Origin of the sequence: Polyangium sp. 6x1 (assembly GCF_029946515.1) — a bacterium.
In the GTDB taxonomy this organism is placed as follows: Bacteria; Myxococcota_A; Polyangia; order Polyangiales; family Polyangiaceae; genus Polyangium.
The window spans coordinates 403700-516356 of the sequence record NZ_JARZHH010000001.1; the positions used below are offsets into that span (position 1 = coordinate 403700).

The following is a 112657-nucleotide window of genomic DNA, read 5'->3' on the forward strand; positions in this document are numbered from 1 at the left end:
GACGGCACGATGATCTGGGATGAGCACGAGTATGCGCTCATCACACGCGGCCTTCCGCTCCGATGATCGACGGCACCAACGTGCGACCGAAATGGCCATCGCCGTGAGGCCGCCCCTCGCATTCCACAACCCGGATCTGCGGTGGGGGAGTATACTGGCCTTCATGATGATACGACGACTCGGAGTTCGGCTCGCAGGAAGTTCGCTGATGCTCGCGTGCGCGGCGCTCATCGGCTGTGGTTCGGACGTGGTCGTGCAGCCGCATGCACAGGCGACGACCTCGGGCACCAGCCCGGAGGATGGGTGGACGACGCTCATCGACACGAACTGGGAGATTGGCGGAGGCATCGAGAGTTACTGGTGCGCGACGAAGACGTTCCACGAGGACGTCTACATCAACGCCTTTCGCCCCCTTGGTTCGACGGGGACACACCACACGCTGCTCCTGTGGGCCTCGGGGGATCTCCCGGACAGCGAGGGCGTCTGCGGACCGACCCTCGACCAGAGCTTGCTCTTCGCCTCGGGCCTCGGCACGGACGACATGGTTTTCCCCGAAGGAGTCGCGCTCAAGATCCCCGCAGGGTCGCAGCTCCTCTTGAACCTTCACCTCTTCAACACGACCACGGATCCTCTCCCCGGCATTTCGGGCACGCTCGTCAAGACCCTCGATCCCTCCGAGGTGAAGCAGGAGGCCGAAATGATCATGCCCGGCGCCAATGCGATCTCCGTGCCCCCGAACAGCCCCGGCTCCGTGCAAAGCAGCTGCACCTTCCCGGGGGACGCGACGCTCCTCAGCGTATGGCCCCACATGCACAAGTACGGCACGCACATGCGCGTGACGCACCAGATGAACACGGGAGAGGTCACCCTCCACGACGCGCCCTATACCTTCACCGATCAGAAAAATATTCCGATCACCCCGGTCCCCGTCCTGCAGGGAGAGCGCGTTCACTTCGAGTGCTCCTTCATGAACACGACCTCGAAGACGATCGGCTTTGGCGTCAGCTCCGACGACGAGATGTGCTTCCTCGGCCTCTATCGATATCCGAGGCTCGTCTCCGCCTGCCAGAATTGACGGGCAGAGGGTCGCCCTCCCGATCCGAGCGAGAGCGACCCTGCGCCGTCCCGATCAGGGCTGATAAGGCTGCGTGTCGAACGCTCCGCCGTAATACAGCCCGACCTTCCGGTTCGACTCGGTCCCTGCGAGCCCGCAATTGCCGGCCGTTCCGTACACCTCACCGGTGAAGTCCGTGTAGGCGCAGAAGTTGTCGGCGACGTTGTGCAGGCGAACCGGGAAGTTCGCGTCGAAGCCGCCCTGATCGTAAGCCTCGAGCTTCCACCTCTGCTCGTCTTTGCCATCGCACGGCGCCGTGACCACGGTCCACGGACCGGCCAGGATGCCGGATTGGCTCAGGCACTCCCCGCTCGAAAGGTTCCGGAACCCGAAGGCGTCGCCGTCGGGGAACATCTCCCATTGCTGACGGGGATCCGAGGGCTCGCACGTGCTCGTGGACTCGACCTTCCCGTCGCCGAGGATCATGCACCGGTTCCCGACCTTGAAGCGAATGACGACGAAATCCGACTGATCGTCGCAGACGTCGCCGACGCCGTCGTGGTCGATGTCGGATTGGTCGGTGTTCGCCTGCTTCGGGCAGTTGTCTTCGGTGTCGGGAATCGCGTCCTCGTCGGCGTCGGCCCCCTGGCAGGAGCCCATCGCCGCGACCGGGCAGATGTTGCCGTGGCAGCTCCATTGCGGGAAATCGTAGGCGATCTTCGCGCCCGCCGGCGCGCACTCCTTCCCGTCCAGCGAATCGGCCGTGCAGGCGGCGTCGAAGCTGCCGCCGTTGCGCTTCTTGTCGCCGAGCACGATGCGCGAAGTGACGCTGCCCGTGAAATCACCGGTGACCGTGACGGTCCCTCCCTCGTTGCCATTGCCACTGAAGTCGGTGTCCTGAACCAACGAGCCCGTGACCACGAGGTTGAAGGTCCGCGGGACCGTCATTCCGCCCTCCTCGACGTCGATGGTGACGGCGTGCTCGCAAGCATCATACGTGAACGTGCTGATGGCACGGACGCCGCTCAGGCTGACGTCCCAGGCGACCTTCCCGGAGTCGCACTGCTCCAGCCAATCGCCCGTGCCCGAGGGGTTTTCACATCCGTTCAGCAGGCACTTCGTTTCGTCCTGCCAGAGGGCGAATGCGCGCGCCAGCTCTTGATTCGACCACGGCACCACCGGGTCGCAGCTCTCCTTGCAGGCCTCGCTCTCGACTTTGTAGTTGGCCTCGTCCGTGCCCTTCGACCACGCGATGCGGATCACGTTGAACCCGCACTTGGGCACGGCGATCTGACGGCTCGCATCGAGCTTGTTCGTGCAATTGCCCTCGTTGTAGTCGGGCACCGTGCCGTCGGTGGTGAAACAGATCACGGGCTCCTCGTCGAGGTTGATCACCTTGACGAGCGAGCCCACCTCCGTAAGCGTGGTGGCGCTCGGCGGATCGAAGTGCGGCACGGGGGTCTCGAGGGGGGTGCCGCCGCAGCCCACGGCAAGAAACGCGAGGAATACAGACGTAAACCAAGGACGCATGGCCCCAGCATATCGCCGATCGGCGCCATGCACTTTGAAAATCTGAAAACTTTGTAGAGTCTGCCTGCCTGCTGCACTGCGTCGTCCAAGGCGTGCATAATCATATTCGCACTTCCGAGGTCAGGTGCCCTCTGGACGTGCCGACGAGATGTTCGAGGATGGCCGCCACGGAATCGGGGCAGGCGAGCGCCGCCGTCCGCTCGCGGGCCTCGCGCAGGGCCGTAGGGCACGTCGAAAGGCGCCTGATCTCCGACGCGATTCCCTGGAGGCTCCCCGGGGACGTACCGATTCCGTGCTCGGTCAGAACACGAACGTTACGCTCCTCCTGTCCAGGGATCGCGCCGAAGAACACCAGCGGAACCCGGCTCGCGAGCGCCTCGGCAATGGTGAGGCCTCCAGGCTTGGTGATCACGACATCGGAGGCCGCGATCATTTCATCCATGTTGTGGACGAAACGGTGAATCGCGTGGAGAGGCCTTCGACGGGCGCACATGCGGCGGTAGAGCGCCTCGTTGTGCCCGCAGATGACGATGACCTGAAAATCCTCCAGGAGCGCGGCGAGCCTCTCGATGGCCTCGAATCCGAACGAGCTCGTCGCGAGGAGGACGGTAAACTGGTCCGGATCGAGGCCCAGCCGGCGGCGCGTGCTGGCTCGGTCGCGCGGAATCACGAATCTCTCGTCGACGGGAATGCCCGTCACGGCGACCTTTCGAGGCTCGACGCCGAGATCGAGCATCTTCCGCCTCGTGGACTCCGACGCGACGAGATAAAGGTCGACCCCTTTCGACAGCCAGATCGTGTGCACGTCGTAATCCGTCACGACCGTCACCAGCCTGGCGTCGATCGCTCTTCGACGGCGCAGCTCCCCCACGACCTCGGTCGACAAGAAGTGCGTCGAGACAATCGTATCGAATCGACCTTCCTCGATCAGGTTCACCAGCGGGCGAGCGCTGAGCGCGTGCCCCAGCCGCCGAACGCTCTGGATCATGGGACGCAGGGAAGGCGTGTCGGTGAAGTCGAACAACGTGGCCCAGAGCCTCGGGTGCTCCCGGACCATGCGCTCGTAGCCGCGGACGTATGCCCTTCGGAAGACAGGGTTCGTATACGCGAGCGCGTCGACGATCCTCGGCGAAAAGCCCCGTTTACGAAGGCCGTGGTCGAGGGCCTCGGCAGCCTTTGTGTGCCCGGCGCCGGCCGACGCGTGGAGGAGCAGGATCTTTTTCAGGGTGCCCGTCATGCAGCGGCGCTCGGCGCAAGTCGGGCGAAGGCATCCCACACGGCGCGGACGATCGCGCGCTGCTGGGTGAGCGAGACGCTGACGTGGCCCCCAGGCAAGTGGCGCACCTCGGCGCCCTGCCAATGCTCCGCGAGGCGCCGGGTGGAGCTCGGCGGGACGAAGCCGTCTTCCCGGGCGGCAAGGAGAATGGCGCTGCGAGGGGCGGCGGGCGGCGGGAGCGCGGTGATGGATGCCGGTGCGAGGACGTCACAGAGGCGCCTGCGAATGGCGGGAGAAGCCCCTGCGTCCGAGCCGAGGGCCCTCCAGTCGGCCATATCCGAGAGCACACCCTCCTCGAAAATGGGCGCCACTGCATGCGCGGCGGCGACGGGGATCGCAGCGAGGGGGCCCGGAAACAGCGCGGCCGTGTAAGCGGCGAGGCTGCCTCCCATGCTGAAACCCGAGATCCCGAGGCGCTCGTGGCCCCGCGCCCGCAGCCATTGCAGGAGGGCGAGGGATTCGATGGCGGCCGCCCGAAACATGAGGAGCAGGTCGATGACCGTGCGCACCGCCACGCCCCGTTGCCCCGGCGGACGACGCGCCCCGTAATAAGGGTTCTCGAGGAGCAGCGCCCCGATCCCGTGGCGCGCGAGGTCTTTGGCCAGCGAGCGGCGCCGACCAAACCCTTCGTCTCCCGAGGCGGAGAGCAGCAAGCACACGGGCGGATGCGGGCCGGCCTCAGCAGGAAGCACGAGCTGAAAGCGTGCATGGGAGCAAGCCGGAGGCATCGGCGATTTCGCGGCGGGGCTTTCGAAACGCCCCTCCTGCACGACGAGAGGCCCTTCGCGGAGGGTCGGCCCCAGCGAAAGGTCGTGGAGCTCGCCAGGGGTCCGAGGCGGCACGATCAGCGCGTCGAGCGCGGAGAGTGGCCCCCATCCGTCGGAGAAATACCGCGGGGATCGCGACAGGACGACCCGACCAAAGAGAGCGTCCAGCCAATGAATCCGCATGGCTCTACGGCACCGCAGAGGTGACGCGGCAAATCACGAGGAGCAGAATCCCCGCGAGAGCCGCGAGCCATTGCGCCTGATCGGTGACCATTCGTTTCTTGAAGCTCGACGGGAGCAGCACGAAGAGGACGCAAAGCGCCGCCACGGCGAGCCCGACGATCAGCCTTTGCGTGCCCGAGAGGTTCAGGAGGACGAGCGCCGCCACGCCCACCGAGGGCCAGACGAAGAGGTGCGGCAGAATGGGCTCGATGCGCCTGACGTCGACCACCGAGGCGGTGTTGCGGATGCCCGTCTTTCGATCGACCTCGAAATCACGGATCTCGTTCCAGAGGTCACCAGCCATGGAAATGGCGCAGATGAAAACGGCGCCGAGGGCCGCCGCGCGCGGGAGCTCTGCGGCGCGCGCATACGCGACGGTGAGAAACTGCAGCGTGCCCAGGAAGAGGCCGTGGGAGACGAGGTCGATGAAGGGCACGGCCTTCAGGCGAATTCGCTTGTACGAATACAGGAACCCGAGGGCCACGTTCAACCCTCCCAGGAGGACCACGCGCCCCCCGAAAGGCCAGAGGAGCGCGAGCCCAGCGAACGCGGAGAGCCAGCTCAACGCGAGCGCCTGGCCATGCGTGAGCAGATGGGCGCAGATGGGGTTGCGAACGACCTTCTGCGCATCCTTGCTGTCGTCCTCGGCGTCCTCGACGTCGTTGATGGCGAACGCGAAGATCGTCAGCAAGAGATTGCCCGTGAAGAGCAGGACGATGTCCCCCGCCGAGAGTCGAGGATTGAAGATCGTGCCGAGCGCGACGAGGGCAATGGTGTTGCCATAGAACTCCTCGACGCGGCTCAAGCGAAGGGTACCCAGGAACGGCCTGGTGCCTGTTGCGAGCTGGTTCATGTAAGGAAGGCGCTTGAAGCCCACGTGGGATTAAGCGTTTGAACGCGGTCCTGTCAAGCCCATTCGTGGCGGACCCCGGAGGAGCACCGCTATTCCCCGCGCCCGCAGCGTGTTTTGGTAACGCTGAAAGAATCCACCAGCCGCGCCGACCTCCGGCCTGCCATTACGTGGTTTCCTGCGCGACGGGGAATGGCGGTGGACGTGTTCTCTTTCGGAGAGCTTTCAGAATGAGCCGTACGCGCGCCTCGTCAACGCGGCGACGGGACCCGTTCGTAGATGATCGTGTCCGGGCCCGGCGCTTCGATCGCGGAGCGCGTGAATCCGAGCTTCTTCAGGAGGCCAATCGAGGCGGCGTTCGCCGGGGAGACGAGCGCGATCACCTTGCGGAGGGACAGCGCCTCGTCCGCGATCCGGAGCACCGCCGATCCCGACTCGAAGGCGTACCCGCCGCCGCGGAACTCCGGCAGAAACGCATAGCCGATATCGGTATCGTCATATTGCTCGCGCTTCAAGAGCCCCGACATGCCGATGAGCTCTTCCGTTTCCTTCAAGGCCACACCCCAGAGGCCGTACCCATGGCGCTCATAGCTAGTGATCGGCCCGTTGCGCAGGTAGGCCTCGGCGTCCGCGAGCGTGCGCACGCCGCGATCGCCGATGTACGCGAGGAAATCCGGATCGTTGACCAGGCGGAAAATGAACGGCGCGTCTGCCAGCGTCAGTTTGCGAATCGTCAGCCGTTCGGTCGTTGCAAGCGCGCCGTTCATGAGGATGCCCTTTATGAACGTTTCATGACGTCAGGGCAAGAGAGAAGGAGGGAGGCGCTCGACGCGGCGAACGTGGGCGGGGCTCAGTACTCGCACTCGTCCTCGCCCCCGTCGCTCTGCCTGACCGAGATCGAGAGGTGGTAGCCGTAATAGGCCTCCTTCGGCCCGCGAACGCGCAGATAGAGGCCCTGCTCCTTCGGCCCGTCGTACGTGTCGAGGAAGATGCGGCCAATGTCGCTCTGCGCCGAGGCCACGAGCTGCAAGGTGCCGGGGCTGTAGACGTCGATCTGAATCGTGTTCTCGGGTCCCGCGGGCGGATCGTAGCCGTACGTATAGGTCTCGCCATCCCCCTCCTCCACGAACATCGGGCACTGCGAGGCGCCGGCGGCCGTCGCGCGAATCGAGAGCAAGTCCGGCCTGAAGGGCAAATCCGACGTCCGTACGAAGTACCAGTCCTGGTCTTTATTGCAAAGGAACGCAGTCGCGGTCGTATGGGCCATGCCCCAATCCGCGTCGACAAAATGATAGGCCAGTTCCGTGGCGCTCGATGGCCTGTTGTTCTTCTCGTACGGATCGACCTGGTGGCAGAGCGGGACTCTTTCCCATCCCGCCACGAGCGCATCGCTCCCCACGCCCTCGATGTCCTCCGGCGCCGGCGAAACCGAGCACGCCGCGGCGCTCGCAGCGATGATGGCGCTCAACCACGACAGTGCAATTTTCTTCCGTAATTGCATATGCTTCTTCCTTCAGGTCCCCCATCCTTGGAGGACCCGGGGGCAAGGTAACGGAAACGTGTCCGCCCGATAACACGCGAAGCGATCGAATCCTGCTCTGCGGCTGCGTAACCTTTCGTGAGGCGCTGCCCGCCTTGCCCCTGGCGAGCGGGCCGTCTTGGAGGTATCTCCCCGCGTCCTCGAGCGTGCGCACGCCGCGATTGCCGATGTACGTGAGGAAGTCCGGGTCGTTGACCAGCCGGAACATGAACGGCGCGTCCGCCAGCGCGAGTTTGCGGAGGGTGAGCCGTTCCGTCGTCGCGATCGTGCCGCTCCTCTATGACGGCTTGGTGGGGTCAGGGGAAGAGAGGAGCACGGAGGGTTTCGACAGGGCGAACGTGGATGGGCTCAGTACTCGCACTCGTCTTCGAACGCGTCCGTCTGCACGGCGACGGACAGCTCGTATCCGTAATGGGCCTCCTTCGGCCCATGAACGCGCAGGTACAGGTCCTGATCCAGCGGCCCGTTGTACGTGTCGAGGAAGATACGGCCGATGTTGCTCTGCGCCGAGGCGACGAGCTGCAGGGTACCGGCGCTGTACACGTCGATCTGGATCGTGTTCTCCGGCCCCGCAGGCGGATCGTAGCCGAACGTCCAGGTCTCGCCCTCCTCCTCGTACACGTACATCGGGCAATGCGACGCGCCGGCGGCCTTCGCGCGGATCGACAACCAGCCCGGCGTGTACGGCAGATTCGACGTCGACACGAGGTACCAGTCCTCGTCGTTCTTGCAGATCGACGCGGACGCGCCCGTATACGCGCCCCCGGTGTCCACCGACCACCAATAATCGGGGTCCGCCGGCTCGAAATAGATCCAGTTATAGTCGAGGCCCGTGGCGGTCGCTTGCTTGTTGTTCTTCTCGTAGGGATCGCTCTGGTTGCAGACCCCGACGCCCCCTCCTCCCACGACGAGCGGGTTGGCCTCCACGCCCTCGATGCCCTCCGGCGACGGCGAGGCCGAGCAGGCCGCAGCGCTGGCGGCGATCATCGCGACCACGCACGAAAGTGTAAATTTCCTTTGCAATTGCATATTCATCTTCCTTCGGGTCCGCCATCCTCGGAGGACCCGAAGGCACGGTAACGGAAACCTCTCCACCCGAAAACACGCGACGCGATCAAATCCTGCTCCGCGGCCGCGCAGCCTCTTTCTATGGACGGTCGCCGCCTTGCCCCTTGCCGTGGGGTCGAGAACGCCGCTACCGTCGAACCCCATGCACGCCCGCCGCAGTCTCTGCGCGCTCGCCCTGCTCCTCCTGACTGCGCTCCCCGCGTGCCGCAGCGAAAACCCTCCCCCACCCGCCGCCTCGACCACGCCGCCCCCGGGCGACGGCGAAATCCTCGACGCGCACGTCCACCTGACCGATATGGAGGCTGTCCCCGCGCTCCTCGGCCTGCTCGATCAAAAAGGTGTCAAGCGCGCCGTGGTCCTCGCGACGCCGGATGCGACGGCGGGGCGCGGCGGCAAGGGGCTCGCGGGGTATCAACGCGGCAACGAGGTGGTTCTCGCGGCCGCTGCGGCGCATCCGACGAGGCTCATCCCTTTCGTGACGCTCGATCTCGCCCACGACCGACCCGAAACCCTGGATGCCCTGCTCGCCCGCGGCGCGTGTGGCGTCAAGCTATACGACGGGCATCACGCGTTCCACGAGCGGCCCCTCGACGATCCCTCGCACCGGCCGCTCTTCGCGCGCATGGAAGAGCGGGGCGTCCCCGTCCTCATGCACGTCAACACGGTGCGCTTCCGCGCCGAGCTCGAGGGCGTCCTCGGCGCCTTCCCGAAGTTACGCGCCATATGCCCGCACCTCTGCGGCAGCCGGACCGATCTCGACCGATTCGAGTCGATCCGCGACGCATTCCCGTCGCTGCTCTTCGACACGAGCCACGGCTCCAGCGACGCCGCCGCCCAGGGTTTTACGTATCTCGAAAAGGAGCACGACCGGCTGCGAGCGATCCTCGAAAAGACGCCGGAGCGATTTCTTTTCGGCAGTGACCTCGTGACGGTGCGTGCGGGGCCGACCTGGCGAGAGGAGTGGGACATGCAGGTGAGCGCGAACCTCGGCCTCCTGCGGGACGAGACGTTCACGTTCTGGCGGCAGAACCCGCAGGGAGGGCTGTCGCCGGCTCCTTATCGAGGACAGGCCTTGCCAGCGCCATTGCTACAAAAAATCCTCGGCGAGAACGCGCGGCGATGGTTGGACCATTGCGTGCGGTGAGGGCAGCACAAGCTGCCATCGATGCAGGGCACGGCGGCCCTGGCGTGGCGGAGAAGTAAAGCTCCCCCGTTCCTTTGAACACGAAGCAAGTTTCCGACGCTACTTCCGTCCTTGGCGCTCACGCCGTGGTTGTGGTATGTGACATTGCTCGCGTGAATCGCTCACGCGATACCGAAAATGTCCGGATCGATCCAGGCTCTCAGGGAGAGCTCGTGGGTCGTCGGGGTCTGCCGTTGAGTGCATGAGGTTTGGGTCGTCCGCGATTTTTCGCGGACGAGTCGAGAACAACATCCATCATCCGTGGCGAGCACCGCGCGCTTCGGTCTCTCCGGCCTATGCCGGAGCGTCCATGCGTGGCCGTCGACGCGCGATCGGGCACGCGCGCGGGGGTTCGCTCCGCCTTTTGGAGGCCGCAATGACAATGAATGTCGAGCCAGACCGTTCGTTCGATCTGGGAGCTTATTTGAGCCTCCGTCGAGCGAGGATCGATGCGACGCTGGAGAGCTTTCTCGCCTTCGAAGAGCCTCGCGCCCTCTACGAGGCCATGCGCTATTCGCTGCTCGCCGGCGGGAAACGACTGCGCCCCATCCTTTGCCTCGCGGCCTGCGAGCTCACCGGCGCGCGGGCCGAGATTGCCCTGCCCACGGCGTGCGCCATCGAGATGATCCACACGATGTCGCTCATCCACGACGACCTGCCGGCGATGGATGACGGGGATTACCGGCGCGGCCGCCCCACGAACCATAAAATGTACGGGGAGGCGCTCGCGATCCTCGCCGGCGACAGCCTGCTCGCCCATTCGTTCGAGCTCATCGCCCGCCACACCGTCGGCGTCCCGGCCAAACGGACGCTCGCGGTCGTCGCCGAGCTCGCCCGAGCCGCGGGCCCGCGTGGCCTCGCAGGCGGCCAGGTAGAGGACCTCGCGCACGAAGGCAAATCCGATCTCGGCGCGGACGTGCTCGAAGACATCCATACCCGCAAGACCGGGGCGCTCCTCGAGGCGTCGGTCCTCTCGGGGGCGATCCTGGGCGGCGCGGATGCGCCCACCAAAGCGCGCCTCCGCCGATATGCGCGGAGGCTGGGGCTCGCCTTCCAGATCGTCGACGATATCCTCGACGTCACGTCCAGCCGCGAGGCGCTCGGCAAATGTGTCGGAAAAGACGCGTCCGCCCGGAAAGCGACCTATCCGAGCGTGCTCGGGCTCGCGGAGTCCCGCCGCCTCGCGGAGATGCTGATCGCGGATGCGAGGAGCGACCTCGCCTGCTTCGGCGACCGCGCGACGCCGCTCTTGGCCCTGGCCGAATCGCTCATCCAAAGCCTCAGTTGAGGCCTCGCAGTCACGAGGCTTTGTCATGAACGTCTTTCCTTCCGACACACGGCCCGTGCGCGCCGTGACAAACCCTTTCGTGCGGGAGCTGTCGCTCTTCTGGTCGTTCGTCGCGGGCGACCTGTCCTCCGCGGTCGTCCCCGCCTTTCTCTTCACGCTGGCGGCGTGGAAGGCGGCGGGCGCGGATCGAGCGCGGCTGCCGGGCGTGATCGCGCGCAGCCTGCTCTACTTCGCTCTCTATATTTATGCCTTTTGCCTCGCCAACCAGGCCACGGGGCTCGAAGAGGACCGGCGCAACAAGCCTCACCGGCCTCTGGTGGCGGGGCTCGTGTCGGTGCGCGGGGCGTGGTTGCGCTGGGGCGCGGTGATGGCGCTGTTCACCCTGGCCGGCGCCTGGCTCGGGGTGATCGAGTATGCGCTCGGCTGGCAGCTCATCATCCTCGTGCATAACGTCGTGCTCGGCGCGCGCCACTGGGTCGTGAAAAACCTTTGCATGTCGCTGGGGATCCTCGTCCAGCTCGCCGCCGCATGGCAAATGGTCACGCCCCTGTCGCCGCTCGCATGGCGGTGGATCCTGCTCCCCGCGGCCGCGATTTTTCCCCTGGTTTCCGTGCAGGATTTGCGCGACATGACGGGGGATCGCGCGGCGGGTCGGCTGACGTTCCCGCTCGTCTTTGGCGAGCGCGCGACCCGGATCCTGCTCGCCGTGTGCTTCGGACTCCTGCCGATCGCCGTTCACGTCGCGCTCATGCAGCCCGTGGGCGCGCGTGGCTTGGCATGGGCCTCGGATGCCGTCCTCGGCGCCGCCTCGCTCACCATTGGGATCCGGGTGGCTTTCTGTCGCACCCCGAAGGAGGATCACATCACCTATCTCCTCTTCACGGGCTGGTATTGCCTGCTCCTGACCACCGCCGTCGTCGTCCTCTGAAGGAATCGAGGTACACCATGAAAACCGCATATCCGCCTGGCCCCAAAGGGCTGCCCCTCCTCGGCAGCCTGCTCGACCTCCGCAAAGACAAGCTCGGATTCCTGACGAGCCTCGCCAAGACCTACGGCGACTTCGTCCATTTTCGCGTGGGCCCGCGCAACGCGTATCTCGTGAGCCGCCCCGATTGTGTTCACGATATTCTCGTCGAGCACCCGAAGAGGATGCCGAAGGAGTGGATCCACCAGCGAATCGTGGCGCCGTTCTTCGGCAACGGCGTCGTCACCTCGAACGGCGCGGTCCATGCCCGGCAGCGCAAGCTGGCGCAGCCCGCCTTCCAGCCGCGCCGCCTCGACAATTATTGTCGCATCTTCGTGGAGCAGACGCTCCTCGGGATCGAAGAATGGCGCTCGGGCGGCGAATACGACATCGACAACGAGATGCTGCGGATGACGATCCAGAACGTCAGCTTGACCTTGTTCAGCGCGGACGCGATGGATATCGTCCCGCGCGCCGCGGCGGCGATGACCGACATCCTCGGGCTCCTCGGCAGGGAGTACGACGTCGCGCTCCCGATCCCGATGTGGGTGCCGAGCGAGTACAATCGCCGGAAGAAAGCAGCCATCCGTGAGCTCAACGATATCGTGATGAAATTCGTGGAGGACTGGCGGAAGACCGGGCAGGACAAGGGCGACCTCCTGTCGATGTTGATGCTCGCGCACGGCGAGGGCGGCGACGTGACGCACGACGACCTGCGCGACAACATGATCGCGATGTTCTCCGCGGGTCACGAGACGACGGCGTTCACGCTGGTATGGACATGGATCATGCTGGCGCGATATCCCGAGGTCGAGGCCGCGCTCTGGGAGGAGCTCGACCGCGTGCTCGGCGGGCGCCCTCCGACGGCCGAGGATTACCCGAAGCTCGTCTATACGCAGATGATCATCAAGGAGACGTTGCGCATCTACCCGACGGGCTGGCTCCTGTTCCCGCGCGAGACGACCGAGGACGTTGCCCTCGGAGAATATACGATCCCGAAGGGAGGCATGATCTACGTCTCGCCCTACGTGATTCATCGAAACCCGGCGTATTTCCCGGATCCCGAGCGCTTCGATCCGGAGCGCTTCCGGGCGGGCGCCGACAAGCAGCTCCCCCGCGGGGCCTACATTCCTTTCGGGCTCGGTCCGCGGGTATGCATGGGTCAACACTTCGCCACGATGGAAGCCGTGCTCATCCTGGCAACCGTGGCGCAGCGGTATCGGGTGTCGATCCTCGCGAAACAACCGCTCGTGCCGAGTGGAAGCCTTGCGCTGCGGCCGCCCCGAGGCGTGAAGGTGCGGGTCACCGCGCGGCAGCCCGCGTCGGCCGCGGCAGCGTAATCACTCCGGTCGCAGATTCTCCTACCTCCGCCCGTTCTCCCGCATGCGGCGCATGCAGAGCGCGAGCGCGTCGCGCAGGCTCGACAGCGTGAGGATGCTGGACATGTCGATGCCCATGCTGACCATCGTCTGCGCGACGCTCGGCCGGATGCCGGAAATGATCCCCTCGGCGCCGAGCAAACGGACGGCCCCGATGATGGAGAACAGATGGCTCGCCGTGGCCGTATCGATGATGTCCACGCCCGTCAGATCGAGAATGGCAAACTGCGCGGACATACGGTTGACGGCATTGAGCACGTCATCCATGACCCGCGCGGCGCGGCGGCTGTCGACGACGCCCACCATGGGGAGCGTGAGCACGTGGTCCCAGACCTGGATGATGGGGGTCTCCAGGTTCCGGATCACCTCTTGCTGACGCTCGATGAGCGCGAGCTTCGCTTCGAGCTCGGCCTTGGCCTGCTGCAGCTCGGTGACGTTGAGCGACATGCCCACGGTCCCGATCACGTTCCCGTCCTCGTCCTGCACGGGGATGACGCGGTTGTCCCAGTACTGGCTGTTGTCGTTGCTGACGTGCCGGCTCATCGCGCCTCCGAGGGCCTTCCGCAAGCCGGCGGTGGCCTCCGGCGGGTAAAGCGCCATGGCGTTCTTGCTGATGAGATCCTCGGGCTTGACGCTGGAGAGCTCCAGGCCCTTGCCGTCGGCATATGTGCACATGCCTTCTTTATCGGTGGCCCAGACCATGATTTGAAGGTTGTCGAGGATGACGCGCAGCACCTGCTCGCGACGACGCGCGAAGGACTGCTCCTGGTCGCTCTCGATGTCCTTGGGCCGCAGCGACACGTAGACCCTATCGCCGGAGGACGCAGAACGCGCGTGGACGACGAATGTCCGGTACTTCACGCCCTTGCCGCCGAGGAGCACCGTGAACACCGACGGCGCGCCGCTCGCGACGAGCGCCGCCCACTCCGAAAGGAAGAGCCCGTAGTCCCCCGGATGCACCCGCTCGGAGAGCAAGGTCTGCGGCCCGACGTCTGCTCCGAGCGCGCTCACGGCAGCGTCGTTGACGTGGAGGCAATGCCCTTCGCGGCTGGCGACGATCAGCGCATCGGGGTGCTCACAAAAGAATTCCTGCAATCGTTCCGGATGGTCGATGGTCTGCATACCCCCACCGTGAAAGGCGGACAACCACATCCCACCACACTTCACAATACGCCGCTAGACGGAAAGCGCGGTCGCCGTGAATCGCGCTCGGGGAGGAGGGTGCGAAGCATCTCCCTGCGGCGAGGCGCGCGGGCGACGAGGCGACCTCATGTGGCCACCCGAGTGACCACGAGTCACTTCACGACCGCGAAACGCGCGACGGTGGATGAGGAACGAAATTTCTTGAACCGTGGGCGTGTATGTGTATCGCCCGCCGCGCGACACGCATGCACGCCCGTGGTCGAGAATTCCATCACGAGGGGACGACGGTCGCCCGATCCATGATTCGTGGGCACGAGATGCCCGCGAGCGCGTCGACTTCGGGTCCCCTTGAATGCTCTCGTAAAACGTGACGAATGACGTGAAGGGCTCGCTCCTCCCGTCAGCGTTCGAGAAACCTCGTGATCGCTGCGCCGAGCCAGCGGCTGTCCTCGTATGCAGGCGAGAGGGGCTCGCCCGTCATCACGGAGACGAGCTCCCAGTAGCGCAGCGTGCGTGGATCCTGCGTCCTTCGTAGCTGCTCCTCGAATGCGTCGTCGAGCTCCTTGCCGCTCGCGCTCGCGGCCTCGCGGACAAACCGCTCCGCGATCACGAGCGCCTCGGCGGAGTCGGGCCCGAGGCCCCGGGCCCGCGCCTCGCGCGCGGCGGCGACGGCCTCGCTCTGCGCGCGGAGGAGGGCCGCCTGGTCGACCTCTTTGCTCCACGTCACGGCCGCCATCACGCGCATGTTCGCGATGAACGTCGGATCGGCGAGGATCTCCGCGAGCTCGATCCACGCGTCGAGCTGCGCGGGCGTGGGATCGTCCGGCAGCTTCGGGGCCGTCGCATCGATCATCCCTTGCATCCACGCGCCGTCCATGGCCACGCCGTCGGCGACCTGTTCGTAAAAGCGGGTGATGACGGCCTTTCGTTCTTCATTGGAAAGTCGAGTCACGGTCCACAACCTCCGAAGATCGTTTTCGCTGGGCTCCCCACGAAGCGCGCCGCGGAGCGCGGCGGCGATGCGCGAGAGCGAGTTCACGTGGGCTTCGACCGCCGCGAGGCGCAGGCGGAGCGCGTCCGCGAGCGACAGGTCGCGGGCGAGCACCTTGCGGATCGTCGCGAGGTCGACCCCCGCTTCCCGGAGCGTCCGCACGAGCTCGACACGAACGACCTGCTCCTCGTCGTAAATTCGGTAATTGGCGCGCGATCGCCGCGCCGGCGGCAAAAGCCCTTCGTCCGAGTAGAATCGGAGCGTCTTGACGGGGATGCCCGTCCGTCGCGACAGCTCCCCGATGGTGAGCGCCTCCTTCTTTCGCATCGCGGCCACTCTGAGGTCTCCACCTGCTGGAGAGTCAAGCAGGAAAGACGAGAGGTGCGTCCGCGGCGTGACAGGGCCGATGCCTCCCATGCTGCCCTTTCACGTGATAACATCCTCGAATGGTCTGGCGTCGCCGGCTCCTCGTCGTCTCCGTCCTGCTCTCCGGGTGTGTGCACGCCCCGGACGAGCCGCTCACACCGGCGGAGCAGCAACGCCTGCTCGACCTGAAGCGCGATTCCGGGGAGAGCCGCAGTCCAGCGGACAGGTGCGCCAGTTCGACGAAGCTCGTGCGCGCGCAGGCCCGGCAGCGACAGTTCGATACGGTGGAGGGCTTCAGCACCCGCGGCTGCGGGCCGTAGAGCGGTCAGATGTTTCCGCAATTGAAGCGATAGGCGAGCTTCGACCAGTCGTTGCCGAGCACGTGGAGGCCGTAGTCGTTGCGCCATATCTCGTACACGATGGCCTCGGAATGTCCGTCTCCGTCGACGTCGCTCGTGGCAAGGATGTCGAAGCCGTCGGCGGCGCTGATTTCCTTGTCGACGCTCGCAAAGCCGCCTCCGCGCTCGACCCAGAGCGCGCCGCAGCTCCCGCACGGGCCTCGCGTCGAGACGAGGCGCTGCCCGCCCGCACGCAGGGCTTGCTCGATTCGCACCCCGGACGCGCCGACCCAGGGGCCCTCGGAGAGCTCGACGCCGCCTCCGCCGGCAGGCTGCGGCTTCAGATCGACCTCGGCCGTCTCGGGCCAGATCGCGAGGGCCCGGGGCGGCACGACCGGCTTTCCGGTGGCCAAATAAGGAATCGTCTCCCCGACGCACGTATTGTACATGCAGCAGGCCGGCCCGGTCGGAGCGATGTAATCGCGGCCCCCGGCTTCGTCGTGAAAATTGCGCGTGGACCGCACGACCGTGACGATGGCGGGCGCATTCGCATCCGTTCTCGTCGTGCGCACGCGCGCGGTCGCGGGCATGGCGAGGCCGCACGCCTTCCCCGTCTCGAGCTTGCCGCCGAGGGAGCACACGACGGGCACGAATCGGATCTCCTCGGAGCCCTCGGGGTTCGCGCCGAAAAGAAGGACGGCCGTGCGCGCGCGCTCGCGCTTGCCGGGCGCGTCGTCGCGGCCCACCGAAGGAGGCCCCGCTGGCGCGACCGGAACCGCCGCGGCGGGCGCGACCGTCGCCGAGGCCGTGGGAGCCGCCGGGGCGCTCGGCGGCGCGGGCGACGCGCCCTCGGTGGGCGCGGGCGGGATGGACGGGCCGGCGCATGCGGCGACGCCGACAAGGAAAAACTCGAGGGTGCTCGGCAGGGTGCAGCTCAGGATTCGTGGGGTGCGCATGTCCGGGAGCCCCGATGATACATCCTCGTCCGGATTCGCGTCTGAAAACCCGACACGCCTCGACGACGCCCGCTTCCGTATCATCTTGAACAGGGGGCGGACTCATGAGGTACTTCTTGCCGATGCTCGCCTGCGCCATCACGCTGCACGCAGAGACCACGACCGCCACGGGCTTCGTGCGCGTGGCCGAGGGCCGCTTCCTGCGCGACGGAAAGCCGTACACGTTCCTCGGGACGAATCTCTGGTATGGCATGAACCTCGGCGCCGAGGGACCTTCGGGAAATCGGGAAAGGCTCTCGCGGGAGCTCGACCGCCTCGCGGCCCTCGGGGTGACGAACCTGCGTATCCTCGCGGCGACCGAAGGCCCGGAGTCCGCGCCGTGGCGGATCTTGCCCGTGCTCCAGCCCTCCCCGGGCGAATACCGCGAGGATATCCTCCTCGGCCTGGATTTTCTGCTGAAGGAGATGAAGGCGCGCGGCATGGTCGCCGTGGTTTGTCTGAACAATTTCTGGCCCTGGTCGGGCGGCATGGCGCAATACCTGCGCTGGAGCGGCGCGGGGCCGATTCCTTATCCCCCGCCCGAGCCCGGGGGGAGCTGGAGCGCCTACCAAGCCTATACCGAGGCGTTTTACTCGAACCCCGCCGCCGTGGAGGTGTCCCACGAGCTCGTGCGGATGCTGCTCCAGCGGACGAATCGGTACACCGGCGTGCGGTACGCGGACGACCCGACGCTCATGGCCTGGGAGCTCGCAAACGAGCCTCGGGGCGGGACGAACGTCGAGGCGTTCCATGCTTGGATCGAGCGCACGTCGGGGCTCTTGAAATCGCTCGATTCTCAGCACCTCGTGACCACCGGCTCCGAGGGTGAGACGCCCTGGCCCCACGCGAGCGGCCTCGACGTCGTCACGAACCACCGGTTCGCCTCGATCGATTACGTCACGGCCCACGTCTGGCCGCAGAACTGGGGCTTTTACGATCCGACGCGGCCCCGGGAGACCTACGAGGTCGCCGTACGCGAAATGAGATCCTACCTGAAGCGCCACATTGAAAAAGCGCGTATCCTGGGCAAACCCCTCGTGGTCGAGGAGTTCGGGTTCCCGCGCGACGCCGGCAGCCATGATCCCGGCGCGACGACGGCCGCGCGGGATCTGTTTTATCGCGCCGTGTTCGACGTGGTGCTCGACGCCATTCGCGCGGGCGATCCCGTGGGCGGGGTGAATTTCTGGGCCTGGTCCGGAGAAGGACGCCCCCGCATGGCCGGAGGCCCGTGGCAAAGAAACGACCCATTCACCGGCGATCCGCCGCACGAAGCGCAAGGCTGGTACGGCGTGTACGACAGAGACCACACGACCCTGGATGTGATTACGGAGTATGCGCGGAACATCGCCGCGGCCGGGGGCGAGCGTGGGCTCAGAGCACCCGATTGATCAGCGCCCCTCCCCGCTCGAAGCGCCGCAAATTGTCCAGGAAATGCCGCACGAGCGCGAGGTGCTCCCCGCGCCGCCCGCCCGCCGAATGCGGCGTGATGAAGCAGTTCGGCGCGGACCATAGAGGATCCTCCGCCGGGAGCGGCTCGACCTCGGTCACGTCGAGATAGGCGCCGCCGAGCCTCCCACTTTGCAGGGCCTCCAGCAAGGCCCCTTGATCCAGCGTCGTTCCTCGCCCCACGTTGTACACGAAGGCCCCCTCGCGCATCTGCGCGAACCGCGCGCGATCGAGAAAGCCGCGCGTCCCCTCGTTCTCCGGCAACACGTTCACCACGTGGTCCGCCTCGCCCAGCGCACGATCCATGTCCCCTTCGTGCACGACCGTCACGCCTGGATCCGCCTCCGCGCGTCGACGAAACACCAGAAGCCGCACCTCGAAGGGCGCGAGCAGCTCCGCGAGCCGCCGTCCAATGGCCCCGTATCCGAGCAGGAGCACAGTTTGTCCCCGGAGCAAAAATGACCGCTCGCGCCGCGGAGCGCTCTCCCAGGCGCGCGTCGTTCGTTGCGCGTCGAGCGACTCGGGGAGCCGCCGCGCCATCGACATCATCATGGCGAGCACGTGTTCGGCGCATGGATCGGCATACACCGCGGAGCTCGTCGTGAGAGCGATTCCCTTGGACGCGAGCCCCGCGCGAATCGCGTCGACGTCATAACGCGTATACCCAGCGCTCGTCAGGTGGGCCCAGCGAAGGCGCGACGAACCGAGGAGCCCGTCCACGGCCGGCTGGCCGAACGCGACGTCGGCCGTGAGCAGCGCGGGATCGGGCGCGCCACTCGACAGATTGGAGGACGTCCGGGCGGACGCGAACACCAGAGAATGACCGGCCACGCCCTCGCAAAGCGCACGAAGCGCCTCGTCGGGAAAGATCGTGTCGCAGAAGATGGTCAGCGTCATCCGCGTCCTCAGCGTCGGAACAGCCGCCAGGCCTCGGCACCGTCGAACGGACGGGCGGGGATCAAATGGAGGGCCATCAACATCAGGTTCGTCGTCGTGAGCTCTCCGCCGAAGCACCCGGGCGGAAGGAGGCTCCGCCCGAAGTGGCCCATCACGAGGTAGCCGTCACGAATGCGCATTGCCATCTCCGCGAAGGAGTTTCTCTCAGCCAGGAACACTCGTCAACGGGCAGCCTCTCGACTTCGTCGCCGGATGTTGCTACGAGCGGGAGGAGCCTCGATGCTGATCCACGGCCAATGCCACTGCACGAATGTATCGTTCACGCTCGACTGGACGCCGGAGCCCTCGGAGATCCCCGCGCGCGCCTGCACGTGCTCGTTCTGTACGAAGCACGGAGGCGTGTGGACCTCCTGTCCGACCGGCACGCTCCGCGTGCGCGTGACCGAGCCCTCCCGTGTGTCGAAGTATGCATTCGGCACGAAAACCGCTGATTTCCACGTCTGCGCGAAGTGCGGCGTCACGCCGGTCGTCACCTGCCGCATCGACGGTCGCCTCTACGCCGTCGTCAATGTCAACACGTTCGACGGCGTCGATCCGTCGCTCGTCCGGCGGAGCGCCGCGACCCTGGACGGAGAGAGCGAAGAAGCGCGAATCGCACGGCGCAAGCGGAACTGGATCGCCCAGGTGGAGTACGAGGAAGCCGCGCCGCACGACGCGCCGTGATCCGTTCGAGGCACGCTCGGCGGGCTTGTCGCCGCGGGAACTTTCGGCGACCATGCGGCCTCCTTCACGGAACGTCCCCTTCTGCACGCCGCCCATGAAGCCCTCCCCACCCGCTCCCGACACCGCGCCGGCTCACGAAGTCCTGAGCCTGCTCCACCCCGATCCCATCGCGCGGCCCGACCTCGAAGAGATGCGTCAGGCCCTCTCGTTCGCATTCGCGAGCGGCGTCTCCGGCGGGCTCTTCAGCCAGGCCCTCGATCGAGCGCCGCTCGCGCCGTCCACGTGGGATCCGAAGAGCTTCGCGCAGGACCTTTTCCTGGAGGAGTTCGTCGCCCGCGGCTTCCGCGTGCGCGCCGGCGGCGAGCGCGACACGGTCGTGAACCGGGCATTCATCTTCCGTGTCCTCGCGCATCCGCCCTCCGACACCCGCGTGGCGGAGCACCGGCGCGAAATCTTGCGCGAGCTCTCCGGTTCGACCGTCTTTCGCCGCCAGTTCGAGGAGCTTTATACGCTCGCCTGCCGCCTGCGCGCGGCGCTCGAAGGCGCGACGGCGGGAAAGAAGTTCGACACGACGCGACGGCAGCTCGACGTGCTCGTGCTCGTCAAGGAGGCGTTCGACCGGATGAGCGAATCCTTCGAGGGCGCGAAATCCGGCCTCTCGGGCCTGCGCGAATTCGGCACCTCGGTGCGCGAGACCGAGGGATATCGATCGATGGTCGATCTGCTCGACTACGATGAGCACCTCGCGACGCTCGGCGTCACCATTCGCGTCGGCGCCGACGGACGCGTGCGGGGGTTCGAGGTCCGAAACCTCCGCGAGCGTCAGGACAACCCGTTCGTCCTGTCGCCGGCGCGAAGGTGGCTCGCCAAGATCGAGATGTTTTTCCGCGGCTACCGCTTCAGCGACGGCGAGGTCATGGCGCGCCTGCTCGACGCGGTCTTCGAGGGCATCGAGGCGCACGTCCTCCGGTTCATTCCGCTCCTCGGCGAGATGGAAGTGTACCTCGGCGCGCTCGGCTTTCGGGATCTCGCGGAGGCCGCGGGCCTCGAAGTGTGCCTGCCCGAGATTCGCCCGGACGTGGAGGGCACGAACGAACAGCCGCGCAAGCTGCTCGGGCTCTTCAATCCGCTCCTCGTGGCGAGCGGCGTCCGCGCCGTGCCGTGTGATCTCGTGACGGATCGGACGAGCGCGACGGTGCTCATCACCGGTCCGAACTCCGGCGGCAAGACGCGGCTCCTGCAATCGGTGGCGATCGCGCAGCTCCTCGCGCAAGGAGGCATGTTCGTGCCCGCGCGCGAAGCGAGCCTCGTGCGGGTCCCCGGGCTCGTCGTATCGCTGATCCAGGAGACGCGGGTGGATCAGAGCGAGGGGCGGCTCGGCATGGAGCTCGTGCGCATCCGCGCGCTGTTCGAGATGCTCGGCCCCGGCGCGATGGTCATGCTCGACGAGCTGTGTTCCGGGACGAACCCCTCCGAGGGCGAGGAGATCTTCGAGCTCGTCATCACGCTCCTCTCGAAGCTGCGCCCGCAGGCGTTCATCACGACCCATTTCTTGACGTTCGCGGCGCGGCTCGCCCGGGAAAATGCGATTGCCGGCATCCGGTTCATCCAGGTGGGGCTCGACGCGGCGCACCGGCCGACGTACCAGTTCGTCGCGGGCGTGGCCACGACGTCGCTCGCATCGCACGCGGCGGCGCGGCTCGGCGTGAGCCGCGACGAGCTCGAAGGGCTCATCGATCGCAACATGCGCGCGCCGGTCGTGCGGGCACGGGAGAGCTGACGTGGCGACGTTCCTGGTGACGCCGCGCATGAATCCAGCGCTCCGCGCGCGCGTGGAGCGGGCGGTCAGCCCCAAAGCACGCGCGAAGCATCACGCGGCGAACCTCGGAATGGCCTCGCCGTTCGCGAGCCGCGAGGGCTTTCGGCCCGCGAAGCTCTTGCCGCTGCTCGCGCTCGTGCTCATCGGGGGCCTCTTCGCGGCCATGGTGATTCACGAGCGGCGCGAGCTGGAATCGGATCGGGCCGCGCTCCTCGCCGAAATCGACGGGCTTCGCCCGGGGCTGCCGGCGGGGCACGAGGCGCTCGTCGGGGACACGGAACGGCTTCTCGTGGAGGCCGCGGCGGAGGCGGAGCCGCCGGAGATCATCGATCCGGCGCTGCGCGCGGCGGGCGCGCTCGACGCGACCTTGCGTCGACCTGCGCTCTATGTGCGTGCTCCGGCGGCGGAGCTCCGCGACGTGCGCGGCGTCGACGATGCGGCGCGTGGGTCGGACAAGGACGCATTCCTCGTTTGCTTGATGTACCCGCCCGCCTCGACGTCGGAGCGCGATTTGCTCGCGAAGGTGCGGGGCGTGTACTTCGCCGGAGCGAAGGTCGACGATGAGACGGGGAACGTGCGGCGGCTCGCGGAGCTGCGCGTTGGCCTCGCGGTGCTCGCGCCGGCCTTCGAGAGCTCGGTGCGGACCGCGCAGGATCGAAATGTGCTGAAGAGGCTACGAAAAGACCTGCAGAAAGCCCCGGTGGATCTCGCGAAAAAGGCGGCCTCCGCGGAGCTCCTGCTCGTCGTCGCGGATACCAAGGCCGGGGCACGCGTGACGCTCTTCGATCTGGCCGCGAAGAAGCCGCTCTTGCGGGTGCTCCGGCGACACGAGGAGCTCGCATTGTCTTCGCTGGGATCGACCCACCGCGAGGAGCTCGAAGCGTGCAGCCTGGCCGTCGCGGTGCGCCGCTCCGTGGCGGAGTGAATCTCGCGAAGCCCAGCGTCGCATCAAAGTTTGGGCGAAGGAAGCGTAGTGCATCATGACGACAAACCTCGTCCGGCCCCACCTCGCGCTCCTCGCCGCCTCTGCCATTTCGCTCGCCGCATCCTCCACGCAGGCCGAGCCGCCGCTGCGCGCTGCGCCGCCATCGGACGCGGAGGTCGTGCGGCGCATCGACTTTCTCCAGGCGCGCCTCGATCGTGGGACCGCCGCGGCGAATCGATGGTGGTATGGCTGGTACGGGGGGTGGACCGTGCTGACCGTCGGGCAAGGCGTGATCGCCATTGCCGTCACCGACCCGGGCCTGCGCACCGACGCGGCCGTGGGCGCGGTCGGCTCGTCCCTCGGCTTGATTCCCCTCGGGCTCGCACCATTTCCCGCCCGTCATGCCGCGGCCGATCTACGAGCGGTGCCGGCGTCGACGCCGGAGGAGCGGCGGACAAAGCTCGCGCGCGGCGAACGGCTGCTCCGCGAAAGCGCGGAGTCGGAGGTGCTCCGCCGCAAATGGTTCAATCACGTGCTCTGCGGCACCGTGTCGACGAGCGTCGGCCTGGTGCTCGCGCTGGGGTATGGCAGGCCGGTGACGGGGGCGCTGAGCGCAGTGGCCGGAATCGCGCTCAGCGAAGCGCAGATCTTCACGATGCCGACCGCAGCCATCGACGATTGGAACGAATATCGCAACACAGGCGGCGCGGGGAGCGTGGGGCGAGCGCGGCGGCCTGCGCCGGAATTTTCGTGGTTTGTCGCGCCCTTCGCCGGTGGTGCGGTGGTGGGTGGATCATTTTGACGGCGTCACCGTGAACGACATCAGCAACGATGCGACCGTCGCGTCGTGCGCGAGGGACAAATGGAGGCCCGGCGCGTCCTTCTGCGGGGGTGGCACGACGCGTTTCGCCACGTCGTCGAAGAGCGCCTGTGCTTCGTCGCGCATACCGAAGCGTACGGCAACATCGCCCAGGGCAAAGAGCCTCATCACGAGCGCGGAATCGTAGGAGGCGACATCGCTCTCGCCCGCGAGGTAAGCGCGTGCCCCTCGATCCACGCGCGCAGAATGGCTCGGCCGACCTCGATGCTCGCCTCGGGGTGCCCGGATGCGTGAAACGCGAGCAGCCGCTCGTAGGCAATGTGGAGCTCTTCCCCCACAGGACCGTGCTCCGCGCGCCCCGTGGAAGGGTTCCGCCTCTGCGCTTGCTCCGCGAGCCAGGCGCGCAGCTCGGCGTGACGTTCGATCCATTCGAGGTTTTCGGAGAGCACCAGAGCGGCGAGCCTCTTGACCCGCTTCTTGTTCGTGTCGGGCCCCATCCTGGCGCTGGTATCGTCGCCGGTCGGATCCCATTCGGCGATGTCGGTCGGCTCCGCGCGTAACCACCGGAGCACGAGGCCGACGCGTTTGCTCTCGGATGCCCCGCGGATCCCGATCGCGGCGCGCATACGGCAGAACGCTTCGTCGCTGAATGCCACCTTTCCTCCGGGAGACAGCGGCGCGACCATCCTGTCGAAGAGGCGGTCCGCATCGCCGGGAAGCACCCAGATCGCCTGCTCTCGCAGCACATGACAACGACCGTGCGAGAACTTCAGCTCACGAAGCTCGCCTTCGAGGTCGCGCATCCGCGCCGCGACGGCGTCGGTGGGGGGACGCGCCGGCGCGGGATCCCCGAGCCATGCCTCGTCCAGTCGAAAAACCTTTCGCGCGGGCGAAGGCAGGAGCGTCCGGACGCTGTTGCTGTCGCGCGGATTTTCGAGATCGAAGAGCGCAAAACGAGCGATGACCGTGAGATCCCGCGCGGCGCCGGGAATGCCCCGGGTGAGCGGAAACTCCCCACGCGCCGCGATCACGCTTTCGAGGATCTTGCGCGCCTCGTCGGTCACGCCGAGCTTGGTGCTGAAGACACCCAGCGGCAACATGCGCTGGAGCACGATTTCAAGCGAGAGCGGGTCGGGCGGACCCTTCAATCGCCGCTTCATATCGGGGAGCCAGGAGAAGAAGAGAGCCTTCACCACGTCGTCGATGCGGTGCCACGGAGTTCGGCTGATCGACATGCCGAGGTCGCTCATCACGGAGTCGTGCGCGAGCCACGCCGCGCGATCGTCGGTGGACGTCTGGAGCCGCCGAAACAACGGTTCTTCGTCGCGCATGAGCGCGCCGAACCGCAGGAGCATCGCAAGCGCCGCATACCGCACGATCCATTTCGGCGGCGCCGGGCCGGTCTCGCCAGGGGAAAACTGGTAGTCGGAGAGGCTCGCGTCGTCGATCTCGGCGAGCCTCCGCAGGTAGTCGGCTTTTGCGTACATCACGTCCGTCGAGCTCTGGACGTTCCCCACGGCACGAATACGCCCTAGGAGCAAACGCGAGAACGTGATCGGCGTCTCGTCGAACGTCGCCGCGGAGGCCGCGTCGACGAGATCCGTGCGGCATCGTGGCGCGTCGGGCAAATTGCTCACGTCGGGAAAGAGCCAGGGGAGCTGTTCGAGGATGTGCGCGCCGACGAGCGGCGTCGCTGACTCGGACCGTTCGAGCTCCCGCCGCACGAGCCGGAACATCTCGTCCGGCGTCGGATTGCCGACCTCGGGACAAGCGCCCGAAAGGCAAGGCGGAGGGCGACAGCACCCGAGCAGCGCGGTGCACGTCGCGAGGACAGCGAGGATGGAGGGGATCGTTCGCACCGGGCGCAATCGTAGCATCCGGGCGCGGGGCGGAATACTTGCCCATCGAAGGAAAACCGTGCTCGGGTCGGGACAACCGCATGACCACGCCCCGCCCGCGACGCCGACGCCCCTGGCTCACCCTCCTCGTCCTCGGCGCGGGCCTGCGTGCGACGTGCGGCGCCGCGGACACGGGTCTCGGCGTCGCCGAAGCCGCGGCGAAGCTCCCCGAGGCGCAGGCCGTCGCGTCGATCACCGAATTCAACGACAACCGCGGTTTGCCGGCGCTGCGCCTCCGCCTGCTCCACCCTTCGGCGCCATTTGATCGCCTCACGGTGCGCAGGAGCCGCGGGCCCGTTGGTCCAAGCTCGTGTGATGCGGGCGAGCTTTTCGCCACGCTCCCGTCGGCGAAGCTCCGCGGCACGAGCCTCACGCTGCCCACGACGGAGAAAAAGCCGCTGGCGAACGGCGATTCCTATCGCGTCTGTGCGTATCGAAAAGACCGCCTGGTCGCGACCAGCACGCTCGCCGGCAAGCGCCACGTTCCTTGGCTCTCCGCGCGCGCCTTGCCAGGGGCGATCGAGGTGGGCGTACGGGTCGCGCCGCTCGACGACGACGCCGCCTCCTTCGCGCTCGTGCTCGCCGAAAAAGGGGAGCCGTACGGCGGGCTCGTGCCCATGAATTGCCGCGAGGGGAAGGTCGTGCGCGAGGTCGGCCGCGCGGTGTTCGCAGCCGCGGGCGGCGACGATGCGACCCTTCCTTTGCGGCTCGCTCCACCGGAGATTCGCCGGGACCGGCGTTATGCGGTGCTCGGATGCGTGCGCGATCGAGAAGGGCGCCTGCACGCCGAGGAGAACGCATTGGGATCGTCCGTCTCGCTCCTCGACGGCGCCGAGGAGCGCGATGTCGTGGCCACGCCCTCCGGCGGCGTTCAGGCCGATCGCCTCCTCGCGGGTCATCACGTGCTCGCGTATGACGTCGCAAAGAAGAAGCTCGTCACGACGCGCGTCCGCGCCGTGCGCGAAAAATCGCTCCCTTCGGTGTGGTTGCGCCTCGACGACGGGCGACGTCTCCGGGTCCCGCAGGCGCGAGGATTTTTCCTGCCAGACACCGGGACGTTCCGAGCCGCCTCGAAGTTGCAGAAGGGCGACGTGCTCCTCACCGCGTCCGGGGCCCGCCCTCGCATCGCCGCCGCTCCCAGCGACGCGGGTCCGTATCATGCAGCATGGCTCGACGTGGGCGCGCCGAACGATTGTTTCGTCGACGACCTCCTCGTCCGCGACGACCGGCCGAGCCAAGCGCGCGCGGGTGAACCCGAAGCATTCTCCCCTCCGCAGGCGAGCCCCGTCGACCTCGTGCCCGCGCCCTCGAGCTACGATTGCGCGCTCGACGTGAGGCTCCATCTCCGCGAGATCCCGAAGGAGGCACGCGCCATTTCCATCGTGGCCGCGCCGCAGGAAAAAGCCCCGGGCGCGCGCGCCACGCTCGCCTGCGATGCGGGGACCGTGGTGCGAACGCTCGATCGGAGGTTGCTCGACGCGCTCCTCGGCGAGCGTGCGCTCCGAACGGCGGGCGGCGCAGAGCTCGATGTGCAGCTCTCCGGGGAACCCATCGATTGTGACGGCGGGTATCTGCTCACGCCGTGCGTGCTCGATGCCAAGGGCGCGATGCGGCCGGCGACCACGGCCGTGCACGGCATCGCCGGTTCGTCGTGTTTTGCCGCCGGCACGCCCGTCGCGACGCCGCGGGGCGAGGTCGCCATCGAGCGCCTGCGGCCCGGCGACGCGGTGATCGGTTATGACGTCGAGGGCTCCGCGCGCCGCGTTTGGCGGGTCCGCCGCGTGGCCGAGCGCGAGGAGCGGCCGGTCGCGACGTTCCGACTCTCGAACGGGGAGGAGCTACGCGTGACGGCCGAGCATCCCATCTTCGTCGTGGGTCGCGGATACGTGCATGCGCGCGCGCTCGCCAGCGGGGATGTATTGCTCGGCGAGAACGGCGCGCCGGTGACGCTCGACGCGCGCACCGATTTCGATCATCGCACGACGGTGTACGACCTCTCCGTCGATGGCCTCCACAATTACTTCGCCGGCGGCGTCCTGGTGCACAACTACTGATCGGATCCCAGGAAAACGGCGCCGCGGACGCCTATGCCTTCCTCGCGAGCTTTCGCCGCGTACGCCACGCTCCCACCACCGCGCCCAGACCGAAACCCACGACGAACACGGCCGCGACGATGCCGCCCAGAATACGAAGCGGGCTGCGCGCAGTGCGTTCGCCGGACGGCCCTGGTGGCTTTTCCGCTGCGGCGACGACCAGATATCCGCGAGACCGGCCCGATACGAGGTCCGTCGTGCGAATCGCGTTGTAAAGCGACTCCGTCCGCACCCAGGTGGGCGGATACTTGTATCGCGCGACGTCCATCACGAGCACACGGTCCTTCGCGGCATTGTAGGCGCCAAGCGGGGAATGGTGGCCGGTGTACTCCTGGCCGACCTCCGATCGCAGATAATTCACGACGATGAAGCTCGTCGGATCCGCGAGGTTCTCGGCGAGGCGCTTGCGAAAATCTTCCAGCGTCGTGTCCTCGCCGTGGACGACGTCGACGCGCACGGGATGGCAGCGGAGCAAGTCCGCGAGCTGCGCGAGCGTGGTCCCACCTCGCGCGACAGACTGGGGCGTGAAAACGTCGCGCGCGCACGTATTGAAAAAATCGCCGTGCGTGAACGTCTGGACGCCGAGTTTGTCGTCGAGCGGCGCGGGCACCTGGAGGGCGTTGAGGATCGTGACGGCGCTCGCGATGCCACACGCGGACGGTGTCTCCTGCGTCGTGTGATGCCCGGCGAGATGAAAGTAATCGGCGCGCGCGGCCGCTTCGACGAGGAGCGCCTCGCCCTCGGGCGTATCGAGCGCGACGAGGTCGGCCGGGAGCGCGCTCTGCTGCGCGCGCGCAGGTGCCGCGATGAGCCAGGTGCTCGTGGCAAGTGCGACTGCTGTCATTCGAGCGTCGATCATGGAAAACCTACTTTCGCTTTTGCCTGCCGCCCTTCACGACGGACGCGCGCCTCACGCGGCGAGAAAACCGCCATCGACCGGCAATGGCGTACCGGTCACGTAGCCCGCGCCCTCGGAGCACAACCAGAGCACGGCGCCGGCGATCTCTTCTTCGGTGGCCATCCGCGACATCGGATGCTGCGCGACGAGCCCCTGGACGAGCTCGGGGGCCAAGGTTTCGAAATGCCGCACGCTGGGCGTGCCGGTGACGCCCGCGCAGATGGCATTCACGCGGATTCCCCGGGTCGCATACTCCAGCGCCACCGACCGCGTCATCCCGACGACCGCGTGCTTGGACGCGACATACGCGTGCTGCGCAGGCCTGCCCGCCATGCCGAAGATCGAGCTGATGTTGACGATGGCTCCTCCGCCCGTCGCGACCATCGCAGGGATTTCATGCCGCATGGCGAGCCATACCCCCCGGGCATTGACGGCCATGACGTCGTCCCACACGGCCTGATCGGTCGCGTCGAGCGGGGCCATGTCCGCGCCGCCGGCGCAGTTCACCGCGAAATCGAGCCGGCCGAAATGCTTCACGGTCTCCTCCACCGCGCGCGAAACGGCGGCCTCGTCGCGCACGTCGGTCGGGACGAACAGGACGCGCGCGCCCTCGGCTCGCAGCGTCGCGCAGGCCTCGCGCCCCGCGGCCTCCCCGCGGGACGCAATGGCGACGCCCGCGCCCGCTCGCGCGAACGCGCGCGCGGAGGCGAGGCCGATGCCGGAGCTACCGCCGACGACGAGCGCGACGCGCCCCGCGAAATCGAATCGAATCATTCACGCTTCCTTTCGACGCTCGGGCTTCGCCGAGCCCAAGCCTGTTCGGATGAAGTCGACGGCCTGACGGGCCAGCGCGCGACGGCGCTTGGGCCCGAGCCGCTTGCGAAGGGAATCCGATGCCAGCACCTCGTGGAGCTCGGCCCCGAGCTCCTGAAGCACCACGTCGGTCAATCCTGGGCCGATGATCGTGGCCACGAAGCGCGTCGCCACGTCCAGATCGGAGGCGTGGAGCGCGCCGCTCTCGGCGCCGGCTTCGAGCACGGCCCGGAGCTCCTGGATGCCCGCCTCGCAAATGGACTTGTGCAAGCCGCGGACCTCCGGGTTCGCCGTCGGATCGGCCGCGGCCGCGGAGAGCCGGGCGAGGCGCGGGTGCTCGACGAGGAACGCCATGCCGCGCTCGACGAAGTCCTCGAGGCGCGACCAGAAATCGCCTTCCACGCTCGGTTTTCCGACGAACGCGCGCTTCAGGCGTGGCGCCTCCTCGGTGAGGAGCCATCGGTAGAGGTCCAGCTTGTCTTCGAAGTATTGATAGACGCTGCCCTTGGGGATGCTCGCGCGGCGCGCAATCTGGGACAACGAGGCCTCGGCGTACGTCCGATCGGCGAACTCGACGATGGCCTCGTGCACGAAGCGCGCGCGCCTCTCCTCGGGGAGCCGGAAAAAGGTGCTCTTCGGCATGCGACCGACCAGTCATATGACCGATCGGTCGTACTGTCAAGGTCGCCGTGGACGCTCGGCCAGTCGCCCCTCTCGCGCGCGTTCGGAACGCCCCCGCGCCGAGGAGCGACATGTGCGGGAATAGACGCGAAAGCAGCCGGTTTCAGGCGCGATGGCCGATCCTCGTTCTGCTCGCCCTTGCACCCCTCCCCCCGCGCCTTCGTCCTCGTCGTCGCCGGGGTCGAACCCCGGTCGCCGCCGTCGCGCCCTCAAAGAGTTCCTGCCGATGGCCACCGCCGCCGCCGTCATGCTCCTCGCGCGGACCTCGCTCGCCGACCATTACGTCGTCCCGAGCGGCTCGATGGAGCCGACGGTCCAGGTCGGCGACCGTATCCTCGTCGACAAACGCGCCTTCGGGGTGCGGCTGCCCGTCGTCGATTCGTACGTCCTGCCAACCGCGGAGCCGAAGCCGGGGGACGTGGTGGTGCTTTCGTCACCGGAAAACGAAAACACGCTTTTGAAGCGGGTGGTCGCGGGCCCCGGGGACGTGGTCACCGTGAAGGACGGCCGCATCACGCTCAATGGGCAGGAAGCTCCCGTCACGCACGAGCCGGGCGGGAACTACGAGGAGCTCGGCGATGCACGCCACCCGTTGCGCCTCGGCTACGGCGGACCGGATTTCGGTCCTGCGCGTGTCCCCGATGGCCATTGGCTCGTCATGGGCGACAACCGCGGCAACAGCCACGACGGCCGCATGTTCGGCTTCGTCGCCCGCGACGCGATCCGCGGACGCGCCGTGCGGGTCTTCGTCCGCGACGGCCATTTCACCTGGAAATCTCTCTAGCTCCTCTCCTCGTCCGCGGAAACCCGCGCGTCGTCGATCGGGAGCCGGACGGCGAACGTCGCTCCCCTTCCCTCGCCGGCGCTCTTCACGTCCACGGTGCCGCCGTGGAGCTCGACCAGGTTCTTCACGATGGCGAGCCCGAGGCCGAGCCCGCCGTGCTCGCGCGTCATCGAGCTGTCCGCCTGGCGAAACCGCTCGAAGACGTGCGGCATGAACTCGGGCTTGATGCCTTGCCCCGTATCCGCGATGGTGATCTCGGCGTGACCGTCGACCCGGTCGAGCTTGACCTGCACCTTCCCGCCGCTCGGGGTGAATTTGATGGCATTGCTCACGAGGTTCGAGATGACCTGCTCCAGCCGGCTCGGATCCCCACGCACCCTGCCCGAGAAGGGCCTCGAAATGGATTCGAGCTCGACGTGTTTCTCCGCAGCCGAGGGGGCGATGGACGAAAGAACGAGCGCAATCACGTCGTGCAGGTCGACCGATCGCACGTCGAGGTGCGCCTTCCCGGAGCTGATCCGGCCCATGTCGAGCAGGTCCTCGATGAGCTGCGCCAGGGCGCGGGCATTGCGAACGATGACCGTGAGGCCCTTGTAGAGATCCGGATCGCTGCTGCCGTTCGACCGACGGCGCAGGATTTGCGACCAGCCGAGAATCGCGGTGAGCGGGGTGCGCAGCTCGTGGCTGACCGTCGCGAGAAACTCGTCTTTGAGGCGGCTCGCGCGCTCCGCGTCCGCGCGGGCGGTTCGCTCGCTCTGGAGCAAGCGCTCGCGCTCGTTCTCGGCCCGCCTGCGGGCCGTGATATCCATACCGGAGGGAATGAGGTGGGTGACGTGGCCCTCCTCGTCGCGCAGTGGCGCGAGCTGAAAGTCGACGCAGATGAGGGAGCCTCCTGCCATCCGCGCCGTCACGTCGAAACGAACGACCTCGCCGCATCTTGCGCGGTCCATGGCGCCGTGGATCCGCGCCTGCGACTCGGGCAAATCGCTCCACCAGTAGCAATCCCAGAACTTCTTTCCGAGGACGTCGGCGGACGTGATGCTCGCCGCTTCGAGCGGCGCGCGATTGCATTGGAGGAGCGTTCCATCGAGGGCCATCACCCCCACGAACGCGAACAGGTTGTCGAGGACGCGGCGAACGTGCGCTTCGCTCTCGTGCAGGGCCGCCTCGGCGAGCTTGCGCTCCGTGATGTCCCGAACGACCCCGAGCATCACGAGATCATCGTCCCTGTGCTCGATGGCGCCGCTCGACTCCAGCCACAACGTGGTGCCGTCCGCGTGCACGACGCGAAATTCGCTTTTGTAGAAATAGGGCTCGCTCCCTCCGGACCGAGCCTGCTCGACGGCGTCCTGGACCGCCCTCACGGCCTGCGCGCGGTCGTCGGGATGAACGCTCTCGATCCAGCGCTCGTAATCGACCGTGCAGCCCCGCCGATGGCCGTAGAGCTCACAGGCCTCCGGCGTCCAAAACGCCCTCCCCGTCGTGAGGTTCCAGGTCCAAACGCCGGTCCGTCCCGCTCGGCTGGCGAGGCGCAGCCGTTCCTCGTTCTCGCGGAGCTGCTCGCCCCTTCGCCATTCGTCCACGACAACGGCCAGGACGAGCGCGGTCGTCGCAGCGACGGCGACGAATTGCTGGAGCAACACGAGTCGGAAATTCTCCGAGACCGCGGCGAACGCCCCATACCCTGCCGTCGTGCCCCAGACCGCGGCAACGGCCACCATCAACATGGCCGTCGTCGCGCCCCGCACGCCCCCCGATAGCGCCGCCCACATGAGCGCTGGGAAAACCGCCCACGCGAGGGGCAGGTTGGGCCCGTGAGGCCCGAAGATCAACCATGCGGCCCCTCCCGCCGTCGCCGTGCTCAGCAAAAGATGAAGCCACCACCGCACGCCCTGGCCGATCGGTTCGCTGCGGGTCCAGCTCAGCACGAAGGGCGTGACGACCAGCACGCCCATCACATTGCCCGCCCACCAGTTGAGCCACACCACGGGAGCCCGCTCGAATCCATTCGGAATCACCCGGGCGAGCACGGCGCTCCCGATGGTAGCGCCGATGGCCGAGCAGGCGAGGCCGGCGCCGATCAAGGCCAGCACGTCGCGCAGGCGCGTGAGCGCGGGTCGGATACGAGCACGCGTGAGGGCCCAGGCTCCGCCCACGGCCGCGAGCGAGTTTCCTCCCGAAATGGCGATCTGGGCCCATAAAGGAATGGGATGCGCGTCCACGAGGAACGCAGCCATCCTGCCAGCGAACACGGCCGGCCACAGCCGCCGGCCGCCGAGCACCAGGCCGGCGAGGGCGGCGCCCGCTGCCGGGAACACCGGGGAAACCACGCCGCCGATCGTCGCCCACCGGAGCCCCCAATCGGTGAGGAGGAAGTAACTCGTGAACAACGCGGCGGCAGGGCCAAGGCTGCGGGACCAGTCCGCCTTACCGCTTTTTCCCATGCGCCACCCCACCGCTTCGTAATGCGCAGCGCATGAAACTGCCGCTGCCGCTCGCGGTGGCGGAGGAAGAATTTCGCCGATCGAGCCGTGCGACCTGGTCTCTTTCAGGAAAGACGAACGAGCTCAGCGCTCGAGGAGCCACGCCCTGGCTTCGGCCACGATCTCGTCGATTTTCCCGAACCGTGAGTCCCTGGTCGCGCCGCTTTTATCGTGCGAAAACAACGATGTGCGACGAGGCGCCCCTCTGATCAGCGGGGGCGCACGTGACCATTGGCGCGGTGAATGCCGGTCCGCGGCAATACGCCCATCTTCTCGGCGACCTCCACGTTGATGGCGTGGATCGCCGCCCGATCGTCCTCCGCCACGCCGCGCTCGTGCATCGTCCGGGCGATCATGTTGATCGCGACGCGCACGCTGCAGGCATGTCCGATGCTCCCGCCGAAGACCTCGGGCTCCACGAAACGAAGGTGCGCGCCGACGCGCCGCTCGGCGTGCATCTTGTAGACGAACGCATCCTGCATGTGGTTCAGCAGTTCGATGATGTCCCGCTCGTGCACGTTGCCATAACCGTCGCCGCCCTCGATGAGCGGGCACAACGCGATTTCGCCCGTCGCCTTGATGCGCAGCGTGGGGGCGGGGCGAAAAAAGTTCTTGCAGCGGAGCTCCTCGTCGGTGAACGCCGCGAGGTCGCCGCGCGAGCGCCGGAGCTTCACGCCGCCGCCGACGTCGATGAAATTGCTCACGTAATTGGAGTCGTCCTGCACGAGCAGTTGCGCGGCCACGCGGTCGCCGCCCTCAAAACCATAGATGCGCCGCGAGAGGTCGGCGATCCACGCCCGCGTCTCCGCGCTGGCGGTGCCCATTCCGACCACGAGGGAGACACGCGGCTCGAGGCCCGCGTCGCGCACCTTGCCGAGCCCCTCGATCACGCGATCGTAGAGGCCGGGCACGCCGCGGCAAGCGTCGTGCGTCGCCGCGGGCCCGTCGAGGCTGACGATGACGTGGGTGAGGCCGCGGGCCCGGAGATCGGCCAGGTATTCGCGATCGTCGGCATAACGTTTTCCCGCCGCGCGGAAGTCTCTCTCGCCGAAGAACCAACCGCTCGTGATGACCGACGCGTGCGTGCCGCCCTGCGCGCGGATGTACGCGACGAGATCGAGCCAGCCCTTGCCGTACAGCGTCACCTCGCCGCCGATGAAGTCGAAGCGGTCGAGGCCGATCGGCAAGACGGCGTCGACGACCCGCCGGAGCCGCGTCGGGTCGGCCTCGGCGTGCGCCTCCAGGTTCGAATTGCGGCAATGGCTGCAATCGAGGTTGCAGACCGTCGTGTACTCGAAGACCACGCGCCGGATGTGCTCGAGCGGGTTGCGATCGTAACGCAGGCGGGCGGCGTCGCGATCCATGCCTTCGGGGGCGGGCTCGATCATCCCGCGCGCAACGAGCGCCGAGAGCTCGGGGCTCTCGTCCTTGTCGAGGATGCCGCGGGAAAGGATGAGACCAAGCCGCGCCACGTCGTCCGCTTCGAGCGCCTTGTCGAGCGCGCCCGAGCGCGCGAGGGAGAGCAGGTAACGGTGCCCGTAGTTGCTGAGAATGAAGCGCATCGACGCCTCCCGCGCGGAGCATCGGAGTCTACTCGGTTTCCCCCCCGAGCGCGACAGAGTTCGCCCTCTCCACGCCGCGCCGACCGAGCGCCGCCAGGCTCGCCGCGCCCTTCGCTCATCCCGCCACGAGCCGAAACACGGGTAGCTCTGGCCTGCAGGTGAACCGCACGGGCAGAACGCTCGTGCCGATCCCGCGGCTCACGTACATCCGCCCCTTGGTCGTCGTATACATTCCCGATTGGTAGCGCCCCGAGCCGGGCGGGAGCCATATCGGCGCGCCGAAGGCCCGCACCTGCCCGCCGTGCGTATGTCCCGCGAGGCCGAGATCGAAGCGCGGGGCATCCTGGGGCAGCTCGTCGAATATGCCGGGCGCGTGCGTGAGAAACAGCCGCGCGGGTCCGGAGGGCGGGTCGCGCAAGGCGGAGGAGAGGTCGTGGTGGCCGCTGCAGAAATCGTCCGTGGCGACCACGGTAACTCCGCTCGCGAGCCGCGCGGATTCGTTTCCGAGGAGCTTCGCGCCGACACGCACGAATGCCCGTCGCAGGTCGTCCCTCGGGACTTCGCCCCAGTGCTCCCAGTTCCCGACCGTCGCGACCACCTCGCGCCCCGTCGCAGCAAGCGCGCGGCAAAACTCCGAGAGCACCCCGAGCGCGTTCGGATCGTCGACGGAGTCGCCCGTCAGGACGACGAGGTTTGGCTGGAACGACTTCATGGCTTCCACCACGGCGTCGTGGACACCCCCGAGCGAGCTCAAATGCAAATCCGAGAGGTGGGCAATCCGGAAGCCTTCGAGGCCACGCGGCAGGCCCGGGACAGGGACGTCGTGCTCGGTGATCTCCATCCAGGCAGGTTCGATCGCGAGGGCGTCGACCGCGGCGATCCCGACCGCACAACAACCCGCGACGCGCAGGAGGTCTCGTCGGCTGATGCGCTTCTGCATCCGAGATCGTAGCAGCGTGGGCGGCCCCGCGCTCGTAGCACGAGCAGGCAGCGCCAAAGACGGGGCTTGCGCGCCGGAGTCTGTCCCGGTACATTCGGCCGCCATGAACCACAAAGCCCAAGGACGCTTCGATATCACCCGCACCGCCGAACCGCCGTACGATACCCGCGAAGGCGCCACGCTCGGGCGCAGCCGATTCGACAAACGATTCGAGGGGGGACTCGTGGCGACGAGCGTCGTGGAGATGATCAGCGCGGTGTCCGGCGTGAAGGGTTCGGCCGGATACGTGGCGATCGAGCGCGTGGAAGGCGCGCTCGACGGGCGCGCCGGGAGCTTCGTGCTGCAACACAGCGGCACGATGGACCGCGGCGCCGCCTCGCTCTCGCTGACCGTGGTACCCGACACCGCCACGGGCGCGCTCACGGGGCTGCGCGGCCGAATGCAGATCGACATCGTCGGCGGCGAGCACCGCTACACGTTCGATTACGATCTGCCTGCGGAGTCCGCGGAATGATGTCGTAACCCGAGCCGCGGCGCGAGGTCGGACTGCACCTTTCGAAGGAAAGATTCGTCGGCGGCGAACGCTCGGAGGACGAGGCCCTTGCGACGATCGTGATTCGCGAGCAGGCACGCCGCGGCACCGAGACGGTGCTTCTTGCAGAGGGCTTCGCCGCAGCGGAACAGCATGCTGGCCTTTCTAGCAGTGGGGCTTGGCGCAGGAGTCGCCGCTGCATGCATAACATGATGCGCGCCCGTCGAGCCACGTGATCTTGCAGTGGCCCGTGGTCCCGAAGAGCACGTCGCACTGGAGCGTCATGAGCGTCGAGTCGGGCCCGGCGCTCTGCACGTCCTCCAGCGCGTAGAGCATGGTCACGCCATAAGCAGGGTCGCATCCGACGAGCCCTCCGGCCGAGTTGATACCGCAGACCGCCAGCGTCGCGCCGTCCGCCACATAGTCGCCCACGTTGTACGCAACGAACGGATCCTGTCCGTCTGCGGTGGCGATGTACTTGATGCCGTCGTTCGTCGTGGTGACGGGGATGTAGCCCGCCGCGTCGGCGTAATGATGTCCCACGGCCGACAGCCGATGCGAGAGCGAGGTCGCCACCTGGCCGATGGCGGTACCCGCCGCGAGCGCGACACAAAATCCGAGTGCAATGCCGTCCTTCTTCACGGGTGTTCCTGCCGCTGGGGTTTTCAATACGCGACACCACATCGCATGGGACGTGCCAGACGAGAAAAACGTCGCGAACCTCGCAATCTCGCGCGTAGGCCCCCGAGATCACGTCGTCGTCGCGCCGTTCCTTCCGGCACCCGCTGTCACGCACCCATGACACCCGTCACGCCGCCGTGACAGCGCCCTCCCCGCGGCTGTGACGCGAGCCTGACAGCCCCACGTCCTTGCCGTTCAAATGACGGCGGCTCAGGCTCTGGCACGAACGCTGCAATGGCTCCCTCCCGAACGAAGGGAGACCGCCATGAAGACCAACATCGCCTTTGCCTCGCTCATCGCTGCCCTCGCCCCCCTCGCGTCCGCGTGCGCCGACGCAACCCCGATCGACGTCGTCCCCGCCGAAGCGATGGCGCTGAGCGCGCTCTCCGCGCCGAGCTCGGCGGAAGGGGCGAAAGCTCCGGAGACCCACGCGAAAAAGGGGCCCGGGCACAATCTCCTCTTCCCCCGCCAGGCGCATCCCTTTGGCGCGAGCTACGAGGACTGGGCCGCCGCGTGGTGGCAATGGGCGCTCTCCATCCCCGTCGACGAGAACCCGATGCTCGACGGCCCGTGCGAGCTGCATCAATCGGGAAACGTCTTCTTCCTCGCGGGCACCATGGGCGGGACGGCGACCCGGAATTGCACGATCCCGGTCGGCAAAGGGATCTTCTTCCCGATCGTGAACGTGGTGTACCGGAGCTGTCCGGAGTACGTCAACGGGTCGTACACGTGCGAGCTCGCGACGTCCGACGACAAGCTGCATGAATGGGCGTCGTCGTACATCGAGAGCGGCGAGGGGACGATGCTCCTCGAGATCGACGGGGTCTCTGTCGCCAATCTCGACCCCTACCGGGCCCACTCCGAGGTATTCGCGGACGCGTCGCCATTGAACGTCGAGGACCGCGTCGCCCCCGCGTGCAGCGGGCCGATCGAAGCGAACTCCTGCGGCGTCCCCGTGGGCTCGCCGCGTTCCTCCGTGGCCGACGGCTACTGGGCCATGCTCCACCCGCTGCCGCCGGGGCAACACGAGATCCGCTTTGCGGCGAGCATCGACAACAACGTTGGCAGCTTCTCGCTCGACGTCACGTACCATATCGTCGTCGCGCCCTGAGGCTCGCGGCCCAGAAACCCCGTCACGAAGGCGGAACATTCGGCTGTCACGGCAGCGTGACAGTGTCGCAGCGCCGTGCCAGGCGCGGCTCGGTCTGGCGCAGTCTTGTGGGAGGGAGCATGCGCCCCCGCGCTTTTCGGCCTGGCACGGGTCTTGTTATGATGGATCGTATCCACGCGACGGACGAAGACGTCGCCTGAGCCTCAAGAAAAGGACTTCAATACCATGACGTTTCAGCGCTCCCTCCTCGTTGCTGCTTCCATCGGTGCTGGTCTCCTCCAGGCGGCGTGCCTCGCGGGGTCGGATGAAGTGAACGCGCTCGACCCCGTCGGGCTCGAGAGGATGTCGGGCGGCGGCGGCGACACCCAGGGCGGCAACGGACTGCAGAGCGAGTCCTTCATCATCGCCATGGACGATCTCTGGGACTCCACGTCCGCGGCATTCGACGGGAACAACGCGGCCGTGCAGGTGATGGAGCAATCCCAGATGGGCCGCGATACGCTCAAATATGCCGCGAGAATCGCCCTCCCCACAGGACCGCACCCCGGCGACAACTTTCTGTGGCTGGGACAAGGCATGCTGACGAACACGAGCGGCTGGCCCACGGGCGCGCTCGCGACGTCGCAGCAGAAGTACGACCTCTTCGCGGTCATGCTGGCTCACCTCAACCCCTTCGGCGCGGAGGAAGACATTCTCCTGGCGGGCGCGAACCTCGCGTCGCAGAACATTTCCCTGCCAATCAAGTCGCTGTTTACCTTCAACGAGGCCCTCTGGGTCGCATACGAGAACGCGAACGGGCTCCAGCTCGAGGTCTGGCCGCTCGACAATCTTTCGAACACGTGCGTCCAGAAGACCGCCGCCGCCGCGAAGACGCGGACCTGCGGCCGGTTCGCCCGTACATCGGACTGCCCCGTGACCGTGCGGACCGGCTATCAAACGCACTGTACGTACGATGCCGTGACGGAGACCTGGACATCCTGCGAAGGCCACCCGGCCATTCAGACCTGGCTCAAGGCAGACGGCTGGAAAACGTTGTATCCCAGCTGCCTGCCCGAGCCCCAGTGAAAGCCCTCATTGCGCGAGGCGCCGCGCCGCCTCGACGTTCGACCGCTCCCGTCGCTCGAGGAGCGGATTCTCGCGGATCGCCGCGTCGAACGCGTCGAGCGCCTTTCGACCGAGCTCCTGCTCTGCGCGACGCTCCTTCGAAAGGCTCGCCCGCAGCAAGAAGAGCCGGCCCTTGCAAGCGAGCGCGAGCGCCATCCGGGGATGGATGGCCAGCGCTCGCTCGATCCGGTCGAGCCCCATTTTGATCTCGTGAGCCCCATCCTCCCGCCGGGACATTCGCAATGCGGCCCGGAGCTCCCAGAGCTCCCCGAGGACCTGATGCAGCCGCGGATCCGCGTGCTCGACGTCGAGGACCGCCTTCGGCGACGCGAGGGCGGCGTCGACCTCGGCCTCCGCCCCTTGGCCGCTTCGAAGGGCCCACCCTAGCGCGAGGGTCTCCACGATGGCGCTGGCCAGGCGATACCCGATGTTCCAGGGCTTGGCTTCCGTGGCCTTGGCGAGCTCCTCGCGAGCCTTCTTCACCCAGGGTGAAGGGTCCTCGCCACGCTCGAGGAGCGAGCGGGCACGAACCGAAGCTGCCTGGCCGCGAAAGTGCTGCGCGTGGTTGGACCCCGGGGCGAGGCGCGCATACTCCTCGATGAGAGCCTCGGCGCGCGCCACGGCCGGCGTCGGATCGCCCCCCGATTCGAGCAGATACGCCGCTTCCGAGAGCGCCAGGTTGGCGCGGAAACGTGGGACGAGCGACGAGCCGGGGGATTGCTGCCGGAAATGCTCGATCGCGTCCTCCGCCTCTCTCGCGATGTCCCTCGGCGATTGGCCCACCGATACCTTCTGCTCCGCGATCAGCACACGCGTGCCGATCGCGGTGATCTTGGCGTACGCGAAGTCCGGTGCCACCTCCGTGGCCCGACGGCAACGCGCGAGCCCCTCGTCGAAGGATTTCCGTGGATCGATGCCGTGCATGAAATCCCGCTCCCCGCGGAAGTAATACGAGGAGCAGCTCTCGTTCAGCGCCCAGACGAAGAAAGGATCACGCTTCAGCGCCTCGTCATAGGCCGCGATGGCGTGGTCGACGGCAGGCACCACGTCGAGACCCCGATCGGCCTCGTACATCACGCGCGAGCGCCACACGAGCCCCACGACGTACGGCGCCATCGGGTCCTCGGCGTTCTTCGACGCCGCCTCTTCCGCGTGCCGGGTCGCCGCCGAGAGCGCCTCCTCGGTGTCCTTTCCCGGCGCGCTGCTGGCCGCGACGCGCCATGCGTACTGCGAATGGAGCTGCGCGAGCGACACATGCCCCGCCCCCTGCCCCGGGTTCACGGCGACGGTCCTCCCGCACGCCGCCTTCCCCGCCTCGAAATGAGGCCGCATCGGGCTTCCATGCGCGTATGCGCCGCACATCTCCTGCGTGGCGAGCTCGCACAGGGCGAAATGCACTGCCGGATCGCTGCTGCCGATCTCCGCCGCGGCCCGGTACGCCTCCCCCGCCTCGCCAAACCCTTTCGACATCTTTTCGAAATCGAACGCCGCGTCGTGCCCGTACTTCTTTCCGATCGCGAAGAGCACGTCCCCCTCGAGCTTCTTCGCCTCATAGAGCCACGGCGCCTTCTCGAACGCCTCCCGCGCCTTCGCCAGCGCGTCCTCATTGCGCCCCTCGTAAAACGCGATGAGCCCCTCCGCGTACGCCGGCGCATCGATCGTCCCTCCGAGCGCCGCCCGGAGGTGCACGAGCGCCGGCTGCTTGTACTCGGCCTCGATCGCCGCGATGCGCTGCTTCTTCCGCTCCCCCTCCATCCGCTTCGTGTCCGCGAGCTCTTTCTTGTAGATCTCGGAGAGCGCCATCCCCATCGCATAATCGAGCCCCGCCGCTCGATATCCCGCCGCCTCCGCCTGCCGGAGGTGCGCGACCGCCTCCTCGGGCTCCTGCAGCGCGAGGTACCCCCGCCCGAGCGCATAATGCCCCGGCCCCACGCCGATGTCGCCCGCGGCGCTGATCGCCGACGCGATCGCCTGGAGCCGCCCCCGCACGATGCTCCGCTCGCGATCGATGTCGTGGAGCGGCAGGCCGTGCGCGTTTCGCAGGAAAAACTCCATTTCCTTCACGCTCTCGCCGAGCTCCCGCGCGAGGGTGGCCTGCTTTTCGGCCCGCGCCCGCTCGCTCACCCACCCCCCGACGAACACCGTCGCCACGACGAGCACGACGCTCGTGATCGACAGCTTGACCTTGTGCCTCTTCGCGCGCCGGATGAGCGCATACAGGCGCGCCCGCTTCAGCGCCGCGACGGGCTCGCCGTCGAGGAACCGCTCGAGGTCGTCGCCCAGCGCCTTGGCGGAGTCGTACCGCGCCGCGGGCTGCTTCTCGAGGCATTTCATCACGATTGCGTCGAGATCCAGCGGCAGCTCGGGCTCGATTTGCCGGGGCGCGAGCGGCTCCTCGTGCATGATGCCCTGGAGCAGCGCCGCGAGAGCGTCGGCGACGATCGGCGGGCGACCGACGAGGACGTCGTAAAGGGTCGCGCCGAGGCAATACACGTCCGTGCGACGATCGAGGGAGCGCACCTTCCCCGCCGCCTGCTCGGGCGACATGAACGCGGGCGTGCCCATCAATGCGCCCGACACCGTCGACCCTGAATCTCCCATTTCCCGGGCGAGGCCGAAATCCATGATGTAAGGCTTCCACGCCCCGTCCTCGCCCCGCTCCACCATGATGTTCGCGGGCTTGACGTCGCGGTGCACAAGCCCGAGCCGGTGCGCCTCGTGCAAGGCCGAGGCGACCTGCCGGACGACGCGCACCTTCTCCTCGAGCGACATCGCCGATTTCACCTTGTCGAGCGGCTCGCCATGAATGAGCTGCATGACGATGAACCGCACGTGATCGGCCGTCCCCGCCTCGTAGACCTCACATACGTTCTCGTGCTTGATGCGCGCCTGCGAGCGGGCCTCGCGGAGCAGGCTCCCGCCGAGCTCGGGCTCGGCGCCGAAGAGGAGCTTGACGGCGACCTCGCGGCCGAGGCGAACATCCCGCGCCTTGTAGACGGCGCCCATTCCACCACGCCCGAGGAACTCGAACGCCTCGAAACGCGAATAGAGCACCGGCGGGATCTCCGGGACGTCGTCTCCCGGATCCGGCGGCGCATGCTCCGCGCGATCGGCCGGCGGAGACGCGTCCTCGGTCGCGACCCCCCCGGGCGCGGCGACCGGAGTTTCATCGCCCTCGGCGCGCGGCAGGCGAGGCGGCGCGGCCTGCTCGACCGTCGCGTCTTGCGTTTGTCCGGGCTCATCCCGTCGCGGTCGACCGTATCGCATCACGTCAATCAGGTCCGCCCGGGCGCCGGGCTCTCGTGGGTCCCCTCCTTCGCGCGGATCCCGTGCCGATCGAGGAGCCGGTGAAGGAGCTGCCGCGAGACGCCCATAGACTCGGCCGCTCGCGAAATGTTGCCGTCGTACTTGCGCAGCTTCGCCGTCGCGTACTTGCGTTCGAGCTCGGCCAGCACGGCTTCACGCGCCTCGGGCAGCGAGAGCTCGAGCAATCTCCCGAGCTTCGAATCCTCGGCATCCGCGGTCGCCGCCTCGGCGGCGCGTGGCGGCGGGGCGGAAATGCTCCCGGGCGTTGGGCTCGCCGTGGGGCCCAGGATCTCGTGCAAAAGCTCGGGAAACACGACGAGTCGCGCGATGACGTTGCGGAGCTCGCGCACGTTGCCGGGCCAGTCGTATCCCATCAACATGGGAAGGGTCTCGGGCGGCAAGTCCGAGGCTTTCAGCGGTGGATGGCGGCTCGAAAGGAAGCGCTCGGCGAGCAGCGGAATGTCCTCCCGCCGCTCGCGTAAGGGCGGCACCTGGAGCTCGAGCACCGAGAGGCGGAAATACAGGTCCTGCCGGAACTTGCCCTCCGCCACCATGGCCTTGAGGTTCCGATGCGTGGCCGCGACGATCCGCACGTCGATGGCGCGCTCCTGCGGCGAACCGACCCTCCGCACGGTCCGGGCCTCGATCACGCGGAGCAATTTCTGCTGCGCTTCGAGCGGCAGCTCGCCTATCTCGTCGATGAAGATCGTCCCCTGATGCGCGGCCTCGAAAAAGCCCGCCCGGTTCACCGCGCCCGTGGCCGCGCCCGGCACGGTCCCGAAGAGCTCGGCCTCGATGGTGGAGGACAAGATCGCCCCACAATCGACGACCACGTACGGATGGTGGGCGCGCCGGCTCTCCTGGTGAATGGAGCGGGCCAGCACCTCCTTGCCCGTGCCGGATTCGCCGAGCAAAAGAATGGTCTCGTCGGTCTTCGCCACACGCTCCAGCCGGGCGAAGAGCGCCCGCATCGCGAGGCCCTCGCCGACCGCGTCGCCGAACGAGCCGCGCATGGAGAGGGGGAGAACGGCGGCGCCGCCGGACGGCTGCACGACGAGCGTCGAATCGCCCACGGTGGCGGGCACGCCCGGCGAGAGAAAGGCCTCGACGACGCGCACGTCACGAATGAAGGTACCATTCCGGCTTTGGATGTCCTTCAACAGGACCCCCTGCTCGGTGAGGCGGATTTCGCAATGCACCCGCGACACTTTGGGATCGGTGACCACGAGATCGCATTCGGCGCTCTTGCCGAGCACGAGGGGAGCGAGGCCGAGGGGCGCCGTGACGGTGTTCCGATCGGGGAGCGTGACGGTGACCCGGAGGTTCGGGAGCCGCAAGGATCGCCCCTCGTCGAGGCTCGTCAACGTGAAGGATGCGTCGCGTTCGCTGGTCACGGCGGCATCCTATGCCCCATCCTGGCGGAATTTCAACCTCCGCTCGACGGCGCCAAGGTGCTCGTATAGGATCCTCGGTGCTCCAAGCGTTCCTTGGAAATCGAGCGGCAGCGCATGAATTGCGCATGAATTTTTTTCGACGGATCGCCGTGTACGGCGGTCATTCCCTCCGCGGGGTCGCTTCCCCGAGATCGATCACGGCGCCCGCCGCCGTGCCCGCGGGGAGCTTCGGCGCGTCGTAGGCTTGCGTGCCGGGGATGCCGGGCTCGCGATGAAGGTGCGCCGCGGGGTAGCCGTGAAAATCCCGCGTCGTCAGCCGGATCTGGCAATCGGCCGCGGGCAGCTCCAGGATCGCGTGGGTCCCGTTCACTTCGAGATCCGAATGGACGATTTCCTTCGTCGTCGGACAGATGGCGACGAGGCAATCGTGCCGGCCCTTGCCCGTGCGGGCGCCGGGATCCGAGCCCCATCCGTCGGGATTCGTGTACCGCACGGTGATCTTCGTCGGATCGGGCGGGGGCCACCCGGAGGCGTCCCGCGTGGCGCTCTTCGAGAACGCATGCACTTCCGTTGTACGAAAGTCTTTGCCGAGGTCCTCGTACGCGAGGTTCTGCTGCTGGAGGAGCTCGCCGAGCGGACGCGGGGCCCGGGGGGCCTCTTTCGGAGGGTCTTCGCTCGACGGCTTGCAGGACGCGACGATCAGGCAGGCTGCGATCGCGGCTCGCTTCGTCGGCCATCCCTCGCGAATCATTTCGGCCCCACGAACGAGGCGCGCTCGAAGGCGTCCATGTCCTCGTAGTAACGGCTCACATTCTCGGCGTAGACGGGACGCGTATACACGTCGATCCGCGGATTGCGGATCGCGTCGATCACCACGTCGGCAACCTCGTCGACGCTCTGCGCGCCCGGCAAGGATCGCGAATCGACCCCGCCGTGCAGAGCATTGAGGCCGAACTCCGTCGCGACGACCCCCGGCAAGACCGTGGTGACGACGATGCCCGGAAACGCGTGCCTGAGCTCGGTGCGCAGGCCGGCAGTGAGGGCGTTCAGCGCGTGCTTGGAGGCCGAGTATGCAGTCCGGGCGGCGAAAAAGGGGATGCGGCCGAGCACCGAGGAGACGTTCATGATCTGCCCCGCGTTGCGCTGCTTGAAATGCGGCAGGATCGCCTGCATGCCGTAGAGCGCGCTCTTCACGTTGTCGCGCATCATCATGTCGAGATCGTCGTCCGTGAGCTCGGAGGGCTGGCGGGTGATGCCGCGGCCCGCGTTGTTGATCCACACGTCGACCCGGCCGAATCTATCGAGGGCCTGCCGCGCGAGCGATTCCACGTCGGAGCGCACGGTCACGTCCGTGATCACCGCGAGCGCCTCGGGCCCGCACGCGGCGGCGACCTCGGAGAGCTCCTTCTGCCTGCGCGCAGCGAGCACGACGCGCGCGCCCTCGGCCGCCGCCTTGCGCGCGACCGCGGCGCCGATGCCCGCGCTCGCCCCCGTAATGACGATGATCTTGTCGTTCATGCCCGCGAGCATGGCACGAAGGGCGCGCGCAGGGGAAGCGCCCCCGTCGTCACTTCGAATAGGCCGCGTCGAACTGCCGCCGGAACGACGCGAGGCGCGCCGGCGGCACCAGGAAGACGTTCAGCGATTTGCCGTTCAGATGCGGCACGACCCAGGCAGGGAGCTTCTGGTACCGTTCGAGCTCCACGGGCAAGCTCTTCGAGCTGACCACGAAATCATTGCTGTAGCTGTTGCCCCCGAGGCCGCCGACGTACGGCGCCGAGGCCCAGAAGCGATAGAGCGCGAGGCCCGCGCCGAGCGGGCCATAGAGAAGCACCACGCCCGCCGGCCGGACCTCCTTCGGCTCGACGTCGAGCCCAGCCGCCGCGGCCTTCGCCAGCGCCGCCTTGTCCTTCTCGGGAGGCGCGAGGCTCACGGTCGCCCCTCGATCGAGGTCGATCGTCATGAAGGTCTGGCCGCGAATCCCATGCGCGCCGCCGTGATTCTCATACGTGTTCACGCTGGCCACGACGAACGGCCCCATGCCTCCCTCGAATTGCACGCGGACGCTGTACTCTTCGAGCGAGCTCTCGCATTGGGTGCCCATCGTCGGATATCCGTGGCCGTCTTTCCACGGCGCCACGCGCTTGTCGTCCTCGGCGCGCACGAGCTCGGGCATCTCCATGTTCGGGTTCTCCCGGACCGGCTGCCCGTTTCGAACGACGACCTGCCCCTCCGCGTCGAACGCGTACTGCGAGCACCCCTTCACGATCGTCGTCCCGAGCGACCAGATCGAGGTCGACGAGACCGCGAGGATCCCCGGCCGCTCGGCCTTCACCACGGGTTTGTCCGCGACCCGCTCCACCCACGAGGAGCGAAACCCGCCTTTGGCCTTGTCGTCCTTCTGCCAGACGATGACGGCCGTCACGCTCTCCGGATCGAACGGCGGCTCGGGCGCCGGCGCCGCCGCGCTCGGCGCCACGCTCGACGAGGCGACGGGAGGCGGAGCCACCGGAGCCACCGGCGCAGCCGAGGCGCTCGGCGCCGCCGCGGAAGCCGACGCCCGCGTCCCCTCGGCCTCTCCCCCTCCGCGCTGACAACCCGACGCGACGAACGCGACGAGCAGGCCCACACGACACGCGGCGCGCGCGGCTTCCATCGTCGAGGACGGTACACCAGACCGATCTTTCGAGCGAGGCGATCCGGCGAAGCGGCGCGCCTCCGCGAGGCCGGAGCGTGGCGAACGGACGCGAACCCGATCTGGAGGTGCCAGCCTCCATGTTGGCGGTCGTCCCCCTCAACGGCGCCGCCGTGCGCGGCGCGCGCTCCGGAGCGCGGTCGCCACGAATCTCGACGAATCGCGCGCAAAATCGCGAGAAACACGCGGCCAGCCCCCGCTGGCACGACCGGTGCAATTGCCATGGTCACGAACGACGGGGGCCGGAACCCCCTAGGAAAAACACCTTAGCCCGCTCGGAGCTGACCATGAACCTCGCCCAGAACCTCTCGCGTTTCGCCCTCTCGTTTGCCCTCCTCGCCCCCTTCATGACGGGCTGCATTGCCGATGGCGACTCCGATTTCGACGCCGCGGGCCTCTCCGAAGATTCGCTCGCCGAGGCCGAGCAGGCCCTCGGCCCGCAGCCGCCGCCTCCGCCGCCCCCGCCGCCCCCGGCGACCTGCCAGGAGATCCGGACCCGGACGCCCAATGCCGGCGACGGCCATTACCTCCTGCACGTCGACCACGACGTGGCCAAGGGCTGGACGGCGTACTGCTACAATATGGCCTCCTCGCCGGCCGAGTACCTCACGCTGCAGAACACGAGCGCGTCGGCGAATTTCTCGCAGTATACCGTCGGCGGCGCCGTCTCGGGTACGAACGTGCGGACGAGCTACACGAAGATCCGCATCGACCCGGAGACGCTGCTCGTCGATATCGGAGATCAGACGTTCTCCACGTCGAGCGGACAGCTCACGCACGGCGGCGGGCCCGTCACCTCGATGCCGTACGGCGTGGGCATGTCCTGCGACGCGTCGCCCTCGGGCATCGGCAACATCGACCTCACCGGCACGCCGTTCGCCGTCGCGGCCGACGCATTCCAGGTCGGCGGCGCGGGCTCGTCGGGGTCGGCGGTCTACAGCTCCGACAACCGCGTCGTGAATCTGAGCGGCGGCGGCTTCTGCGGCTGGATCTGCTCGAACCCCGCGACGTTCAACCCCTTCAACGACGCGGGCGACTTCCAGCTCGCCCTCGAGTTCGTGCCGCCCTCCTGAACCTGCGACGAAAAAGATCTGGGCCGCGCGTCTTTGCGATACCATCCCCCGCGATGGCAGACGAACAGCAGACGAGCGGCCCTTCGCCCGATGTCCCGGAGATCCCGCCCCAGAAGCCACGCCGGAGCCCGTTTCGGCGCCTCCTCCTGCTCGCGCTCTTCGCGCTCACGCTCCCCTTCGAATGGGGCATGCGCTCCTCGTGCCAGGGCAGCCCGAGGACGTACACCGGGATCGAAGTTCTCACCGAGAATCCGAGCAACGGCATCAGCATCGCCGTCCTCTTCCTGACGCCGGTCTTGCTGGGCCTCTTGCAGCATCGCATCCGCAATGCCATCGCGCGCCTGCTCATGGAGCTCGCCTCGGCGATGTTCGCCTCGCTCGCGACGATGTATTGTTTCGTCAACGCGATCTTCGCGGGCGACCTCGGCTCGTCGCACAACCGCTTTTTCCCGGCGCCGTGGATCGCCACGCTGGCCTCGCTCCTCACGGTCATCGACGCATGCCAGGGCGCCGTGGAGCGAATCCGCGACCTCGTCACGGAGCGAAAACGACGGCCCACGATGCCCACGCACGACGAACCCGCGAAGCCTTCCCCCGAACCTTGACGCGCGTCGCGTCCGCCGACACATTCCGCGAATCCTCATGATTTTCCGTGATGCCCGCCGCGAAGACGTCCCGATCGTCGTCGAGCTCCTCGCCGCCGACGCGCTCGGCGCGACCCGCGAGACCACCGAAGGCCCGCTGCCCGAAGCCTACCATCAGGCGTTCGAGGCGATCGAACGCGACCCGAACAACCGCCTCGTCGTCGTCGAGGACGGCGGCGCCGTCATCGGCTGCTTGCAGCTCACGTTCATCCCGGGCCTCACGTATCAGGGCGGCCTGCGCATGCAGATCGAAGGCGTCCGCGTGGCCGAGAGCCACCGCGGCGCAGGCGTCGGCCGGCGCCTCCTCCAGTGGTCCATCGAGGAGGCGCGCGCGCGCGGCTGCCGCCTCGTGCAGCTCACCACGAACAAGGCCCGGACCGAGGCAAAGCGCTTCTACGAGAGCCTCGGCTTCACCGCGTCCCACGAAGGCATGAAGCTCGACCTCGCGACCTGACACACTTCACGCGCCTCGCGCCGCCGAATGCATCAGCCGCATCGAGCGCAATGGATTGCGGTAAGGCAGCGGTCGTCGTGGCCGCCGCGTCCATTGCGTCCCGCTCTTCGGGATTGCTCGATTGTCCTTCCGCGCGGGGCCCGAGACGCTCAAGATCACCGAGGACATACGCTCGGGCTCGACCGCGATGACGTGGCTTGAAGTGACCTTCCGGCGGGCCCGGAAATACGCTTTACTGCGGCCCATGCGAACCCAGGCTCTTTTCCTCGGCGCGACCCTGCTCGCCGCGTGCGGCGCGCCGCCGACGCCACCTCCCAGCCCGCCGCCCGCCGCGACGGTCGCGAACGAAACGCCGGTCAAAGCGGAGGCCACGCCGATGAGCAAGCCCGAGCCCAAGGTCGAAGATCCGTACCTCTGGCTCGAAGAGGTCCTCGGGGACAAGCCGCTCGCGTGGGTGGCCGAGCGAAACGCCAAGTCGAAGGCGGAGCTCGAAGCCGCGCCCGGGTTCGGCGCGCTGCGGGATCGGCTGCGTCGCATCTACGATTCCAAGGAAAAAATCCCGATGCCCCAGGTGCGGGGCAAGTACGTCTACAACTTCTGGCGCGACGACACGAACCCGCGCGGCCTCTACCGGCGCACCACGCTCGACGACTTCAAGAAGCCGGCCCCGAAATGGGAGGTCGTCCTCGATCTCGACGCCCTCGCCAAGGCCGAAAAGGAAAACTGGGTCTGGCACGGCGCGAAATGCCTGTACCCGAAGTACGAGCGTTGCCTCCTGCTCCTCTCCCGCGGCGGCGCGGACGCGTCCGTCGTCCGGGAGTTCGATACCGTCAAGAAGCAGATGGTCGAGGGCGGCTTCACGCTGCCGGAAGCGAAGAGCTCGGTGTACTGGAAGGACATCGACAACGTGTACGTCGGGACCGACTTCGGACCCGGTTCGCTCACGGATTCGGGATATCCGCGGATCGTGAAGGAGTGGAAGCGCGGCACGAAGCTCGAAAGCGCCAAGACGCTGTTCGAGGGGCAAAAGACCGACATGGCCGTGAGCGGCGAGCGCCAGTTCGACCACGGCAAGCAGCTCGACTGGATCTCCCGCAGGCCGTCGTTCTTCACGGAGGAGCTCCACCTCCGGAACGGCGACAAATACGAGAAGATCGACAAACCCGACGACGCGGAGGCGAGCGTCTGGGATGGAGAGCTCGTCCTCCGGCTGCGCAGCGCGTGGACCGTGGCCGGCAAGACGTGGCCGGCAGGCGCCCTGCTCATCACGCCGCTCGCGGACTACCGCGCCGGAAAACGTGAGATGACCGCGCTCTTCGAGCCGAAGCGGAACACGTCGCTCGAGAGCTACATGGGCATGAAGACGGCGTTCGTGACGGTCGAGCTCGAGGACGTGAAGAGCTCGGTGTTCGTTCACACGCGTACGAAAAACGGGTTCGTCCGGACGAAGCTCGATACGTCGCCCATGAGCTCGGTCTGGGCCTTCGCCTACGACGAGCATACCTCGGACGATTACTGGCTCATGGAGAGCAATTTCACGGCGCCGGAGACGCTGGCCCTCGGGAATGCGGCCAAGAAGACCCCCATCGCGACCGTGAAGAAGAATCCGGCTTTCTTCGAGGCCGCCGGGCTCGAAGTCGTCCAGCAGTTCGCGACGTCGAAGGACGGGACGAAGGTGCCCTACTTCCAGATCGCCAAGAAAAACCTGTCGCTCGACGGTAGCGCGCCCACGCTCCTCGAAGGGTATGGCGGGTTCGAGGCGTCCATGACCCCGTATTACCACGCGGCGACCGGCGCCGGGTGGCTCGAGCGCGGCGGGGTCTACGTCATGGCCAACATCCGCGGCGGCGGCGAATATGGTCCGTCCTGGCACCAGGCCGCGCTCAAGGAGAACCGGCAGCGCGCGTACGACGATTTCATCGCGATCGCCGAGGACCTCGTCGCGCGCAAGGTCACGAAGCCCGAGAAGCTCGGCATCATCGGCGGCTCCAATGGCGGCCTGCTCATGGGCGTCATGATGACCCAGCGGCCCGATCTCTTCGGCGCCATCGTGTGCCGCGTCCCGCTGCTCGACATGATGCGCTACCACAAGCTGCTCGCCGGCGCGTCGTGGATGGAGGAGTACGGCGACCCCGACAAACCCGAGGAGCGCGCGGCGCTCGCCAGGTTCTCGCCGTATCAAAACCTCAAGAGCGGCACGCGGTACCCGCGCACGCTCTTCACCACGTCGACGCGGGACGATCGGGTGCATCCGGGCCACGCGCGCAAGATGGTCGCGCGGCTGCTCGAGCTTGGGCAAGATCTGCTCTATTACGAGAATACCGAAGGCGGCCACGGCGGCGCCGCGAACAACGAGCAGAAGGCCTACATGGACGCGCTCGCGTTCACGTTCCTCGGCAAGCAGCTCGGCCTGCCGGCCAAGTAAACCCCTCCCGTCGAAATCCCCACCGGCCCCGCGTTGCCCGGGCACGCGTGTTGCCCTTACGACCTCGAAATGGGCCGAAAACCCAGGTTCGAGAACGCGAGGTATGACATGCGAAGCAGGGCGACGACGTGGATGTGTGGCATCGTGGCAACGCTCGGCGCGGTGGTCCTGGCGATGGGGTGCAGCGGCGGGAGCGAAGACGACTACGGGCCGTGCCCCAAGGACAGCGGACAGGACGTGGACTGCTTCTGGGAAGGCGGGATCTCGTTCGCACCGGACAAGGTCTCGCAGGCCGACGGGTTCATTTTCGTCCATGGGGAGATGACGTGGTCGCCTTGTGGGATGATCCCCGGACGGCAGATTCGTTCGTACCGCATCGATCCGAAGGATGGGTCGACGACGCGCATGGACGCGCCGGCCAACGCGGCGCCGTTCGTCGTGCCTCCCAAGGGGGTCTTCGAGGTACGCCCGACGGGAAGCCCGAACCGCGTGCGTATCGACCCTGCTGCCATCATCTCCGTGACCCAGTCGAAGCTGCCGATCGGCGAGATCGTGGACGACGCCACGAATGAGGTCATCGCCCCGATCGAGCTCGCCGCCGTCTGCGATGAATGAGGGGCCGTGGGTGGGGAACGGTTGCCCCAAGGGGTGGGGAACGCGTCCCCCACCCCGACCCCAATTTCGTGATGCGGCACGCCGCCTCTTTCCGTAAAAGTTCCGCGAATGTGGAGCGAGGTGCCATTTTCGTGATCCGGCCTCCAGGATGACGGGTCGGTACGCGCATTGCTGAATGGGTCGGCCATGCGAACGACGTCGAAGTGGGCCCTTGTCTCCAACGTCTTTGTCCTTGCTTCTGGCCTCGCGCTGAGCGGCTGCGTCGCCGAGCCGGTCGACGAGCTCGATCCGGCCTCGGCGCTCGGCGGCGACGAGTGGCTGGACGACGGCCCTCCGCCGGGCGAAGAAGCCGTGGACGAGGAGGTCGGCAGCACGAGCGAGGGCGTGAGCGACATGCCCGCGTTCCAGTTGCCTTTCCCGTGTGGGCAGGTCTGGGCCGGACAAACCCGGACGAACCATAGCCCCCAGAACTCGGTCGATTTCAATCGCAGCGACGACATCGGCGACGCGGTCGTGGCCTCGGCCGCCGGCAAGATCTCGCGCGTCGCGAACGAGGGCAACACGAGCTACGGCCGCTGGATCGAGATCGACCACGGCAATGGGTATCGCAGCCGGTATGCGCACCTGAACTCGCAGCTCGTCTCGGTCGGGCAGAGCGTGAGCAAGGGCCAGAAGATCGGCACCGTGGGCAACACCGGCGGCTCGACCGGCCCGCACCTCCATTATGAGGTGCGCCGCAACGGCGTCGCCATCCGGCCCGTCTTCAATGGCGCCACGGCGCTCTTCTTCGGCACGAAGAACTACACGAGCAAGAATAGCTGCGGCGGCAGCGACGGCGGCGGCGGCACGTCCGTCACCGGCACCGTGAACACGAACGGCGTCGCCCTCACGGTGCGCGCGGACGCGAGCACGAGCAGCGCTGCGGTCGGCTCGGTCGCGGACGGCGCCAAGGTCACGATCACCTGCCAGAAGAAGGGGACGTCGGTGACGGGCACCTACGGCACGTCGACCCTCTGGGACTTCATCGGAAACGGCTACGTGTCGGACGCCTATGTCTCGACCGGCTCGGACGGTCAGGTCGCGCCGACCTGCAAGTGAGCCTACCCTCCCCAGGTTCGTCCTGACGTAAAGCTTCCACGCCACATCTTCTGCTCCGCGTGTTCCTTGGTCTCCCGATTGCTAGGGAGCTCGTCACGCGACGGGTGCCGCCTTGCGCATGTAGCGCTTGACGAGCGACGGCATCCCGAGACCAAGGTGACACGATGGGCCAGCCACCCAAAGAGGGCCACGATCAAGGGTCGGACGACGCGCTCGCGATCGCCGATACGATCGCCCCCGCTCCTCCCGAAAAAGCGGCCCCGGTCACGGTGAAGCTGGCCCGTGAGAGGCGCCGCCGGCGCGGCGCGGCCCGCGTGGACTCGACGCCGCCTCCGGCGAATGCATCCCCCGCGGAGGCTCCCACCGAGCCGCCCCCCGAGATGTCCGTCGAGGCGCCGACCGAGATTCCGGCCGACCTGCCCGCCGTCTCCGAGCGCTCGCCCCTCGCGGATCCGAAGCGCTGGGATCGTTACGAGATCGTACGATTCCTCGGCCGAGGCGGCATGGGCTCCGTCTACGAGGCCCGGGACCGGCGGCTCGCGCGCCATGTGGCGATCAAGTTCATCCACGGGGCCGATCCCATCACGACGAAGCGGTTCATCCAGGAGGCGCGGGCGCAGGCGCGCATCGATCATCCGAACGTCTGCAAGGTCCTCGAGGTGGGCGAGGTCGAGGACAAGGCGTACATCGCCATGCAGCTCGTCCAGGGCCTGTCGCTCAACGACGCGGCGCAGGCGATGACGATCGACGACAAGGTCCGCGTGATGAAGACGGTCACGGAGGCCGTGTACGCCGCGCACCGCATCGGCATCATTCACCGCGACATCAAGCCCGCGAACATCATGGTGGAGAAGAGCGCGGGCGCGGACGGGCATCCCGCGTATCGCCCCGTGCTCATGGACTTCGGCCTCGCGCGCGAGGCCAGCGAGACGAAGGGCCTGACCGAATCGGGCACGGTCATGGGGACGCCCGGGTACATGCCGCCCGAGCAGGCGCGCGGCAGCGTCCGTAGCATCGATCCGCGCAGCGACGTCTACAGCCTCGGCGCGACGCTCTACGACATCCTCGCAGGCGCGCCGCCGTTCGAGGACGAGAGCGCGGTCAACGTCCTGCTCAAGGTGCTGATCCAGGATCCGGTGCCGCTGCGGGAGAAGGATCCGTCGATCCCGCTCGCGCTCGACGTCATCGTCGGCAAGTGCCTGAACAAGGAGCCGCACCAGCGGTATGCGACCGCGGCCGAGCTCGCCGACGACCTCGAACGATTCCTGAACCGCGAGCGCGTGCTCGCGCGCCGCCTCGGCCTGCCGACGCGCCTCTACTGGCGGGCCAAGCGCAACAAGCCGATGGCCTTCGCGGTGATCGCGCTCGTGTCGAGCCTCGCGGCGTTCGCGGGGTACGGCGTCCGCACGGTGGTCGTCAATGCGCGGAACGAGGCGATCGCGCAGAAGCGCGCCGAGCTCGGGCAGAAGCTCGGCCAGGCGGTGAAGGACCTCGAATGGCTGGTGCGCAGCGCGTACCTCGTGCCGCTGCACGACACGGGCCCCGAGAAGGCGGCCGTCCGCGCGCGCATGGCCGAGATCGAGGCCGAGATGCAGAGCTTCGGCGACCTCGCGGCGGGGCTCGACCATTATGCCCTCGGCCGCGGCTACCTCGCGCTGAAGGAGTGGGACAAGGCGCACACGGAGCTTGCCGCGGCCGCGGCGCTCGGCGTGCGCGAGCCCGAGCTCGATTACGCGCTCGGGCGCGTGCTCGGCGAGCTCTACAGCCGGGCGATCGAGGACGCGCGCAAGAGCGGCGACAAGAGCTATTTCGAGAAACGCAAGCAGGAGCTCGACAAGGAGTACCTCGAACCGGCGCTCGCCCACCTCACGCGCTGCCGGGGCCTGCCGACGGTGCCGGCGAGTTACCTCGAAGGCCTGATCCATTTCTACAACCGGCGCTACGACGAGGCCCTAAAGAGCGCGCGCCACGCCCGGGGCGGCCTCTCGTGGCTCTACGAGGCCGAGAAGCTCGAAGGCGACGTGTTCATGGCCCGCGCGGAGGGCGCGAAGGACCGCGGCGAGAGCGACCAGGCCGAGCGGGATTTCGCCGAGGCCGTGGCGCATTACGAGCAGGCCGCGGACATCGGGCGCAGCGACCATCAGATCTACGAGGCGCTCGCGGAGGCGTGGATCCGGCAGGAGGAGATGGACGCGTACCGCGGGCGTGATCCCAGGCCAAAGCTCGACAAGGCGCTCTCCGCCGCGGACAAGGCGCTCACGGCGGCTTCGTCGGAGTCGGACGGGCACACGAAGAAGGCGTTCGCGTACCATTTCCAGGCGCGTTACGCCCAGGACCACGGCGCGCCGCAAGCCGAGGTCGAGCGGCTCTACCGCGCGCAGCTCGACGCGGGAAAACAGGCGATCGCCTCGCACACCACCGACGCGTTCGCGCAGGAGGCCATCGGCACGGCGTACACGCGGCTCGCTCTGTACCAGCTCGACCAGGGAAAACCCGTGCAGCCCCTGCTCGACCAGGCGTACGCCCATTTCGAGGAGGCGATCCGCATCAAGCCCACGTTCCCGTGGGCGTACAACGACTACGGGTACGCGCTCGCGCTCTCCGGATCCAGCATTCGGTTGCGAAATGGCGACGCGCGCGACGTCCTCGGGCGAGCGATCGACATGACGAAGAAGGCGTTCGAGCTCGATGCGCAGTACCTGATTGCCTACAACAACACCTCGGCCTGGCTGACGGAGCTCGCCGAATGGCAGGCCGATCACGGAGAGAATCCGGAGAAGACCCTCCTCGAAGCCGTGCAGATGGCGGACCACGTGCTCGGCGTCAACGACAAGCACCTCCTAGCGTGCGTGAACTCCGGTATGGCCTCCGCCCGGATCGCGTCGTATCGGCTGATGACGGGCGAGGACGGGCGAGGACCGGCCGAGCAGGCCATCGACCGCTTCAAGGCGGCCCTCGCGATCGACTCCAATTTCATGTTCGCCCAGCTCGAATCAGGCCGCGCACATTACCTGCGCGCGAGCCACGCGCGCGCCCAGGGAGGCGATCCGCGCCCGGACCTCGACGAGGGCCTGCGCGCCCTCGGGCAATGCCATCGCATCGATCCCGGCAACGTGGATTGCACGATGGTGGAGGCCCAGATCCGAGCGGAGCAGGCCGAAGGGCCCCGCCAGCAAGGGCAGCCGGATCTGGCGGCGCTGGAGCAAGCGCAGAGGCTCTCCCACGAGGCGACCCAGAAGGCCCCCGAACGCCTGGATCCGTGGCTCGTGCTGGGGCAGGTCTGCCTCCAGCGGGCGGAGGCGCTGCTCGCCGGGCAGCGACCGGGCGCGCCGGCAGGCGCTGTCGTGGACGAGGGCCTGCGCGGGATCGAGCAGGCGCTGAAGCTCGCGCCGGGATTGCCGCGAGCGCTCGCGATCGAGGGGGCGCTCCGCCTCTCCCGGGCGCAGCTCGAACCGTCGGCGGGAAAAACCTCGCTCGAGCGCGCGAAGGCGAGCCTTTCGCAGGCCTTCGCGGCAAACCCGCTCCTCCGGCGCCGCTATGGCAAGGCGGCGGCCGAGGTGGACCGGTTGATCGAGGGGCGATAGGAGAGGACGAGGGCGGGGGGACGGCGAACGGGGGAGAGGCTCGCCGATCACTCGGCCGGCGGGACGAACGTCGTGAACACGTTCGTGTAGCTGCGATTCGGCTCGCGGGTCGAGAAGAACGACGGGCAGTACAAGAGCCCGCCGCCCGCGTCCACGAGCGGCGCATTGCAGCGCTTGTTCGCGAAGTTCTGATCGGGCGAGCCGAGGATCGCGCCGGTCAGCACGATGCGGTGGTTGCAGTTCGTGTCGTTCTCGGCGCAACAGTAAATGCCTTGCGAGCCGAAGCACGCTCGCCCGCTGTCCACCGGCTCCGCCGCGTCGGGCCCTGCGACATACGCGGTGGGATTGGTCGCGAACAGGTTCCCGAAGAAGCCGCCCTCCCGCAGCGTGGTGTGGGAATCGCCGCAGGGCACGTCAAAAGGCGCCCCACCCGGGCCGATGATGCAGATGTTCAAGGTCAGGTTGTTGCCGTTCAGGAGCGAGAGGAGGCACGCGCTGACGCGCTCGCGTTTGTCCTCGCCATTGAGGCGATTCGTCTTCCAGCTCCCGTAGAGCTCCCATTGCCCCGCGAAGCTCTGCGAGCCGTCGTTCGTCGAGATCGTGAAGCTCGAGGACACCGCGCACTTGACGATTCCCTTCATCACCGGGGCGCGGTTCGTCCCATCGGCGGACATCCACGCTTCCCATTCCGGCTTCAACGTGCAGCCCGTCGTGGTCACCGTGTCGCCCTTGCAAAGCGGGAGCGGATCCGGATTCGTGGGGGACGTGATGCCGTGGGTATTCGTCACGCTGCGCTTGAGAGGATCGCTGTCGATGGCAAACGGCGGGAGGTTGTTCGTGCCGCCCGGTCCGATCGCCTGCTCGGCATCGTCCACCTCGCCCTCGAAATCGTCGACGTCGACAGGCTCACCACCGCAGGCCGGAAGAACCATCGCGGACGCGAGGAGCGCGCCTGCGAACCCGAACTGCGAAACAAGATGCGTGAGCTTCGTCGTCATGATGATCGTCCTCCGCAAAGTCCTTGGCATCTGGACTCTTCACGTTCCGTGCCACCACCGGCAGCGACCGCAAAAAAAGCCGCGCGCGCAGCGATTTCCCGCGCGCTCGGCGCTGCCTGGAGGGACGAGCCTCCAGGCTTGAAGGAACGACCCTCCAGGCCCTGGCGGCCCGAGCCTCCATGCCTGGAGGGTCGCGCCCCCAGGGCATGGAGGCTCGGCCCTCCAGGGCGGCGTTCGCCTCGCCCCGGCACCACGGAGCGAGCGCCGCGTGGTAACGTGCCGGCCATGTCGACGGATGGCACCCTGCTCCTCCGCCCCAGCGCGAAAGAGCTGCGGCTCGAAGGTTTTTCGCTCACCGTGATCGAGGGCCCGGACACGGGCGCCTCGCTCCGCGCCCCGAAGAGCGAGGTCTCCGTGGGCAGCGCCCAGGGCAACGATCTCGTGCTCTCCGACCCGACGGTCTCCCGCCACCATATCAGCATCACCGCCACGCCCGAGGGCTTTTTCCTGCGGGATTTCGATTCCTCGAATGGCACCTGGATCGGCAGCACCCGCATCCTCACGGGTTATATCGACGACGGCGCGCGCGTCCGCGTCGGGCGCACCACCTTGCGCGTCGACCTGATCGACGAGGACATCTGCGAGGCCCTGAGCCCCGAGGATCGATTCGGCTCCGTCCTCGGCGCGAGCGACGCCATGCGCCGCATCTTTGCCGCCCTGCCCCGCATCGCCCCATCCGAGACCACGGTGCTGCTCGAAGGCGAGACCGGCACCGGGAAAGGCGTCCTCGCCGCGGCGATCCACGAGGCGAGCGCGCGCGCCCGCGCCCCGTTCGTGGTGCTCGACTGCACGGCCATTGCGCCCACGCTCATCGAAAGCGAGCTCTTCGGCCACGTGAAGGGCTCCTTCACGGGCGCGAGCGCCGATCGCCCCGGCGCCTTCGAGCAGGCCGCCGGCGGCACCATCTTCATCGACGAGATCGGCGAGCTGCCGCTCGACATGCAGCCGAAGCTCCTGCGCGCGCTCGAGGAGAAGACCGTCAAGCGCGTCGGCGGCAACCAGCGCATCCGGCTCGACGCGCGGGTCATCGCCGCGACGAACCGCGACCTCCGCACCGAGGTCAACCGCGGCACGTTCCGCGCGGACCTGTATTACCGCCTCAACGTGGTGCGCATTCACATCCCGCCGCTGCGCGAGCGCACCGGCGACGTCGAGCGGCTCGCGCGCCATTTTTATGCCGAGCTCGCGCCGCAGCGGACGATGCCGGCCGATCTGCTCGAATCCTTCTGCCGGCAGGCGTGGCCGGGCAACGTGCGCGAGCTCCGGGCCGCGGTCGAGCGCGCGGTCCTGCTCGACGATCCGGCCCTCCTGGCGCTCGGCAGCGGTCCGTCCGACGGGGGCGCGGGCCCCGCCGCGGAAGGCGAATTCGACCTGCGCGTGCCTTATCGCATGGCGAAGCAGAGGGCCGCGGACCGCTGGGAAGAGCGGTACGTGCGCGAGCTCGTTTCGCGCGCCAAGGGCAACGTATCCGAGGCGTCGCGGCTCGCGCGCATGGACCGGAGCCATTTGCGGACGCTGATCCGGAAATACGACATTCGCAGCGGCGACGAGGGCGACGGCGGCGAGGGATGAGGCGCCGGGACCCGCGCTCGTCGAGCGCAGGTCCCTGGCCGAATGCGTGGGGGTAGGGTGGGGGGACCGAGCGTCAGTCGGTCGTCAAGAGATTCGTCTCGTTCTCGCCGAGCTGGAAGATACCGAGCCGCCTGCCAGCGGCCAGGATCTGGCCGTTGTGGACGACGGGCTGGCTGTCCCAGTAATAAATCGGGAAGAACGCCTGCGCCTTGACCGCCGTGGGGTTGTTCGCGTCGGCCACCAGCGTGCCGCCGGCGACGTACAGGAACCAGCGGTGCGAGTTGACGTCGATGAGCGACATGGTGTTGCCGAGTTTCGTCTCCGACAGGAGGTCGAAGCCGGGCTTGTTGCCATTCTGCGGATCCAGGATCGCGACGGAGTACCCGTTGTAGGCCCAGCTCGACGCGTAGCTGATGACGGGCTGCTCGTGATCGTCGACGAAGATCGCGTTGATGTACTTGTTCTCGAGCTTCCTGTACTTCTCGAGCTTCGCGCCATTGCCCGTGAGCTTGACGCGGCCGACGGCCTCCTCGTGCCAGTAGCCGCCCCATTGCCGATCGCGGATGAAGATCCGGTTGTCGTAGGCGTCGATGGGGTAGCCGGGGATGTTGGTGCTCGACACGAGGACGGGCGCCGAGGGGTTCGTCAGGTCATAACGCTTGAGGAAGTTCTTCGTGTAGGGCCGCTTGTCGCCCGGCGCCGTGGCCTTGTTCTTGACCGTGACGAAAAGCTCGTTTCCATTCGTGCGCGCGTCCGCGAACTCGTCCGGCGCCGCGAACGAGATCGGGTTCGGGGCGAGCTTCGGGTTCGCCGGATCCGACAGATCGAGGACCCGGAACGAGGCGTACGTCGGGTAACGCCACCCTTCGCCGTCCCACTCGGACCAGACCGCGTGCGGCTCGACCGCGCTCCAGGGGAGGGGCACGCAGGTGGTCTCGGCGCCGACGTGGATCGTGCATTCGGCGAAGTTACCGGCGCAGTACTCCTGCCCACCGTCGGGCGTCCGGCAGCTGCGCGTACCCGTGATGTACCTGCAGCCGTTCGAGGTGCTGTCGCACCACGTATTGACGCCGTCGAGCCACGCGTTGCGGGCCTGGTAGTGGCCGAGGCTCTCGTAGCCGTACTGGTATTGCTGATAGACGAGCGCGTTGTCCGTCGTGTGCAGCTTCGTGTTGTAGTAGTTGGTCGGCCAGAGCTCGGTGGTGACGAGCGTGCCCTTCTCCTGCGGATGCACGGGGTCGGTCAGGTCGTAGACCTTGATCGTCGTCTCGTAGTTTGGCCACAGCCATTTCGTCTTCGAGCTGACCAGGTAGTCCCCGACCTTGTAATAGTTCGTGGAGAGCGGGAGCTCGAAGCTCGCCACCGGCTCGGCGAGGTCTGCATCCTCGTCGTTCGGGATGATCTCCGCCCGCGCGTTCGCGTTGTTGTTGTACCAGTAGTAATACCCCTCGGGGTGCCGGATACGGACGCGGTAATCGCCCCACGGGATGATCTTCGCGTAATCGGGCGCGACGTCGATCTGCGAGAGCTGCTCGGGATCGTCGAGGTTCGTCTGGTCGTGGAACGAGATCACCGTGTCGGAGATGACCGCGGTGTTGTTCGTCCCGTCCAGAGGGGTCGCGCGGCGCACGTTGTCCACGTGATCCAGCGTCCCGCGGCGCGTGATCGTCGTGTTCGAGAACGTGAAGAGCTGCACCGCCGAGCGGTAGATGGGCACGTTGTTCTCGTACTTGTAGCCCGTGAAGGGCAGCATGATGAGGCCCGTCTCCACCTCACCCGTGTCCGCCTGCACGTTCACGGCGCCCTCGAGGATCTTGAACGCGCGGTGATCCCACTGGGCGTCGGAGAAGTTCCAGGTGCCATCGTTCGCGTCGGTCTCGGCGCGATCGAGCAGCGGGTTCGGGTTCTGGAGGTTCGTGATGTCGTAGAGGCTCGCGGCCATCTTCCGACCATTCTGATCGTTCACACCGATGCCGATGAGCCGCGTGCCACCCGAGAGCGGGCGCAGGTAATCGTTCCAGCCCGAGACGATGAACTCGCTCTCCTCCGTGACGTGGCCATTCGGATCGATCGAGAAGCTGTGGAACGGATCCGTTTGCCGGTACGTGACCGCGAACGCCTTGTCGGCCATGAACACGGCGCCGTAGAGCCGCTCGTTCGTGCCGAACGGCTCGTTCGAGACGGGGATGGGGTTGTCCTTGTTCGTCGCGTTCCACGTCTGCAGATAACTCTGCTGGTTCCAGCCGCCCCACTGCGGGCCCGAGAAGACCCGGAGCTGGTTATCACGGAAGTCCATGTGGAACTGCGTCCGCACGTAGCCGGTCGCGCTGACCGTGCCGCGCATCGCCATCGATCCGTTGACGTCCGAAATGTCGAGGATCGAGACGTTGCTCGTGTTCGAATAGTATCCATTGCGGCGGGCCACGAGGAGCACGTTTCCTTCGCCCTGAATGGCCGTCACGTTGCCGCCGAGCTGGAACTCCGTCTTCGGCGTCATGGCCGTGCTCAGGACGTCGAAGCTCTTGACGACGCTCTCGTCCTTGTACTCCCAGTACCCGTTCTCGTTGACCCAGCCGGAGAGCACGGCGGCGATGTAGAGCGAGTCCTTCGACGAGCCGTTCGCGTAGCGGCTCGTCGTGATCCGGCCGGGCACGTTGTACTCGGAGATCAGCGTCGGTGACGTGGGATCGCTGATGTCGACGAGGGCCACGAGCCCGCCCTTGCGCTCGCGCGCGGCGAGCTTGCCGTGGTCGGCCTTGTATCCGTACCACTCGTTCAGCAGCACCACCGCGCGGTCTCCGTCGACGTACATCTCGACGGGCGTGCCGGAGATGGGCAGCTTGCCGATGATCGCCGGATTCGAGATGTCGCTGTAGTCGACGACCTGAAGGCCGCGGTAGGGGTTCAAGTTGAGGAGGCGACCGCCGCCCATCACGCGGTAGATATCGCCCTCCTCGAGCTCGCGATCGTCCTCTTCCTCCTCCTCTTCTTCTTCCTCTTCTTCTTCCTCTTCTTCCTCACCCCAGTAGACCTCGGGGAAATCATCCGCCGTCAGGAACGACGGCGCCGGCTTGGACCGCGCCCCGTCCTCGGCGGTCCTCTCCTCCTCGTCGCCGGGGCTCCCGCTCCCCGCGCAACCCGGTCCCACGAGCAACAGCAACGCACCGAGCCACGCCGTGCTCGTCGCCATTCTTCTGCGCAAAAAAGCCATCTCGAACGCCTTCTTTCTTCCTTCACAAAAAATGAAGGAATAGCGATTCCCATGATAGTCTGCCCGCAGCGACGGACGAGGTAAAAACTGGCAATTCCGCAGCGTCGGCGTCTTGCCCACCTTGCCGTCCACGACGCACACCCGTGAGGCTGTTCACATCCGTGTGAGGCAATTCCCGACCCTGGCACAGCCGCGTCGTGGAGCGGTCGAAATCACTTGTGCTCGGGACACGGCTGTGCCTTCGCGCCGCGATTCGTGACAGAGTGCGGTGGGCGCATGCCAGCCATCCGTCCATCCCTCGCGCAAAGCCTGATCGCTGTTCTATGCGTCGCGGCCGCGTGTGACCGAGCCACACCGCCGCCGCCTCCGTCCGCGCCGCCGCCCACGCCTCCGCCCCCGTCGGCGACCCTCGCACCGAACGCCGCGAGCGCCGTGGCGGCACCTCCGGAATCCTCCGCGGCCCCTCGCGTATGTCCCCCGCGAATCGGCCCGATCAAGCTCGCCTGGTCGGACGCTTCGTATCACCTGGTCCTCGACGACGCAGCGCTGCCCTGCCTCTCGGATGCCGAGCGCGCCGCGGCCGCATACGTGGGCACGACGATCGGCACCGAATGCGAGTGGGCGGAGGGCACGGACCTCGCGGCGCCGGAGCACATGAACTGCAAGCTCACGACCGCGCTCGGGCTCGGGTTTCAGTGCGAGGCCAAGCACAAGGGTTTCCTCGTCGCGTGGCTCGGCGACGACATCCCCGCGCAATGCGCGCGCATCCCCACGACGGCCTTCTCCCAGACGGCGCTCGTGGAGCTGTCGCTGCGAAAAGAATCCAGGGCGATCGTCGTTTCCTACAAGGCCGTCACGACGACGGGCCCCGGGGGCGAGGCGTGGTCGTGGTCGGAGACGATCGGATTTCAGGAGAAGGGCCCGGACGCCCTGAAAATCGCGTATCGCAAGCCGGTGGGCAAACGCTGAGGATCGCCGGAGCGGCGCTCAGAAGTGGTGCGCGTCGATGAAATCGTGCGGGGCCAGGATCTGGTAGCCGTTCAGGCTGCACCCGTTGTTCGTCCCCGAGGCCGTGTACGATTCCGGCGCATTCGCGAGGTCGGCGTGCCCGAGCCCCGGGACGCCGCCGGATCCGTCGTATCCGCAGGCACCTCCGCCATTCAGCCCCGCGATCTTGTCGCAGAGGTTCTTCGGGGCGATGAAGTAATGCAGGTGGGAGTTCGAGCCTTGGTCGAGGACGGTGCCTATCTGATCGCCTCGCTTGACGGTTTGTCCCGGGGATACCGTGCGCGTCGCGAGGTGGCCATAGAAGGAGCACACGGTCGATCCGTCCGGCATCGGGTGCTGGACGAGGATCACGTTCACGTAGGAGCTCCCGTTCGGCGCCGAGACCAGCACGACCCCGTCCGCCACGGAGTAGATGGGCGCATTCGCCGCGCCGGCCTTGCCGATGTCCTCGGCGAGGTGCGCCCCGCCGTACACGTCCCAGTAATGCCCGAGGACCTGCCAGACCTGCCACCCCGCGCCGCCCGCGGGGCTCGTGCTCTTGTCGCCCACGGGGTATCCGAAGGCCCCGCCGCTCGGGGGCTGCGAGTTCGGGATCCCGGGGCCGCAGCACCCGGCCTTGCAATCCCACGTGATGACGCCCGAGCCCTTGCACGCGCCGTTGTTCCCGTCGTCGCAGCTCGCGCTCGAATTGTAGAGCCCCGCGAGCACGCCGCACGAGGGGCTGCAGCAGCGCACGCAATCACTCGTCGGCGTGCCCGTCCCCGCGCACCAGTTCTTGCTGCCGTCGTCGCAGGTATACGTGCCCCCGGGCCACTGATTGGCCTGCGCCAGATCCGCGCAGCTCGCTTGCCCCCCGCCCCCGCTTCCGCTCGACCCAGGGTTCGAGCTTCCCTCGACGAGCGCCTCGATCTGGCATTGCGCCACGGGGTTGCCCGGATTGCCGCCGTTCTCGCCCTCGACGAACGTGAACGTCAGGACGCCGGGATCGTAGCCGTACACGGTGTACGTCCACGTATACGGCCCGGAGCCCCCCACGCCGCCCCATTGCGAGGCGGGCGCCCCGGGCCCGGTCACCTTCATGTTCACATAGGCATAGGGCGTGGGGTTCGTGTACGAGACCGTGAGGATCGGCGAGGTGATGGGATTGCTGTCGAACGCGAATCCCGCGTCGCACGGGAGCATCGGCAGGCTCCCGCCGCTCCCCGAGCCGGGCCCCACGCCCGTCGAAGACGTCATTCCGCCCATGCCGCCGCTGCCGCTGCCGCCCATCCCCGCGCCGCCCGCGCCGGGCCCGGTCGCGCTGCCGCTGCCCCCTTCCCCTCCGCTGCCCGAGGACGACGCGCCCGACGACGAGCACGCGAGGGGGATCCATGCCAGCAGAGAAACAACCGAGCGGAGGGTTCGGGATGCGAAGGGCATGACGAGGACGAGACTATCGAAGGAATGGAAGCGATGGAAGCCTCTTCACGCCTCATGCATCGAGAAGACGCCCGATGACCGCGCCATACTGGACGAGGTGTCGGACGCCGAGAAATCGTTCCCGCACACGCTCGCGCGCCGCCGCGCCGAGGCGCGCCGCCGAGCTCGGATCCGCGAGGATCCGGTGGAGCTCGCCCGCGAACGTCCCGAGGTCGGTCGGATCTCGCAAAAGGACGCCGCTCACCCCGTCCTCGATTTGATCCTGAATCCCGCCGACGGCGCCGGCGATCACGGGACGCGCCTTCCACATGGCCTCCGTCACCGTGAGGCCGAAGCCCTCGTGCAGGCTCTTTTGCACGACGACCGCCGCGTGGCGCTGGAGCGCATTGACGATCACGGCATTCTCCTCGACGTCCGCGGTCGGCAGCATCGCGAGGTGGACGTGCGCGCGGATGGCCGGCGGTTGTTCGAGAAAATCACGATAGACGGCCTCGAAGACGGCGGGGCCCTCCGGGTCGTCGGCCACCGCGCGCACGTTCGGGCCCGCGAGCACGAGGTCGACCTCGGGGGCGGCGTGATTCTGGACCATGAGGGAAAACCCGCGCAGCACGCCGAGCATGTCCTTCAGCGGATCCCAGCGCGATACCTGGACGACGAGCGGCGTCTCCCACGCGGGTGCACGCCCGAGCCGGATGACGTCTGCCGAGCGCTCCACGCGCCCGGGCGTGTCGTCGCTGCGCACGAAGGTATACCGAGGCGAAGCTGGCGGAGGCCCTTCGAGGAGGCCCACGTGGACCAGAATCGAGCGAACGGTCGGCTCGTCGAGCTCGACGTTCTTGGTCGAGAACGCGTCGATGCTCGGCTGGATGATCGACGCGCGTCCGTCGCGATACCGCGCCGGGACGTAGCTCTCCCGGGAGAAGATCATGCATCCGACACCGTCGAGGTACCGCGCGAGGAATCGCCAGCCGAGCTCGACGTCGTCATTGGTCTCGTCCGCGCCGATGTGGCACCGCCAGAGGACCCGTGCGCCCGCTGCGAGCAGCGTCGGCGCGAGGCCCGCGGTTTGCGGATCGTGCAGCAGCACCACGTCCCCGGGGCGGATGAGCTCGCGCAGCTCGAGCGCATTGCGGCCGAGGTTCGACGCGTACACCTCGTGCGCGCTCTCGTCGAGCAGAGAGCCGTCGCCGCGCTCGCCGTGAAGGGCGTGGTGCAGGCGCTTCGTGATGCGAAAGAATTCGAGCGAGCCGCCGATGGTCAACCAGCGCACGTCGAGGCCCGCGCCGCGCGCATACCCGAGGAGCGAATGCAGCATTTCCGCGACGCCGCCCCCCACGGCCGTCGAGTTGACGTTCCAGATGACGCCGCCGGCCAGCCTTTCGTGAAGCCTGTGCGCGAGGCTCCGCGCCTCGTCCACCGCCGCCTCGCCGAGCAGCGGCACGAACCGCTCGAGCGAGCGGATCTGCGCGTGGACTTCGTGCACAAGGTCCATCCCCGAGCTTCTAATGCCAGAGGCGACCGATGACGAGCGACCTCGACGCGCCCGGACAAACCAGCTCAGGCCGTCAGGCGGACGATGTTCGTGATCGCATCCTCGTCGTGCCCCCCGAGCGCGACCACGTCGGGCGCCTCGGGCGGCTCGTAGGGCAGGTCGAAGCCGGGCAGCCCCGAGACCTTGCCCGCGCGCGCCGCGGCATAAAGCCCCTTCGCGTCTCGCGTTGCGCAGCGCTCGGGCGTGGCGCAGACGTAAACCTCGAAGAAGCGGGGCGCTGCAGCGCGCGCCTTCTCCCGGAAGACGCGCAGGTGCGCCGTCGCCGGCACGAGCACCACGTGCCCTTGCCGCGCCAGCATCGCCGCCAGGTTCCCGAGGGTCTCGTAAAAATGGGCCCGCGCCTCCTCGCCATACCCCGGCGGCGGCCGCATCGCCGCGCGCACCGCGTCCCCGTCGAGCAGGATGCTCGGCCTGTTTGCCTCGACGAACCGCCGGAAGGCTCGGTCCGCCAGCGTCGATTTCCCCGCCGACGGGAGCCCCGTGATCCACACGACCGCGCCGCTCACGAGAAGAGCCCCTCCGCCTCGTCGGGATCGAACCGAGGCGCGTCGAGGACACGCTCGACGAACCCGAGGAGCGCGTCCCGCGTGCCCGCGTGAATCGACGGATACCAGCGCGGGTTGCACAGCACGAGCGCCCGCCACGCGAGGAACGGCGCGGCCACCGAGAAGAGCTCCCGATCGCCGGTGAGATCGAGGTAGGTCCGGAAAAACGTCCGCCAGAGCGTCCGGAACCCGCCATGCCAGGAGCCGGGAGCTTCGAGCGCGAAGAACAGATAATTGATCGACAAACACGTGACGTCGTCCGCGGGATCGCCGGCCGAGCCGCGGCTCGTGTCGAGGAGCCGAGGTTCCCCCGCGCGGTCGAAGACGACGTTGAACGGGTGGAAATCGCCGTGCGTGCGGCGCAGGCGCTCGCCGCGGCCCTTGAGCTTCCACCGCCACGCGAGGCACCGCTCTTCGATCGCGCGGAGCCGCTCGGGCGGCGCCGTCGGCACGTCGTCCGGATACCCGTCGATGAGCCCGAAAATGCCCTCGCCGTGCCCGACGAGGTCCCGGATCGCGCGCCGGTACGTCGCCCGTCCGTCCGGACGAACCGCGTGGATCTCCGCGCAGAGCCGCGCGAGCGCCTCGCAGCGCGCGACGTCCTGGTCCGTGAGGGCGCGCGCGCGGGCGATCCGGCGCAGATCATCGGCGTAGACGTGCCCCTCGACGTATTCCGTGACGAGGTAAAACTCGCCGCTCCGCCGCAGCGACACGAGGCGCCCGTCGTCTTCCACCGCGCCCACGTCGAGCGCGCGCACGTGCCGCGGGAGCCGCGTGAAGCTGTCGAACGCGAGGAGCATGTTCGCGGCCCGGTCGGCGCGCCGGTCGTGCCCGAATTCGTCCGGGCCGGCCGTGTGCAGGCAAAGATCGCTCTCCGCGCCGTCGGGCCTCTGCACCCGGATCCGCAAGGGCACGCCATATCCGATGGCCTTGCCCGTCGCCCCGCCGTCGTCGTCCTCGTCCGGGCCGAGCCGCGAGATCCGCAGCACGACCGCGCCCGGCATCACGCCGGCGACGAGCTCGCTCACCGCGTCCTCGATCTCGGGCGTCCTCCCTCTCGTCATCACGTCACCTCCGGAATGGCTCGGACGAGCGACGGGCGCCGTCATCCTTCCTTGTCGAGCGCGTCGGCGAGCGCCCGGAGCGCATCCGTCGTCGTGAAGACGCCGGTGACGTGCCCGTCCTGCATCACGACGGCCGCGCCGTACCGGTGCTCCGCCATCTCGCGCGCCACGCCGGCGAGCAGGGTGCTCGGCGCGACCGTGAACGGCAGCGGGGTCATCGCCTCCTCGACGCGGAGCTTTTGCGGATCCACGTCGGGGAGCGCCTCGACGAACGCGAGGTCCCGCTCGGAGAGGATGCCGACGAGCCGGCCGCCCCGCAAAACGGGCAGGTGCCGGATGTCGTGCTCGCGCATGAGCTTGTGCGCCTGCACGAGCGTCTGATCGAAGCCGATCGCGTGGGGGCTCCGGGTCATGTAGTCCGAGACGGTGGCGTTCTTCGTGTGCATGGGGTCCTCGGCGGTGAAGCGCTAGCAAGACCGTGGCCAGACGTGTCCGCGCGGCTCCTCGTCGCGGACCACGGCCGAGGAGGCGCCAAAGATGCGCGGCCGCGCAGTCGGTGCGCCTTGCGGCCCTCCTCGGGGCCGGCCCTCCGCCGCGCTTGTCGAGCCCGGGCGCGACGGGCACAATGTCGAGCGAGCGTCATGAAAGCCCCGGACGATCGACTCGAGGCCCTCGACAGCGAGCTCCGGCGCGCGCTTTCCGCGCTCGCCACGCATCCATGGGCGAGCCGCGTGGACGACGTCGCCCGCGCCGTCGCCGCGACCGACGTCGGGCTGCGCGTGATCCTCGCCGCGCAGCTCACGGCGAACCTGTGGCATTCGCGCCAGTACGACGAGGACGAGGCGTATCGAGAAGTCCAGGACGCCTACGAGGGCGCGGTCTGCCGCGCGGCGATGGTGGCGCGGGAGCTGCTCGCGTACGAGGAGGTCGAGGGGTACATGCTCGCGCATCCCGGGAGCCGCGAGGTGCAGGGGCTACTCTCGTACAAGGAGGCGACGGATCGAATGCGCGCGAGCGTGATGAAGCAATGCCGCGTCGCGCGGTGATCGATACCGGCACGAGAGGGTAGCTCGTCACGGACGTCCGGGCCCCGCGGTCCGGCAGCGCGCAATACCACCCGTACGCAGTTGGTTTGCGCACAACATCCCAGCCGATGTTCAGTCCGGAAGCTCCTCGCGACGTGACGCGGCCCGAGGGGGGCAGGCCGGTCGATCCGATCTGCGGGGCCCCGATTGAGGAAGGATTGAATCCGCGCCCGGATCGGCGTTACCATCCCCACAGGGACCACGCGTACAAGCGCAGCCGGGTGGGCGCGCATGCCGAGGGGGAGAAGATGATCATGGAAGAGCACGCGTTGAGCGCCGAAGCGCTTCGTTCGGAGGTGACGGCGCTGCGGGCGCGCCTGCAGGAGGCCGAGATGCGCGGCAACATGCTCCGGGAGCTCATCGACTGCGTGCCCGGGGCTGTCTGGGAAATCTGGTTCGTCGAGGATCCGAGCCGCGGGCGCATCGGTTACGTGAGCCGGCAGATCCAAGACATCATCGGCTACACGCCGGAAGAGTGGCTCGCGCAGCCGAACCTCTGGTCCGATCGGGCGCACCCGGAGGACAGGGCCTACGTGCTCACCGGCAACGCGCTGCTCGAGCGAAACGGCCGCTCGGTCCTTCGATTCCGTTGGGTCCGCCGGGACGGAGGGGTCCTCTGGATCGAAGCCCAGACGGTGTGCGTGCGCGAGGACGACGGACGCACCGTGGGGCTGCGCGGGATCATCATGGACGTCACGTCCGCTGTACGCGCGGAACAGGAGCGCGCCGACGCCCTCCTTCAACAGGAGGCGCTGCGCGCGAAAGAAGCGACGCTCCTCGAGCTCTCCACGCCGCTCATCCCCGTGAGTGACGCGGTGATGGTCATGCCGCTCGTCGGGGACATCGATCCGGTGCGCGCGGAGCGGGCGATCACCGTGCTCCTCGACGGCATGGCGCGGAGCGGCGCGCGCGTGGCGATCCTCGATATCACGGGCGTCCCGCAGGTCGACGCCGAGGTCGCCGACGCGCTCGTGCGCGCCGCGCGTTCGGTCGCGCTGCTCGGGGCCGAGCCGATGCTCACGGGCATCCGCCCCGAGGTCGCGCAGACGCTCGTCTCCATAGGGGTCGACCTCTCTGGAATCGGGACGCACAGCACGCTGCAAACGGGTATCGCCCGGGCGATGCGTCGCGCGCGTACGGGGTGACGAAAAAAGCTACGTCGCGAACGCCGTGACATACCTCCACGCACGCGAGAGCCCGCACGATCAGACTGGCCCGTGAGTCGAAAATGTGCTGATGTATGGATTCTAGAGGTGCATCATGCAGAAGCAACATACACTCAACAAGGTGCAGTGGGGATTCCTCGTGGCGCATGCCTGGACGGAGGCATCCTTCCGCAAGCAGCTCGAGCAGGATCCGTCGAGCGCGATCAAGCTCTTCGCAAAACAGCAATTCGACCTGGAGCTCGAGCACGACGTCGCGCTGCCGATGGACTTGCCGCTGCCGCCGGCGGATCTCGGCATTGAGTCGCTCACGATGGAGTCCACCCCGGCGCCCGCGACGGCGACCGGCAGCGCGACGGCGAGCGGCAGCGCGACGGGGACCGGGTCCGCGACCGCAGGGGACGTGCATACGAGCGAGAAGAGCAACTGATACGAGGCTGCCGCCCGACCGCACATGCTCACGCGCCCACGCTTCAAGCATTCCTATCGCGTCGAGATCATCGAGGGCGAGGGAGTCTACCTCCTGTGGGAGGGCGGCAGCCACGTGCTCCACGGCCGAACCTATCAGGTGCTGGCCCCTCTCCTGACCGGGACGTTGACGGAACAGGAGATCTGCGAGCGCCTGGAACCGCTTGCCTCGCCCGCCGAGGTTTTTTACGCCATCACCATGCTCCGCAAAGGCGGCTTCGTCACGAACGACGAGGCGGAGATGCCTCGCGCGGAGGCCGCATTCTGGGAGGCGCTCGGCGCCCCGCCGGCACAGGCGCTTTGGGGCCTGCGCCGGGCCCGCGCTGTCCTCGTCCCCATAGGCGACGTCGATACGAGCGTGCTCGCCGAGGCCCTCGCCGAGCTTTCCCTGGAAACGGGCCCCGACGGGGATCTGCCCGTCGTCGTCGTGGACGATTACCTTCGCCCCGAGCTCGACGCCTGGAACCGGACCCAGCTCGAAAAGGGAATGCCGTGGCTCCTCGCTCGACCGGCCGGCAGGGATGGCTGGCTCGGGCCGCTTTTCATTCCGGGCAAGACGGGATGCTGGCGCTGCCTCGCGCATCGCCTGGAGGGGCATCGCCGGGTCGAGCGATATCTGGAGCGGCGCACGGGAAAACCCGTTCATCCTCCGGCCCTCGCCGCGCTCCCCTCCACGCGCCGCGCCTTCGCCTCGACGATGGCCACCGCCGTCGCGCGCTGGGCCGCTCTGGGCGGGATTCCCGCCCTCGAAGGGCGCGTCATCACACTCGACACGACCACGTTCGAGAGCCGCACGCATACCCTCGTGCGGCGCCCGCAGTGCCCGACGTGCGGGGATCGTGAAACGGTCGCGCGGGGGCAAGTTTCGCCCTTCGTCCTCGAACCCACGCCCAAAGCGTTCACGGCCGACGGCGGATTCCGGCAGGCGACGCCCGAGGAGACGCACGAGCGGCTCGCGCATCACCTGAGCCCCATCACGGGCATCGTGAGCCGCCTGCACCGCACCGTGCGCCCCGAGGACGACCCTCGGCTCGTCTTCTCGTATTCGACCGACCACAATTTCGCGCAGATGGCGCACGACCTCTCGTCGCTCCGCAGCAGCCTGCGTAGCTATTCGGGGGGCAAAGGCCGAACGGACATCCAGGCGAAGACCAGCGCGATGTGCGAGTCGATCGAGCGATATGCGGGCGTCTTCCAGGGCGACGAGGCGCGCGTCCGCACGGTTCAGGCGGAGCTCGGCGAGGAGGCGATCGACCCGGTCCTCTTGATGGGATACAGCGCGCGACAATATGCCGAGCGCGCGCGGTGGAATCGGCACGGCGAGGTGTGCACGTGGGTCACCGAGCCCTTCGATCCTGCGCAGGCGATCGAATGGAGCCCGGTCTGGTCCTTGACCGAGAAGCGGCGGCGATTCGTGCCCACGGGATTCTGTTATTACAACTATCCGCTCCGCGAAGGCCCCGTGTTCACGCGGGCGGATTCGAATGGAAACGCCGCGGGGAGCACGCGCACCGAGGCTGTGCTGCAAGGGTTCTTGGAGCTCGTGGAGCGCGACGCGGTCGCGCTCTGGTGGTACAACCGCCTGCGCGTGCCGGGGGTGGATCTCGCGAGCTTCGAGGATCCCTATCTGCTCGACACCGTGGCGCACTGGCGCGCCCGCGGGCGTGAGCTCTGGGCCCTCGACCTGACGAGTGATCTCGGCATTCCCACATTCGCGGCGATTTCGCGACGGCTCGACGGGCCCTTTCCAACCATCATGTTCGGGTTCGGCGCGCACCTCGACGCGCGCCTGGCCTTGCTCCGTGCGGTCACCGAGCACAACCAGCTCATCCCGTTCGTCTTCACGGGCGACGCGGGAAAACCCTCGCCGGGCGGGCTGATCGTCGACTGGTTGCGGCAGGCGACACTGGAGTCCGAGCCTTATTTGCAACCGAGCGTCGCGCCTCCCCGCACGCCGCGTGATTTCGCGCCGCCACTCGGCGAGGACCTCCGGGAGGCCGTGACATTTTGCGTGGAGCGCGCCCGCGAACGTGGGCTCGAAACCCTGGTGCTCGATCAAACCAGGCCCGATACGAGCCTCGTGGTGGTCAAGGTGATCGTGCCCGGGCTCCGCCATTTCTGGGCCCGCCTCGGGCCGGGCCGGCTTTACGAGGTGCCCGTATCCATGGGCCTGCTCGAATCGCCTCTCGCCGAGGAATCCATGAATCCGCATCCGATCTTCATCTAGTGCGCGCCGCGGAGGAGAGTTTGCCATGATGGAAACCTGGCGGAGACCGCTCGGCCTGCGCTTCCGCGAAGGGGTCACCTGGAGCCTGGACGCGAACGGCGCCGCCCAGTTGACCTCCTCCTCGTTCTCCCCGGTCTCGCTCGGGGCGTTGCCGCAGGCCTTGCTCACCGCATTCGAGCGCCTCGGCGCCGAGGGCCCCACGATCGAGGCGCTGGCCGAAGGTCTCGCCGAGCAGGACGGACCTCTCGCCGTGGCGACGTTGCTGCACCACCTCCGCCGCCTGGAGCAGCTCGTGCTGCTCGCCTATGCCGTGCGTGACGTGAAGACCACGATTGCGGTGCTGCAACCGATCTCGCCCCGGTTTTCGCTGGGCAGCGGAGCCATCGACCCCGAGCGCCGTTACGTGCTCTCCCGCTTCGCATATCAACGTCGCGTCGGTGAGGGCCTCGTGCTGGAATCGCCCCGCTGCCATGCGCTCCTGCGCATCGAAGATGCCCGGACCGCCGCCCTTTGCTTTGCGCTCGCCCGCCCGACTGCGCCCGCGGCGCTCACAGTGCCCGGTGCGAGCCTCGAAGCCATGAGCACCCTCGTCGGCCTGCTGGTCGCGGCCGGATTCGCGATCCCGGCCGAGGATGCGGGGGGCACCGAGGAAGAGCAGGTCTTCGAGCTCGCGAGCTGGTCCTTCCACGACCTGCTTTTCCACGCGCGCAGCCGCCCCGGCCGCCATTCCGGGCCTTGCGGCAAGACGTACCCCTTCCGTGATCGTGTCCCGCCGCCTCCCGCCCTGCGGCCGCCTCGCGCCTCGACGGATCCTCCCATTTTGCTGCACCGCCCGGACCTCGACGCGCTCCGCACGAGCGACCGCCCCTTCACAGCCGTGCTCGAGGGTAGGCGCAGCGTGTACGCGCAGGGGCGCGTGCCCATTTCGGTCGAGCAGCTCGGCGAGCTCCTTTATCGGTCGGCGGGGGTCCGCGCGCATATCCCTGCGACGCCCGAATGCTGCTACGACATCACCATGCGCCCCTCCCCCTCCGGCGGCGCCTGTCACGACCTCGAAATCTATCTCGCCGTCGATCGCTGCCGTGGCCTGGATTCGGGCCTCTACCATTACGATCCCGACGCGCACGCCCTCTCCCGCATCCAGGGCCGCACGCCCGAGGTCACGACCCTGCTCACGGACGCCGCGTTCGCGACGCGCCACACCGAATTGCCGCAGGTGCTCATCTGCCTCGCGAGCCGATTCCAGCGCGTGTCCTGGAGCTACGAGGGCATTTCTTATTCGGTCACCCTCAAGAACGCCGGCGTGCTTTACCAGACGTTTTACCTGGTCGCGACCGCGATGCGCCTCGCCTGCAGCGGCGTGGGTCGGGGAGATTCGGACCTCTTCTGCAAGGCCGCCGGCACCGATTATTACGCCGAGACGAGCGTGGGCGAGCTCGTGCTCGCCAGCCGTACCGAGGGAGACGAGCCATGATCTGCGATCGTGTCGACATCAAAGGCAGCGCCCGACCGCCCCTGTTTGGCGCCGTGCTCCGGGGCGACGTTTCTCCCGACGAAATCGTGACCGCCGTGCTTTGCCTGCGCACCCCGGAGGGCTCTCCTCCGCTCGTGGAGACCGCCTTTCGCGTGGTCCGGACCCGCGAGCCCTGGTCGCACGAGCGTTATGCGGCCACGTATGCAGCGAGCCCGGACGACCTCGCGCGGGTCGAGGCGTTTGCCCGCGAGCATGATCTCTCGGTCGTCGACGTCCATCGGGCCGCGCGGGCGGTGACGCTGCGCGGAACCGCGGGATCCTTTCAGGCGGCCTTCGCCGTACAATTGAAGCGCCATGCCTACCGGGGGGAAATCGACGTCACCCATGAAGCGCCCCTCTCCGTCCCCACGAAGCTCGACGGCCTGATCCTCTGGGTGTTCCTTCCCCGCGACGCGCCCCTCGTACACGACAGCCCGCCGCCGCGGCGACGCGCCGAGGCGCCTCCGGCCCCGCCCGCCCCCGCACCGGACAAACCCTGGCGATTTCACCCGCCGCCTCGCTTCGCCGAGCTCTACGATTTTCCGACCGAGCTCACGGGCGAAGGCGTATGCCTCGGCGTGCTCTCGCTCTACGGCGGCTTTTCCCCGGACGACATGCAGGTTTTTTTCGAGGGCCTCGGCATGCGGGCGCCGGAGATCCTCACCGTGGGGCCAAACCGCTGGGCGACCGGGCACGACGCCTGGGCGAATTACGAGGTCAGCATGGACGCGCAAATCGCCTTCTCCTGCGCGCCCGGCGTACGCCCGGTGGTTTATTTCTCCGGCGCGCGGGGGAACGACGACACCACGAGCCACAGCTACTTCAAGCTCTTCAACGCCGCGCTCTTCGATACCGAGAACCGGCCCTCCGTGCTCACGCTCAGCGCGGGGCTGCCCGAGGATCTGCCCGGCGTGTGGACGCGGGCCGAGGCCGAGCGGATCAACGAGCTCTTCATCATCGCCGCCATCCTGGGCATCACGATCTGTCTTCCCTCGGGCGACTCCGGATCCATTTTCCCCATGGCGCAGGGCATGTTCTCGGCGCCCTCGCTGGTCTATTTCCCCGGCTCGAGCCCCTGGGTCCTCTGCTGCGGCGGCACGACGCTGATCCTCGACGAACAGGGCGCCCGAAAGGACGAGGTCGTGTGGAATCGCCTCGCCGACACCATGCTCCTCGCTTATGGCGATGCCGGCAGTATCGCCAACCTCGGCAGCAGCAGCGGCGGCGTGAGCCGTTATTTCGAGCGCCCCGAATGGCAGGCCCGCGCCTCCGTCCCGGTCCGCACGTTCGCCACGTTCCGCGACTGGGTCTTCACCGAACCGGCGAGCACGTTCGCCGGCCGCGGCTGCCCCGACGTGGCGGCGCACGCGGATTTCTTCGACGGATACCGCATCTTCGTGGACGGCGCCTACCGCCATGGCGGAGGCACGAGCGCGTCCACGCCCCTCTTCGCGGCGCTCGTGGCCCGCCTCTGCCAGGGCGTGGGCAGACGCCTCGGATTCCTGAATCCGCTGCTCTATCGATTGCAACTGGACGATGGGGCGAACGTCTTCCGCCCCATCGTCGCCGGCAACAACGGCGGATACGCCGCCTCGCCCGACGCTCGGTGGAACGCCTGCACCGGGCTCGGCGCCCCCCGCGGACGAGCGCTGCTCGAAGCGCTCCGCAAGGCGTACGGCGTCTAGGGCGTCACACCCGCATTTGAGCGCGCCTCGGCGCCGGCGGAGCTCGTCCGGACAAACTCCATCGTGCCGTCGTCGACCTCCCCGAATCGCAAGGCCGCGATGTCCATCAGGTAATTCTGATTCACCTTCCACGGCTTCTTCGAGCCCTGCTTCGGGAATGCGTGAACCGCGCGCTGGACGTACCCCGACGTGAAGTCGAGCAAGGGCAGCTCCTCCATGTCGGAATCACTGCGGCGTGGCGTGCATTGGCGCGCGCCGATCGCGTCCATGTGGTTCAGCAGGCGACAAACGTATTCGGCGACGAGATCGGCCTTCAGCGTCCACGAGGCATTCGTGTACCCGAACGCGCATGCCAGGTTCGGCACGTCGCTGAACATCACGCCCTTGTAACTGAGGAGCTTCGACGACTCCACGCGGCGGCCGTCCACCACGACCTCCACGCCGCCGAGGAAGAGGAGCCGGAGCCCCGTCGCCATGACGACGAGATCCGCTTCGAGCTCCTGCCCCGACGTGAGCCGGAGCCCCTTCTCGGTGAACGTCTCGATGTGGTCCGTGACGACCGACGCCCGGCCCGCCTTCACCGCCTCGAAGAGATCCCCGTCCGGCACGACACAAAGGCGCTGATCCCAGGGATTGTATCGAGGTGTGAAATGCTGGTCGACGTCGTAGTCGGGCCCGAGGTGCCCGCGCACGAGATCGACGAGGCGCTTCTTCACGCTCGCCGGCCTCCGCCGCGCGAGCTGATAAAAGGCCATCCCCAAAGCCACGTTCTTCCAGCGCGTGATCTCGTAAGCGACATGCGAGGGGACGCGCTTCTGGAGCCAGCGCGCGATCACGTCCTGCGACGGCAGCGAAACCACGTACGTCGGCGAGCGCTGGAGCATCACCACGTGCGCGGCCTCCTTCGCGAGCTCCGGCACGAGCGTGACGGCCGTCGCGCCGCTGCCGATCACGACCACGCGTTTCCCGCGGTATTCGACGTCGTCCGTCCAGAACTGCGGGTGCACGATGCGGCCTCGAAAGCGCTCGGTGCCCGACAGCTCCGGGGCGTATCCCTTCTCGTAATCGTAATAGCCGCTGCACATGAGAAGGAAATTGCACGTGAAGCTGACGATCTCCTTCGACGGGCCACGCTCCACTTCCACCGTCCACGCCGCGCGCTCGCTCGACCACGTGGCCCGCACGACCCGGCAGCCGAACCGGATCTTCGATTCGATCCCGTCCTCGCGGGCCGTCTCGCGGATGTAGGCGAGGATCGACGGCCCGTCCGCGATCGCCTTCCGCTCCTTCCACGGCTTGAACGAGTAGCCGAGCGTGTACATGTCGGAATCGGACCGGATGCCCGGATACCGAAAGAGATCCCAGGTTCCGCCGATGGCCTCGCGCCCCTCGAGGATCGCGAAGGTCTTGCCGGGGCACCGGGTCGTGAGGTGGTGAGCTGCCCCGATCCCCGATAACCCTGCCCCCACGATGATCACATCGAAATGTTCGGCCATCTCTCTCACCTGCTCGTCACGACCCGCGGACCGCCCCAACGTAGCACGAGCACGCTGCCGCGGCTATCAACGCCCCTCGACGCCTCCCATCGGCAGACGGAAGCAGAATCGGCTGCCGCGGCCCTCCTCGCTCCCGAACCACATCGCCCCCCCGTGCGCCTCGATGATCGCGCGCGCGATGAAGAGCCCCACGCCCATTCCACCGTAATCGTGCGGCGTGTCCGTGTGCGCGCGGTAGAACCGCTCGAAGATGCGAGCCTGCATGGCTCGTGGAATGCCGACGCCCCGATCCTGGATGCAGACGCAGGCCTCTCGGCCGTTCGCGATCACCTCGACGTCGACCTCGCTCCCCGGGGCGGAAAATCGAAACGCATTGTCGAGCACGCTGTAGATCACGGATTCGAGGCGCTGGCGGTCCGCCGAGACGGTCGCCTCGCCCTCGATATGCAGCCGGATCACGTGGGTTCGTCCGTCGGCCGCGAAACGACGGGCGACCTCCCGCACGAGCGCGGGCAAGTCCACTTGCTCGTGCACGAGCTCGAGCGTGCCCGCCTGGAGCTGCGAGATGTCGAGCAGGTCCTGGACGATCCTGTCGATGCGGTCCGCCCCTCGATTGATGGCCTCGAGCGCGCTCCGCGACCGCGACGAGAGATCGGCCGGCGCGCGGCGGAGGAGGAGCTGCGCGTGACCCTTCATCACGGCGACCGGCGTCTCGAGCTCGTGGGCGGCGATCCGGACGAACTCCTCTTTGAGCTGATCGAGCTTCATGCACCCGGTCACGTCGCGCGCGACCCAGACGGCGCCGCGGACGTCGCCATTTCGATCGAAAATGGGCGCCGCGCTCCGCTGGATGTAGAGCGAGCTTGCCATGCCGGGCAGGCGCACCATGCCCCATTCCCCGCAGACGGTCTCGCCTCCGAGCGCGCGGACGATCGGCATTTCCTCGCGCTTGACGGGTCGCCCGTCGAGGTGGCGAAGCTGCATGGAATCGAGGACCGCCCCGGGATCCCGCGGGGCTTCGCTCGCCTGCTCGATGCCGAACAGGCGCAAGGCCGCGCGATTCGCCAGGGTGACCCAATCGACGGCATCGACGACGAGGACGGGGTCGAGCATGATGCCGGTCACCGCCTCGAGCTCGGCCGCGCGCCTCTCGGCCGTGTCCAGGTTTCGCTCGCGTTCGGTGATGTCCGCGAGTGTCGTCACGCGGACCCTGCGGCCCTGATAGACGATGCTCTTGCCTCGGAGCTCGACGGGGAATGTCGTGCCGTCCTTGCGCCGCCCGATGGCCTCGTACGTCTCCTCGCTCGCGTCGAGGACGCTCTGCCGCGCGAGCGTGGCGGACGCCGGCACGAGCCAATCGAGGCTGTGTTTGCACGTGATCTCCTCGAGCGTGTAGCCGAACATGCGCGCGAGCTCGTCATTCGCGAAGAGAACGAGCTCGTCGTCGTGGATCGCGATCGCGTCGAACGTCGTCTGCGTACAGGCGCGGAACCGCTCCTCACTTTCCCGCAATGCTTGCTCGGCTCGATGCAGGCGCTCGACGATCTCCTGACAACTCACTTCCGCTTCAGGTGGCGCCGCGCTCTCGGCCCCGTCGGAGCTCGGTCCCCGGGTGCTCCCCTTGCAGGTCACCGACATACCCGGAAGCTGGGCCACGGCGGCGCCACCTGCAACGCAAAGCGAGTCAAGGGCGAACATCGATCCAGGCTGCCACGGCACGACCGACGAGAACGGACGCAATGCCGGAGGGCAACCACGAGGCCGCTCTTCGAAGGCCGCCCCGCCCGCGCGGACGCGGCCATCGACGACGAGCCTGCGAGCCCGGCCGCGAGGCGCGGCCGAGCTGCCGAGGGGGCGCCGAAGGTCAGCCCTTCCAGTGCGGGGGAATCGTCTTCGCGTAATAGGGCAATGCCTCGACGCGCTTCATCCACGCCGTGGTGCGGGCGGGCCAGAGGTCGCCGAGGCCATGCCCGGGCAACCGGTCGTCGACGCGACGGATCGCGCGAATGTGCGGATAGGCCGCGAAATCGGCGAGCGAGAGCTCACCTGCCAGCCAATCGCCCGTGAGCCGGGCCTCCCATCGCGCGAGCTCTTCGAGGATCGCCGCCTGCGCCTCGGCGATCTTGGTCGCGTCCCGCGCCTCTTCCTTGGTGTACAAAGTTTCCTGGAACAGGCGCCGCTGCACCGGGGCGATGTACCCGTCGGCCTCGGCGGCGAGCTGGCGGGCCTTCGCGCGCGTCGCGACGTCGCGCGGCCAGAGCGGAGACTCGGGGAATCGTTCTTCGAGGTACTCCACGATCGCGTTCGATTCGGCGATCACGAGGCCGTCGTGCACGAGGACGGGCACCTTTCCGCGCGGGTTCACCGCGAGAAACTCGGGGGTGCGCGTCTCTCCGCGGTCGAACGTGAGCAGCTTCCAATCGTAGTCGAGCTTCTTGTGCTCGAGCGCGAGCCATACCTTCCAGGCGTACGGCGAGCCGGAGCCGTAGTAGAACGTGAGCGACATCAAAAACGAGCCTCCTTCAGCCGGACGCGGCCGGGCCCCGAGTAAAACCACTCACCAGCGCGCGGTCAACCGCCGGCCAGGAAACGACCTGCTTGTGCTCCGCACTGTCTGAACGTATGATCAGCCCATGATCTCGCTTCGCACCGTTGCGCTCGACGAGACGCACCACGTGCAGGTCGGCGCCCTGCCGGAGGCCCTGGTCCCGGACGCCGCCGGCTTCGAGGCGCTCTGGGCGCTGCACCCGGACTCGTTTCACGAGATCAAGATGCACGGCCGCCTCGTGCGCACGCCGCGATGGCAACAGGCGTACGGTGCGGACTACCGCTACACGGGGAGCACGAATCGCGCGCTCCCGCTCACGCCGCAGATGGACGTCTGGCTCGGCTGGGCGCGCGAGCATTTCGATCCGCGGCTGAACGGCCTGCTCTTCAACTGGTACGACGGCGCGGAGGGTCATTACATTGGAAAACACCGCGACAGCGACATCAACCGCGTCGAGGGTTCGCCGATCGTCACGTTCTCGTTCGGCGAGGAGCGGGTGTTTCGCATGCGACCGTGGCGCGAAAAAGGGTTCGTGGACGTCCCCGCCGTGCATGCGGGCGTCATCGTGATCCCGTGGGACACGAATCGAGCCTTCACCCACGAGGTCCCCGCGCCGAAGGGCGCGCGCGGGCGCCGCATTTCGGTCACGATCCGCGGGTTTTACGCGTAAAACGTCACGCCGCGCGCCGGCTCGAGCCGAGCGCGCGATCGAGATCGTCGGCGAGGGCCTGCGGGGTCGCATAGATTGCAGCCGCGCCCGCCTGTTCGAGCACGTCACGCTCGATGCCGCCGGTCAGCACGCACAAGCACGGCAGCCCGATCTGCTTCGCCGCGAGGATGTCGTACACGGTATCGCCCACGACGAACGCCTCGGCCGGCCGCCCGAGCGCCGCGAGGGCCTCCGCGAAGATGTCGGGCGCGGGCTTCGTCGTGGAGACGTCGTCTTTCGAGATGATCACGTCCACGTGCTCGGCGGCCGGGCCGAGCTTCGCGAGGAGCCGATCGAGCTCCTCGCGCCGCGCCGAGCTCGCCAGCGCGATGCGCACCCCTCGCTCGCGCAGCGCTTCGAGCAGCCGCGCCGCGCCGGGGAGCGCCCGCGCATGCTCGATCAAGCCCGTGTCCACGTATTCCTCGGCGTGAAATGCGCTCGCCTGCTCGGCGACGTCGTCCGGAACCTCGCCCAGAATCGCGGGCACGAGCCGATCTCCGCCCATTCCAATCGCGTGCAGGATCCGATTCGCCTCGATTTCTTTCCCCAGCCGCTCGAACGCCCGTCGCCAGGCGAGCACGTGCAGCAGGTTCGTATCGATCAGCGTCCCATCCACATCGAGCAATGCGGCTTTGTTCATGGCGCTCCCGTGCCCGGCAAATTCCAGTCCAGGCCGGCGACGAACCCACGCCCCTTCCATCTTGCAGCATGACCGCAAAACACGAATCCGCGCCTTGCATTTCAGCTCGGTTCGTATGCTCGCCGTTGCGACCAACCCATCGTCTTCGGGTAGGGCCCTACGGAGCACCCCGACGCATCAAACAATGCCACACGGGCGGGCACGCCGGCCGCGCGGGCCGCGCGGACCTGATCATTCCCACGCGTAATTAAAATCGAGAATCTTGCCTGCGGCATCCAGATCGAACACCCACCGCAGCGACGTGTCCTCGCCGTAGATCGCGCGATAGACGCGCTTGCCCGGCTCGCCGGCCTTGCGATCTTCGAGCAAAACCAGCTTTCGGAGGGGCGGCTGGAGGGCATTGCCCGGGGTCCCGAACGAGCGCACGCTCGGCAGGATCTGCTCCTTTGCGCTCGGCGCGAATGCGGCCGCATCGAGCGTGCCTTGCAGGAGGCCCTCCACCACCGCGCGATGTGCGGCCGTCAGGGCAGGATCCGCGTCGGGGATGCCCGGCGCGGCGACCCCGGGCAGAGGCGGCATGTGCATGCTCGCGATGTTCGGCGCGAGGAGCGGGAGGAGCCGCTGCTCGTTCGTCAAGACGATCACCGAGAGCTTCTGATCCGGGACGCGCAGCACATCGGCGAGCGCGCCGCCGCCGCTATGCCCGAAGGTCGCCTGTCCGCGCAATCGGCCGACGCCAAAGGCCACGCCGAACTCGCCCGCGCGACCGTCGTTCAGCTTGAACGCCGTGGCGGCGACCGCCTGTGTTTCCGGGGTGAGGAGCGTGCCCTCGTCCATGGCGACGGCCCAGCGGGCGAGGTCCTTCACGCAAGAAAACATGCCCCCGGCGGCATAGGCGTGGGCGGGATAGAGGAACCAGGCGCGTTTCTGCGTGCCATTCTCGAGGCGGTAGATCGTGGCCCTCCGCGGAATGACGTCGGCGACGCGCGCCAGACCTTCCTGCGTCGCGTGCTCGAAGCGCGTACAGGAAAAACCGAGCGGCTGGAAGATGCGGCGCTTCAAGAGCTCCTCGAATCGTTCGCCCGTGACGGTCTCCAGCACGTGCGTGAGCACCACGAAATCCGTGAGCGCGTATTCGCTGCGCTCGCCGGGCACGTAGGCGAGGGGCGCCTTCTTCGCGGCCTCGTACCGCGCGGCCACCGAGGCGGCGGCGTCATTCTGATCGCCGGGATCGTCCTTCAAGCCCGACGCATGCGCGGCGAGGTGCCGGACCGTGATCGCCTTCCAGGCCTCGGGCGCGTCGGGCAGATATTTCGAGATCGGATCATCGAGGCGGATCGTTCCCTCCTGCACGAGGAGCATCACGAGCGTACCCGTGAACACTTTGGTCGCGGAGGCGATCTGGAACGCGGTCTCGGGCCCGACCTTCGCCTCGGACTCGAGGTCCGCGGCGCCGTACGTGGAGATTCTCTCGACCTTGCCCTGACGAACGATGGCCACGGCCACGCCGGGCACGTGGTTTTTCTCCATCACGGCGTGGATGTAGTCGTCCACGGGACCTTCGCGCCTGCTCCCCTCGTCGTTCACGGAGCGCGGCTGGTTTTGCGTGGCGCAGCCGAAAAGCAAGAAAGCAGCCAGCGTCAAGGGGCCCCGAGGGATGGTGTGCATGCGGCGCCGACGCTACCATACCGCCCGAGAAGAAGGAGCCCCTCATGCACACGCGTAAGCTCGGTCCCCTCACGGTCTCTGCCCTCGGCCTCGGCTGCATGGGCATGAGCGATTTTTACGGCCCGCGCGACGAGGCCGAGTCGATTGCCACGATTCACCGCGCGCTCGATCTCGGCGTCACGCTGCTCGACACGGCAGACATGTACGGACCGTTCACGAATGAAGAGCTCGTCGGCCGCGCCATCGCGGACCGGCGGGGCGAGGTCGTGCTCGCGACGAAGTGCGGAATCGTGCGGGACGCAAACGATCCGAGCGTACGCGGCATCAATGGCACGCCCGCGTACATCCGGAACGCGTGCGACGCGAGCCTCCGGCGCCTCCGCGTCGACGTGATCGATCTCTATCAGCTCCACCGCGTCGATCCGAAGACGCCGATCGAGGAGAGCGTGGGCGCGATGGCGGACCTCGTGAAGGCGGGCAAGGTACGTGCGATCGGCCTCTCGGAGGCGAGCGCGTCGACGCTCCGGCGCGGGCATTCGGTCCATCCGCTGGCCTCCGTGCAGACGGAGTACTCGCTCTGGACGCGGGATCCGGAGGACGACATCCTCTCGGTCTGTCGCGAGCTCGGCATCGGCTTCCTCGCCTACAGCCCCCTCGGCCGCGGCTTCCTCACCGGGCAAATCAAGCGATTCGAGGACCTCGCGCCCGACGATTTCCGCCGCAGCTCGCCGCGCTTCCAGGGGGAAAACTTCCAGAAGAACCTCGACCTCGTGGCCAAGGTGGAGGCGATCGCCGCCGAGAAAGGCGTGAAGGCGTCGCAGCTCGCGCTCGCGTGGGTGCTCGCGCAGGGCGATTTCATCGTGCCCATTCCGGGCACGAAGCGCCGGAGCTACCTCGAAGAGAACGTCGCGGCCGATGCCATCACGCTCTCGGCGGACGACCTCGCGCGCCTCGACGCGGTCATGCCCCGCGGCGTCGCGGCCGGCGCACGTTACCCGGAGATGAGCATGCGCCTCGTGAATGCGTAAAAGTTTCGGTCACCGTTGGATTCCCGCCGCGCGCGGGGCCCTGTTTGCAGGGCTCCGCCGCGCCTGCACGTGACATGTGAGAAAGACTTGACAAGGTGGATGGCTGTTCGGTTCATTGCGCCCCCGCCATGCACGCCAACCTGACATTTCGGTCGCTCGGACTCGCACGGCTGCGAGAGCTTTGTTCCGTGGCGGCCTTCGACTTCGCGGACGCAGCGCGCGTCTCCACCCCTTCCGACACCGCCGCGAGGAATTCGACATGATCCAGGAGCACGACGTCCGGGAGTTTTACGACAGCGCCTTGCACGCGTACCAGGCGCTCATGGGAGATCGGTGGCACCACGGCGATCCGGAAGCGGAGGCGCGTGGTCTCTCCGGCCTCGAAGCTTGCCAGATCATGGAGGAGAAGCTCCTCGCGCACAGCGGGCTCGCGCGCGGCGGCTGGGCGCTCGACTTCGGCTCCGGCATCGGCGGCCCCACGCTGCACATGGCCAAGGTATCGGGCGCCTCGTTCATCGGGGTCACGAACAACGACCGCCTGAATCGACGCGCCCGAGAGCGCTCCGCCGAGCAGAGGATGACGGACCGCGCGCAGTTTCTTACGCTCGAGGACACGGGCTACAAACATCTTCCGTTCCCCGATGGGTGCTTCGATGCGGTGACGTTTTTCGAGTCCGTCTGCCATATCCCGGACAAACCGGCGTTGTTCCGCGAGCTCGCGCGGGTGCTCAAACCGGGCGGCCGCCTGGTTGGGGAGGACTGGCTGCAGAGGCCATTCGGCGAGCACGTGACCGAGGAAGCGATCATGGTGTTCATGCGGCCAGTCAACGAGCACATTCGGATACCAGGCCACGGCACGGTCGAGAGCTACCGGCGCATGATGGCAGACGCGGGGCTCGAAGTGCTCGTCGCCGAGGACCTTTTCCCCGACGGCCCGTGCTGGGGGAGCACGCCGGACGACGATCGCCCGAAATGGTTGGGCTACGAAGGACCCGAAGGGGAGTTGTTCCGCAAAGGCAAGGTGGCCCTCGACGCTGCGCGAGCGTCCGGCGTGTTCACCGTCGGCATGTTTGTGGCGCAAAAGCCGAAAAATCCGGCATGAGGGGCGCCTCGTGAATGCGTGATCGGCACGGGGGAGGCCCCTCGCACCCCCGCAGGGAACCTGCCCGCCCTGGTTTTCCTCGCCCCGTCCGCTATCCTCCGGCATGCTCTCCAAATTCGCGGCCACGAGGGCCATCCTCGCCAGTTACTTCGACGCGTTCAAAGCGTTCCCCGACGCCCCACAAGCCGTCTTCACGAAGTACGGGCTTGGACGAGTGGGGCCCAGCGGCGAGTTCGAGATCCTGCCCACCTGCCCGCTCGACAAGGTCATTGCCGCGATGAATGAGTTCTTCACCGTCATCGGTCCGCAGAGGGCCTTCGAGATGGGTGTCCAAGTCGTGAACTACGTCGCGGTTCCGCCCGGGGCCACCGACATCGTCACGGCGATGCAGTTCTTCGACGCGGGGTACCACCTCAATCACCTCGAAGACGGCGTGCCCATGTTCGATTCGCAAACGGGCACGATGCGAGAGGGCATTGGTCATTACAAGTGCGTATCCTCCTCCCGGCACCGAGCCGTCATGGTGGTGGACTCGCCGTACAACTGCGATCTGGACCGCGGAATCATCCAGACCTGGGCGCGCCGATTCGAACGCACCGCCCTCGTCACACACCTCGAACCCACCGTTTGTCGAAAAACACGCGGTCCGCGTTGCCGTTACGAGGTGAGCTGGAAGTAAAACGCGGGCGCCGGCGCACAAAAAGCGTCCGCCCCGACATCGCCCTCGCCGCCCCTCAGAATCGCGACCTGCTCGTGCTCCTCAACGCGGGCCCCGGATCGCCCACGCAATGCCGCTCTGGAGCGTGCCGAGGGTGACGATCCCCTGGAGGTCCGCGCCGAGATCCACGAGCGTCCGCGCGATCGACGGGCTCATTCCCGTGAGCACGACACGCGCGCCGAGCAGCTTCGCGGCCTGCGCCGCGTGAACGAGCGCGTGTGCGACGTGCGTGTCGACGATACGGATCCCCGTGACATCCAGAATTGCAACGGTCGCCTGGTGCCGCGTGATCCCCTCGAGCAATGCATCGAGGATCTGCGCTGCTCGACGCTCGTCGATCGTGCCGACAAGGGGCATGGCGACGACGTGGTCGGCGATGGGCAGGAGCGGCGTCGTGAGCTCGCGAATCGTCGCTTCCTGCGCGGCGATGATCGTCTCCTGCAAGGCGGCGCGCGCGTCCTCGGCGTCCTGCTCGCGCGACATGTCAATGGCCACCGTGCCCACGCCGAAGGCCTCGCCCTGCCCGTCCCGGATCGGAAACTTCACCGTCAGGTAGGTCCTTTTCCCCCCATCTGGCACGGTCAGCGTGGCGGCGAACTGCTGCCGCCCCTCCGTCATCGCGCGCCGATCCGCCGCGTCCATCGTCGGCACGTCGGCCGCCGCGAGCACGGCCGACCCCTGACGCCCGAGGAGCTCTGCCGCCGGACGGCCCGCGAACCTCCCGTATTCCTCGTTCACCAGGACAAACCGACCCTCGAGATCCTTGACGAACATCAGGGCGGGCGTGTTGTCGAGAAACGCGCGGAGCACCGCCTGCTGCGCCCGGAGATCCTCATCCATTCGCTTTGACGCGTGGGCGTCGACCGCGGCCCCCTCCACCTCGGCGAGCCTGCGGCGTAGCCGCTCGACCTCCGCCCGCAGCTCGTCACGCTCGGCCTCGATGCTGCTCGCCGTCTCGGCGCACTCCCTCATGATGATTTCCCTGAGTCTGCGACCCTAGTCGCTCTCATTGGTAGCGTAAAGGACGGCGCACATTCAGGACGCGCGAAAACGAAGGCCAAAACCCGTGAGACAACCAACTGGCCCCGCCACGTCGGGCTCGGCGGTAGGGCAGAACTGGATTGCATTCAAGAAAGGGAGGGCACGTGCGGGACCGTGGCCGGGCGCTTCGGCCCCGTCACCTGCCAGGGCGTCGATTTGCCCTGGCGGGGCGGCTCGCCTGCGGCCACGGCAACGCTCGCCGATGCTTCATCCCCGCCCGCCGCGGCCGCGCGAATGCGCCCGATCGAAAGGAACGCCGTGGCGCCACGGCTCGCCCGGCGCGTCCCCTCGATCGCTGACCACGCCCGTCGCCGGCCTGTCGCCCTCGTATCCGGTCTCCTGCACGTGTTCCTGCGCGATGCGCTCGCTCTCGACGGTCTCGATGTCCGGGCGGACGGACGGCTCGTCGGACTCGCCCTTCGGCTTGCTCGGTCCCTGATTCTCGTTTGCCATCGGATGACCCTCCCGGAGCGCATCTCGGGCCGCCCCGCGCCCACGGCAAGCGCGGAGCGAAGGAAAACCCGTCACCGCGGCGCCCTGCGCGCGCCTCGGAGCCGCGGCAGGATGTCGGCGAGCCGCTGCCCGAGCGCCACTGCGGCCAGATCCCGGAACCGGACGTGGAAATGCGTCGCGTGCCCCCAGGCGTGGCGGATGATCGTGTCTCGCTTCGTGGGGCTCGGAAAAACGTCCTCGGGCGGCCGCTCGCCCTCGGGCAGCGTCGCGACGTACGCTTGCAAGAGGCGCTGCACCGAGACGTCGATGAAGATCATCTCGACATGGCCCCCCTCGATCAACGCTCGAACGAGCGCCCAGGTGCGCGCCGCGTCGAGGTTCTGCGCTGTCGCGCGCTGGTACCAGGTCGCCTGCGATTTGTAATAATAACCGATATCGGCATCGAGGCCGGATTGATGGCTCCGGTGCGGCTTCAGCCAGCCGCCGCGCTCGCGGGCGATGTCGCCGACATAGAGCCGGGGTGAGTCCGGAAAACACCGCCGCACCTCCCGCACCGCGCGCTCGATCGAGCGAATGACGAGCTCCGTGCCCCAGCCATATCCGCCCGCGCGCAGGATGCCCTCGGAGTCCTGGAGCTCCACGCCGCCGAACAGCGAGCCCCGCGTGGGCGAACCCACGGACGCCGATCCGAGCGCCTCGGGTGTCTCCTTGGCGAGGCGAAAGAGCTCCGCCGCGGGCGGCGGCTCGGACGCGCGCACCACGATCGCGGGCTCCGGCGGGCAACGCGCGGGCGCGCTCGGCGCCTCCGCCGGGATCGCCGCCGCGGGCACGTCGCTCGGCGGCGCGGGCGCGAGCGCGGACGCGACCTCGGGCAGAGCGCCCATCCGAAGCGCGGACGTCACCGGCGCGGCGGGCGCCTGCTCGTCCGGTCGCGAAGGCGCCCCGCGCTGCACGGCAACGACCGCGATCGACGCCGCAGCGACGATCACGATCGCGGAGCCCAGGGCGCGCGGGGGCACGGACCTCACACCTTCATTCTACGCCGAAAACGCCCACGGGGAGGGCCCTTCGTGCCGCGACCGATGTTGTGAGCCCCAACGGACATGGTCTACAGTGCCGACCGGGTCGTTTTCCAGTCTCAGCCATGCCCTACCAAACCCTCCTCTACCGCACCGAAGGCCGCATCGCGCGGATCACCCTGAACCGCGCGGATCGTCGCAACGCCATTACCGACGAAATGCCCGGGGAGATCCGCGCGGCCGTCGAGCGGGCGAACGACGACGACGGCGTGCACGTGATCGTGCTCGACGGCGCGGGCGCGTCCTTTTGCGCCGGCTACGACCTCGCGCTCTTCGCGGAGGGGGAGGGGCGCACCATCGGCATCCAGGAGATGCCCTGGGATCCCATGCTCGATTATCGCCTCATGAAGCGCTTCACGGACGACTTCATGAGCCTGTGGCGGAGCTACAAACCCACGATCTGCAAGGTGCACGGGCACGCGGTCGCCGGCGGCAGCGACATCGCGCTCTGCTCGGACCTCGTCGTGATGGCCGAGGACGCCTTGATCGGGTATCCGCCGGCGCGCGTCTGGGGCTGTCCGACCACGGCGATGTGGGTGTATCGCCTCGGCGTCGAGGGCGCCAAACGCATGCTCCTCACCGGGGATCTCGTGCGCGGCGTCGAGGCGAAGGCCATGGGGCTCGTGCTCGACGCGGTGCCGGCCGAGGCGCTCGATGCGCGCGTCGAGGCGCTCGCCGAGCGCATGAGCGGCGTGCCGAGAAACCAGCTCATGATGCAGAAGCTCCTCGTCAACCAGGCCTACGAGAACATGGGCCTCGCGAACACGCAGATGATCGCCACGCTCTTCGACGGCATCACGCGGCACTCGCCCGAGGGGATGTGGTTCAAGAAGATGAGCGAGGAGAAAGGCTGGAAGGCCGCGGTCACGTGGCGCGACAGCGGACGCCCGATCCCCTCGATCAAGGATCCCGACGAGGGAAAGGGCTGACCGAGCGCGGCGCCGTCAAGCGGCGGCGTTGGCTTCGCGCTCGAGACCCTCGACGAGTTTGTCGAGCACGACCTTCGTCCCGTGCTCGCGCGTCTCCGGCGCGTCGTGTCCGTCGAGGAAAGCGCCCTGCTCGGTGAAGACGAGCCGCGTCCCTTTGCCCTCGGCTTTCAGCTCGATCGTCACCATCGACACCGAGATTCGCGTCTCGTCGCGGTGCATGTCGTACGTGTAGACGATGCGCTGGTTCGGGACGATGTCCTGAAAACGCGTCTCATTCGTGTAGATCGGGCCGCCTTTCGGGCCGCCTCGATACGATTCACGACCCCCGACGCGGAAATCGAGCTCGTACGCGCCGCCCTCGTGACAGTTGAACCACTTGCGCTTCTCTTCCGCCTTCGACCAGGCGGCGAAGACCCGCGCCGGTGAGACCTGGAAAAACCGCTCGATGACAAACGTCGTATGCGTGACGGATCGTTCAATCATGATGATTCATTCCTTCGATTCAGGTTCGTCAGGATGCTCGGCGAGGTACGCGCCGAGCCGGTCGAAGCATCGCTCCCAGCTCGCGCGTCGCTCGGCGATCCAATGCTCGGCTGCCCGCAGCGCCGTGGGCTCGAGCCGACACGTGCGCACGCGCCCGGCCTTCTCCGAGCGCACGAGCCCGCTCGTCTCCAGCACCGAGAGGTGCTGCATCACCGCCGGCAGCGACATGGAAAGAGGCTCGGCGAGCTCACTCACCGAGGCCGGTCCACGGCTCAGGCGCTCGATCATGACCCGACGGGTCGGATCCGCGAGCGCCTGGAACATACGATCGAGGGACGCGCTTTGGTTAAGCACGTGCCTAAGTATCGTCCCCGGACCGGGGTTGTCAAGAAATAGTTTGGCAAACGGTTAAGTGTTCTACCCGACGAACAAAAAAATTTTGGGGGCGTGTCGATCGGGGCATGGCTTGGTCGTCGTCACGATGAAGCCCAATCGGGGAGCCCAGCCCGACCAAGCGACGAGAGAGTAAGGAGCCACGACCATGCGATTCATGATTTGCGCCGCCCCCGATCCGAACGCCCCGAAGACCGAGCAGGCGCCGCCGAGCGACGAGCTCATCGCGGCCTACATGAAGTTCAACGAGGACCTGACGAAGGCCGGCGTGCTCATCACGGCCGAGGGCGTGAACCCGGGCCGGCAGGGCGCGCGCCTCGGGATCAAGGACGGAAAGCGGGTCGTGCTCGACGGCCCGTTCGTCGAGACGAAGGAGCTCGTCGGCGGGTTTTACCTGATCGACGTGAACAGCCGCGAAGAGGCCATCGAATGGGCCCTGCGCTGCCCCACGGGGATCGGCCACGACGACATCCTCACGATCCTGCCGATGACGGACGGGGAGGACATTCCGCCCGAGATGATGGCGATCATCGAGAAGGTGGCCCCGACGTGGCTCCGGCACCAGGCGGGCTGGAAAAAAGAGTAGGACGTGTCGATCCCATGTCCTCTCGTTCGACGTGTAGCTGAAGGCAAGAAGGAGAAACGACGATGAAGTTCATGATTCTGGTCAAGGCCACCCAGGACAGCGAGGCCGGCACGCTCCCCAGCGAGGAGCTGCTCACCGCGATGATGAAGTACAACGAGGAGCTGGTGAAGGCCGGCGTGATGCTCGCGGGCGAGGGGCTGCACCCGAGCTCGAAGGGCGCCCGCGTGCGGTTCTCGGGGCCGAACCGGACCGTGCTCGACGGGCCCTTCGCCGAGACCAAGGAGCTCGTCTCGGGCTTCTGGATCTGGCAGGTGCGGTCGAAGGAAGAGGCGATCGAGTGGGTCAAGCGGATGCCGAACCCCATGTACACGGACAGCGAAGTCGAGATCCGGCAGGTGTTCTCCCCCGAGGACTTCGCGCCGATCGATCCCACGGGCGAGATGCGCGCGAAGGAAGAGCGCCTCCGCGCCGAGTCGGAAGAGCGGCTCGCCGGGAAGAAGTGACGGGGGCAAACGGGGGTTTGGGGGCGTAGCTCGGCGTGCCGAGCGCAGCCCCCAAGCGTCGACCAACCCTTGCGCCCGCGGAGGAAGATGCTCTGATCGGGGGCCGTGACGGCCTCCGCTACGCATCGAGCGATCGACGCAGTCTTCCGGATCGAGTCGGCCAAGCTCATCGCCGGGCTCGCGCGCATCGTGCGCGACGTCGGCCTCGCCGAGGAGCTCGCGCAGGACGCGCTCGTCACCGCGCTCGAGCGGTGGCCAGAATCGGGCATCCCGGACAACCCGGGCGCCTGGCTCATGGCCACCGCGAAGCACCGCGCGATCGACCATGCGCGCCGGAGCAAGCGGATCGAGCGCAAACACGAGGAGATCGGCCACGCGATCGAGGCCGAGCAGCAGCACGCCGCGCCCGACCTCGAAGCGGCGATCGACGAGGACGTGGGCGACGACCTCCTGCGCCTCGTGTTCACGGCCTGTCATCCGGTGCTGTCGACCGAGGCGCGCGTCGCGCTCACGCTCCGCTTGCTCGGCGGATTGACGACGGAGGAGATCGCGCGCGCGTTCCTGGTCCCGGAGCCGACCGTGGCCCAGCGCATCGTCCGCGCCAAACGCACGCTCGCGGAAGCGAAGGTCCCGTTCGAAGTCCCGCGCGGCGAGGAGCTCGCGGCCCGTTTGTCGTCGGTGCTCCAGGTGATTTACCTGATCTTCAACGAGGGGTATTCGGCGACGGCGGGGGACGACTGGATGCGGCCCGCGCTCTGCGAGGACGCGCTCCGCCTCGGCCGCATCCTCGCCGAGCTGCTCCCGAAGGAGCCGGAGATCCACGGGCTCGTCGCGCTCATGGAGATCCAGGCGTCACGCGCGCGGGCGAGGGTCGGGCCGTCGGGAGAGCCGATCCTGCTGCTCGATCAGAACCGCGCGCGCTGGGACCACCTGCTGATTCGCCGCGGCCTCACGGCGCTCGCGCGCGCCGAGGCGCTCGGGGGCGCCGTGGGCCCGTACGCGCTCCAGGCCGCGATCGCCGCTTGCCACGCGCGCGCGCGGACCGCGGAGGAGACGGACTGGAAGCGCATCGCGGCGCTGTACACGGCGCTCGTCGAGGTCACGGCCTCGCCCGTGGTCGAGCTGAACCGCGCGGTCGCGTTTTCGATGGCGTTTGGCCCGGCCGCGGGGCTCTTGCTCGTCGACGCGCTCGTCTCGGAGCCCTCGCTCGCGAGCTACCACCTCTTGCCGAGCGTCCGCGGCGACCTCCTGGTCAAGCTCGGCCGCGACGCCGAGGCGCGCGTGGAGTTCGAGCGCGCCGCGTCCCTCACGAAAAACACCCGCGAGCGCGCGTTCCTGCTCGAACGCGCCGCCGCCTGCGCCCGCGCCTCGGCCCGCACGGATTGACCCAAGGAGTGCCCCATGTGCCGGAACATCAAGACCCTGTTCAACTTCGAGCCCCCCGCCACCGAGGAGGAGATCCGCGCCGCATCGCTGCAGTTCGTGCGCAAGCTGAGCGGCTTCAACAAGCCGTCGCGCGCCAACGAGGCGGCGTTCGACAAGGCCGTGGAGGACGTCGCCGCCGTCGCGCGCGTGCTCATGCAATCGCTCACCACGACGGCGGAGCCGCGGGATCGCGACATCGAGGCGGAGAAAGCGCGCGAACGCTCACGGCAGCGGTTTCACCACGATTGAGGATTTTTCATCTCCTCGTACCATGACGCCCCGGACGACATGGCGCAGGCGTCGTGCTCTCGTCTCGTGCTGGTTGACGCGCTCTCGTACGATGCCCTCATGCGCGTCACCGCTCTCCTCGCCTGCACCCTCACGCTCACGGCATGCGAGCGCGGTGGTCCTTCGGGATCGCCCGCAGATTCCTCGGCTGCGCCGCCTAGCTCGGCTCCGCCGGTCACCTGGACGGCCCCGTCCGTCGCCGCTCCGGCGCCCACACCGAGCGCGAGCGCGGCCCCTTCCGCGGCCCCGGCCGCGGCGAGCGCCGAACCTCCCGACGCGGGCGCCGCGGATGCCGCCCCGCTCGCGGATCCGAGCCGCCTCACGCTCGACAGGAGCGCCGTGCAGGGCGGGCTCCTCCGCGCGAAGCTCGACGGCAAACTGCGCAAAATGAACTTCCCCGGGCACCGGGCCGTCGTCAGCGACGAGGGCGATTTCTTGATCGCGTTCGGTCGCAACGCCCCGAAGCAGGAGAAGATCACCATCACGTTCGAGGACGGTCAGGTGCTCGAACGTGTCTTCGACGTGGAACAACGCACGTTCGAGACCGACAAGATCGACAACCTGCCGAAGGACATGGTCGAGCTCGACATGCCCACGCGGGTCAAGCTCACGCAGGCCGAGCAAAAGCTCGACGCGATCCGCAAGAAGTACACGAAAAAGACCTGCTTCAAGGAGGCGTTCATCTGGCCCTCGAAGGGCAAGGTCACCTCCAGGTACGGGCAGCCGCGGCTGCTCAATGGCACGGACGGCGGGATCCACTGGGGCGTCGATATCGCGGTGCCCGTGGGCACGCCGGTGCGCGCGCCGGCCTGCGGCACGGTGGTGTTCGCCGAGAAAAACCTGCCGCTCAGCGGCGACACGCTCATCATCGACCACGGACAGGGTTTGACCTCGACCTTCATCCACCTGAACGGCTTCGCCGCCAAGGTGGGGGACGAGGTCAAACAGGGTCAGACGGTCGCGCGCGTGGGGATGACCGGCCGCACGAACGGGGCGCACCTCGATTGGCGCATGAATTTCTTCGAGGTCCGGATCGACCCGGAGCTGCTCGTCAGCGGCGACAAGTGACGGTCACCGCTTCGGGAACCGCGTCCGCAGGTCGTAAATGACCTTCTCCACGTTCGGATTCTGAGGGAAGCACGCGCGCCCGAGCGTCTCCAGCACGAGGCGCGCGCGGAAGTCGCCGTCCTTCTGCGCGCGGTCGAGCAGGTTGAGTTTTTCCACGCACGCGGCATTCCGGAGGTCGAACGCGATGCGCATCGCCGGCGACGCCTTGGCGAGCCGCTTCTCGTCCTGCAAGAGCTTCGTCGCGGCCACGGCGATCGGCGCCTTGCCTTGTCCCTCGACGAACGCGTACAGCATGTCGAGGCCGACCTCGCCGAGGTCGTCGGCGAAGAGCTGGAGCAGGTCCGCGTCCGCGTTCTCCCGCGAGAGCTGAATCGCGAGGCCCTGCACGAGCTGCGAGAACTCGCGATCCTTGAACGCCTCGGGCGCGCCTTTGCCGAGGTCGATCACGACGCGGCTCGCGCCCCTCCAGTCCTGGAACCGAAATGCATCCTTGAATTTTTTCTTCGCGGCGTCGATGTCCTCCGCCGACATCGTGGACGCCGGAGGAGCCGCGGCAGACGTCGCAGGCTCGGGCGCGGCCGACGCCGACGCCGCGGGGGCGGCCGCGGACGGCGCCGGCGTGGCCGCGGGCGCGGGCGGCTTGGGCGCGGCCGTCGCCGTCGTCGTCGTTTGCGGCGCGACCGTCGTCGTCGGCCCATTCCGCTTTTGCATCACGACGGCCGCATACGCCGCGCCGCAACCGAGCGCCACGCCCACAACCACGGTAAGCACGGCGCCCGTCTTCGACTTCTTTTTCGGAGCCGCCGGCGCCGGCGCCTCCGTGAGCTCGATCTCGTCGACGACCGGCGCCTCGGCTGCCTTCTTCTCCGGAATCGGTTCGTCGGCGAGCGGCATCGCCAATGGCAGAATGGGCTTCGCCATGGACGGCGGCGGCTTCGAGACCGGTGCGGCTATGCCTTCCGAAGCCAACGTCGACGCGGCCGACCTTTGCGACGGCGCGGGTGGCCTTTGCGACTGCACGGGCGGCGGCCGCATCGAGGGGACCGAAGCGCGCATGCTCGCCTCGCCCTCGTAGCTCTCGCTCATCGGAGGCACGTCCTCCTCGCCCTCGGCCGGAGGCCCGATCTCCCGCAATGCTTCGTCGATCGCCGCCGCGAGCTCGAGCCCCGTCTGATATCGATTGGCCGGCTGCTTTTCGAGCAGCTTCCGCGCGACCGCTTCGAGCGGCTCGGGCACCGTCACGCCCGGGCAGCGCTCGGAGATCGCCGGGGGCGGCTGGAAGCGGTGCTGCATGAAGAGCTCGACGGGGTTCACGGCCGTGAACGGGTGTTTGCCCGAGAGCATCTCGTAGAACATCAGGCCGAGCGCATACAGATCGCTGCGCGCGTCGACCGCGTCCATGCCGTCGGCGGCCTCGGGCGAGAGATACGCGATCGTCCCGAAGATCGTGCCGGCGACGGTCAGGGTGCCGTACTCGTCCTCGTCGCCGATCGAGGCGCGCGAGTCCTGCCGCTCGCGGTCGCCCGCGGAGAGCTCGTTGACCTTCACCTTCGCGAGGCCGAGGTCGATGATCTTCACGATATCGGCCGGGCCATCGACGATCATGATGTTGCGCGGCTTGAGATCGCGATGGACGATGTCGAGGCGATGGATCGCGTCGAGGGCCGAGGCGAGCTGCCGCGTCAGGCGCGCGGCGCGGCGCGGCGAAAGCGGGCCGTCTTGCAAGAGCTGATTGAGCGTCTTGCCCTTGACGTACTCGAGGACGAGGAAGTAGCTCCCGTCGGGCAGCTTGCCGAAATCGGTCGCGCTCGCGACGTTCGGGTGCTGGATGTGCGCGCCGGCGATCGCCTCCCGCTCGAAACGCTTGACGAGCTCCGGGAGGTTTTCCGTCTCCGGATGAAGGATCTTGATCGCGATGCGCTTCTTCAGCAGCAGGTGCTCGCCGCGGTAGACCGCGCCCATCCCGCCCATCGCGATGAGCTCGCGGATGCGGTACCGGTCCGAGATCACGCGATCGATCATGCCGCGTGCGCGCTCTTGGGCCGCTCGGTCCGCCTGTGCTGTGCCGCCTTGGGGTTGCTTGGAGGTCATGTCAGAAGCGAGATCGAGCGTGTGGAGCGACTCGGAGGTCGAGGCGCGGGGATACGGTACCTGCTCGGCGCGCGGGCGCCTAGAGGGATCGATGTAGGGCGATCGCCTCGAACGAATCTGCCCCGCCGGGAGGCTTCCCGAGCAACCAACCTCGGCCTACCATCGAGCCGCAGTCGTCACGCCCATGCCCGTCAATCCCACCGCGCGCCCCCTCGCCTTCCTCACCCTGACGGCCCTCGTCGCCGCATGCGCGAGCGCGCCGCATCCCGAGCAGCCAAAGGCCGCGAGCGCGCCGACCACGTCGCCGCGCGTGGCACAGAGCAGCGCCCCCGAATCCGCGGCGGGCCCACGCGTCGCCGCGAGCCCCCCGAGCGCGGCGCCCGCGAACGATACGCCTTCGGGCGCGTTCCGAGGCGCGAGCCCGTTCGAGGCGCCGCCTTCGGGACCGCCGCCCTCGCTCGCGCCCACGCCCCCGCGACCTCCGGGCACCGATCCGACGCCCAAAGAGCACGCGCAGGCCGCGGACAAGTGCGGGAAGATCACGCAGTGCGGCGTGTGCAACAACTGGGGATACTGCGGCTTTTGCCAGGCGACGAACAAATGCGTCCCCAAAGACCGCCACGGGCCCTACCCGGGCACGTGCGCGTCGGGTTTTTCGCCGTCGGATTGCCCGATGTCGCTTTACCTCCAGGAGGAGGAGGCGAACATCCGCGAGCGCCTCGGCCGCCTCGTCGGCACGCTCTCGCCCGAGGGCATGCCGCTCGACCGGAAGGCTGAGAGCCCCGCGGTCCTGCGCATCCCCGTGCATCGCGGCCGCTGTTACGGGCTCGTCTTTCGAGGCAGCTACGACGTCGACGGCTCGATCGACGCCGAGGCCGCCGTGGAGGCGAATTTTTATGATAGCGGCGGCATCTGGGTCCCGGTCTACCGTGAGATTTCGGCGATCACACCTTTTTGCCCCCAGGAAGACGGGCGCATCGTCCTCCGCGTGACCCCCCGGGACACGACGAAAGGCACGTGGCGCGCCCAGCTCTTCAGCGCGCCGATCACCGAGGACGCGCTCGAAGCGCAAAAGGAGCGCTACGAGGCCGAGCGCCGCGCCCTCGCCCTGCGGTACTCCTGCAGCTATTGCGCGCGGGTCCACCTCGGCTGCTTCCTCTCGGGCGAGCCGCAGTGCGACGCCCGATACGTGGTTTGTCTCAACCATTTCGGCTACACGCCGGACGATTGCGAGCGCGGGGACGCGCCGAAGAAACGGCCCGACCCGAAGCCGCTCGAAGCGCTACAGGTCTGCACGCCCGAGGAGCCCAAGGGCTGAGGGGAGATCGAGGAGGGAATCCATGCGGCTTCGCGATTGGTTGGGAATCGAGCACGACATCGTCCAGGCGCCCATGGCCGGCGTCCAGGGGAGCCGACTCGCCCTCGCGGTCTCGAATGCGGGCGGGCTCGGCTCCCTCCCGTGCGCGACGCTCGGCCCCGACGCCTTGCGCCGCGAGCTCGCGGCCCTCCGCAGCGGGACGAGCCGGCCTTTCAACGTGAACTTTTTCTGCCACGCCGAGGTCACGCCGGGCCCCGCGGACGAGGCCCGCTTCCGGGAACGACTCGCGCCGTATTACGCAGAGCTCGGGCTCGACGCGAACCTCGTCCCCGCGGGCGCCGGACGCGCGCCGTTCACGCACGACGTCGCCGATGTCGTCGCCGAATTCGCGCCGCCCGTGGTCAGCTTCCATTTCGGACTGCCGGCGGCCGATTTGCTGGCCCGGGTCAAAGGTTGGGGCGGGAAGGTCCTCTCGTCGGCCACGACCGTGGAAGAGGCGCGCTGGCTCGAAGCCCACGGCGCGGACGCGATCATCGCCCAGGGACTCGAAGCGGGCGGGCACCGCGGCCACTTCCTCCGCGACGACCTCGACGACCAGATGGGCACGTTCGCGCTCGTGCCGCAGATCGTCGACGCGGTGAAGGTCCCGGTGATCGCGGCAGGCGGAATCGCCGATGCGCGCGGCGTCCGTGCGGCGATGGCGCTCGGCGCGGCCGGCGCGCAAATCGGGACCGCATACCTCCTCTGCCCCGAGGCCGACACGAGCGCCGTGCATCGAGCCGCATTGAAGAGCCCCGCCCGCCACCACACGGCCCTCACGAACCTGTTTTCGGGGAGGCCCGCGCGCGGAATCGTGAATCGGCTCATGCGCGAGCTCGGCCCCATGAGCCCGGCCGCGCCGCCGTTCCCGTGGGCGGTCGCCGCCGTCGCGCCGTTACGCGCCCGGGCCGAGCAGGAGGGCAGCAGTGATTTCTCCCCGCTTTGGGCCGGTCAAAACACGAGCGCGCTCGCCGAGATCGACGCCGCCACGTTGACCCGCGCGCTCGCGCCGGACCTCTGAGCCCAAAAGATTTTTCCGCTCTACGTGCGTGAATCGACGAGCTCGCTCCTGCTCGACGCCCGTAGACAGATCGGATAGCCTCGAATCATGCACAGCAGAAGCGTTGTCTTGACTTCGAGCGCGCCTCGGCGCGCGAGTGTTTTCCTTTCGACCGCGATGCTCGTGTCGTGCTGGAGCTCGCTCGCGTCGGCCGAGCAGTTCGTCGTGGTCGACGAGACGTACGAGCACACGGCCGACATGCCGGACTCCCATTACCGCGTCGAGCCGCGCGCCGGCACGCCCTCGAACTGGAAGAGCCCGATCGATTACACGACGGGCACGGCCCACATGCACCTCGAGGTCTCCACGAAGCCGACGGAGACGCCCACGCGCTTCCAGGCCTGCTTCGAGGCGCAGCCGACGTATGCGTGCGTCGGGCAGGCGCCGGCCTACACGACCGTGGGCGTGTACGACTGGGAGACGAAGTTCTCCGATTTCTGGTCGCCGCCCGGCACGTCCGTCGATTGGAGCCTCGGTTCGGGCAAAATTGCGCTCATCCTGAAGGATACGCAGAACGGAAAACCCTCGGCGGACAACGTCGGCGCGGAGACGGCCGCGCTGTACACGCCCACGAAGCTCCGGTTCGTCGTGACGATCGTCTCCGCGGGGAGCACGTACGTGCCGCCCGCGCCGGTGGAGATGGACGCAGGCCTCCCCGACGACGCGGGCGCGGGTTCTTCCACGGGCGCCGGCGGAAGCGGCGGCAGCGGCGGCAATGGCAGCGGCGGCAGCGGCGGCGAGCCCGTGAACGTCCATCCGGTGAACAACGACACGGGATGCTCATTCTCGACGACGAACGGCGCCGCGCAAGGCGCGTGGCTCCTCCTCGCCGCGCCGGCGCTTCTGGCGTTCCGGTCGCGCCGCAAGCGGTCCCGGTGAAATCGCGCTATGCCTGATTCATGAAGCGACCCGCGCTCCTCTTCGCCTCGCTGAGCCTGTCTCTCGCCTGCGACGCCGATCCCGGGCCGTCCCCGCCGTCCGTGCCGCCCTTGCCCGAAGGCGCCTCGCCCGTGGCCCTCTGCCCCATCGTTTCCATGATCGACGCGTATCCGGGCGAATATCCGAATCAGCCGAACGGCCCGCAGCCCCTCGCCTCCGCTTGCATCACCACGCGGCACGACGTGGTCGTCGTCCTCGGCTGCCCGAACGACGACACGGGCACGCCGTCGGCGTGCCAGATCGCGCGCGCCGACATCGCCGTCGCCTTGAAGGACGCCGGTTATGGGGACACGTTCATCACGACCGGCGGCGCAGTCCATAACGAATGGACCGAGGCGGACACGCTACGGGATCTGCTCGTGGCGCGCGGCATCGAGGCTTCCCGGATCACGACCGAGCCCCTCGCCGAGCACACGGACGAAAATATCTATTACTCGACGCGAATCATGGAAGAGCGGGGCCTCGTGAGCGCGCTCGTCGTCTCGGACCAGCCCGGCCACCTCGTGCTCACGGGCGTCTGCGACAGCAATTGCTGCGTCGACCTCGGCCGCCTGACGGTCGTGGATGTACCGATCCAGAACGGCCAGGTCTCCGTGGGCCATTACGTCCGGCACCCCTGGGCCCGGCCGAACACGGACGAGGAGTGCGCGCACATCCGCACGCCGAGCAAGTTCATGTGCACGAACCTCGAACAGCGCCGTGCGTGCAAGGACAACTTTCAGTTGTAATGGATCAGGGGTGGACCTTTTCGTGGTTCGCCAGCATCTCGACGAATTGCGTGATGCGCCGCTCACGCGTCTCGGGCTTCTTCGCGGTCTGGATGCGGAACAGGACGGCGTATCGGTTCGTCGCGTTGAGCGTGGCGAAGAACGCGGCGGCTCGGGGGTTTTTCGCGAGGGCGTCCGATAGATCGGAGGGCACGGTGGCGCGGCTCGGCGAGTCGTACGCGTCGTCCCAGCGGCCGTCTCGTTTTGCGCGCTCGACCTCCGCGAGGCCCGGCGGCTGCATCTCGCCGGAAGCGATGAGGGAAAGCGCCTTCTCCCGATTGATCTTCGACCAGATGCTCTTCGGAGAGCGCGGCGTGAATTTCTGGAGCCACGCCGCCTCGTCGAAGCTCTTCTTCTGCCCGTCGATCCAGCCCCACACGAGCGCGACGTCGACCGCCTCCGGATAGGTGACCGACGCGACGCCGGACGCCTTCTTCGCGAGCTTGAGCCACACGCCGCGCGACGAGGCGTGGTTCGAGGCGAGCCACGTCGACCACGCGCGCGGGTGCTCGAAAGCGACGATGGGCGCGTCCCCCGCGGGAGCCGCTTTCGCCGTCGTTTTTTTCGGTGCCGCCGTGTTTGCCGGCATCTTTTTCGCTACGGTCTTTTTCATGCGAATTGTCCCGCTCCCGCGCTCCGCGCCCCCGACTCTACGGGAGCAGGGATTGGAGTGCAAGACTCCCTCGTGATCCCTGTGGCGTCGGAGAGTGAGTTCGACTATGTTCGGCGCGATTCGTCCCGGGGATTCCGCGAGGAGGGGGTGCGACCCATGTTCGACTGGTTCCGCAAGCGTGGTGCCTCGAAGCCCGAGCTCATTCACCCGCCCTGGAGGGCGGGCCAGTACGTGACGTATTACATGGAGCGCGAGGATGGCTTCTGGCTTGGGCTCGGGCTCAGGCTCCTCGGACAAACTGAGGACGGAGCCTGGATCATCCAGGGGGATTTCAAGGCCCGCGCAGGCGAGGGCACGGTCTGGTTCCGTTCGGACCCCGCTGCCCCGCCGGATGAGCCAGACCCCACGCCGGTCCGGCAGGAGTACGTTCGCGCGCCTCCGGAGCAGGTCGATCCCATGACGAGGATGCGCGAGGATCCCCTGATGACGTCCTCGCTGGCGATGAACCTCCTCTTTGTCCGACGATGGCCCTCCGCCGCGGAGAGCCTGCAAACGGAACCTCGCGCCGTGCATTATCCGTGCGAAATCGAGCGAGCGCACCTGCTCGTCACGGACGGTCCCGGCTACAAGAAACATCACGACATCCACCCGCGCGTCATGCTCACGGGCGTCGCGTGCCTGTCGGTCGATGGCCACCGCAACCCGATCACGGTGACCTCGTTCGGCCTGAACGACCCGGAAGCCGACGGCCCGAGCTCGTACGACGATTTCATCGACCTTTCCCACCCGAAACGCGTCACGCACGACGGATTCGCGTTGACCTATCCGGCGACGTGGTTTCTGCGACAAGCGGATCAGGAAAGCGAGCAAAAATCCTCGGTGAAGGATTATTTCTCGCAGGTCGGCGGGATCTCCTGCGCGCTCACGCTCTCCGTGACCGTCAAAGAGGGCTCCGCCGAGGAAATCGCCCAGGAGCGAGACGCGGCCGTGGCGAAAATGAGCGCTCCGCTCGACGGCCCGATGGGCCTTCTCGTGCCGCGCCAACCCCTCCGGTTGCCAGGGAACGCGCAAGGCTTCATCAGCGATCTGAAAAACCCCGGAATCAACGGCGCGGCGTACAGCGCGACGTATGTCTCCGACGACGGCCGCCGTTTTGCGCACGTGATCGCATTTCTGTGCGTCTCCAAAGAGAATCCACGCGCGAAGGCGACGCTCTCCGCGGTCGAGCAGACGGCACGGGAGATCCTCGAATCGTTCGCGTTCGTGTAGACCTCACTCCGGTCCGAGCCAGCGCTCCGCGTGATGCAAGAGCTTCGCGTGGTCCGGCACCGCGCGGAGGAAGCTCGTCCGGAAGCTCTCGTCCTCGATGCAAGACGCGCGGGCGAGCAGAGACCCGCGGGCCTCCGCGATCGCGCGTCGCGCGGCGACGTCGCGGCCGGCACGGGCGAGCGCAAAGGCATGGATGGTCCGCACGAAAGGCTCGAGCTCGCCCGGGGACTCGAGGGCTTTCACGAGATCGACGGCCTGCGCTGCGAGCTCGAGCGCGATCTCCGACAAACCACGCGCGAGGAGGTGCTCCGCCATCACGGCGAGAATGGGGGCTCGAAGCCGCGGGTCCTCGCCCCTTTGATCCGCCTCCTTCGCCAGCGCGAGCGCTCGATCCGTCTCGCCTCGCGCGCCGCGGAGCCGCGCGAGGTGGAGCAACGAGAGGGCCACGCCCCGCGCATCCCCCAGGCTGCGACGCTCCTCGAGCACGGCCTCGATCTCGTCGATGGCCTCGGGGGCGCGCCCGAGGGCCGCGAGCGCGCGGGCGTGGTGGATCCTCGCCGTCGCGACGAAATGGAGCTTCATGGGCGCGGCCGTCGCGAGCGTCTCCTCGAACGCCGCCTCCGCGTGGCGGAATGCGCCGAGCCGGAGGAGCAACCCGCCCATCTCGGCGCGCGAGAGGCAAGCGCACCGCACGTCGCTGACCGACGTGAAATGTTCGGCAGCGAAATGAAGGGAGCGGGCCGACGCGGCCAGGTCGCCATCGAGCTCCGCGATCGCGGAGGCCGCGACGGAGAGCCACGCGCGACAGGAGAGCCCCACGGAAAGCGCCTCCGCGCGCCGCGACGCATCTCGAAAGAGCCGCCGCGCGAGCTGCGAGCGCCCGACACGCGCGAATTGCGCGGCGAGGCGGCAGGCCGAGACGATGGGAAATTCACTCGGCTCGGCCTCCCTGCCCGCGGCGCGTTCGAGCTCCGTCGTCGCCTCCGAAAGCCGCTCCTCCCGGCCGAGCTCGCCGCTCGCGAGGACGACCTGACCAAACGCCGCATGCCACGCCGCGCCGCCCCGCGTCGCCCGGCGGAGCGCCCGCTCGGCATAATCGAGCGCCTTTTTCTGCTGGCCGAGCCAATGGCTCGCGATGGCCGCGATGAGCAGCGCGCTGCCGACCTTGGGGCTGCCCTCATCGAGCGCGCCGAGCGCGAGCGTGGCCCAGCGGAGCGCGTCCCCGAGGGCATTGACGCCGAGGGCGCGGGCCGCGTTTTCCACGAGATCGAGGCCCCGCGGTCCATGGTCCGGCGTCTCGTCTTGCCACTCCCATTCGGGCTTTTCGGGCGGCCTCTCGCGCTGCTGCGTCGGTTCGTCGTCCTCGATGGACATCGCCTCGGGCGAGGCCTCGCGGCGAATCGTGGGCGGGTCGAAGTCCCCGACGAGCTCGTGGATGATCACGTTGTCCCGAGGGATCGCCACGCCTGCGGGCGCGCTGGCGGCCACCGTCGGCTCTGCGGCGAGAGATGCGTGCCTGAGGAGGAGCTCGGCCCTCGCGAGCTCGGCGCGCATCGTCTCCATGTCCGGCGTGCGCGCTGTCGGATCGAGCGTGAGCGCCCGGTGAATGGCCGTGGCGAGGGGCGACGTGACGTTCGGCGCGAGCGATTCGATCCGCGGCGGCGTGGCGGTGAGGATCTTGTAGATGACCGCCTCCGTGGAATGTCCCTCGAAGGGCAAGGCGCCTGCGAGGAGCTCGTAGAGCACGACGCCGAGCGCCCAGACGTCGCTCTGCGCATCGACGGGATCGCCGCCGGCTTGCTCGGGCGACATGTAATGCGGGGTGCCCATGAGCACCCCCGCGCCCGTGAGCATCTCGGCGTCGTTCACCTTGGCCACGCCGAAATCGATGATCTTGGGCACGAGCTCGCCGTTCGGCGCGTGGCAGAGCACGATGTTCTCCGGCTTCACGTCCCGGTGGACGATCCCGCACGCATGCGCGGCCGCGAGGCCCCCGGCAATGGGCACGACGATCGCGAGCGCCTCCTCGGGCGAGAGCGGTCCGTTTTTCTGGGCGTGCTCCCGGAGCGTGCGACCGGAGAGGAGCTCGTGGACGATGTAAAACGACCCGTCGCGGCGCCGCCCGACCTCGTGCACCGTGACCACGTTGGGATGCTGGATTCGCGCGGCGGCCTGCGCTTCGCGCCGAAATCGCGCGACGAGCTCGGGGAGCCGACCGAGGTGCGGGTGCATGAGCTTCACCGCCACCTTGCGCTCGACGAAGAGGTCCCAGGCCTCGAACACGCTGCCCATCGCGCCGGAGGCGACGCGCTGCCGGAGCGCGAATTTGCCGGCGATGACGATTCCCGGCGAGAAAGGATGAAGGTCCGCCGTCTCCGCGGTGTCCTTCATGTCGTCGTTTCCCGGCGGCGCTTCGCGCGATTTACCTCGATCCATGCCCTTGCCCCACCCCGAGTTTGTCGCGCTCCGTGCACGCCTCCTCGTCGCCTTCCTGGCAGCCGCGGTCGTACAGCTTGCGCGCCTTCTCCGGATCCCGCGTGACCCTGTCCCCCGCCGCGAACGCCTTCGCCGCCGTCTGGCAGCCTTGCGACGCGCCGAGGGCGCACGCGCTCTCGTAATAACGGATCGCCGCCGGCCCATCCGCCGCGACGTCGCGCCCCGCCTCGTACGCCATGGCCACGTGCAGGCACGCGGTGCTCACCTCGCCCTCGCAGGCTTTCTTGTAAAGCTCCATCGCGCGCACCACATCGCGCGTCGCCCCCATTCCCTGCATGTACATCACCCCGAGGCCGTTGCAGCTCGCCGCATACCCGCCCTGACACCCCTTCTCGAAGGCCGCGAACGCGCGCTTGTTGTTCTCCCCCGCCTTGTCCTTCGGCGTCATCAGGGCGAGCCCGAGCGCATGGCAGCTCGCGAGGTCGTTTTTCGCGCACCTTTCTTCGTGCGAGGTGATCTTCTCGGAATCCTGGCCATTGCCGGCGCCGTGGATGATCACCATGCGGCCCTTGTCCGGAGCCGCGTCGGGCGCGGGGGGCGGAGGCGTGGACGGCGGGGAAGGAGCCGCCCCACAGCCGGTCAGCAGGCCCGTCACGGAGAACAAAAGCAGGACGCGCAGGGTCACAGGGGTGAATCTACCAAGGCCCGGACCGCGGGGAAAGAGGCGCCCGCAGGAGGCAGGGCATCACATTTTCGGGCGAAACTTCTGCACGCGTCGCCCCACCTGCTCGACCACGTACACGCTGCCGTCCGGCCCGACGGTGATATCGTGTCCCGTGTCGAACTGCCCCTCCTCGTGGCCGAAGCGGCCCCAGTTCGTGATCACCTTGCCGTCACGATCGAGCTCGAGCGCGCGCCCCGACGGCGCCTCTTCGAGCTGGTCGCCGCCGTCGATCACGAAGACGTGCCCGTTCGGGGCCACCTCGACGCCCCACGGCCGTCCGATCTCGGGCCCGCTCCAGACGTCGAGCAGCGTGCCTTCGAGGTCGAAGATCTGCAGCCGCGCATTGCCGCGATCCGCGACGTAGAGCCGATCCTTTCCGTCGGACGCGATGCCGTGCGGGATGTCGAAATGCCCCGGCTCGCCGCCCGGATCCCCCCACGCGTCGAGGAACATGCCGTGCACGTCGAACCGCGCCACGCGGGTGTTCTCGTACCCATCCGAAACGTAAAGCTCGCCGTTCGGCGCGAGAAACACGTCGGTGGGTTTGCCGAACTCGTCGGGCGGGGCGCCGCACGCGACGAGCAGCGCCGGCAGGAGCACGCAAAACCAAGGGCGCACGGAGCGCTCGCGGGGCCTCATTCGTGCCCCCTTCCGATGGTCTGGAGGAGCGCGCCGTCGTGGGTGAACTCGAGGATCTGATCGAGGCCGACGTCGGTCACCCAGACGTGATCGTTCTTGTCCACGCCGAGCCCGTGCGGCACGAGGAAGACGTTTTCCCCCCACGAGGCGAGCACCTCGCCCGAATCGGCCTCGACCATCCAGATCGTGGGTTTGTCGATGATCTCTTCGTTGCCCCAGCCCCGATCCGCGCGATGGAAGACGAAGACGTGGTTGTGCGAGTCCACGCCGATCCCGACGGCCTCGCCGAGGGTCTGTCCGGCCGGCGGCTTCAGCCATTGCGGCACGACCTCGTACGCCGCCGCGGGGGCGGCCGTGGAGCGCGGGGTGGGCTCGTCCGCGCAGCCCGCGCCGAACGCGAGGCTCCCGACGAGCCCGACGAAGGCGAAGGCGCGCGGCTTTCCGTGCAAGTGTTTCATGAACGAACGACCTCCTCCGGGTAGCTGACCAGACCCGCGTGGCCAGGGCCATCTCCCGCTTGTGAACCGCGCGCTTCCCCGGTACGCTCTCCGGCGTCCGCGCCGCCTGCGTGGCCTGGACCGAGGAGGCTTTCGCGTGTTCTGTCCGACCTGTGGTACGCCGAACGACGACGGCGCGCCCGCGTGCATCAAGTGCGGCAATCGCCTTGCTCCGCCCCCGGGATGGGGCGCGCCGCAAGGGTATCCCGGCGCGCAGCAGGGGTATCCCGGCGCGCAGCAGGGGTATCCCGGCGCGCAGCAACAAGGATGGGGAGCACCACCGCAGCAGCAGCAGCAGCAGGGATGGGGGCCTCCGCAAGGGTTCGGCAACTACGTCGTCCCGGCCCAGTTCGGCATGGCGCCCGTGGGGTACGGCGGGGCGGTCGGCCCGAAGGGCACGACGCGCGACCCGACGATGGTCCTCATTTTCAGCTTCTTTTGCTTCTACGGCATCTACGTCGCGTGGGCCATGCTGAGCGAGCTGCAGGCCTACACGCAGGACGAGAACTTCAAGCCGTGGAAGATCTTCATTCCTATCTACCAGCTCTGGTTCTGGCACAGCGAGGTGCCGGATCAGGTGAGCAAGGCCAAACGAATGGCGGGTTGCCCGAACCCGTACGCGAACGGGTTTTACGAGCACGCCAACGTGGCCCTGTACTCCCTCGCCAAGGACCTGAACGAGGTCTGGAAGTGTAGCCCTTAAGGCTCGCTACGCTGCGGCGGAGACGGCGACGCCGCGGCCGTGCGGCGCTGCGCGAGGAGCGAATCGAGCTCGCTGCGGAGGAGCTCGGGCATGGGGTGGCGGTGTGGCTCGGCCACCCATCGGACCATCGCGCTGACGATGAGCTCCTGCAGGAACGCAAACGACAGATCCCCCGTGCGCTCCACGAGATCGGCGATGATCGCGGCGTCGAGGCGCAGATCGGCCTCGAGTCGCTCGTTCCACCGCTCGAAATAACGGCGTCGCTCGGCCGGCGCCGGAGATTCGAAGCGATAGACGCGATCGAAGCGGCTCGGACGGTCGACGAGGGCCGGGTCGAGTTGCTCGGGGTGATTGCTCGTCGCGAGCGTCAAGATCCCGGTATCGCCGCCGAGGCCGTCGAGCTCGTTGAGCAGCGCGGACAGGGCCGTGCCGCGGACGAGGACGTCGAGATCCTCGAGCACGAGCGCGCATGGCGCGGCCCGCTTGGCCTTGGAGAACACGCTCGCGACGTTCTGCTCGACCTCGCCATACCGTGACTGGAAGCTCCGGACGACGAGGCAAGGCAGCCCGAGCTCGCGCAAGAGCACGCGGATGCAAGCCGTTTTTCCGTTTCCAGGGGGCCCGGCGAAGAGCAACCCTCGCTTGTACGCGAGGCCGTATTTCGCATAGGTCTCGCGGCTCGAGACGAAATGGCGTGCGTCGCCGAGGATGCGTTCGAAAAACCCCGGCGCGAAGACGAGGTCCTCGGCGCGGGCGTGCTGGATCGCCGCGAAACCGGACCGATCCCGGCTCCAGCACCCGTTCGAGAACACGAGCATCGCGTCCGGGGGGAGCGCGCAGAAATCGGCCAGGGCCGTCGCGAACGCGCGCGCCGTGTCGATGTGCTCCGCCACGATGAAATGAGATACCTCGCGAGAATATCCGTGCGAATAGGACAATTTGACCACTTCGAGCGCGTGCCCCTCCCAGGTGACCCGGAGCCATGAGGTCCCCTGCTCGTGCTCGAGCCGGCCGCGCTTGGCCCAGTGCAGGCCGATGTCGTTGTGGATGTCCTCGCGATACGTCGCCTCGCAGCGCCCGGCGCGCGCGAAGGAAAGGACGTCGATCTCGTCGCCCGGCAATTCCAGGACGACGCGCGGCCTCGCCCAGGCTTCGAGCTCTCGCCCCAGATGATAACCGGTCGCGTTGGAACGAAGCTCGAGCGCGCGCTGCAAGAATATCGGATCCAGATCCAAAGGGGTCCTCCTTCCCTCCCGCGGGAGCGAGTCGCGAGCATGTGTCGCGCGCGAGCAAGGTCAAGGCACTGCGCACGCTCTCGCCGCTTGCCGCGCTTGCATCGCTCGACAAACCGCGCGACAACGCGCCCATGCTGACGATTCACGGATGCAAGGGTTGTGGCTCGGTGGTGATCGAGGCCGCGTGTGAGCTCCTCGGAGAAACCTATGAGCGCCGGGAGGTCGAGCCCTGGACGCCCGGCCCTGCGCTCGACGAGCTGCGCGCGCTGAACCCCCTCGCGCAAGTGCCGACCGTCGTGCTCTCGGACGGCACGGTCCTCACCGAGAGCGCGGCCATCCTCCTCTGGCTGCTCGAACGACACCCGCAAACGAACCTCGCCCCGCCGCCCGGTGACCCGAAGAGGCCGGTGTTTCTGCGCTGGCTCGTCTATTTCGTGTCGAGCATCTATCCCATGTACACCGTCGGCGATTTCCCCGCGCGGTGGGTGAAGGACGAGGGCGCGCAAAAGGAGCTCAAGGCGGCGACGGTGCAGCGGACGCTCGATTGCTGGCGCGTCATCGAGCAGGGGATCTCGCCCGGGACCTATTTGCTGGGCGAGTCGATGACGATCCTCGACGTGTACGCGGCGATGATCTCCCGCTGGCGCCCCGGGCGCGAAAAGATCCGCGAGGTCGCGCCTCGCTGCATCGCCGCCGCGGAGCGTGCCGAGACGCACCCGATCGTGGCGAAGGTCTTCACGCAATTCCCGACGTGAGCAGCGAGCGCCTTGCGGACGGCGGCGGCGGGCCCCAGTCGATACGCGGAGGCCGCCCCATGCCCGAGAAAAAGACCATCGAGCGAGCCCGGCAAGATCAGCGCGAGGGGAAAGCTCCCACGACGCAGGCCGGCGAGTTCGTCCGCGAGGAGATCGAGCACGTCAAGGAGGGCAAACACGGGGTGAAGAACCCCCGGCAGGCCATTGCGATCGGCCTCTCCAAGGCGCGCCGCGCCGGCGTGGCCGTACCGCCGCCCGCGCCGGGCGAAGCCAAGGAGCGGACGCGGCGGAAAGCAAAACGGGATCTCGAAAAAGGAAAGAAGGAGGGGCCGCTCCGCAAGAAGGCGGCTTGAGGATCACGCGCTCGGCGCTCGCTTCGCCGTCGCGTGGCACGGCGAGGTCGATTTTTCTCGGCGCCGCCGGGCGCATGGTAACCTCGGGATGAGAGTCCGCGGGGTGAAGCGATGACGGTCCGGAAAATGACGTTCTCCATGGCCGGGGGGAATCCCAAACAGACGGCCATCGCCTTCTCGCTGACCATCGCCCCGCTCGAACACATCGCGGGAGACGCGGCGGGGCTCGTCGGCAATTTCCACTTCGACCTGCTGAAGATGTTTTTCTCGCGGCAGATCGGCTCCGAGGCCAACGTGGCCGTCATCGACATGGTCACGGAAGTCATGGAGCACGGCGCGAACCGCGAAGCGCCGCTCCGCGTGCACGTGCGGGTCGAAGGCGACACGCTCGAGGTCACCGTCGAGGGTCCGGATACGGCCATGGACGCCGGCATGACCACCGGAACGGGCTTGCTCGTCCGGGCTGCGTGCAGGTAGCCTCGGAGAATCATGTCCATCGATCCGGCACGCCTCGCACGCATCCGGGCGCGACTCCTGGCCGCAGCGGCCCTCACCACGACGGCGGCCGGATGCGCGAAGCCGATCATCAACGATCGGAGGCCGCCCGAGGAGACGATCAACGAGCGGCCGCCCGAACCGCGGCCCACGATCAACGAGCCGGCCCCGACGACGCAGCCCGAGCAGCCGCCGCCCGACACGACGACGGGGCCAGGCCCGACGCCCCACCACGTCAACACACCGAAGCCCTCGGACGGCGGAGCCAAGCTCCACCCGCCCGATCCCGGCCAGACGATCAACACGGCGCCCGACCAGCGCTGACCCCGACAAACTCGACCCGCCATGCGAACGCCGGTTCCCCTCGGGACGACGGAGCGCCTCTTCGGCACGCTCCACCGTCGCATGCTGGATCGCGGCTACGAGGTGCCGCCCTGGGATCGTTTGAGCACCGACGATCTCGACGCGGAAGCCGTGGAGATCGCCCGGAGCGCGTGGGCGGCGCGGACGGTCGCCGAGTACCGGTCGATGATCGTGTTCGGCGAGCTCGTCGCGCGGTTCGGCGAGGTGGGCTTGCCGCTCGAAGTGACGACCGCGGCGTCGCGCCTGCTCTCCGACGAGGCCCGGCACACCGAGCTCTGCGCGCGCGTGGCCGACGCGCTCGGTGGGCACGCGGGCATCACTTTGAAGCCAAACGATCTCCGCCTCCACCGCGGCGACCTGCCCGCCCACCTCTTCGTGGCGCGCTGGACGACGTCGATGTTCTGCGTCGGCGAGTCGGCCTCGGTCGCCATTCTGCGGGTCCTCCTGGCCGACGCGAAAAACCCTTGTATCGCGGCGGTGCTGCGAATCCTGCTCCGCGACGAGATCCTGCACGACCGCTTCGGCTGGGCGCTCGCGCGCCTCGTCTTGCCGCGACTCACGGACGACGAGCAGGAATGGCTGGCGGCCGACCTCGCGCAGACGTTCGCCCACTACGATCGCGCGCACGGCGCATCCAATTCCGATGCGGAGGAGACCTCGCTCCCCGCAGGCCTCGGCCTCGCGCCCGCGCGCGCCCGCAGCGAGGCCTTTCATCACCGCATCGACACGGTGATCCTCCCGTCGCTCGCGGGCCTCGGCGTACCCGCCTACGAGGCGTGGCTCCTTCGAGCCGAGGTGTGAATCATTTCCCGCGCATGCAGAGCTTGATCGCCTCGCGGAGGTTCGAGACCGTGCGCGCGCCGGCGAACCCGGCTCCGAGCGAAATCAAGGTCTGCGCCACGGCCGGCCGGATGCCCGTCACGATGCTCTGCGCGCCGAGGAGCTGGATCGAGCGAATGATACGCACCACGTGATCGGCCGTCGCCTCGTCGACGCTCTCCACGCCGGTCAGATCGAGGATCGCGTATTTCGCCGCCTGCGACACCACCGCGGAGAGCATGCGCCCGGTGATCTCGGACGCGCGCGCCTCGTCGAGCATGCCCACGACCGGCAGCGCGAGCACGCCGTCCCATACCTGGATGATCGGCGCCGACATCGCGTGAATGGCCGAGCGTTGCTCCTCGATGATCGCGAGCTTCTCTTGCAGCTCGATCTCGCGACGCTTGAAATCGTCGATGTCCTGGAAGGCACCGATCAGCCGGATCACCTTCCCGTCCTCGAAGACCGGATGGCCCGAGGCGCGCACCCATAGACGTTTTCCCGTCGCCGTGAGGATCTGCAGCTCGAGGTCGTACCCCTCCCCTCGCATGCAGCCCTCGACCGCGGCCGTGATGACGGGGATCGCCTCGGGCGTGTAGAAATTGATGGCCGTCTCGAGGATCGGCCGGAACCCCGCCGGCACCTCGTGAATGCGGTAGGTCTCCTCGGTCCAGTAAAGGTCCCCGGTCCGATTGTCGACCTCCCAGCCGCCGACCCGGGCCGTCGCCTGCATCTTCTGGAGCACGTCCTCGTGCCTTCGGCCCGCGTCCGCGCTCTCGTGCTCGTACACCTGGCGCCCGGTCCCGTAGATCGCCGCGTCCTCGGCCACGCGCCGGAGCGAGAGGGAGACCGTTCGGGGGCTGAGATCGCGATGCAAAAGCCGCTTCGTGATGCGGAGCGTCGCGTCCCCCTCCCCGCCGCCCTCGAAAAACGCCCGCACCTCGGCGGCCTCCTCGGGGTGCACGATCGCGGCGAACGGCTGCCCGACGAGCGCCTCCTCCACGTACCCGAGCACGTCGCGAAACGCCCGGTTGGCCTGCACGAAGCGCCCCTCTCGATCCAGCACGCAGAGCAGGTCGCCGGAGGTCTCGAAGAAGCGCTCATACGCAAGCGGACGTACGTCTCGGACGGTTTCCATGCGCCGGATGGACATTGCTCCTCCGGGAGAACCGTTGTCAATCCAGGCGTTCGGCTCGTGGTCTGGATTTGCGCCGTGCGTCTTACAGAAAACGCCAGCCGTTTGACGCACAAGCGAAACGAAAGCCTGCTCTCGCACGATGGCTCTTGTGTCGCGCATGGAAGCGGGGTTATCTGGAACAATCGGGGCATACGTCCATGAAGGAGGCCCATATGACCAAGACCT

General features: G+C 67.8%; 104 protein-coding genes and 2 pseudogenes (2 of these 106 cut by a window edge). 54 read left to right on the forward strand and 52 right to left on the reverse strand.

Annotation, left to right across the window (positions count from 1 at the left end; genetic code table 11):
• Together QHF85_RS01480 and QHF85_RS01485 are read left to right on the forward strand one after the other, a co-directional pair.
• Positions 1-66 carry the 3' end of a hypothetical protein gene (locus QHF85_RS01480; protein ID WP_281325194.1) on the forward strand. Its footprint begins 1533 nt before the window's first position, so 66 of the gene's 1599 nt are visible here — the last part of the coding sequence; its start codon lies off the left edge, out of view; the stop codon is at positions 64-66.
• 97 nt (positions 67-163) lie between these two features.
• The gene (locus QHF85_RS01485; protein WP_281325195.1) at positions 164-1075 is read left to right on the forward strand and encodes a hypothetical protein; all 912 of its coding nucleotides are present in this window, start codon (positions 164-166) and stop codon (positions 1073-1075) included.
• A 54-nt stretch (positions 1076-1129) separates the two neighbouring features.
• On the opposite strand, the gene QHF85_RS01490 is transcribed toward QHF85_RS01485, so the two are convergent.
• The 8 genes and pseudogenes from QHF85_RS01490 to QHF85_RS01520 all read right to left on the reverse strand — a co-directional run bounded on the left by QHF85_RS01490 (position 1130) and on the right by QHF85_RS01520 (position 8226).
• A complete protein-coding gene (locus QHF85_RS01490; RefSeq protein ID WP_281325196.1) occupies positions 1130-2584 on the reverse strand; it encodes a thrombospondin type 3 repeat-containing protein in 1455 nt (484 codons plus the stop codon).
• A 100-nt stretch (positions 2585-2684) separates the two neighbouring features.
• Positions 2685-3821, reverse strand: a complete 1137-nt coding sequence (locus QHF85_RS01495) for a glycosyltransferase (RefSeq protein ID WP_281325197.1) — start codon at positions 3819-3821, stop codon at positions 2685-2687.
• Positions 3818-4810: an alpha/beta hydrolase family protein gene (locus QHF85_RS01500; protein WP_281325198.1), complete on the reverse strand. Its 993-nt coding sequence runs from the start codon at positions 4808-4810 to the stop codon at positions 3818-3820. The genes QHF85_RS01495 and QHF85_RS01500 overlap by 4 nt, the downstream gene beginning before the upstream one ends.
• 4 nt (positions 4811-4814) lie before the next feature.
• Positions 4815-5654, reverse strand: coding sequence for a UbiA family prenyltransferase (locus QHF85_RS01505; RefSeq protein ID WP_281325199.1), 840 nt, complete (start codon positions 5652-5654; stop codon positions 4815-4817).
• A gap of 296 nt (positions 5655-5950) precedes the next feature.
• Positions 5951-6466: a GNAT family N-acetyltransferase gene (locus QHF85_RS01510; protein ID WP_281325200.1), complete on the reverse strand. Its 516-nt coding sequence runs from the start codon at positions 6464-6466 to the stop codon at positions 5951-5953.
• A gap of 83 nt (positions 6467-6549) precedes the next feature.
• A complete protein-coding gene (locus QHF85_RS01515; protein WP_281325201.1) occupies positions 6550-7200 on the reverse strand; it encodes a hypothetical protein in 651 nt (216 codons plus the stop codon).
• 148 nt (positions 7201-7348) lie between these two features.
• Positions 7349-7504: pseudogene (locus QHF85_RS49755) on the reverse strand (GNAT family N-acetyltransferase); the annotation flags it as partial.
• Positions 7505-7587: 83 nt separating this feature from the next.
• A complete protein-coding gene (locus QHF85_RS01520; RefSeq protein ID WP_281325202.1) occupies positions 7588-8226 on the reverse strand; it encodes a hypothetical protein in 639 nt (212 codons plus the stop codon).
• Positions 8227-8449: 223 nt separating this feature from the next.
• Here QHF85_RS01520 and QHF85_RS01525 point away from each other — a divergent pair, with 223 nt between their 5' ends.
• From QHF85_RS01525 to QHF85_RS01540, 4 genes are all read left to right on the forward strand, one after another.
• Positions 8450-9451 (forward strand): amidohydrolase family protein, encoded by a 1002-nt coding sequence (locus tag QHF85_RS01525; protein ID WP_281325203.1) that lies wholly within the window; start codon positions 8450-8452, stop codon positions 9449-9451.
• Positions 9452-9866: 415 nt separating this feature from the next.
• Positions 9867-10778 (forward strand): polyprenyl synthetase family protein, encoded by a 912-nt coding sequence (locus QHF85_RS01530; protein ID WP_348652706.1) that lies wholly within the window; start codon positions 9867-9869, stop codon positions 10776-10778.
• A gap of 25 nt (positions 10779-10803) precedes the next feature.
• Positions 10804-11706: a UbiA family prenyltransferase gene (locus tag QHF85_RS01535; RefSeq protein WP_281325205.1), complete on the forward strand. Its 903-nt coding sequence runs from the start codon at positions 10804-10806 to the stop codon at positions 11704-11706.
• A 17-nt stretch (positions 11707-11723) separates the two neighbouring features.
• Positions 11724-13082, forward strand: coding sequence for a cytochrome P450 (locus QHF85_RS01540; protein WP_281325206.1), 1359 nt, complete (start codon positions 11724-11726; stop codon positions 13080-13082).
• 21 nt (positions 13083-13103) lie between these two features.
• Here the strand turns inward: QHF85_RS01540 and QHF85_RS01545 are convergent, their stop codons facing one another.
• Both QHF85_RS01545 and QHF85_RS01550 read right to left on the reverse strand, forming a co-directional pair.
• Positions 13104-14243 (reverse strand): PAS domain-containing protein, encoded by a 1140-nt coding sequence (locus tag QHF85_RS01545; protein ID WP_281325207.1) that lies wholly within the window; start codon positions 14241-14243, stop codon positions 13104-13106.
• A 421-nt stretch (positions 14244-14664) separates the two neighbouring features.
• Positions 14665-15582, reverse strand: a complete 918-nt coding sequence (locus tag QHF85_RS01550) for a MerR family transcriptional regulator (protein ID WP_281325208.1) — start codon at positions 15580-15582, stop codon at positions 14665-14667.
• Between the two features lie 119 nt (positions 15583-15701).
• On the opposite strand from QHF85_RS01550, the gene QHF85_RS01555 reads away from it, so the two are divergent.
• Positions 15702-15941 (forward strand): hypothetical protein, encoded by a 240-nt coding sequence (locus QHF85_RS01555; RefSeq protein ID WP_281325209.1) that lies wholly within the window; start codon positions 15702-15704, stop codon positions 15939-15941.
• A gap of 5 nt (positions 15942-15946) precedes the next feature.
• On the opposite strand, the gene QHF85_RS01560 is transcribed toward QHF85_RS01555, so the two are convergent.
• Complete coding sequence (locus QHF85_RS01560; RefSeq protein WP_281325210.1) at positions 15947-16915, reverse strand: hypothetical protein; 969 nt, start codon at positions 16913-16915, stop codon at positions 15947-15949.
• A 104-nt stretch (positions 16916-17019) separates the two neighbouring features.
• Here QHF85_RS01560 and QHF85_RS01565 point away from each other — a divergent pair, with 104 nt between their 5' ends.
• Positions 17020-18342 (forward strand): cellulase family glycosylhydrolase, encoded by a 1323-nt coding sequence (locus tag QHF85_RS01565; RefSeq protein ID WP_281325211.1) that lies wholly within the window; start codon positions 17020-17022, stop codon positions 18340-18342.
• Here the strand turns inward: QHF85_RS01565 and QHF85_RS01570 are convergent.
• The gene (locus tag QHF85_RS01570) at positions 18326-19297 is read right to left on the reverse strand and encodes a D-2-hydroxyacid dehydrogenase (protein WP_281325212.1); all 972 of its coding nucleotides are present in this window, start codon (positions 19295-19297) and stop codon (positions 18326-18328) included. The genes QHF85_RS01565 and QHF85_RS01570 overlap by 17 nt on opposite strands.
• Positions 19298-19305: 8 nt before the next feature.
• Complete coding sequence (locus tag QHF85_RS01575) at positions 19306-19476, reverse strand: hypothetical protein (RefSeq protein ID WP_281325213.1); 171 nt, start codon at positions 19474-19476, stop codon at positions 19306-19308.
• A 100-nt stretch (positions 19477-19576) separates the two neighbouring features.
• On the opposite strand from QHF85_RS01575, the gene QHF85_RS01580 reads away from it, so the two are divergent.
• From QHF85_RS01580 to QHF85_RS01595, 4 genes are all read left to right on the forward strand, one after another.
• Positions 19577-20020 (forward strand): hypothetical protein, encoded by a 444-nt coding sequence (locus QHF85_RS01580; RefSeq protein WP_281325214.1) that lies wholly within the window; start codon positions 19577-19579, stop codon positions 20018-20020.
• 94 nt (positions 20021-20114) lie between these two features.
• A complete protein-coding gene (locus QHF85_RS01585; protein WP_281325215.1) occupies positions 20115-21800 on the forward strand; it encodes a DNA mismatch repair protein in 1686 nt (561 codons plus the stop codon).
• Position 21801: 1 nt separating this feature from the next.
• Positions 21802-22764 carry a hypothetical protein gene (locus tag QHF85_RS01590; RefSeq protein ID WP_281325216.1) on the forward strand — a complete coding sequence of 321 codons (963 nt, stop codon included), beginning with the start codon at positions 21802-21804 and terminating at the stop codon, positions 22762-22764.
• 55 nt (positions 22765-22819) lie between these two features.
• Positions 22820-23566 (forward strand): hypothetical protein, encoded by a 747-nt coding sequence (locus QHF85_RS01595; RefSeq protein WP_281325217.1) that lies wholly within the window; start codon positions 22820-22822, stop codon positions 23564-23566.
• On the opposite strand, the gene QHF85_RS01600 is transcribed toward QHF85_RS01595, so the two are convergent.
• Positions 23558-23710 (reverse strand): hypothetical protein, encoded by a 153-nt coding sequence (locus tag QHF85_RS01600; RefSeq protein WP_281325218.1) that lies wholly within the window; start codon positions 23708-23710, stop codon positions 23558-23560. The genes QHF85_RS01595 and QHF85_RS01600 overlap by 9 nt on opposite strands.
• Before the next feature lie 41 nt (positions 23711-23751).
• Positions 23752-25443, reverse strand: coding sequence for a hypothetical protein (locus QHF85_RS01605; protein WP_281325219.1), 1692 nt, complete (start codon positions 25441-25443; stop codon positions 23752-23754).
• Positions 25444-25523: 80 nt separating this feature from the next.
• Here QHF85_RS01605 and QHF85_RS01610 point away from each other — a divergent pair, with 80 nt between their 5' ends.
• The gene (locus tag QHF85_RS01610; RefSeq protein WP_281325220.1) at positions 25524-27536 is read left to right on the forward strand and encodes a polymorphic toxin-type HINT domain-containing protein; all 2013 of its coding nucleotides are present in this window, start codon (positions 25524-25526) and stop codon (positions 27534-27536) included.
• Between the two features lie 31 nt (positions 27537-27567).
• Here the strand turns inward: QHF85_RS01610 and QHF85_RS01615 are convergent, their stop codons facing one another.
• Genes QHF85_RS01615 through QHF85_RS01625 form a run of 3 tightly spaced genes read right to left on the reverse strand, consistent with a single transcriptional unit; the run spans position 27568 to position 29928 of the window.
• Positions 27568-28434, reverse strand: a complete 867-nt coding sequence (locus tag QHF85_RS01615; protein ID WP_281325221.1) for a phytochelatin synthase family protein — start codon at positions 28432-28434, stop codon at positions 27568-27570.
• A gap of 51 nt (positions 28435-28485) precedes the next feature.
• Entirely contained in the window at positions 28486-29247 is a 762-nt protein-coding gene (locus QHF85_RS01620; protein WP_281325222.1) for an SDR family oxidoreductase, read from the reverse strand.
• Positions 29248-29928, reverse strand: a complete 681-nt coding sequence (locus tag QHF85_RS01625; RefSeq protein WP_281325223.1) for a TetR family transcriptional regulator — start codon at positions 29926-29928, stop codon at positions 29248-29250. It lies immediately after the preceding gene.
• A 265-nt stretch (positions 29929-30193) separates the two neighbouring features.
• Between QHF85_RS01625 and lepB the strand changes: the two genes are divergently transcribed.
• Positions 30194-30751 (forward strand): signal peptidase I, encoded by a 558-nt coding sequence (gene lepB, locus QHF85_RS01630; protein ID WP_281325224.1) that lies wholly within the window; start codon positions 30194-30196, stop codon positions 30749-30751.
• Here lepB and QHF85_RS01635 read toward each other — a convergent pair.
• From QHF85_RS01635 to QHF85_RS01645, 3 genes are all read right to left on the reverse strand, one after another.
• Positions 30748-33195: an ATP-binding protein gene (locus QHF85_RS01635; RefSeq protein WP_281325225.1), complete on the reverse strand. Its 2448-nt coding sequence runs from the start codon at positions 33193-33195 to the stop codon at positions 30748-30750. The genes lepB and QHF85_RS01635 overlap by 4 nt on opposite strands.
• A 248-nt stretch (positions 33196-33443) precedes the next feature.
• Positions 33444-34796 (reverse strand): radical SAM protein, encoded by a 1353-nt coding sequence (locus QHF85_RS01640; RefSeq protein ID WP_281325226.1) that lies wholly within the window; start codon positions 34794-34796, stop codon positions 33444-33446.
• Between the two features lie 115 nt (positions 34797-34911).
• A complete protein-coding gene (locus tag QHF85_RS01645; protein WP_281325227.1) occupies positions 34912-35736 on the reverse strand; it encodes a metallophosphoesterase in 825 nt (274 codons plus the stop codon).
• A gap of 103 nt (positions 35737-35839) precedes the next feature.
• Between QHF85_RS01645 and QHF85_RS01650 the strand changes: the two genes are divergently transcribed.
• Positions 35840-36250: a DUF3224 domain-containing protein gene (locus tag QHF85_RS01650; RefSeq protein ID WP_281325228.1), complete on the forward strand. Its 411-nt coding sequence runs from the start codon at positions 35840-35842 to the stop codon at positions 36248-36250.
• A gap of 183 nt (positions 36251-36433) precedes the next feature.
• On the opposite strand, the gene QHF85_RS01655 is transcribed toward QHF85_RS01650, so the two are convergent.
• Positions 36434-36910 carry a hypothetical protein gene (locus QHF85_RS01655; protein ID WP_281325229.1) on the reverse strand — a complete coding sequence of 159 codons (477 nt, stop codon included), beginning with the start codon at positions 36908-36910 and terminating at the stop codon, positions 36434-36436.
• A 304-nt stretch (positions 36911-37214) separates the two neighbouring features.
• On the opposite strand from QHF85_RS01655, the gene QHF85_RS01660 reads away from it, so the two are divergent.
• Both QHF85_RS01660 and QHF85_RS01665 read left to right on the forward strand, forming a co-directional pair.
• On the forward strand, positions 37215-38060 hold the full coding sequence (locus QHF85_RS01660; RefSeq protein ID WP_281325230.1) for a hypothetical protein: 846 nt from the start codon (positions 37215-37217) through the stop codon (positions 38058-38060).
• Positions 38061-38285: 225 nt separating this feature from the next.
• Positions 38286-39125: a hypothetical protein gene (locus tag QHF85_RS01665; RefSeq protein ID WP_281325231.1), complete on the forward strand. Its 840-nt coding sequence runs from the start codon at positions 38286-38288 to the stop codon at positions 39123-39125.
• A gap of 6 nt (positions 39126-39131) precedes the next feature.
• Here the strand turns inward: QHF85_RS01665 and QHF85_RS01670 are convergent, their stop codons facing one another.
• From QHF85_RS01670 to QHF85_RS01690, 5 genes are all read right to left on the reverse strand, one after another.
• Positions 39132-42431, reverse strand: a complete 3300-nt coding sequence (locus tag QHF85_RS01670; protein WP_281325232.1) for a serine/threonine-protein kinase — start codon at positions 42429-42431, stop codon at positions 39132-39134.
• An 8-nt stretch (positions 42432-42439) separates the two neighbouring features.
• A complete protein-coding gene (locus tag QHF85_RS01675) occupies positions 42440-43864 on the reverse strand; it encodes a sigma 54-interacting transcriptional regulator (RefSeq protein WP_281325233.1) in 1425 nt (474 codons plus the stop codon).
• Between the two features lie 160 nt (positions 43865-44024).
• Complete coding sequence (locus tag QHF85_RS01680) at positions 44025-44615, reverse strand: hypothetical protein (protein ID WP_281325234.1); 591 nt, start codon at positions 44613-44615, stop codon at positions 44025-44027.
• The gene (locus tag QHF85_RS01685; protein ID WP_281325235.1) at positions 44612-45382 is read right to left on the reverse strand and encodes an SDR family NAD(P)-dependent oxidoreductase; all 771 of its coding nucleotides are present in this window, start codon (positions 45380-45382) and stop codon (positions 44612-44614) included. The genes QHF85_RS01680 and QHF85_RS01685 overlap by 4 nt, the downstream gene beginning before the upstream one ends.
• A 49-nt stretch (positions 45383-45431) precedes the next feature.
• The gene (locus tag QHF85_RS01690) at positions 45432-46520 is read right to left on the reverse strand and encodes a hypothetical protein (RefSeq protein WP_281325236.1); all 1089 of its coding nucleotides are present in this window, start codon (positions 46518-46520) and stop codon (positions 45432-45434) included.
• 326 nt (positions 46521-46846) lie between these two features.
• Here QHF85_RS01690 and QHF85_RS01695 point away from each other — a divergent pair, with 326 nt between their 5' ends.
• From QHF85_RS01695 to QHF85_RS01725, 7 genes are all read left to right on the forward strand, one after another.
• Complete coding sequence (locus QHF85_RS01695) at positions 46847-47632, forward strand: GON domain-containing protein (RefSeq protein WP_281325237.1); 786 nt, start codon at positions 46847-46849, stop codon at positions 47630-47632.
• Between the two features lie 53 nt (positions 47633-47685).
• The gene (locus tag QHF85_RS01700; RefSeq protein ID WP_281325238.1) at positions 47686-48237 is read left to right on the forward strand and encodes a hypothetical protein; all 552 of its coding nucleotides are present in this window, start codon (positions 47686-47688) and stop codon (positions 48235-48237) included.
• A 37-nt stretch (positions 48238-48274) separates the two neighbouring features.
• A complete protein-coding gene (locus QHF85_RS01705; protein WP_281325239.1) occupies positions 48275-48730 on the forward strand; it encodes a GNAT family N-acetyltransferase in 456 nt (151 codons plus the stop codon).
• A gap of 244 nt (positions 48731-48974) precedes the next feature.
• The gene (locus QHF85_RS01710; RefSeq protein WP_281325240.1) at positions 48975-51155 is read left to right on the forward strand and encodes a prolyl oligopeptidase family serine peptidase; all 2181 of its coding nucleotides are present in this window, start codon (positions 48975-48977) and stop codon (positions 51153-51155) included.
• A gap of 108 nt (positions 51156-51263) precedes the next feature.
• Positions 51264-51770: a hypothetical protein gene (locus tag QHF85_RS01715; RefSeq protein ID WP_281325241.1), complete on the forward strand. Its 507-nt coding sequence runs from the start codon at positions 51264-51266 to the stop codon at positions 51768-51770.
• Between the two features lie 186 nt (positions 51771-51956).
• Positions 51957-52868 carry a peptidoglycan DD-metalloendopeptidase family protein gene (locus QHF85_RS01720; protein WP_281325242.1) on the forward strand — a complete coding sequence of 304 codons (912 nt, stop codon included), beginning with the start codon at positions 51957-51959 and terminating at the stop codon, positions 52866-52868.
• A 164-nt stretch (positions 52869-53032) separates the two neighbouring features.
• Complete coding sequence (locus tag QHF85_RS01725; protein ID WP_281325243.1) at positions 53033-56452, forward strand: serine/threonine-protein kinase; 3420 nt, start codon at positions 53033-53035, stop codon at positions 56450-56452.
• 47 nt (positions 56453-56499) lie between these two features.
• Here QHF85_RS01725 and QHF85_RS01730 read toward each other — a convergent pair whose 3' ends face one another.
• The gene (locus QHF85_RS01730) at positions 56500-57450 is read right to left on the reverse strand and encodes a hypothetical protein (RefSeq protein WP_281325244.1); all 951 of its coding nucleotides are present in this window, start codon (positions 57448-57450) and stop codon (positions 56500-56502) included.
• A 285-nt stretch (positions 57451-57735) separates the two neighbouring features.
• On the opposite strand from QHF85_RS01730, the gene QHF85_RS01735 reads away from it, so the two are divergent.
• The gene (locus tag QHF85_RS01735; protein ID WP_281325245.1) at positions 57736-59082 is read left to right on the forward strand and encodes a sigma 54-interacting transcriptional regulator; all 1347 of its coding nucleotides are present in this window, start codon (positions 57736-57738) and stop codon (positions 59080-59082) included.
• A 73-nt stretch (positions 59083-59155) separates the two neighbouring features.
• Here the strand turns inward: QHF85_RS01735 and QHF85_RS01740 are convergent, their stop codons facing one another.
• Positions 59156-62272, reverse strand: a complete 3117-nt coding sequence (locus QHF85_RS01740; RefSeq protein ID WP_281325246.1) for a beta-propeller domain-containing protein — start codon at positions 62270-62272, stop codon at positions 59156-59158.
• A gap of 453 nt (positions 62273-62725) precedes the next feature.
• On the opposite strand from QHF85_RS01740, the gene QHF85_RS01745 reads away from it, so the two are divergent.
• Positions 62726-63262, forward strand: a complete 537-nt coding sequence (locus QHF85_RS01745) for a hypothetical protein (RefSeq protein ID WP_281325247.1) — start codon at positions 62726-62728, stop codon at positions 63260-63262.
• 18 nt (positions 63263-63280) lie between these two features.
• Here the strand turns inward: QHF85_RS01745 and QHF85_RS01750 are convergent, their stop codons facing one another.
• The 5 genes from QHF85_RS01750 to QHF85_RS01770 form a co-directional block, all read right to left on the reverse strand.
• Positions 63281-64720, reverse strand: a complete 1440-nt coding sequence (locus QHF85_RS01750; protein WP_281325248.1) for a M23 family metallopeptidase — start codon at positions 64718-64720, stop codon at positions 63281-63283.
• A 52-nt stretch (positions 64721-64772) separates the two neighbouring features.
• On the reverse strand, positions 64773-66212 hold the full coding sequence (locus tag QHF85_RS01755; protein WP_281325249.1) for a glycosyltransferase: 1440 nt from the start codon (positions 66210-66212) through the stop codon (positions 64773-64775).
• A gap of 65 nt (positions 66213-66277) precedes the next feature.
• The gene (locus QHF85_RS01760; protein WP_281325250.1) at positions 66278-66778 is read right to left on the reverse strand and encodes an adenylyl-sulfate kinase; all 501 of its coding nucleotides are present in this window, start codon (positions 66776-66778) and stop codon (positions 66278-66280) included.
• Positions 66775-67881 (reverse strand): aminoglycoside phosphotransferase family protein, encoded by a 1107-nt coding sequence (locus QHF85_RS01765; RefSeq protein ID WP_281325251.1) that lies wholly within the window; start codon positions 67879-67881, stop codon positions 66775-66777. The genes QHF85_RS01760 and QHF85_RS01765 overlap by 4 nt, the downstream gene beginning before the upstream one ends.
• 41 nt (positions 67882-67922) lie before the next feature.
• Entirely contained in the window at positions 67923-68327 is a 405-nt protein-coding gene (locus QHF85_RS01770; protein WP_281325252.1) for a CBS domain-containing protein, read from the reverse strand.
• A 195-nt stretch (positions 68328-68522) separates the two neighbouring features.
• On the opposite strand from QHF85_RS01770, the gene QHF85_RS01775 reads away from it, so the two are divergent.
• The 6 genes from QHF85_RS01775 (at position 68523) to QHF85_RS01800 (ending at position 76022) form a co-directional block, all read left to right on the forward strand.
• Positions 68523-68927, forward strand: coding sequence for a hypothetical protein (locus tag QHF85_RS01775; RefSeq protein WP_281325253.1), 405 nt, complete (start codon positions 68523-68525; stop codon positions 68925-68927).
• 293 nt (positions 68928-69220) lie between these two features.
• The gene (locus tag QHF85_RS01780) at positions 69221-70111 is read left to right on the forward strand and encodes a PAS domain-containing protein (protein ID WP_281325254.1); all 891 of its coding nucleotides are present in this window, start codon (positions 69221-69223) and stop codon (positions 70109-70111) included.
• Between the two features lie 115 nt (positions 70112-70226).
• A complete protein-coding gene (locus tag QHF85_RS01785) occupies positions 70227-70559 on the forward strand; it encodes a hypothetical protein (RefSeq protein WP_281325255.1) in 333 nt (110 codons plus the stop codon).
• Between the two features lie 24 nt (positions 70560-70583).
• Positions 70584-72824, forward strand: a complete 2241-nt coding sequence (locus QHF85_RS01790; RefSeq protein ID WP_281325256.1) for a TOMM precursor leader peptide-binding protein — start codon at positions 70584-70586, stop codon at positions 72822-72824.
• Positions 72825-72849: 25 nt separating this feature from the next.
• Positions 72850-74298, forward strand: a complete 1449-nt coding sequence (locus QHF85_RS01795; protein WP_281325257.1) for a SagB family peptide dehydrogenase — start codon at positions 72850-72852, stop codon at positions 74296-74298.
• Positions 74295-76022, forward strand: coding sequence for a S53 family peptidase (locus tag QHF85_RS01800; protein WP_281325258.1), 1728 nt, complete (start codon positions 74295-74297; stop codon positions 76020-76022). Before QHF85_RS01795 ends, QHF85_RS01800 begins: the two co-directional genes overlap by 4 nt.
• Here QHF85_RS01800 and QHF85_RS01805 read toward each other — a convergent pair.
• The 3 genes from QHF85_RS01805 to QHF85_RS01815 form a co-directional block, all read right to left on the reverse strand.
• Positions 76019-77518 (reverse strand): NAD(P)/FAD-dependent oxidoreductase, encoded by a 1500-nt coding sequence (locus QHF85_RS01805; RefSeq protein ID WP_281325259.1) that lies wholly within the window; start codon positions 77516-77518, stop codon positions 76019-76021. The two genes, QHF85_RS01800 and QHF85_RS01805, sit on opposite strands and share 4 nt — an antisense overlap.
• Before the next feature lie 66 nt (positions 77519-77584).
• Complete coding sequence (locus tag QHF85_RS01810) at positions 77585-79174, reverse strand: ATP-binding protein (protein ID WP_281325260.1); 1590 nt, start codon at positions 79172-79174, stop codon at positions 77585-77587.
• 208 nt (positions 79175-79382) lie between these two features.
• A complete protein-coding gene (locus tag QHF85_RS01815; protein WP_281325261.1) occupies positions 79383-80024 on the reverse strand; it encodes a glutathione S-transferase family protein in 642 nt (213 codons plus the stop codon).
• A gap of 127 nt (positions 80025-80151) precedes the next feature.
• On the opposite strand from QHF85_RS01815, the gene QHF85_RS01820 reads away from it, so the two are divergent.
• Positions 80152-80736, forward strand: coding sequence for an alpha-ketoglutarate-dependent dioxygenase AlkB (locus QHF85_RS01820; RefSeq protein ID WP_281325262.1), 585 nt, complete (start codon positions 80152-80154; stop codon positions 80734-80736).
• Positions 80737-80740: 4 nt separating this feature from the next.
• On the opposite strand, the gene QHF85_RS01825 is transcribed toward QHF85_RS01820, so the two are convergent.
• On the reverse strand, positions 80741-81415 hold the full coding sequence (locus QHF85_RS01825; RefSeq protein WP_281325263.1) for an HAD family hydrolase: 675 nt from the start codon (positions 81413-81415) through the stop codon (positions 80741-80743).
• Between the two features lie 231 nt (positions 81416-81646).
• Positions 81647-83083 carry a serine hydrolase domain-containing protein gene (locus QHF85_RS01830; protein WP_281325264.1) on the reverse strand — a complete coding sequence of 479 codons (1437 nt, stop codon included), beginning with the start codon at positions 83081-83083 and terminating at the stop codon, positions 81647-81649.
• A 44-nt stretch (positions 83084-83127) separates the two neighbouring features.
• On the opposite strand from QHF85_RS01830, the gene QHF85_RS01835 reads away from it, so the two are divergent.
• The 3 genes from QHF85_RS01835 (at position 83128) to QHF85_RS01845 (ending at position 85892) form a co-directional block, all read left to right on the forward strand.
• Positions 83128-84111, forward strand: coding sequence for an aldo/keto reductase (locus QHF85_RS01835; RefSeq protein ID WP_281325265.1), 984 nt, complete (start codon positions 83128-83130; stop codon positions 84109-84111).
• Positions 84112-84370: 259 nt separating this feature from the next.
• Complete coding sequence (locus tag QHF85_RS01840) at positions 84371-85213, forward strand: methyltransferase domain-containing protein (protein WP_281325266.1); 843 nt, start codon at positions 84371-84373, stop codon at positions 85211-85213.
• A gap of 103 nt (positions 85214-85316) precedes the next feature.
• Positions 85317-85892, forward strand: coding sequence for a hypothetical protein (locus QHF85_RS01845; RefSeq protein ID WP_281325267.1), 576 nt, complete (start codon positions 85317-85319; stop codon positions 85890-85892).
• 81 nt (positions 85893-85973) lie between these two features.
• Here QHF85_RS01845 and QHF85_RS01850 read toward each other — a convergent pair whose 3' ends face one another.
• From QHF85_RS01850 to QHF85_RS01860, 3 genes are all read right to left on the reverse strand, one after another.
• Positions 85974-86903, reverse strand: coding sequence for a PAS domain-containing protein (locus tag QHF85_RS01850; protein WP_281325268.1), 930 nt, complete (start codon positions 86901-86903; stop codon positions 85974-85976).
• Positions 86904-87179: 276 nt separating this feature from the next.
• Positions 87180-87425: a hypothetical protein gene (locus tag QHF85_RS01855; RefSeq protein ID WP_281325269.1), complete on the reverse strand. Its 246-nt coding sequence runs from the start codon at positions 87423-87425 to the stop codon at positions 87180-87182.
• A 71-nt stretch (positions 87426-87496) separates the two neighbouring features.
• Entirely contained in the window at positions 87497-88453 is a 957-nt protein-coding gene (locus tag QHF85_RS01860) for a penicillin-insensitive murein endopeptidase (protein WP_281325270.1), read from the reverse strand.
• 116 nt (positions 88454-88569) lie between these two features.
• Between QHF85_RS01860 and QHF85_RS01865 the strand changes: the two genes are divergently transcribed.
• Positions 88570-89433 carry a crotonase/enoyl-CoA hydratase family protein gene (locus QHF85_RS01865; protein WP_281325271.1) on the forward strand — a complete coding sequence of 288 codons (864 nt, stop codon included), beginning with the start codon at positions 88570-88572 and terminating at the stop codon, positions 89431-89433.
• Positions 89434-89448: 15 nt separating this feature from the next.
• On the opposite strand, the gene QHF85_RS01870 is transcribed toward QHF85_RS01865, so the two are convergent.
• Positions 89449-89916: an SRPBCC family protein gene (locus tag QHF85_RS01870; protein WP_281325272.1), complete on the reverse strand. Its 468-nt coding sequence runs from the start codon at positions 89914-89916 to the stop codon at positions 89449-89451.
• Positions 89917-89922: 6 nt separating this feature from the next.
• Complete coding sequence (locus tag QHF85_RS01875) at positions 89923-90270, reverse strand: metalloregulator ArsR/SmtB family transcription factor (RefSeq protein WP_281325273.1); 348 nt, start codon at positions 90268-90270, stop codon at positions 89923-89925.
• Between the two features lie 187 nt (positions 90271-90457).
• Between QHF85_RS01875 and QHF85_RS01880 the strand changes: the two genes are divergently transcribed.
• The 5 genes from QHF85_RS01880 to QHF85_RS01900 all read left to right on the forward strand — a co-directional run bounded on the left by QHF85_RS01880 (position 90458) and on the right by QHF85_RS01900 (position 94179).
• A complete protein-coding gene (locus QHF85_RS01880) occupies positions 90458-90895 on the forward strand; it encodes a YciI family protein (protein ID WP_281325274.1) in 438 nt (145 codons plus the stop codon).
• Between the two features lie 62 nt (positions 90896-90957).
• Complete coding sequence (locus QHF85_RS01885; RefSeq protein WP_281325275.1) at positions 90958-91398, forward strand: YciI family protein; 441 nt, start codon at positions 90958-90960, stop codon at positions 91396-91398.
• 105 nt (positions 91399-91503) lie between these two features.
• The gene (locus QHF85_RS01890) at positions 91504-92784 is read left to right on the forward strand and encodes an RNA polymerase sigma factor (RefSeq protein WP_281325276.1); all 1281 of its coding nucleotides are present in this window, start codon (positions 91504-91506) and stop codon (positions 92782-92784) included.
• A gap of 15 nt (positions 92785-92799) precedes the next feature.
• On the forward strand, positions 92800-93072 hold the full coding sequence (locus QHF85_RS01895; RefSeq protein WP_281325277.1) for a DUF2277 domain-containing protein: 273 nt from the start codon (positions 92800-92802) through the stop codon (positions 93070-93072).
• 99 nt (positions 93073-93171) lie between these two features.
• Positions 93172-94179, forward strand: a complete 1008-nt coding sequence (locus QHF85_RS01900; RefSeq protein ID WP_281325278.1) for a M23 family metallopeptidase — start codon at positions 93172-93174, stop codon at positions 94177-94179.
• 3 nt (positions 94180-94182) lie between these two features.
• Here QHF85_RS01900 and QHF85_RS01905 read toward each other — a convergent pair whose 3' ends face one another.
• Complete coding sequence (locus QHF85_RS01905; RefSeq protein ID WP_281325279.1) at positions 94183-96270, reverse strand: serine/threonine-protein kinase; 2088 nt, start codon at positions 96268-96270, stop codon at positions 94183-94185.
• A gap of 184 nt (positions 96271-96454) precedes the next feature.
• On the opposite strand from QHF85_RS01905, the gene QHF85_RS01910 reads away from it, so the two are divergent.
• From QHF85_RS01910 to QHF85_RS01925, 4 genes are all read left to right on the forward strand, one after another.
• The gene (locus tag QHF85_RS01910; RefSeq protein ID WP_281325280.1) at positions 96455-97588 is read left to right on the forward strand and encodes a hypothetical protein; all 1134 of its coding nucleotides are present in this window, start codon (positions 96455-96457) and stop codon (positions 97586-97588) included.
• Between the two features lie 22 nt (positions 97589-97610).
• Complete coding sequence (locus QHF85_RS01915) at positions 97611-98648, forward strand: nitronate monooxygenase (protein WP_281325281.1); 1038 nt, start codon at positions 97611-97613, stop codon at positions 98646-98648.
• A gap of 156 nt (positions 98649-98804) precedes the next feature.
• Positions 98805-99566 carry a hypothetical protein gene (locus QHF85_RS01920; RefSeq protein WP_281325282.1) on the forward strand — a complete coding sequence of 254 codons (762 nt, stop codon included), beginning with the start codon at positions 98805-98807 and terminating at the stop codon, positions 99564-99566.
• 20 nt (positions 99567-99586) lie between these two features.
• The gene (locus QHF85_RS01925; protein ID WP_281325283.1) at positions 99587-100354 is read left to right on the forward strand and encodes a YdcF family protein; all 768 of its coding nucleotides are present in this window, start codon (positions 99587-99589) and stop codon (positions 100352-100354) included.
• 4 nt (positions 100355-100358) lie between these two features.
• On the opposite strand, the gene QHF85_RS01930 is transcribed toward QHF85_RS01925, so the two are convergent.
• On the reverse strand, positions 100359-101006 hold the full coding sequence (locus QHF85_RS01930) for a YdeI/OmpD-associated family protein (protein WP_281325284.1): 648 nt from the start codon (positions 101004-101006) through the stop codon (positions 100359-100361).
• 156 nt (positions 101007-101162) lie between these two features.
• On the opposite strand from QHF85_RS01930, the gene QHF85_RS01935 reads away from it, so the two are divergent.
• Positions 101163-102275 carry a hypothetical protein gene (locus QHF85_RS01935; RefSeq protein ID WP_281325285.1) on the forward strand — a complete coding sequence of 371 codons (1113 nt, stop codon included), beginning with the start codon at positions 101163-101165 and terminating at the stop codon, positions 102273-102275.
• Between the two features lie 3 nt (positions 102276-102278).
• On the opposite strand, the gene QHF85_RS01940 is transcribed toward QHF85_RS01935, so the two are convergent.
• Genes QHF85_RS01940 through QHF85_RS01955 form a run of 4 tightly spaced genes read right to left on the reverse strand, consistent with a single transcriptional unit; the run spans position 102279 to position 106532 of the window.
• Complete coding sequence (locus QHF85_RS01940; protein ID WP_281325286.1) at positions 102279-104711, reverse strand: serine/threonine-protein kinase; 2433 nt, start codon at positions 104709-104711, stop codon at positions 102279-102281.
• A complete protein-coding gene (locus tag QHF85_RS01945) occupies positions 104698-105396 on the reverse strand; it encodes a tetratricopeptide repeat protein (RefSeq protein WP_281325287.1) in 699 nt (232 codons plus the stop codon). The genes QHF85_RS01940 and QHF85_RS01945 overlap by 14 nt, the downstream gene beginning before the upstream one ends.
• A 60-nt stretch (positions 105397-105456) precedes the next feature.
• On the reverse strand, positions 105457-106053 hold the full coding sequence (locus tag QHF85_RS01950) for a hypothetical protein (protein ID WP_281325288.1): 597 nt from the start codon (positions 106051-106053) through the stop codon (positions 105457-105459).
• 17 nt (positions 106054-106070) lie between these two features.
• Positions 106071-106532, reverse strand: coding sequence for a hypothetical protein (locus QHF85_RS01955; protein ID WP_281325289.1), 462 nt, complete (start codon positions 106530-106532; stop codon positions 106071-106073).
• Positions 106533-106668: 136 nt separating this feature from the next.
• On the opposite strand from QHF85_RS01955, the gene QHF85_RS01960 reads away from it, so the two are divergent.
• The gene (locus QHF85_RS01960) at positions 106669-107274 is read left to right on the forward strand and encodes a zinc ribbon domain-containing protein (RefSeq protein WP_281325290.1); all 606 of its coding nucleotides are present in this window, start codon (positions 106669-106671) and stop codon (positions 107272-107274) included.
• On the opposite strand, the gene QHF85_RS01965 is transcribed toward QHF85_RS01960, so the two are convergent.
• Positions 107271-108509 carry an ATP-binding protein gene (locus QHF85_RS01965; protein WP_281325291.1) on the reverse strand — a complete coding sequence of 413 codons (1239 nt, stop codon included), beginning with the start codon at positions 108507-108509 and terminating at the stop codon, positions 107271-107273. The two genes, QHF85_RS01960 and QHF85_RS01965, sit on opposite strands and share 4 nt — an antisense overlap.
• Before the next feature lie 41 nt (positions 108510-108550).
• Here QHF85_RS01965 and QHF85_RS01970 point away from each other — a divergent pair, with 41 nt between their 5' ends.
• The 5 genes and pseudogenes from QHF85_RS01970 to QHF85_RS01990 all read left to right on the forward strand — a co-directional run bounded on the left by QHF85_RS01970 (position 108551) and on the right by QHF85_RS01990 (position 111276).
• Positions 108551-109264: a glutathione S-transferase family protein gene (locus QHF85_RS01970; RefSeq protein WP_281325292.1), complete on the forward strand. Its 714-nt coding sequence runs from the start codon at positions 108551-108553 to the stop codon at positions 109262-109264.
• Positions 109265-109323: 59 nt separating this feature from the next.
• A pseudogene (locus QHF85_RS01975) lies at positions 109324-109587 on the forward strand (DUF6496 domain-containing protein); the annotation flags it as partial.
• A 141-nt stretch (positions 109588-109728) separates the two neighbouring features.
• Positions 109729-110094, forward strand: coding sequence for a hypothetical protein (locus tag QHF85_RS01980; RefSeq protein ID WP_281325294.1), 366 nt, complete (start codon positions 109729-109731; stop codon positions 110092-110094).
• A gap of 12 nt (positions 110095-110106) precedes the next feature.
• Complete coding sequence (locus QHF85_RS01985) at positions 110107-110436, forward strand: hypothetical protein (protein ID WP_281325295.1); 330 nt, start codon at positions 110107-110109, stop codon at positions 110434-110436.
• 21 nt (positions 110437-110457) lie between these two features.
• Complete coding sequence (locus tag QHF85_RS01990; RefSeq protein WP_281325296.1) at positions 110458-111276, forward strand: hypothetical protein; 819 nt, start codon at positions 110458-110460, stop codon at positions 111274-111276.
• A gap of 1 nt (position 111277) precedes the next feature.
• Here QHF85_RS01990 and QHF85_RS01995 read toward each other — a convergent pair whose 3' ends face one another.
• Positions 111278-112432, reverse strand: coding sequence for a PAS domain S-box protein (locus tag QHF85_RS01995; RefSeq protein ID WP_281325297.1), 1155 nt, complete (start codon positions 112430-112432; stop codon positions 111278-111280).
• Positions 112433-112644: 212 nt separating this feature from the next.
• On the opposite strand from QHF85_RS01995, the gene QHF85_RS02000 reads away from it, so the two are divergent.
• Positions 112645-112657, forward strand: the beginning of a protein-coding gene (locus QHF85_RS02000; RefSeq protein ID WP_281325298.1) for a nuclear transport factor 2 family protein. 575 nt of this gene lie beyond the right edge of the window; 13 of the gene's 588 nt are visible here — the first part of the coding sequence; it begins with the start codon at positions 112645-112647; its stop codon lies off the right edge, out of view.

Bases quoted from the DNA above. Each gene is read 5' to 3' on its own strand.
- QHF85_RS01485 (WP_281325195.1), top strand. From the start codon at position 164: ATGATGATACGACGACTCGGAGTTCGGCTCGCAGGAAGTTCGCTGATG.
- QHF85_RS01490 (WP_281325196.1), bottom strand. From the start codon at position 2,584: ATGCGTCCTTGGTTTACGTCTGTATTCCTCGCGTTTCTTGCCGTGGGC.
- QHF85_RS01495 (WP_281325197.1), bottom strand. From the start codon at position 3,821: ATGACGGGCACCCTGAAAAAGATCCTGCTCCTCCACGCGTCGGCCGGC.
- QHF85_RS01500 (WP_281325198.1), bottom strand. From the start codon at position 4,810: ATGCGGATTCATTGGCTGGACGCTCTCTTTGGTCGGGTCGTCCTGTCG.
- QHF85_RS01510 (WP_281325200.1), bottom strand. From the start codon at position 6,466: ATGAACGGCGCGCTTGCAACGACCGAACGGCTGACGATTCGCAAACTG.
- QHF85_RS01515 (WP_281325201.1), bottom strand. From the start codon at position 7,200: ATGCAATTACGGAAGAAAATTGCACTGTCGTGGTTGAGCGCCATCATC.
- QHF85_RS01520 (WP_281325202.1), bottom strand. From the start codon at position 8,226: ATGATCGCCGCCAGCGCTGCGGCCTGCTCGGCCTCGCCGTCGCCGGAG.
- QHF85_RS01525 (WP_281325203.1), top strand. From the start codon at position 8,450: ATGCACGCCCGCCGCAGTCTCTGCGCGCTCGCCCTGCTCCTCCTGACT.
- QHF85_RS01530 (WP_348652706.1), top strand. From the start codon at position 9,867: ATGACAATGAATGTCGAGCCAGACCGTTCGTTCGATCTGGGAGCTTAT.
- QHF85_RS01535 (WP_281325205.1), top strand. From the start codon at position 10,804: ATGAACGTCTTTCCTTCCGACACACGGCCCGTGCGCGCCGTGACAAAC.
- QHF85_RS01540 (WP_281325206.1), top strand. From the start codon at position 11,724: ATGAAAACCGCATATCCGCCTGGCCCCAAAGGGCTGCCCCTCCTCGGC.
- QHF85_RS01545 (WP_281325207.1), bottom strand. From the start codon at position 14,243: ATGCAGACCATCGACCATCCGGAACGATTGCAGGAATTCTTTTGTGAG.
- QHF85_RS01550 (WP_281325208.1), bottom strand. From the start codon at position 15,582: ATGCGAAAGAAGGAGGCGCTCACCATCGGGGAGCTGTCGCGACGGACG.
- QHF85_RS01555 (WP_281325209.1), top strand. From the start codon at position 15,702: ATGGTCTGGCGTCGCCGGCTCCTCGTCGTCTCCGTCCTGCTCTCCGGG.
- QHF85_RS01560 (WP_281325210.1), bottom strand. From the start codon at position 16,915: ATGCGCACCCCACGAATCCTGAGCTGCACCCTGCCGAGCACCCTCGAG.
- QHF85_RS01565 (WP_281325211.1), top strand. From the start codon at position 17,020: ATGAGGTACTTCTTGCCGATGCTCGCCTGCGCCATCACGCTGCACGCA.
- QHF85_RS01570 (WP_281325212.1), bottom strand. From the start codon at position 19,297: ATGACGCTGACCATCTTCTGCGACACGATCTTTCCCGACGAGGCGCTT.
- QHF85_RS01575 (WP_281325213.1), bottom strand. From the start codon at position 19,476: ATGCGCATTCGTGACGGCTACCTCGTGATGGGCCACTTCGGGCGGAGC.
- QHF85_RS01580 (WP_281325214.1), top strand. From the start codon at position 19,577: ATGCTGATCCACGGCCAATGCCACTGCACGAATGTATCGTTCACGCTC.
- QHF85_RS01585 (WP_281325215.1), top strand. From the start codon at position 20,115: ATGAAGCCCTCCCCACCCGCTCCCGACACCGCGCCGGCTCACGAAGTC.
- QHF85_RS01595 (WP_281325217.1), top strand. From the start codon at position 22,820: ATGACGACAAACCTCGTCCGGCCCCACCTCGCGCTCCTCGCCGCCTCT.
- QHF85_RS01600 (WP_281325218.1), bottom strand. From the start codon at position 23,710: ATGCGCGACGAAGCACAGGCGCTCTTCGACGACGTGGCGAAACGCGTC.
- QHF85_RS01610 (WP_281325220.1), top strand. From the start codon at position 25,524: ATGACCACGCCCCGCCCGCGACGCCGACGCCCCTGGCTCACCCTCCTC.
- QHF85_RS01615 (WP_281325221.1), bottom strand. From the start codon at position 28,434: ATGATCGACGCTCGAATGACAGCAGTCGCACTTGCCACGAGCACCTGG.
- QHF85_RS01620 (WP_281325222.1), bottom strand. From the start codon at position 29,247: ATGATTCGATTCGATTTCGCGGGGCGCGTCGCGCTCGTCGTCGGCGGT.
- QHF85_RS01625 (WP_281325223.1), bottom strand. From the start codon at position 29,928: ATGCCGAAGAGCACCTTTTTCCGGCTCCCCGAGGAGAGGCGCGCGCGC.
- lepB (WP_281325224.1), top strand. From the start codon at position 30,194: ATGGCCACCGCCGCCGCCGTCATGCTCCTCGCGCGGACCTCGCTCGCC.
- QHF85_RS01635 (WP_281325225.1), bottom strand. From the start codon at position 33,195: ATGGGAAAAAGCGGTAAGGCGGACTGGTCCCGCAGCCTTGGCCCTGCC.
- QHF85_RS01640 (WP_281325226.1), bottom strand. From the start codon at position 34,796: ATGCGCTTCATTCTCAGCAACTACGGGCACCGTTACCTGCTCTCCCTC.
- QHF85_RS01645 (WP_281325227.1), bottom strand. From the start codon at position 35,736: ATGCAGAAGCGCATCAGCCGACGAGACCTCCTGCGCGTCGCGGGTTGT.
- QHF85_RS01650 (WP_281325228.1), top strand. From the start codon at position 35,840: ATGAACCACAAAGCCCAAGGACGCTTCGATATCACCCGCACCGCCGAA.
- QHF85_RS01660 (WP_281325230.1), top strand. From the start codon at position 37,215: ATGAAGACCAACATCGCCTTTGCCTCGCTCATCGCTGCCCTCGCCCCC.
- QHF85_RS01665 (WP_281325231.1), top strand. From the start codon at position 38,286: ATGACGTTTCAGCGCTCCCTCCTCGTTGCTGCTTCCATCGGTGCTGGT.
- QHF85_RS01670 (WP_281325232.1), bottom strand. From the start codon at position 42,431: ATGCGATACGGTCGACCGCGACGGGATGAGCCCGGACAAACGCAAGAC.
- QHF85_RS01680 (WP_281325234.1), bottom strand. From the start codon at position 44,615: ATGATTCGCGAGGGATGGCCGACGAAGCGAGCCGCGATCGCAGCCTGC.
- QHF85_RS01685 (WP_281325235.1), bottom strand. From the start codon at position 45,382: ATGAACGACAAGATCATCGTCATTACGGGGGCGAGCGCGGGCATCGGC.
- QHF85_RS01690 (WP_281325236.1), bottom strand. From the start codon at position 46,520: ATGGAAGCCGCGCGCGCCGCGTGTCGTGTGGGCCTGCTCGTCGCGTTC.
- QHF85_RS01695 (WP_281325237.1), top strand. From the start codon at position 46,847: ATGAACCTCGCCCAGAACCTCTCGCGTTTCGCCCTCTCGTTTGCCCTC.
- QHF85_RS01700 (WP_281325238.1), top strand. From the start codon at position 47,686: ATGGCAGACGAACAGCAGACGAGCGGCCCTTCGCCCGATGTCCCGGAG.
- QHF85_RS01705 (WP_281325239.1), top strand. From the start codon at position 48,275: ATGATTTTCCGTGATGCCCGCCGCGAAGACGTCCCGATCGTCGTCGAG.
- QHF85_RS01710 (WP_281325240.1), top strand. From the start codon at position 48,975: ATGCGAACCCAGGCTCTTTTCCTCGGCGCGACCCTGCTCGCCGCGTGC.
- QHF85_RS01715 (WP_281325241.1), top strand. From the start codon at position 51,264: ATGCGAAGCAGGGCGACGACGTGGATGTGTGGCATCGTGGCAACGCTC.
- QHF85_RS01720 (WP_281325242.1), top strand. From the start codon at position 51,957: ATGCGAACGACGTCGAAGTGGGCCCTTGTCTCCAACGTCTTTGTCCTT.
- QHF85_RS01725 (WP_281325243.1), top strand. From the start codon at position 53,033: ATGGGCCAGCCACCCAAAGAGGGCCACGATCAAGGGTCGGACGACGCG.
- QHF85_RS01730 (WP_281325244.1), bottom strand. From the start codon at position 57,450: ATGACGACGAAGCTCACGCATCTTGTTTCGCAGTTCGGGTTCGCAGGC.
- QHF85_RS01735 (WP_281325245.1), top strand. From the start codon at position 57,736: ATGTCGACGGATGGCACCCTGCTCCTCCGCCCCAGCGCGAAAGAGCTG.
- QHF85_RS01740 (WP_281325246.1), bottom strand. From the start codon at position 62,272: ATGGCGACGAGCACGGCGTGGCTCGGTGCGTTGCTGTTGCTCGTGGGA.
- QHF85_RS01750 (WP_281325248.1), bottom strand. From the start codon at position 64,720: ATGCCCTTCGCATCCCGAACCCTCCGCTCGGTTGTTTCTCTGCTGGCA.
- QHF85_RS01755 (WP_281325249.1), bottom strand. From the start codon at position 66,212: ATGGACCTTGTGCACGAAGTCCACGCGCAGATCCGCTCGCTCGAGCGG.
- QHF85_RS01765 (WP_281325251.1), bottom strand. From the start codon at position 67,881: ATGACGAGAGGGAGGACGCCCGAGATCGAGGACGCGGTGAGCGAGCTC.
- QHF85_RS01770 (WP_281325252.1), bottom strand. From the start codon at position 68,327: ATGCACACGAAGAACGCCACCGTCTCGGACTACATGACCCGGAGCCCC.
- QHF85_RS01775 (WP_281325253.1), top strand. From the start codon at position 68,523: ATGAAAGCCCCGGACGATCGACTCGAGGCCCTCGACAGCGAGCTCCGG.
- QHF85_RS01780 (WP_281325254.1), top strand. From the start codon at position 69,221: ATGGAAGAGCACGCGTTGAGCGCCGAAGCGCTTCGTTCGGAGGTGACG.
- QHF85_RS01785 (WP_281325255.1), top strand. From the start codon at position 70,227: ATGCAGAAGCAACATACACTCAACAAGGTGCAGTGGGGATTCCTCGTG.
- QHF85_RS01790 (WP_281325256.1), top strand. From the start codon at position 70,584: ATGCTCACGCGCCCACGCTTCAAGCATTCCTATCGCGTCGAGATCATC.
- QHF85_RS01795 (WP_281325257.1), top strand. From the start codon at position 72,850: ATGATGGAAACCTGGCGGAGACCGCTCGGCCTGCGCTTCCGCGAAGGG.
- QHF85_RS01800 (WP_281325258.1), top strand. From the start codon at position 74,295: ATGATCTGCGATCGTGTCGACATCAAAGGCAGCGCCCGACCGCCCCTG.
- QHF85_RS01805 (WP_281325259.1), bottom strand. From the start codon at position 77,518: ATGGCCGAACATTTCGATGTGATCATCGTGGGGGCAGGGTTATCGGGG.
- QHF85_RS01815 (WP_281325261.1), bottom strand. From the start codon at position 80,024: ATGTCGCTCACGTTCTACTACGGCTCCGGCTCGCCGTACGCCTGGAAG.
- QHF85_RS01820 (WP_281325262.1), top strand. From the start codon at position 80,152: ATGATCTCGCTTCGCACCGTTGCGCTCGACGAGACGCACCACGTGCAG.
- QHF85_RS01825 (WP_281325263.1), bottom strand. From the start codon at position 81,415: ATGAACAAAGCCGCATTGCTCGATGTGGATGGGACGCTGATCGATACG.
- QHF85_RS01830 (WP_281325264.1), bottom strand. From the start codon at position 83,083: ATGCACACCATCCCTCGGGGCCCCTTGACGCTGGCTGCTTTCTTGCTT.
- QHF85_RS01835 (WP_281325265.1), top strand. From the start codon at position 83,128: ATGCACACGCGTAAGCTCGGTCCCCTCACGGTCTCTGCCCTCGGCCTC.
- QHF85_RS01840 (WP_281325266.1), top strand. From the start codon at position 84,371: ATGATCCAGGAGCACGACGTCCGGGAGTTTTACGACAGCGCCTTGCAC.
- QHF85_RS01845 (WP_281325267.1), top strand. From the start codon at position 85,317: ATGCTCTCCAAATTCGCGGCCACGAGGGCCATCCTCGCCAGTTACTTC.
- QHF85_RS01850 (WP_281325268.1), bottom strand. From the start codon at position 86,903: ATGAGGGAGTGCGCCGAGACGGCGAGCAGCATCGAGGCCGAGCGTGAC.
- QHF85_RS01855 (WP_281325269.1), bottom strand. From the start codon at position 87,425: ATGGCAAACGAGAATCAGGGACCGAGCAAGCCGAAGGGCGAGTCCGAC.
- QHF85_RS01865 (WP_281325271.1), top strand. From the start codon at position 88,570: ATGCCCTACCAAACCCTCCTCTACCGCACCGAAGGCCGCATCGCGCGG.
- QHF85_RS01870 (WP_281325272.1), bottom strand. From the start codon at position 89,916: ATGATTGAACGATCCGTCACGCATACGACGTTTGTCATCGAGCGGTTT.
- QHF85_RS01880 (WP_281325274.1), top strand. From the start codon at position 90,458: ATGCGATTCATGATTTGCGCCGCCCCCGATCCGAACGCCCCGAAGACC.
- QHF85_RS01885 (WP_281325275.1), top strand. From the start codon at position 90,958: ATGAAGTTCATGATTCTGGTCAAGGCCACCCAGGACAGCGAGGCCGGC.
- QHF85_RS01895 (WP_281325277.1), top strand. From the start codon at position 92,800: ATGTGCCGGAACATCAAGACCCTGTTCAACTTCGAGCCCCCCGCCACC.
- QHF85_RS01900 (WP_281325278.1), top strand. From the start codon at position 93,172: ATGCGCGTCACCGCTCTCCTCGCCTGCACCCTCACGCTCACGGCATGC.
- QHF85_RS01905 (WP_281325279.1), bottom strand. From the start codon at position 96,270: ATGACCTCCAAGCAACCCCAAGGCGGCACAGCACAGGCGGACCGAGCG.
- QHF85_RS01910 (WP_281325280.1), top strand. From the start codon at position 96,455: ATGCCCGTCAATCCCACCGCGCGCCCCCTCGCCTTCCTCACCCTGACG.
- QHF85_RS01915 (WP_281325281.1), top strand. From the start codon at position 97,611: ATGCGGCTTCGCGATTGGTTGGGAATCGAGCACGACATCGTCCAGGCG.
- QHF85_RS01920 (WP_281325282.1), top strand. From the start codon at position 98,805: ATGCTCGTGTCGTGCTGGAGCTCGCTCGCGTCGGCCGAGCAGTTCGTC.
- QHF85_RS01925 (WP_281325283.1), top strand. From the start codon at position 99,587: ATGAAGCGACCCGCGCTCCTCTTCGCCTCGCTGAGCCTGTCTCTCGCC.
- QHF85_RS01930 (WP_281325284.1), bottom strand. From the start codon at position 101,006: ATGAAAAAGACCGTAGCGAAAAAGATGCCGGCAAACACGGCGGCACCG.
- QHF85_RS01935 (WP_281325285.1), top strand. From the start codon at position 101,163: ATGTTCGACTGGTTCCGCAAGCGTGGTGCCTCGAAGCCCGAGCTCATT.
- QHF85_RS01940 (WP_281325286.1), bottom strand. From the start codon at position 104,711: ATGGATCGAGGTAAATCGCGCGAAGCGCCGCCGGGAAACGACGACATG.
- QHF85_RS01955 (WP_281325289.1), bottom strand. From the start codon at position 106,532: ATGAAACACTTGCACGGAAAGCCGCGCGCCTTCGCCTTCGTCGGGCTC.
- QHF85_RS01980 (WP_281325294.1), top strand. From the start codon at position 109,729: ATGACGGTCCGGAAAATGACGTTCTCCATGGCCGGGGGGAATCCCAAA.
- QHF85_RS01985 (WP_281325295.1), top strand. From the start codon at position 110,107: ATGTCCATCGATCCGGCACGCCTCGCACGCATCCGGGCGCGACTCCTG.
- QHF85_RS01990 (WP_281325296.1), top strand. From the start codon at position 110,458: ATGCGAACGCCGGTTCCCCTCGGGACGACGGAGCGCCTCTTCGGCACG.
- QHF85_RS01995 (WP_281325297.1), bottom strand. From the start codon at position 112,432: ATGGAAACCGTCCGAGACGTACGTCCGCTTGCGTATGAGCGCTTCTTC.